The 110,515-nt window shown below is 61.8% G+C and carries 113 protein-coding genes and 1 tRNA gene (2 of these 114 cut by a window edge); 71 read left to right on the plus strand and 43 right to left on the minus strand.

All coding sequences use genetic code 11. The annotated features are described in order from the left end of the window. Together JK213_RS04090 and JK213_RS04095 are read left to right on the plus strand one after the other, a co-directional pair. On the plus strand, positions 1–317 hold the final stretch of the coding sequence (locus JK213_RS04090) for an N-acetylmuramic acid 6-phosphate etherase (protein ID WP_194261131.1). 571 nt of this gene lie to the left of the window's left edge; 317 of the gene's 888 nt are visible here — the last part of the coding sequence; its start codon lies beyond the left edge, outside the window; the stop codon is at positions 315–317. Positions 318–346: 29 nt separating this feature from the next. Continuing rightward, entirely contained in the window at positions 347–1,432 is a 1,086-nt protein-coding gene (locus tag JK213_RS04095; protein WP_194261328.1) for an anhydro-N-acetylmuramic acid kinase, read from the plus strand. Between the two features lie 26 nt (positions 1,433–1,458). Here JK213_RS04095 and JK213_RS04100 read toward each other — a convergent pair whose 3' ends face one another. Next, positions 1,459–1,881, minus strand: coding sequence for a host attachment protein (locus tag JK213_RS04100; protein WP_194261132.1), 423 nt, complete (start codon positions 1,879–1,881; stop codon positions 1,459–1,461). Between the two features lie 458 nt (positions 1,882–2,339). Between JK213_RS04100 and hemH the strand changes: the two genes are divergently transcribed. Together hemH and JK213_RS04110 are read left to right on the plus strand one after the other, a co-directional pair. Further along, a complete protein-coding gene (gene hemH / locus JK213_RS04105; protein ID WP_194261133.1) occupies positions 2,340–3,371 on the plus strand; it encodes a ferrochelatase in 1,032 nt (343 codons plus the stop codon). 353 nt (positions 3,372–3,724) lie between these two features. Beyond that, a complete protein-coding gene (locus tag JK213_RS04110; RefSeq protein WP_194261134.1) occupies positions 3,725–5,035 on the plus strand; it encodes a glycoside hydrolase family 68 protein in 1,311 nt (436 codons plus the stop codon). A gap of 128 nt (positions 5,036–5,163) precedes the next feature. On the opposite strand, the gene JK213_RS04115 is transcribed toward JK213_RS04110, so the two are convergent. The 7 genes from JK213_RS04115 to metK all read right to left on the minus strand — a co-directional run bounded on the left by JK213_RS04115 (position 5,164) and on the right by metK (position 11,505). Then, positions 5,164–5,240, minus strand: a tRNA-Pro gene (locus JK213_RS04115). Positions 5,241–5,300: 60 nt separating this feature from the next. Next, positions 5,301–6,020: a signal peptidase I gene (lepB, locus tag JK213_RS04120; protein WP_194261135.1), complete on the minus strand. Its 720-nt coding sequence runs from the start codon at positions 6,018–6,020 to the stop codon at positions 5,301–5,303. Positions 6,021–6,156: 136 nt separating this feature from the next. Continuing rightward, positions 6,157–7,062 carry an electron transfer flavoprotein subunit alpha/FixB family protein gene (locus tag JK213_RS04125; protein WP_194261136.1) on the minus strand — a complete coding sequence of 302 codons (906 nt, stop codon included), beginning with the start codon at positions 7,060–7,062 and terminating at the stop codon, positions 6,157–6,159. Beyond that, positions 7,062–7,811, minus strand: a complete 750-nt coding sequence (locus tag JK213_RS04130; protein WP_194261329.1) for an electron transfer flavoprotein subunit beta/FixA family protein — start codon at positions 7,809–7,811, stop codon at positions 7,062–7,064. Before JK213_RS04130 ends, JK213_RS04125 begins: the two co-directional genes overlap by 1 nt. Before the next feature lie 106 nt (positions 7,812–7,917). Then, positions 7,918–9,558, minus strand: a complete 1,641-nt coding sequence (locus tag JK213_RS04135) for an electron transfer flavoprotein-ubiquinone oxidoreductase (RefSeq protein WP_194261137.1) — start codon at positions 9,556–9,558, stop codon at positions 7,918–7,920. Between the two features lie 38 nt (positions 9,559–9,596). Beyond that, positions 9,597–10,292, minus strand: coding sequence for a tRNA (guanosine(46)-N(7))-methyltransferase TrmB (locus JK213_RS04140; RefSeq protein ID WP_194261330.1), 696 nt, complete (start codon positions 10,290–10,292; stop codon positions 9,597–9,599). A gap of 28 nt (positions 10,293–10,320) precedes the next feature. Next, the gene (gene metK, locus JK213_RS04145) at positions 10,321–11,505 is read right to left on the minus strand and encodes a methionine adenosyltransferase (protein WP_194261138.1); all 1,185 of its coding nucleotides are present in this window, start codon (positions 11,503–11,505) and stop codon (positions 10,321–10,323) included. 336 nt (positions 11,506–11,841) lie between these two features. Here metK and JK213_RS04150 point away from each other — a divergent pair, with 336 nt between their 5' ends. Further along, positions 11,842–12,630 (plus strand): SDR family NAD(P)-dependent oxidoreductase, encoded by a 789-nt coding sequence (locus JK213_RS04150; protein ID WP_194261139.1) that lies wholly within the window; start codon positions 11,842–11,844, stop codon positions 12,628–12,630. A 64-nt stretch (positions 12,631–12,694) separates the two neighbouring features. On the opposite strand, the gene dapB is transcribed toward JK213_RS04150, so the two are convergent. Together dapB and JK213_RS04160 are read right to left on the minus strand one after the other, a co-directional pair. After that, a complete protein-coding gene (dapB, locus tag JK213_RS04155) occupies positions 12,695–13,441 on the minus strand; it encodes a 4-hydroxy-tetrahydrodipicolinate reductase (protein WP_194261140.1) in 747 nt (248 codons plus the stop codon). A 24-nt stretch (positions 13,442–13,465) separates the two neighbouring features. Beyond that, positions 13,466–13,903: a helix-turn-helix domain-containing protein gene (locus tag JK213_RS04160; protein WP_228125293.1), complete on the minus strand. Its 438-nt coding sequence runs from the start codon at positions 13,901–13,903 to the stop codon at positions 13,466–13,468. Positions 13,904–13,994: 91 nt separating this feature from the next. On the opposite strand from JK213_RS04160, the gene JK213_RS04165 reads away from it, so the two are divergent. Beyond that, entirely contained in the window at positions 13,995–14,600 is a 606-nt protein-coding gene (locus JK213_RS04165; RefSeq protein WP_194261141.1) for an FMN-dependent NADH-azoreductase, read from the plus strand. A 2-nt stretch (positions 14,601–14,602) separates the two neighbouring features. Here JK213_RS04165 and JK213_RS04170 read toward each other — a convergent pair whose 3' ends face one another. After that, complete coding sequence (locus tag JK213_RS04170) at positions 14,603–15,784, minus strand: globin domain-containing protein (protein WP_194261142.1); 1,182 nt, start codon at positions 15,782–15,784, stop codon at positions 14,603–14,605. Between the two features lie 80 nt (positions 15,785–15,864). Here JK213_RS04170 and JK213_RS04175 point away from each other — a divergent pair, with 80 nt between their 5' ends. Then, positions 15,865–16,317: an Rrf2 family transcriptional regulator gene (locus JK213_RS04175; RefSeq protein WP_194261143.1), complete on the plus strand. Its 453-nt coding sequence runs from the start codon at positions 15,865–15,867 to the stop codon at positions 16,315–16,317. Between the two features lie 99 nt (positions 16,318–16,416). Then, positions 16,417–17,271, plus strand: a complete 855-nt coding sequence (gene aroE / locus JK213_RS04180; RefSeq protein WP_194261144.1) for a shikimate dehydrogenase — start codon at positions 16,417–16,419, stop codon at positions 17,269–17,271. A 74-nt stretch (positions 17,272–17,345) separates the two neighbouring features. Here the strand turns inward: aroE and dnaJ are convergent, their stop codons facing one another. Continuing rightward, complete coding sequence (gene dnaJ, locus JK213_RS04185) at positions 17,346–18,488, minus strand: molecular chaperone DnaJ (protein ID WP_194261145.1); 1,143 nt, start codon at positions 18,486–18,488, stop codon at positions 17,346–17,348. 145 nt (positions 18,489–18,633) lie between these two features. Beyond that, positions 18,634–20,538: a molecular chaperone DnaK gene (gene dnaK, locus JK213_RS04190; protein WP_194261146.1), complete on the minus strand. Its 1,905-nt coding sequence runs from the start codon at positions 20,536–20,538 to the stop codon at positions 18,634–18,636. Between the two features lie 270 nt (positions 20,539–20,808). Between dnaK and JK213_RS04195 the strand changes: the two genes are divergently transcribed. The 8 genes from JK213_RS04195 (at position 20,809) to murA (ending at position 29,111) form a co-directional block, all read left to right on the plus strand. Continuing rightward, positions 20,809–21,957 (plus strand): hypothetical protein, encoded by a 1,149-nt coding sequence (locus JK213_RS04195; RefSeq protein WP_194261147.1) that lies wholly within the window; start codon positions 20,809–20,811, stop codon positions 21,955–21,957. 151 nt (positions 21,958–22,108) lie between these two features. Then, positions 22,109–22,489, plus strand: a complete 381-nt coding sequence (locus JK213_RS04200) for a glycerol dehydrogenase (RefSeq protein WP_194261148.1) — start codon at positions 22,109–22,111, stop codon at positions 22,487–22,489. Next, positions 22,489–24,708: a pyrroloquinoline quinone-dependent dehydrogenase gene (locus JK213_RS04205; RefSeq protein WP_194261149.1), complete on the plus strand. Its 2,220-nt coding sequence runs from the start codon at positions 22,489–22,491 to the stop codon at positions 24,706–24,708. Before JK213_RS04200 ends, JK213_RS04205 begins: the two co-directional genes overlap by 1 nt. 191 nt (positions 24,709–24,899) lie before the next feature. Continuing rightward, positions 24,900–26,084, plus strand: coding sequence for a glycosyltransferase family 4 protein (locus JK213_RS04210; RefSeq protein WP_194261150.1), 1,185 nt, complete (start codon positions 24,900–24,902; stop codon positions 26,082–26,084). Then, complete coding sequence (locus JK213_RS04215; protein WP_194261151.1) at positions 26,074–26,253, plus strand: hypothetical protein; 180 nt, start codon at positions 26,074–26,076, stop codon at positions 26,251–26,253. The genes JK213_RS04210 and JK213_RS04215 overlap by 11 nt, the downstream gene beginning before the upstream one ends. Before the next feature lie 23 nt (positions 26,254–26,276). Continuing rightward, positions 26,277–27,173, plus strand: coding sequence for a DMT family transporter (locus tag JK213_RS04220; RefSeq protein ID WP_194261152.1), 897 nt, complete (start codon positions 26,277–26,279; stop codon positions 27,171–27,173). 90 nt (positions 27,174–27,263) lie between these two features. Beyond that, positions 27,264–27,815: a dCTP deaminase gene (gene dcd / locus JK213_RS04225; protein WP_086649228.1), complete on the plus strand. Its 552-nt coding sequence runs from the start codon at positions 27,264–27,266 to the stop codon at positions 27,813–27,815. Between the two features lie 39 nt (positions 27,816–27,854). Then, entirely contained in the window at positions 27,855–29,111 is a 1,257-nt protein-coding gene (gene murA, locus JK213_RS04230; protein WP_194253960.1) for a UDP-N-acetylglucosamine 1-carboxyvinyltransferase, read from the plus strand. Positions 29,112–29,196: 85 nt separating this feature from the next. Here the strand turns inward: murA and JK213_RS04235 are convergent, their stop codons facing one another. Further along, positions 29,197–30,672, minus strand: a complete 1,476-nt coding sequence (locus JK213_RS04235; protein WP_194261153.1) for a mannitol dehydrogenase family protein — start codon at positions 30,670–30,672, stop codon at positions 29,197–29,199. A 221-nt stretch (positions 30,673–30,893) separates the two neighbouring features. Here JK213_RS04235 and JK213_RS04240 point away from each other — a divergent pair, with 221 nt between their 5' ends. Then, positions 30,894–31,370 (plus strand): GAF domain-containing protein, encoded by a 477-nt coding sequence (locus JK213_RS04240; protein WP_194261154.1) that lies wholly within the window; start codon positions 30,894–30,896, stop codon positions 31,368–31,370. 25 nt (positions 31,371–31,395) lie between these two features. Here the strand turns inward: JK213_RS04240 and JK213_RS04245 are convergent, their stop codons facing one another. The 3 genes from JK213_RS04245 to dinB form a co-directional block, all read right to left on the minus strand. Beyond that, positions 31,396–31,950, minus strand: coding sequence for a TIGR00730 family Rossman fold protein (locus JK213_RS04245; RefSeq protein WP_194261155.1), 555 nt, complete (start codon positions 31,948–31,950; stop codon positions 31,396–31,398). A 32-nt stretch (positions 31,951–31,982) separates the two neighbouring features. Then, entirely contained in the window at positions 31,983–33,176 is a 1,194-nt protein-coding gene (locus JK213_RS04250) for an MFS transporter (RefSeq protein WP_194261332.1), read from the minus strand. Positions 33,177–33,292: 116 nt separating this feature from the next. Then, complete coding sequence (gene dinB / locus JK213_RS04255; protein WP_228125294.1) at positions 33,293–34,384, minus strand: DNA polymerase IV; 1,092 nt, start codon at positions 34,382–34,384, stop codon at positions 33,293–33,295. Positions 34,385–34,434: 50 nt separating this feature from the next. Here dinB and JK213_RS04260 point away from each other — a divergent pair, with 50 nt between their 5' ends. Together JK213_RS04260 and JK213_RS04265 are read left to right on the plus strand one after the other, a co-directional pair. Next, entirely contained in the window at positions 34,435–35,013 is a 579-nt protein-coding gene (locus tag JK213_RS04260) for an NUDIX hydrolase (protein ID WP_194261156.1), read from the plus strand. Positions 35,014–35,091: 78 nt separating this feature from the next. After that, positions 35,092–35,604 carry a hypothetical protein gene (locus JK213_RS04265; RefSeq protein WP_194261157.1) on the plus strand — a complete coding sequence of 171 codons (513 nt, stop codon included), beginning with the start codon at positions 35,092–35,094 and terminating at the stop codon, positions 35,602–35,604. A gap of 3 nt (positions 35,605–35,607) precedes the next feature. Here the strand turns inward: JK213_RS04265 and JK213_RS04270 are convergent, their stop codons facing one another. From JK213_RS04270 to JK213_RS04280, 3 genes are all read right to left on the minus strand, one after another. Further along, positions 35,608–35,901, minus strand: a complete 294-nt coding sequence (locus tag JK213_RS04270; RefSeq protein WP_194261158.1) for a putative quinol monooxygenase — start codon at positions 35,899–35,901, stop codon at positions 35,608–35,610. Positions 35,902–35,982: 81 nt separating this feature from the next. After that, on the minus strand, positions 35,983–36,360 hold the full coding sequence (locus JK213_RS04275; protein WP_194261159.1) for a hypothetical protein: 378 nt from the start codon (positions 36,358–36,360) through the stop codon (positions 35,983–35,985). A 51-nt stretch (positions 36,361–36,411) separates the two neighbouring features. Beyond that, the gene (locus JK213_RS04280; RefSeq protein WP_228125295.1) at positions 36,412–37,230 is read right to left on the minus strand and encodes a PadR family transcriptional regulator; all 819 of its coding nucleotides are present in this window, start codon (positions 37,228–37,230) and stop codon (positions 36,412–36,414) included. A gap of 190 nt (positions 37,231–37,420) precedes the next feature. Here JK213_RS04280 and JK213_RS04285 point away from each other — a divergent pair, with 190 nt between their 5' ends. From JK213_RS04285 to JK213_RS04345, 13 genes are all read left to right on the plus strand, one after another. Then, positions 37,421–38,131 carry a TVP38/TMEM64 family protein gene (locus JK213_RS04285; protein WP_228125296.1) on the plus strand — a complete coding sequence of 237 codons (711 nt, stop codon included), beginning with the start codon at positions 37,421–37,423 and terminating at the stop codon, positions 38,129–38,131. Positions 38,132–38,182: 51 nt separating this feature from the next. Then, positions 38,183–39,451 carry a multidrug effflux MFS transporter gene (locus JK213_RS04290; protein WP_194261160.1) on the plus strand — a complete coding sequence of 423 codons (1,269 nt, stop codon included), beginning with the start codon at positions 38,183–38,185 and terminating at the stop codon, positions 39,449–39,451. A gap of 13 nt (positions 39,452–39,464) precedes the next feature. After that, a complete protein-coding gene (locus JK213_RS04295) occupies positions 39,465–39,815 on the plus strand; it encodes a response regulator (RefSeq protein ID WP_194261161.1) in 351 nt (116 codons plus the stop codon). Between the two features lie 77 nt (positions 39,816–39,892). Further along, positions 39,893–40,432 (plus strand): adenine phosphoribosyltransferase, encoded by a 540-nt coding sequence (locus JK213_RS04300; RefSeq protein ID WP_146861550.1) that lies wholly within the window; start codon positions 39,893–39,895, stop codon positions 40,430–40,432. A 22-nt stretch (positions 40,433–40,454) separates the two neighbouring features. Next, the gene (locus tag JK213_RS04305; RefSeq protein WP_194261162.1) at positions 40,455–41,285 is read left to right on the plus strand and encodes an NADPH-dependent oxidoreductase; all 831 of its coding nucleotides are present in this window, start codon (positions 40,455–40,457) and stop codon (positions 41,283–41,285) included. Between the two features lie 105 nt (positions 41,286–41,390). Beyond that, entirely contained in the window at positions 41,391–43,913 is a 2,523-nt protein-coding gene (hrpB, locus tag JK213_RS04310) for an ATP-dependent helicase HrpB (RefSeq protein WP_322783009.1), read from the plus strand. Positions 43,914–43,988: 75 nt separating this feature from the next. After that, entirely contained in the window at positions 43,989–45,245 is a 1,257-nt protein-coding gene (locus JK213_RS04315; RefSeq protein WP_194261163.1) for a S1C family serine protease, read from the plus strand. Further along, positions 45,238–45,438 carry a hypothetical protein gene (locus JK213_RS04320; protein ID WP_194261164.1) on the plus strand — a complete coding sequence of 67 codons (201 nt, stop codon included), beginning with the start codon at positions 45,238–45,240 and terminating at the stop codon, positions 45,436–45,438. Before JK213_RS04315 ends, JK213_RS04320 begins: the two co-directional genes overlap by 8 nt. Positions 45,439–45,539: 101 nt before the next feature. Next, positions 45,540–46,220, plus strand: a complete 681-nt coding sequence (locus JK213_RS04325) for a response regulator transcription factor (protein ID WP_011252400.1) — start codon at positions 45,540–45,542, stop codon at positions 46,218–46,220. Between the two features lie 6 nt (positions 46,221–46,226). Next, positions 46,227–47,645 carry an ATP-binding protein gene (locus tag JK213_RS04330; protein ID WP_194261165.1) on the plus strand — a complete coding sequence of 473 codons (1,419 nt, stop codon included), beginning with the start codon at positions 46,227–46,229 and terminating at the stop codon, positions 47,643–47,645. 58 nt (positions 47,646–47,703) lie between these two features. Next, complete coding sequence (locus JK213_RS04335; protein WP_194261166.1) at positions 47,704–48,048, plus strand: hypothetical protein; 345 nt, start codon at positions 47,704–47,706, stop codon at positions 48,046–48,048. A gap of 73 nt (positions 48,049–48,121) precedes the next feature. Next, on the plus strand, positions 48,122–48,859 hold the full coding sequence (locus JK213_RS04340; protein WP_194261167.1) for an SIMPL domain-containing protein: 738 nt from the start codon (positions 48,122–48,124) through the stop codon (positions 48,857–48,859). Between the two features lie 99 nt (positions 48,860–48,958). Next, complete coding sequence (locus tag JK213_RS04345) at positions 48,959–50,473, plus strand: tetratricopeptide repeat protein (RefSeq protein WP_194261168.1); 1,515 nt, start codon at positions 48,959–48,961, stop codon at positions 50,471–50,473. Between the two features lie 75 nt (positions 50,474–50,548). Here JK213_RS04345 and infC read toward each other — a convergent pair whose 3' ends face one another. The 5 genes from infC to JK213_RS04370 form a co-directional block, all read right to left on the minus strand. Further along, positions 50,549–51,070 (minus strand): translation initiation factor IF-3, encoded by a 522-nt coding sequence (gene infC, locus JK213_RS04350; RefSeq protein ID WP_099285755.1) that lies wholly within the window; start codon positions 51,068–51,070, stop codon positions 50,549–50,551. Positions 51,071–51,223: 153 nt separating this feature from the next. Continuing rightward, positions 51,224–53,161, minus strand: coding sequence for a threonine--tRNA ligase (gene thrS / locus JK213_RS04355; protein ID WP_194261169.1), 1,938 nt, complete (start codon positions 53,159–53,161; stop codon positions 51,224–51,226). A 113-nt stretch (positions 53,162–53,274) separates the two neighbouring features. Continuing rightward, positions 53,275–54,309, minus strand: coding sequence for a glycosyltransferase family 2 protein (locus JK213_RS04360; RefSeq protein ID WP_249200403.1), 1,035 nt, complete (start codon positions 54,307–54,309; stop codon positions 53,275–53,277). Between the two features lie 17 nt (positions 54,310–54,326). Continuing rightward, entirely contained in the window at positions 54,327–55,247 is a 921-nt protein-coding gene (locus JK213_RS04365; RefSeq protein WP_194261171.1) for a glycosyltransferase family 9 protein, read from the minus strand. An 80-nt stretch (positions 55,248–55,327) separates the two neighbouring features. After that, positions 55,328–55,993, minus strand: coding sequence for a nucleotide exchange factor GrpE (locus tag JK213_RS04370; RefSeq protein WP_194261172.1), 666 nt, complete (start codon positions 55,991–55,993; stop codon positions 55,328–55,330). Positions 55,994–56,155: 162 nt separating this feature from the next. Between JK213_RS04370 and JK213_RS04375 the strand changes: the two genes are divergently transcribed. Both JK213_RS04375 and JK213_RS04380 read left to right on the plus strand, forming a co-directional pair. Next, the gene (locus tag JK213_RS04375) at positions 56,156–56,926 is read left to right on the plus strand and encodes a response regulator transcription factor (RefSeq protein ID WP_062031216.1); all 771 of its coding nucleotides are present in this window, start codon (positions 56,156–56,158) and stop codon (positions 56,924–56,926) included. A gap of 153 nt (positions 56,927–57,079) precedes the next feature. Further along, on the plus strand, positions 57,080–58,783 hold the full coding sequence (locus tag JK213_RS04380) for a stimulus-sensing domain-containing protein (RefSeq protein WP_408872058.1): 1,704 nt from the start codon (positions 57,080–57,082) through the stop codon (positions 58,781–58,783). 134 nt (positions 58,784–58,917) lie between these two features. Here JK213_RS04380 and JK213_RS04385 read toward each other — a convergent pair whose 3' ends face one another. Next, complete coding sequence (locus tag JK213_RS04385; RefSeq protein ID WP_194261174.1) at positions 58,918–59,277, minus strand: UrcA family protein; 360 nt, start codon at positions 59,275–59,277, stop codon at positions 58,918–58,920. Positions 59,278–59,446: 169 nt separating this feature from the next. Next, a complete protein-coding gene (locus tag JK213_RS04390) occupies positions 59,447–59,797 on the minus strand; it encodes an endoribonuclease L-PSP (protein WP_194261175.1) in 351 nt (116 codons plus the stop codon). Positions 59,798–59,889: 92 nt separating this feature from the next. Between JK213_RS04390 and JK213_RS04395 the strand changes: the two genes are divergently transcribed. The 12 genes from JK213_RS04395 (at position 59,890) to JK213_RS04450 (ending at position 69,430) form a co-directional block, all read left to right on the plus strand. After that, the gene (locus tag JK213_RS04395; RefSeq protein WP_194261176.1) at positions 59,890–60,363 is read left to right on the plus strand and encodes an HPr kinase/phosphorylase; all 474 of its coding nucleotides are present in this window, start codon (positions 59,890–59,892) and stop codon (positions 60,361–60,363) included. A 34-nt stretch (positions 60,364–60,397) separates the two neighbouring features. Next, on the plus strand, positions 60,398–61,378 hold the full coding sequence (gene rapZ / locus JK213_RS04400; RefSeq protein ID WP_194261177.1) for an RNase adapter RapZ: 981 nt from the start codon (positions 60,398–60,400) through the stop codon (positions 61,376–61,378). Continuing rightward, positions 61,375–61,815, plus strand: a complete 441-nt coding sequence (locus JK213_RS04405) for a PTS sugar transporter subunit IIA (RefSeq protein ID WP_194261178.1) — start codon at positions 61,375–61,377, stop codon at positions 61,813–61,815. Before rapZ ends, JK213_RS04405 begins: the two co-directional genes overlap by 4 nt. Before the next feature lie 14 nt (positions 61,816–61,829). Next, positions 61,830–62,120 (plus strand): HPr family phosphocarrier protein, encoded by a 291-nt coding sequence (locus JK213_RS04410; RefSeq protein WP_194261179.1) that lies wholly within the window; start codon positions 61,830–61,832, stop codon positions 62,118–62,120. Continuing rightward, positions 62,113–63,975 carry a phosphoenolpyruvate--protein phosphotransferase gene (gene ptsP / locus JK213_RS04415; protein WP_194261180.1) on the plus strand — a complete coding sequence of 621 codons (1,863 nt, stop codon included), beginning with the start codon at positions 62,113–62,115 and terminating at the stop codon, positions 63,973–63,975. The genes JK213_RS04410 and ptsP overlap by 8 nt, the downstream gene beginning before the upstream one ends. 57 nt (positions 63,976–64,032) lie before the next feature. After that, complete coding sequence (locus JK213_RS04420) at positions 64,033–64,587, plus strand: Fur family transcriptional regulator (RefSeq protein ID WP_194261181.1); 555 nt, start codon at positions 64,033–64,035, stop codon at positions 64,585–64,587. 5 nt (positions 64,588–64,592) lie between these two features. Then, positions 64,593–65,048, plus strand: coding sequence for a hypothetical protein (locus tag JK213_RS04425; RefSeq protein WP_194261182.1), 456 nt, complete (start codon positions 64,593–64,595; stop codon positions 65,046–65,048). 19 nt (positions 65,049–65,067) lie between these two features. Beyond that, positions 65,068–66,087: an asparaginase gene (locus JK213_RS04430; protein ID WP_194261183.1), complete on the plus strand. Its 1,020-nt coding sequence runs from the start codon at positions 65,068–65,070 to the stop codon at positions 66,085–66,087. Between the two features lie 87 nt (positions 66,088–66,174). Next, positions 66,175–67,602 carry a sugar porter family MFS transporter gene (locus tag JK213_RS04435; protein ID WP_228125298.1) on the plus strand — a complete coding sequence of 476 codons (1,428 nt, stop codon included), beginning with the start codon at positions 66,175–66,177 and terminating at the stop codon, positions 67,600–67,602. Between the two features lie 88 nt (positions 67,603–67,690). Then, positions 67,691–68,113, plus strand: coding sequence for a hypothetical protein (locus JK213_RS04440; protein ID WP_194261184.1), 423 nt, complete (start codon positions 67,691–67,693; stop codon positions 68,111–68,113). 140 nt (positions 68,114–68,253) lie between these two features. Next, complete coding sequence (locus tag JK213_RS04445) at positions 68,254–68,673, plus strand: hypothetical protein (RefSeq protein WP_228125299.1); 420 nt, start codon at positions 68,254–68,256, stop codon at positions 68,671–68,673. Between the two features lie 19 nt (positions 68,674–68,692). Then, positions 68,693–69,430, plus strand: coding sequence for a DUF4097 family beta strand repeat-containing protein (locus tag JK213_RS04450; protein ID WP_211571283.1), 738 nt, complete (start codon positions 68,693–68,695; stop codon positions 69,428–69,430). Here the strand turns inward: JK213_RS04450 and JK213_RS04455 are convergent. The 5 genes from JK213_RS04455 to JK213_RS04475 form a co-directional block, all read right to left on the minus strand. After that, positions 69,421–70,212, minus strand: a complete 792-nt coding sequence (locus JK213_RS04455) for an RluA family pseudouridine synthase (RefSeq protein WP_194261186.1) — start codon at positions 70,210–70,212, stop codon at positions 69,421–69,423. The genes JK213_RS04450 and JK213_RS04455 overlap by 10 nt on opposite strands. Further along, positions 70,202–72,886, minus strand: a complete 2,685-nt coding sequence (locus JK213_RS04460; protein WP_228125300.1) for a DNA translocase FtsK — start codon at positions 72,884–72,886, stop codon at positions 70,202–70,204. Before JK213_RS04460 ends, JK213_RS04455 begins: the two co-directional genes overlap by 11 nt. 154 nt (positions 72,887–73,040) lie before the next feature. Beyond that, entirely contained in the window at positions 73,041–73,640 is a 600-nt protein-coding gene (gene rsmD / locus JK213_RS04465) for a 16S rRNA (guanine(966)-N(2))-methyltransferase RsmD (protein WP_194261188.1), read from the minus strand. A 3-nt stretch (positions 73,641–73,643) separates the two neighbouring features. Next, on the minus strand, positions 73,644–74,444 hold the full coding sequence (locus tag JK213_RS04470) for a pseudouridine synthase (protein ID WP_194261338.1): 801 nt from the start codon (positions 74,442–74,444) through the stop codon (positions 73,644–73,646). Positions 74,445–74,476: 32 nt separating this feature from the next. After that, complete coding sequence (locus JK213_RS04475; RefSeq protein WP_194261189.1) at positions 74,477–75,211, minus strand: gamma-glutamyl-gamma-aminobutyrate hydrolase family protein; 735 nt, start codon at positions 75,209–75,211, stop codon at positions 74,477–74,479. Between the two features lie 6 nt (positions 75,212–75,217). Between JK213_RS04475 and JK213_RS04480 the strand changes: the two genes are divergently transcribed. From JK213_RS04480 to JK213_RS04490, 3 genes are all read left to right on the plus strand, one after another. Continuing rightward, complete coding sequence (locus tag JK213_RS04480) at positions 75,218–75,709, plus strand: nucleoside deaminase (RefSeq protein WP_194261190.1); 492 nt, start codon at positions 75,218–75,220, stop codon at positions 75,707–75,709. A gap of 134 nt (positions 75,710–75,843) precedes the next feature. Next, on the plus strand, positions 75,844–77,391 hold the full coding sequence (locus JK213_RS04485) for a Do family serine endopeptidase (protein ID WP_194261191.1): 1,548 nt from the start codon (positions 75,844–75,846) through the stop codon (positions 77,389–77,391). Positions 77,392–77,528: 137 nt separating this feature from the next. Beyond that, the gene (locus tag JK213_RS04490; protein WP_099285733.1) at positions 77,529–77,843 is read left to right on the plus strand and encodes a superinfection immunity protein; all 315 of its coding nucleotides are present in this window, start codon (positions 77,529–77,531) and stop codon (positions 77,841–77,843) included. Positions 77,844–77,849: 6 nt separating this feature from the next. On the opposite strand, the gene JK213_RS04495 is transcribed toward JK213_RS04490, so the two are convergent. Continuing rightward, a complete protein-coding gene (locus tag JK213_RS04495) occupies positions 77,850–79,160 on the minus strand; it encodes a lipopolysaccharide biosynthesis protein (protein WP_194261192.1) in 1,311 nt (436 codons plus the stop codon). Positions 79,161–79,392: 232 nt separating this feature from the next. Between JK213_RS04495 and JK213_RS04500 the strand changes: the two genes are divergently transcribed. Further along, a complete protein-coding gene (locus JK213_RS04500) occupies positions 79,393–80,523 on the plus strand; it encodes a CDP-glycerol glycerophosphotransferase family protein (protein WP_194261193.1) in 1,131 nt (376 codons plus the stop codon). Positions 80,524–80,529: 6 nt separating this feature from the next. Here the strand turns inward: JK213_RS04500 and JK213_RS04505 are convergent, their stop codons facing one another. Both JK213_RS04505 and JK213_RS04510 read right to left on the minus strand, forming a co-directional pair. Next, positions 80,530–81,888 carry an L-serine ammonia-lyase gene (locus JK213_RS04505; protein ID WP_194261194.1) on the minus strand — a complete coding sequence of 453 codons (1,359 nt, stop codon included), beginning with the start codon at positions 81,886–81,888 and terminating at the stop codon, positions 80,530–80,532. Then, a complete protein-coding gene (locus JK213_RS04510) occupies positions 81,889–82,953 on the minus strand; it encodes a low specificity L-threonine aldolase (RefSeq protein WP_322783010.1) in 1,065 nt (354 codons plus the stop codon). Positions 82,954–83,036: 83 nt separating this feature from the next. On the opposite strand from JK213_RS04510, the gene folD reads away from it, so the two are divergent. Genes folD through JK213_RS04525 form a run of 3 tightly spaced genes read left to right on the plus strand, consistent with a single transcriptional unit; the run spans position 83,037 to position 86,743 of the window. Then, entirely contained in the window at positions 83,037–83,960 is a 924-nt protein-coding gene (folD, locus tag JK213_RS04515) for a bifunctional methylenetetrahydrofolate dehydrogenase/methenyltetrahydrofolate cyclohydrolase FolD (protein ID WP_194261196.1), read from the plus strand. After that, complete coding sequence (locus JK213_RS04520; protein ID WP_194261197.1) at positions 83,957–84,709, plus strand: methylenetetrahydrofolate reductase; 753 nt, start codon at positions 83,957–83,959, stop codon at positions 84,707–84,709. Before folD ends, JK213_RS04520 begins: the two co-directional genes overlap by 4 nt. A gap of 33 nt (positions 84,710–84,742) precedes the next feature. Further along, positions 84,743–86,743 (plus strand): M1 family metallopeptidase, encoded by a 2,001-nt coding sequence (locus tag JK213_RS04525; protein ID WP_194261198.1) that lies wholly within the window; start codon positions 84,743–84,745, stop codon positions 86,741–86,743. Positions 86,744–86,859: 116 nt separating this feature from the next. On the opposite strand, the gene JK213_RS04530 is transcribed toward JK213_RS04525, so the two are convergent. Both JK213_RS04530 and JK213_RS04535 read right to left on the minus strand, forming a co-directional pair. Beyond that, on the minus strand, positions 86,860–87,282 hold the full coding sequence (locus tag JK213_RS04530) for a flagellar biosynthesis regulator FlaF (RefSeq protein WP_194261199.1): 423 nt from the start codon (positions 87,280–87,282) through the stop codon (positions 86,860–86,862). A gap of 134 nt (positions 87,283–87,416) precedes the next feature. Then, on the minus strand, positions 87,417–88,985 hold the full coding sequence (locus JK213_RS04535; RefSeq protein WP_194261200.1) for a flagellin: 1,569 nt from the start codon (positions 88,983–88,985) through the stop codon (positions 87,417–87,419). 178 nt (positions 88,986–89,163) lie between these two features. Here JK213_RS04535 and JK213_RS04540 point away from each other — a divergent pair, with 178 nt between their 5' ends. The 4 genes from JK213_RS04540 to JK213_RS04555 all read left to right on the plus strand — a co-directional run bounded on the left by JK213_RS04540 (position 89,164) and on the right by JK213_RS04555 (position 94,720). Next, a complete protein-coding gene (locus tag JK213_RS04540) occupies positions 89,164–90,396 on the plus strand; it encodes a putative DNA modification/repair radical SAM protein (protein WP_194261201.1) in 1,233 nt (410 codons plus the stop codon). Further along, positions 90,393–91,877: a UdgX family uracil-DNA binding protein gene (locus JK213_RS04545; protein ID WP_194261202.1), complete on the plus strand. Its 1,485-nt coding sequence runs from the start codon at positions 90,393–90,395 to the stop codon at positions 91,875–91,877. The genes JK213_RS04540 and JK213_RS04545 overlap by 4 nt, the downstream gene beginning before the upstream one ends. A 162-nt stretch (positions 91,878–92,039) precedes the next feature. Further along, positions 92,040–93,146 carry an HlyD family secretion protein gene (locus tag JK213_RS04550; protein ID WP_062029973.1) on the plus strand — a complete coding sequence of 369 codons (1,107 nt, stop codon included), beginning with the start codon at positions 92,040–92,042 and terminating at the stop codon, positions 93,144–93,146. Next, the gene (locus tag JK213_RS04555; RefSeq protein ID WP_194261203.1) at positions 93,143–94,720 is read left to right on the plus strand and encodes a DHA2 family efflux MFS transporter permease subunit; all 1,578 of its coding nucleotides are present in this window, start codon (positions 93,143–93,145) and stop codon (positions 94,718–94,720) included. The genes JK213_RS04550 and JK213_RS04555 overlap by 4 nt, the downstream gene beginning before the upstream one ends. Here the strand turns inward: JK213_RS04555 and JK213_RS04560 are convergent. Next, positions 94,714–95,382 carry a TetR/AcrR family transcriptional regulator gene (locus JK213_RS04560; protein ID WP_194261204.1) on the minus strand — a complete coding sequence of 223 codons (669 nt, stop codon included), beginning with the start codon at positions 95,380–95,382 and terminating at the stop codon, positions 94,714–94,716. The genes JK213_RS04555 and JK213_RS04560 overlap by 7 nt on opposite strands. 98 nt (positions 95,383–95,480) lie before the next feature. On the opposite strand from JK213_RS04560, the gene JK213_RS04565 reads away from it, so the two are divergent. Further along, on the plus strand, positions 95,481–97,058 hold the full coding sequence (locus JK213_RS04565) for an efflux transporter outer membrane subunit (protein WP_211571284.1): 1,578 nt from the start codon (positions 95,481–95,483) through the stop codon (positions 97,056–97,058). A gap of 64 nt (positions 97,059–97,122) precedes the next feature. Here the strand turns inward: JK213_RS04565 and fbaA are convergent, their stop codons facing one another. Further along, positions 97,123–98,199, minus strand: coding sequence for a class II fructose-bisphosphate aldolase (gene fbaA / locus JK213_RS04570; protein ID WP_211571285.1), 1,077 nt, complete (start codon positions 98,197–98,199; stop codon positions 97,123–97,125). Positions 98,200–98,370: 171 nt separating this feature from the next. On the opposite strand from fbaA, the gene JK213_RS04575 reads away from it, so the two are divergent. The 6 genes from JK213_RS04575 (at position 98,371) to JK213_RS04600 (ending at position 102,912) form a co-directional block, all read left to right on the plus strand. Continuing rightward, positions 98,371–99,141, plus strand: coding sequence for a response regulator (locus JK213_RS04575; RefSeq protein ID WP_099285864.1), 771 nt, complete (start codon positions 98,371–98,373; stop codon positions 99,139–99,141). Between the two features lie 20 nt (positions 99,142–99,161). Further along, complete coding sequence (locus JK213_RS04580) at positions 99,162–100,538, plus strand: ATP-binding protein (RefSeq protein WP_249200417.1); 1,377 nt, start codon at positions 99,162–99,164, stop codon at positions 100,536–100,538. A gap of 117 nt (positions 100,539–100,655) precedes the next feature. Further along, positions 100,656–101,219: a NifU family protein gene (locus JK213_RS04585; protein WP_194261340.1), complete on the plus strand. Its 564-nt coding sequence runs from the start codon at positions 100,656–100,658 to the stop codon at positions 101,217–101,219. 3 nt (positions 101,220–101,222) lie between these two features. Further along, positions 101,223–101,843: a malonic semialdehyde reductase gene (locus JK213_RS04590; RefSeq protein WP_194261207.1), complete on the plus strand. Its 621-nt coding sequence runs from the start codon at positions 101,223–101,225 to the stop codon at positions 101,841–101,843. Beyond that, positions 101,840–102,472: a tRNA (adenosine(37)-N6)-threonylcarbamoyltransferase complex dimerization subunit type 1 TsaB gene (tsaB, locus tag JK213_RS04595; RefSeq protein ID WP_194261208.1), complete on the plus strand. Its 633-nt coding sequence runs from the start codon at positions 101,840–101,842 to the stop codon at positions 102,470–102,472. The genes JK213_RS04590 and tsaB overlap by 4 nt, the downstream gene beginning before the upstream one ends. Then, a complete protein-coding gene (locus tag JK213_RS04600; RefSeq protein ID WP_322783011.1) occupies positions 102,469–102,912 on the plus strand; it encodes a GNAT family N-acetyltransferase in 444 nt (147 codons plus the stop codon). The genes tsaB and JK213_RS04600 overlap by 4 nt, the downstream gene beginning before the upstream one ends. On the opposite strand, the gene JK213_RS04605 is transcribed toward JK213_RS04600, so the two are convergent. Continuing rightward, entirely contained in the window at positions 102,899–103,141 is a 243-nt protein-coding gene (locus tag JK213_RS04605; protein WP_194261209.1) for a sulfurtransferase TusA family protein, read from the minus strand. The genes JK213_RS04600 and JK213_RS04605 overlap by 14 nt on opposite strands. An 87-nt stretch (positions 103,142–103,228) precedes the next feature. On the opposite strand from JK213_RS04605, the gene JK213_RS04610 reads away from it, so the two are divergent. The 5 genes from JK213_RS04610 to JK213_RS04630 all read left to right on the plus strand — a co-directional run bounded on the left by JK213_RS04610 (position 103,229) and on the right by JK213_RS04630 (position 107,407). Then, the gene (locus JK213_RS04610; RefSeq protein ID WP_062029993.1) at positions 103,229–103,636 is read left to right on the plus strand and encodes a MucR family transcriptional regulator; all 408 of its coding nucleotides are present in this window, start codon (positions 103,229–103,231) and stop codon (positions 103,634–103,636) included. 105 nt (positions 103,637–103,741) lie between these two features. Next, a complete protein-coding gene (locus JK213_RS04615; protein WP_194261210.1) occupies positions 103,742–104,275 on the plus strand; it encodes a Fur family transcriptional regulator in 534 nt (177 codons plus the stop codon). Between the two features lie 71 nt (positions 104,276–104,346). Next, a complete protein-coding gene (locus JK213_RS04620; RefSeq protein ID WP_174694226.1) occupies positions 104,347–105,177 on the plus strand; it encodes a GNAT family N-acetyltransferase in 831 nt (276 codons plus the stop codon). Positions 105,178–105,254: 77 nt separating this feature from the next. Beyond that, positions 105,255–106,769, plus strand: a complete 1,515-nt coding sequence (gene lnt, locus JK213_RS04625; RefSeq protein ID WP_194261211.1) for an apolipoprotein N-acyltransferase — start codon at positions 105,255–105,257, stop codon at positions 106,767–106,769. 155 nt (positions 106,770–106,924) lie between these two features. Continuing rightward, a complete protein-coding gene (locus tag JK213_RS04630; protein WP_235993316.1) occupies positions 106,925–107,407 on the plus strand; it encodes a helix-turn-helix transcriptional regulator in 483 nt (160 codons plus the stop codon). 11 nt (positions 107,408–107,418) lie between these two features. Here the strand turns inward: JK213_RS04630 and JK213_RS04635 are convergent, their stop codons facing one another. After that, positions 107,419–108,081, minus strand: a complete 663-nt coding sequence (locus JK213_RS04635; protein WP_194261213.1) for a tyrosine-protein phosphatase — start codon at positions 108,079–108,081, stop codon at positions 107,419–107,421. Between JK213_RS04635 and JK213_RS04640 the strand changes: the two genes are divergently transcribed. Together JK213_RS04640 and JK213_RS04645 are read left to right on the plus strand one after the other, a co-directional pair. Then, entirely contained in the window at positions 108,080–108,556 is a 477-nt protein-coding gene (locus JK213_RS04640; protein ID WP_228125302.1) for a hypothetical protein, read from the plus strand. The genes JK213_RS04635 and JK213_RS04640 overlap by 2 nt on opposite strands. A 100-nt stretch (positions 108,557–108,656) precedes the next feature. Then, positions 108,657–110,225, plus strand: a complete 1,569-nt coding sequence (locus JK213_RS04645; protein WP_194261214.1) for a globin-coupled sensor protein — start codon at positions 108,657–108,659, stop codon at positions 110,223–110,225. A 2-nt stretch (positions 110,226–110,227) separates the two neighbouring features. Here the strand turns inward: JK213_RS04645 and JK213_RS04650 are convergent, their stop codons facing one another. Continuing rightward, the gene (locus JK213_RS04650) at positions 110,228–110,407 is read right to left on the minus strand and encodes a Trm112 family protein (RefSeq protein ID WP_194261215.1); all 180 of its coding nucleotides are present in this window, start codon (positions 110,405–110,407) and stop codon (positions 110,228–110,230) included. A 2-nt stretch (positions 110,408–110,409) separates the two neighbouring features. Next, positions 110,410–110,515, minus strand: the final stretch of a protein-coding gene (locus JK213_RS04655) for an LON peptidase substrate-binding domain-containing protein (protein WP_194261216.1). Its footprint extends 581 nt past the window's final position; 106 of the gene's 687 nt are visible here — the last part of the coding sequence; its start codon lies off the right edge, out of view; its stop codon occupies positions 110,410–110,412.

The following is a 110,515-nucleotide window of genomic DNA, read 5'->3' on the forward strand; positions in this document are numbered from 1 at the left end:
CACGGATGGCCGCCGGAACGGCGCAGAAAGTCACGCTGAATCTGTTTTCCACCGCGCTGATGACGCGTCTGGGGCATGTCTATCGTGGGCGCATGGTGGATATGCGCATTAGCAACGACAAGCTTCAGGTGCGCGCGGAACGTATGGTCATGGAACTGGCCGGAGGAACAGCCGAAGAGGCGCGTGAGGCTTTGAAACTCGTGCAAGGAAACACGAAACGGGCCGTTCTGCTGCGGCACGGCGTGGCTCTGGCGGAGATCGAGCCGCTTCTGGAGCGGTGTCAGGGCAATCTGCATCTGGCGCTCGCCGGGCTTTGAACGCTGCGGCCAACGCGGGCGCGACCGGGATGGTCTGGGCGCTTGGACTGATGAGCGGGACGTCTCTGGACGGGGTGGATGCCGCTCTGATCGAAACGGATGGCGTGCGAATCGGGCGCATCGGGCCCTCTTTGACACTGCCCTACAGCCCGGAACTTCGGGCCAAAACGCGGTCGCTTCTGGATCGTGCGGCGGGTCTGGCGGAGGATGATCCCGACGTTCTGGCGATCGCCCGGGATCTGACTTTGCAGCATGTGGAGGCGGTGCGTCTGTTGCGGGAGCAGGCACCGGATCTGGAGCCTGCGGTGATCGGGTTTCATGGTCAGACGATCCTGCATCAGCCGGAACTGGGCCGAAGCTGGCAGATTGGGGATGCCCGGCTCCTTCAGGAGCGGTGCAACGTTCCAGTCGTGTACGATTTTCGAGCCCGGGATCTGGAAAATGGCGGGGAAGGCGCGCCGTTGGTTCCTGTGTTTCACGCCGCTCTGCTTGGGCAGGAAAGTCGTCCTGTTGCGGTTCTCAATATTGGTGGCGTCGCCAATGTGACGGTTCTGGGAGCGCAGGATCCGGCCGGGGAGCGAGGCGTGTGGGCCTGTGATACCGGGCCGGGAAATGCGCTTCTGGACGACTGGGCGCTCCAGCATACGGGCCAACCCTGTGATTTCGGTGGCGCGCTGGCAGCCGCGGGAACGGTCTGTCAGGATGTTCTGGAAGCACTTCTTGCGATGCCATATTTTGCGCGTCCTATGCCCAAATCACTCGACAGGTTGAGTTTTCATCCCGAAGCCATGGCGTTGGTGCGGGATCTGTCTGCGGAAGATGGTGCAGCGACTCTGGCGGCTTTTACGGTTGAATCCGTGGCCCGAACGGCGTTTCCGGTGAGGCCGGAACTGTGGTTTGTGGCGGGAGGCGGGCGTCACAATCCGGTCCTGATGGATGGACTGAACCGGCGGCTAGGGCCTGTGGCATCCGTGGACACTCTGGGATGGGACGGGGATGCTCTGGAAGCGCAATGTTTCGGCCTTCTGGCCGTGCGCTATTTGCGCGGGCTGCCGTCCTCCTGGCCGGGGACGACCGGGGTGAGGCAGCCCTGTCTTGCAGGAAGGACTGTCTGACGGCCCTTCCCACGGTCTGATGGCAATCAGACGGAGGCGAGTTCCGGCCAGCCTGTTTCCGGGCGGTCGAGATGCTTCAGCAGGTCGTGGTCCGGCGTATTGACGAGATCCTTGACCAGCGTCTTGAAGAGCTTCTTGGTGGTCGGCTTGTCGAGATGTTCGCGGATCTCGTGTGAAGCCTGCGGAGGAGCGACAAGTAGAATACCTTCGACAGCGCTGCTCTGTGCGGCCTTGTTGATATGGGCGGCCAGATCGCGGGTGAAATGCACCTTGAGCTGCTCCCGCGGGTTTTCATGCGGAGCTTTGATGGACGCGACGTCCTTTTCCGCACTGGAGCCTTTATGCAGGTCAAAGGTTTCGATGGTCCGGAGCTGTGAGCCTTCAAGACGCAGAAAACGGGCTTTTTCGCCGTCAGCAACAACGTAAATGACGGGGTCCTGTGTAGCCATGTCTGGAAATCCTTAATCAAAATCGGACGATGCGTCTGTAACCCCTCTGAGATGGGATGGTTGCGTAAAGCTGCCAAGGTGATGCAGAGTCGTAGGTGCTTAAGGTATTGAAAAAAGGAGATTATTTCATTTTTTTGAATGTTTTTTGAAGAATTTCGATTTTTTTCTTGAAATGCAGAAGAGATGTGCTCAATCTCTGAATTGAGCTTACCGGAAAATCTTTTCCAAAGGCTCAAAGGAGGCAAGTATGGCTCTGACGAATACTCTTCTGCCGTATGTTGGTCCGATGGCTGCCGCAGTTGCGGTGTGTGCCTATACTCTCCTGCAAGGGGTGCGGAAACCGGATGTTTCCTATGCGAAAGTAAGGCACCGACGATAGCGTCCCGCAAGGGACGCGTATCTCCAGACGTTTTCCCTCTTTACCTGAATGCGTGCCCGGTTCCACAGTAGAGGGCACCATGGCTTTCTTACATAAAACCCCCCGCATCACCCCTCCGCCAGAAGGCAGGACGGGTGTTCTTCTGATTAACTTAGGGACGCCTGACGATACAGGCTATTTCTCAGTCAGAAGATATCTCAGCGAGTTTCTCTCTGACCGTCGCGTCATCGAGAGTCCTCCTCTGATCTGGCAGCCCATTCTTCAGGGCATCATCCTGACAAAACGTCCTTTCGCCAGCGGCGCGAATTATGCGCGGATCTGGGATCGGGACGAAAATGCTTCTCCGTTGCGTGTTTATACGCGCAGGCAGGCCGAAGGGCTTGCTGAGCGGTTGAGGGCTGATGGTGTGCCGGTGGAATGGGGGATGCGTTACGGTCGCCCTTCCGTTGCAAAAGCGCTGGAAAGCCTGATGGACCAGGGCTGTGACCGGATCGTCAGCATTGCGCTTTATCCGCAGTATTCCGCAACCACGACCGCCACGGCCAATGACCAGCTTTTCCGTGCGCTTATGCGCCTACGCCGGCAGCCAGCCGTTCTGACAGTTCCGTCCTTTCCGGATCACCCTGCTTTCATCCGTGCCCTTGAGACGTCAGTTCAGGACACGCTGGCGGAACTGTCCTTCAAGCCGCAGCAGATTGTTGCGTCGTTTCATGGCCTTCCCAAAACCTGCATCGAAAAGGGTGATACGTACCGCGACGAATGTGAGCGGACGATCGCCGGACTGCGGACGGCTCTTGGACTGAGTGAGGCGCAGATGCCTCTGACGTTCCAGTCCCGCTTTGGACCGCTTGAATGGATCCAGCCCTATACGGCGCCCTTCGTCAAAGCTCTTCCGTCACAGGGCATTACGAAGATTGCCGTCATCATGCCGGGCTTCATGACGGACTGCATTGAAACGCTGGATGAAATCGGGAACGAGCTTCGGGAAGAATTCATGGAAGCAGGGGGCGAGGAGTTTGCTCTCGTGCCCTGCCTGAACGACTCGAAAGGCGCGATTGATCTTCTGGAAGAGCTTTCGCGTTCTGCTTTGGCGGGTTTTCAGCGCCGTTGAGGCTTGCGGACTTCTGAACCTTCTGAAAACCCACCCGATGACGGGTGGGTTTTTTTTTGCTTGCATCGCGCGCAGCTTTTTCCTACAACTGTGGCACTGAGCCATTAAACGTTATTGATTACTGGTTCAAAAAATAATTTCAGGTCAAAAAATTTTAGAAAGGCTGCTTCCACAAGAAGCGGCCTTTTTTGTTGCGCATTTTAGAAACAAGACATGTTTTTCTGCGTGAAAATTACGGCTCAGTACAGGACTTGATCTTTTTATTCGGACGTTTCTCCAGCATCCGGGCCTGAAACAAGGGTTCGGATGCTGGCTTGCGTCTGGCTTTTCTCTTTTCAGCTACAGGAAAACTCATGAACGCTGTTTCCAGCACGCAGAGCGCAGTCCATTCCGGTTCGCGCTGGACGATCGCTGATGCGATGAAGATCCGTACCGATGATCCGACCACGACCATGCCGGTCATCGACTATGCGTTTCCCGTCATCGATTCTGATGTGTGGCAGTGGGACACCTGGCTGCTGCGCGACATTCACGGCAAGACCGTCACCTTCAAGGGCTGGTACGTCATGTTCGCCCTCGTTGCTGACCGCGCCGCCACCGGCGATACGGCCGAGGGTTGGCACAGCCGCAACGATTATTCTTACATCGGCTTCTATTACAGCCGCACCGGCAATGGCGCGGACTGGAAGTTCGGTGGTCGCGTTATCAAGGAAGGCGCAAATTCCCGCAGTTGGGAATGGTCCGGCTGTGCCGTCATGCGCGAGAACAGCGCCAATACGGTCGATCTGTTCTATACTTCCGTCAACGATACGCCGTCCGAGTCTGTTCCGTCCTACACGACGGGCCGCATTCTGGCAGATGCCACCGGAGTCTGGTTCGAGGGCTTCGATGTCTGCACGGACATGTTCCAAGCAGACGGTGTGAACTACGCCAACATCGTCGAAGATGCCTACTGGGATTTCCGCGATCCGCATATTTTCCGCAATCCTGACGACAACCAGATCTATGCCCTGTTTGAAGGCAATGTTCCGGGCATGCGCGGAAACTTCACCATCGGTTCCGACGAGATGGGTCCGGTTCCGCCTGCCACGACCGTTCCGGCTGGCGCGCAGTATGGCGCTGCTGCCATCGGCATTGCCCGCCTGACATCTGACTCCACGCGGGGTGATTTCTCCAAATGGGAAATGCTGCCGGCCCTCGTCACGGCGCTTGGCGTCAATGACCAGACGGAGCGCCCCCATGTCGTCTTCCAGGATGGTCTGACCTATCTGTTCACGATCTCTCATCACTCCACCTTCACTGGCAACAGCACGGGTCCGGATGGTGTGTATGGTTTCGTGTCCCGAAACGGCATTTTCGGTCCGTATGCGCCGCTGAACGGTTCGGGCCTCGTGCTTGGCAATCCGTCTGCTGCTCCGTACGAGACCTACTCGCACTTCGTCGATCCTGCCGGTTACGTGCAGTCCTTCATCGACACCCTGCCGCAGCCCGGTTCGGCTGACCCGCAGGACCCGACGACCTATCGCATCGGTGGTACGTTGGCCCCGACCGTGAAGATCGTCCTCGAAGGTGAGCGGACCTATCTGACGGAAGTTCACGCTTACGGGCAGGTCTATGCCCAGGGCGTCTGGCCGACCTCTTCGGCCTTTGACAAGCGCTCCTGAAGTCGTTTTGCCCTCTCCCGAAAGGGGGAGGGTATTTTTTGCGTTTTCGGGGTCTGCATTTCAGACGCAAAAATGCGCTGGCCTGCGGGCCTGAAACAGTTTTGGCGATTTCTGGAAAAATTATCGGCTGGTCGGAGTGAGAGGATTCGAACCTCCGGCCCCTGCGTCCCGAACACAGTGCTCTACCAGGCTGAGCTACACTCCGGCCGACGGCGCTTCTCCTACAGGGGTTAACGCTTTCCTGCAAGAGGGTTAGGGCGAAAAATCAGAGAACGAGCGCCGTTCTGCCGATATCCCGCCATGACCACAGGACGGCGCGGGCCTGCCCCTGAAGGTTCCAGACGGGAAGAAGCCCGACACCCCCATCCGCGACGCTGACGCGCGAGTCGGCGGAGTTGTCACGGTTGTCCCCCATAACGAACAGATGGCTGGCGGGAACGGTGAAGGGCGCGACGTTATCCAGTTCTCCGTCCTGCGACGTTTTGAGAATGTCATGGTGGATATTGCCCGGCAGGGTTTCTTCATAACGTTCTGCCGCACGCCAGACGTTCTTTCGGCTTTCCTCGCGGGTTGATCCCATGTCTTTCCATGGAAGCACCGTTCCGTTCAGGATGACCCGGCCATGCACCAGGGCCACCGTGTCGCCCGGCAGGCCGATCACGCGCTTGATCCAGGTCTGGTGCAGGTTGGCGGGTGCGCGGAACACGACCACGTCGCCGCGATGGGGCAGATGCCCGAACAGGCGGCTGTCTGTTTCGGAAGAAGGCTTCAGGGCATCGCCGAACGGCAGATTGGCCGTGCTGAGACCATAGGACGGGACGATAACGCCGATCTGGTCGCCGATCCGCAGTGTCGGCTCCATGGAGGCCGACGGCACGATGTAAGCGGCGGCGAGGGCGCTGTGAATGGTGAGGAAGCCCAGAAGGACGGGCAGGCAGGACAGGATGTCGCGGGCAAGCTGGCGCAGGGTTGGGATGCGGGTCATGATGAGGGTCTCCGTGCCCGACAGAGTGCCTCATGGGGACCGGAGTGCCAGTTAAACCTGCGTCAGAACCTGTCATGAAAAAAGGGGCGTCCCGTCATGGGGCGCCCCTTTTTTGTCGTTTCAGGTACGAGTCGTTTTAGAGGGCTTTTTCAAGCGTCGGGAGGATCTCGAACAGGTCACCTACGATGCCGTAATCGGCCACCTTGAAAATCGGCGCTTCTGGATCGGTGTTGATGGCTACGATGACGCGGCTGTCTTTCATGCCAGCCAGATGCTGGATCGCACCGGACAGGCCGACGGCGATGTAGAGTTCCGGTGCTACGATCTTACCGGTCTGGCCAACCTGCATTTCGTTCGGAGCAAAACCGGAATCCACGGCCGCACGCGAGGCGCCGATGGCGGCGTTCAGCTTGTCGGCAATGGGTTCGAGCAGCTTGAAGTTTGCAGCGTCCTTCAGGCCCTTGCCGCCGGAAATCACCACGCGGGCAGATTCCAGTTCCGGACGGTCGGAGGCAGAAAGCTCGACCTTCACGAAAACAGACTTCTCGCTGGCCGGAGCTTCGACCGTTTCAATCGCAGCGGACCCACCTTCGGCAGCAATCGGATCGAAATTGGAGCCGCGGACCGTCAGCACCTTGATGCTGTCGGCGGAGCGAACCGTTGCCAGTGCGTTTCCGGCATAGATCGGGCGCACGAAGGTGTCGGCGTCCTTGATCTCGACCACATCGGGGATCGGCTGCACGTCCAGCAGGCCCGCCAGACGCGGCAGGATGTTCTTGCCGGTGGCGGAGGCTGCGGCCACGATGTGGCTGTAGTCTTTCGCGCGGGCAGCCAGCAGGTCGGCGGCGGGCTCGGCCAGATCGTTGACCAGACCCGGCACGCTGAGAACGCGCGTTACGCCCGGCAGGGCAGCAGCGGCCTGTGCGCCGTCTCCGAATACGATGGCATCGACCGCACCAAAGCGGGAGGCAGCGGCAACAGCCGAACGGGAAGCCTGACGGACCGCGCCGTTTTCGACTTCAACCAGAACAAGAGCGGTCATCAGATCACCTTCGCTTCTGTCTTGAGCTTCTCGACCAGTTCGGCCGCGCTGTTTACCTTCACGCCTTCCTTGCGCTCCAGCGGTTCGGCCACGGAGACCACCGTCAGGCGCGACGCCGTATCGACGCCGAGGCTGTCGATTTCGACCGTCTCAAGCGGCTTCTTGCGGGCCTTCATGATGTTCGGAAGGGACGCATAGCGCGGCTCGTTGAGGCGCAGATCCGCCGTCACCACGGCCGGGAGCGTGAGGGACACGACTTCCGTGCCGCCGTCGATTTCGCGGGCAACTTCGATACGGCCATCGGCAATCGTTACCGCGCTGGCGAATGTGCCCTGCGGCCAGCCGAGCTTCGCGGCCAGAATCTGGCCCGTAGCGTTCATGTCGTCGTCGATCGCCTGCTTGCCCATGCAGATCAGACCGGCTTCTTCGCGCGTGGCGATCGCCTTGAGCACGTTGGCCACGGCGCGCGGTTCAAGCGTGTCATCCGTGCGGACAAGGATGGCGCGGTCCGCGCCCATCGCCATGGCCGTGCGCAGCACGTCCTGCGCGGCCTGCGCGCCGACGGTCACGACCACGACTTCCTTGGCCGCGCCTTTTTCACGCAGGCGCACTGCTTCTTCGACTGCGATTTCGTCGAACGGATTCATGGACATTTTCACGCCCTGCGTTTCGACACCGCTGCCATCGGCCGCTACACGTACCTTGACGTTGTAATCGACCACCCGTTTGACTGGGACCAGAACTTTCATCGTCATCTTTCGCTGCTGTCGCCGCCACAAAAACGGGCGCCACCGTAGCGGGACTGACCGGAAAAGTCACATTCCGCTCTGGCCGTGCCCTTTTGCGGGAAGAAAATTACATCCCGACCGGATAATTCGGACCGCCGCCGCCTTCGGGCGTGCACCAGTCGATATTCTGCGTCGGGTCCTTGATGTCGCAGGTTTTGCAATGCACGCAGTTCTGGGCGTTGATCCGGAGCTGCCAGGCATTTTCGCCCGTCTGTTCCTGTTCATAGACGCCAGCGGGGCAGTAGCGGCTCTCCGGCGAATCGAACACGTCGTGATTGACGGTCTGCCAGACGGTCTCGTTGCGGAGTTTGAGGTGAACCGGCTGATTCTCCTCGTGATTCGTGCTGCTCAGGAAGACCGAGCTGACGCGATCGAAGGTGATCTTGCCGTCGGGCTTGGGATAGTCGATTTTCGTGCACACCGAGGCGGGACGCAGCGTCTCGTTATCGGCATGCGGGTGATGCAGCGTCCAGGGCGCACGCCCCCGCAGGATCATGCTGTCGATCCCGGAATAGAGCGCGCCGAGCTTCATGCCCCATTTTGCAAAGGCCGGGCGGATGTTGCGGACGTCGCGCAGTTCGGACCACAGCCAGGACTGCTGGACGCGCGCTGTCATGCTGGCGGCTTCCTTCTTATCCTTTTCCAGAGCCTCGGCCACGGCCTCAGCCGCGATCATGCCGGATTTCATGGCCGTATGCGTGCCTTTGATCTTGGGCACGTTCAGGAAGCCTGCCGAATCGCCAGCCAGAACGCCGCCGGGGAAGGTCAGGCGCGGAATGGACTGGAATCCGCCTTCCGACAAGGCACGTGCGCCGTAAATCAGGCGCTTGCCGCCTTCGAAATGCTCCCGGAAGGCCGGGTGCAACTTGGTGCGCTGCATTTCCTCGAAGGGGGACAGATAGGTGTTGGCGTAATCGAGGCCGGTTACGAAGCCGAAACTGACCAGATTTTCGCCGAAATGATAGAGCCACGCCCCGCCATAAGTGTTGTCGTCGAGCGGCCAGCCGAAGCTGTGCTGCACGAGGCCCGGACGGTGCTTTTCGGCCGGAATTTCCCAAACTTCCTTGATGCCGAGGCCATAGGTCTGCGGTTCGACGCCCTTGCGCAGGCCAAAACGCTTCATGGCGTGGCCCGTCAGGGAGCCACGCGCGCCTTCGGTCAGGATGGTCTGCTTCGCGCGGAGGATCATGCCGGGCGTGAAGTTCGGCCCGTGCTCGCCGTTGCGTTCGATGCCCATGTCGCCCGTGATGACGCCAGCGACGTGGTCATTTTCGATGAACAGTTCCGCTCCCGAAAAGCCCGGATAGATTTCAACGCCCAGAGCCTCGGCCTGTTCACCGAGCCAGCGGCAGACTTCGCCGAGCGAGACGACGTAATTTCCGTGATTGGCCATCTGCGGCATCACGCGATCCAGATACGGAACTGCGAAGGAGCGCGTTTCGGTCAGGAACAGCATCCGCTCTTCCGTCACCTGCGTCCGCAGCGGGGCGTCCAGATCGCGCCAGTTCGGCAGAAGTTCATCGAGCGTGCGGGGCTCGATGACGGCGCCCGAAACGATATGGGCGCCGATCTCGCTGCCTTTTTCGATCAGGCAGACGCCCGCATCCGGCATCAGCTGTTTCAGGCGGATCGCGGCGGACAGACCGGCGGGACCACCACCGACCACCACGACATCGAATTCCATTTCTTCGCGTTCGATCTGGGTCATGATGTCAGGAAACTCGCTGAATAACTAGGATAAGGGTTTCAGGGACGGCGGGTGAAAGTCCAGTAGAACGGCACACGCCCTTCGCGAAAGGCCTTGGCCTCATAGCGTGTGGGTGACCAACCTTCCGGACGTTCCTTGGCCGGGGGTGGCGCATCGAACAGATCCTGCTTACCCATCACTTCTGTGACCCATTCCTGATAGACGGGATGGTCACTGGCGACGCGCCAGATGGCGCCGGGTTTCAGGACGCGGTGCATCTGCTTGATGTTTTCCGGGTGCACGAAGCGACGCTTGGCGTGCCGGGCCTTGGGCCACGGGTCCGGGAACATCAGATACGCCCGGTCGAGGCATGCGTCGGGCATGTCCTTGAGCAGCAGGCGGGCGTCTTCGGCCCAGATGCGGAAATGGGGAGGCGGCGTGGCCGTGTCTTCCTCACCTTCGGGCACGAGGCGCGAGAGCAGGGAGCACAGGCCGTTCTCGAAGACCTCGGAGGCGATATAGCCGACATCCGGGTTCAGTTCGGACTGGCCAACGGCATGTTCGCCACCGCCGAAACCGATTTCGAGAAAAACGCGCGACACAGCATCGGAGAATCCCGCAGCGGGATTCTCCGGTGAGGTAAAGGAAAGCCGGGGCAGCGCCTTCTCAAGAAGATGCTGCTGCCGGGCCCGGAGCGGGTGGCCGCGTTGACGGCCGTAAAGCCGCTCCGGCTGGGGTTTGAGAGACTCGACCAGGGTTTTTCTGCCAGATTACCGGTGAGACTTAGCGGTTCAGGGCGCCACGCAGCGTGGTGACCAGATCCGTCTGTTCCCAGGTGAAGTTGTCCAGAACCGGATCCGGCGCACGACCGAAATGGCCGTAAGCGGAGGTCGGAACATAGATCGGACGGTTCAGGCGCAGATGCTTGCGGATGCCGCGCGGGGAGAGGTCCACAACGTCGTTGAGGATCGCACCCAGACGGGCTTCGTCCACGTCCTTGCCCGTGCCGTCGAGGTCAACATAGACCGAGAGCGGCTTGGACACGCCGATGGCGTAGCTGAGCTGGATCGTGCAGCGGTCGGCCAGACCAGCGGCCACGACGTTCTTGGCGAGGTAACGCGCGGCATAGGCTGCCGAACGGTCCACCTTCGTGGGGTCCTTGCCGGAGAATGCGCCACCACCATGCGGGGCTGCGCCACCATAGGTGTCGACGATGATCTTGCGGCCCGTGAGGCCTGCGTCGCCGTCCGGTCCGCCGATGACGAAGTTGCCGGTCGGGTTCACATAGAACTCGTCTTCCGGGCAGCTCCAGCCTTCGGGCAGGATGCCATTGACCACGTCGCGAAGCGTCTCGCGGATCGTGTGCTGGCTCATGCCTTCGACATGCTGCGTGGAAATCACGACGGACGTGACGCCAACGGGCTTGCCGTCAACATAACGCAGCGTGACCTGGCTCTTGGCATCCGGCAGAAGGCCAACGCCACGGGCGTCGCCGCTCTTGCGGTAGTCGCGGATGCGCTCGAGGATCGTCTGCGCATAGAACAGCGGCGCAGGCATCAGGTGTTCGGTTTCGCGCGTGGCGTAGCCGAACATGATGCCCTGATCGCCAGCACCTTCGTCCTTGTCACCGGCACTGTCGACGCCTTGGGCGATGTCGGCGGACTGTGCGTGCAGGTAGGAGGTGATTTCGGCTTTCTTCCAGGAGAAACCTTCCTGGTCGTAGCCGATGTCCTTGATCGCTTCACGGGCGCGGTCGATCAGCGTGTCCTCGACCTCTTTGGGGCCGCGGACTTCACCGGCCAGGACGACGCGGTTGGTGGTGACCAGCGTCTCACAGGCAACACGCGCTTCCGGATCGGCCTGCAGATAGGCGTCCAGAACGGTATCGGAAATGCGGTCCGCCACCTTGTCGGGATGGCCTTCGGAAACGGACTCGGATGTGAAAAGGAAATCGCCGTGATTGCGCACTCAGGGACCTCGCAGGGAATGAGTGGTGAGAAGGGCCACAGTGTGCCTTGGCAGGCGGTCTGTGGCATTCAGGGAGGGGACGGCTTGGCGGAATTGGGCGCAAGGGTCAAGGGGCCGTATGAGGTCTGAACGCGGTTTTCTGCGGAAAAGTCCGGAAAGCCACTCTGAAATTACAAAAAAACCAGACGGATATTACGAAAAAGAGAGCGCTGGCCCCCGTTTCATTTTTCAACGACACCGGTCATGCTGCGTTTGTGCTCCCGTGACCGTCGTGGCCCGTCAAAGACGCGGCCCGAGGTCGAGTCCGGGAAAAACAGGGAATTTGAGGCATTTGAAATGTCGAATCACTTTAGCGGTAAAGCCTGTCTCGTCACTGGTGCCGGTGGCAATATCGGTCTTGCGACCGCCCTCCGTCTGGCCGGGGAAGGGACGGCCATCGCCCTGCTCGACATGAACCGGGAGGCTCTTGAGAAAGCCGAAGCCGCCGTGCGGGAAAAGGGTGTCGAAGCCCGGTCCTATGTCTGTAATGTCACGTCCGAAGAGGCCGTGACCGAGACCGTGGAGGCCGTGGTGCGGGATTTCGGGAAGATCGATTTCCTGTTCAACAATGCCGGATATCAGGGCGCATTCGCCCCGGTGCAGGATTATCCGTCCGAAGATTTCGCGCGTGTGCTGACGATCAATGTCACAGGTGCATTTCACGTTCTCAAGGCCGTCGTGCGGCACATGATCGCGCAGAATTACGGTCGCGTGGTCAACACCGCCAGTATGGCGGGCGTGAAGGGGCCGCCGAACATGGCCGCCTATGGCGCGTCCAAGGGGGCCATCATCGCCCTGACCGAAACGGCGGCGCTGGATCTTGCGCCCTACAATATCCGCGTGAACGCCATCAGCCCCGGCTACATGGGCCCCGGCTTCATGTGGGAGCGTCAGGTCGAGCTTCAGGCCCAGGTCGGAAGCCAGTATTTCTCCACCGACCCCAAAATCGTCGCCGAGCAGATGATCGGCAGCGTGCCGATGCGCCGCTATGGCGATATCAACGAAATCCCCGGTGTGGTGGCGTTTCTGCTGGGGGACGATTCCAGCTTTATGACGGGGGTGAATCTGCCGATCGCTGGTGGCTGATCGGGGGTGTCCGGGCTCTGCCCGGGCCCGGCAGGGATCTTGATCCCTGCACCCTGATTCGGGGTTAGGGTTTTAAGGCGTCTGCCATTGTGTAGAGGCCTGCGGGGCGTCCGGCGAGCCATTTTGCGGCGAGCAGGGCGCCTCTGGCGAAGACCCTCCGGTCCAGTGCGCGGTGAGACAGGGTGATCTGTTCGTCCGCCGCCATCAGGACGAGATCATGTTCGCCCACGATCTGCCCGCCGCGCAGGGACGCGAATCCGATCGCCCCGTCCGGGCGCAGACCGTTCTGATCGGTTCGGGCCACATCCTCGAATGCGACTCCGCGCCCCTCCGCCACGGCCTTACCGATCGCCAGCGCTGTGCCGGAAGGTGTGTCCAGCTTCTGGCGGTGATGGACCTCCAGAATTTCCGCATCATAATCCGGCAGGCCCGCGCCAAGCTGTCGGGCCAGTTCCAGAAACAGCGTCAGCGCCGGAGAGAAATTGGCGGCCTGAAGGACCGGAATATGCTGCGCCGCCGCGTTCACGGCATCCTGCGCGCCACGATCAAGGCCCGTCGTTCCCAAAGCCCACGCACATCCGGCCTGCGCGAAAGCGGCCGCATGGGCCGGGACCGTCGTGGCATGGCTGACATCAATCACCACATCGCAGTTCTTCGCGAGCGTAGCAGGGTCGGTCGTGATGTTGCGCTGGGCGTCTGCGGTGCGGGAGAGGCCGCCTGCGAGAGCGCTTCCGGCTTCCTCGGCGCAAAGGGTGCCAAGTCGGCCCGTGATGCCGGCAATACCGATACGGGGGGCGGAAATCAGGGTCATGATGGAGCCTTGCGTGCGAAAAGATCAGAGATCGGCGTCAAGCCGGGCGTCAAAGCGGGCGCGGGCCGCTTCGATTTCGGGGCGGTTCGACATGGCCCACTGACCGAAGGCTTCCGTCAGCGTCCAGAGCGATTCCCCAAGCGTCGTGAGTTCATAATCCACGCGCGGCGGAGTCGTGGGCGTGACGGTCCGCAGGACGAGGCCGTCACGTTCCAGATTGCGGAGGGTGAGCGTCAGCATCCGTTGTGAAATTCCGTCGATCGCACGGCGTAGCTCGCTGAAACGGTGTGGTCCGCGTCCGAGTGATTTGACGATCAGGATGCTCCATTTGTCCGTTGTGCGGGCGAGAATGGAGCGGATGACGGCGCAGGCGCTGCTGTCCTGCGCGCAGTCCAGAGGCGCTACACCCGGCTTTACGGACAGCTTCTGGGGAAGGGGGGTGTCACTGACGCGAACATCCATGTGCCTATGGCTCCGGAATGTGCCTTCTTGCGGCGGGGTTCAAAGGTTCCTTATCTGGTGCTGGTTACGATCAGGAACCGGAAAGATCAAAATGAAACTTCTTCACATCGATTCCAGCATTCTCGGTGACAGCTCCGCCAGCCGTCAGGTCAGCGCCGCCGCCGTCGCCCAGTTTCGCAAGAAAGACCCGTCCGTCGAGGTCATTTCCCTCGATCTCGCCAGCGATCCGCTGCCGCATCTCGACGTTGAAGCGCTGTCATGGCTCGGTAAGGAACTGACGCCGGATGTGTCGGCCCGCCCCGAACTGGTTGCCAGCGGCAAAGCCCTGAGTGATTTCAAGGCGGCGGATGTCGTCGTCATCGGCGTGCCGATGTACAACCTGTCGATTCCCAGCCAGCTCAAATCCTGGGTCGACCGTATCATGGTGGCGGGCCAGACCTTCCGCTATGGCCCGTCCGGCATTGAAGGTCTGGCCAAGGGCAAGACAGTCGTGCTCGCCGTGGCGCGTGGTGGTCTGTATGGCGAAGGCTCGCCCGCAGCCTCCTTCGAGCATCAGCTCAGCTACCTGAAATCCGTTTTCACCATGATCGGCATTACAGACATCACCGTGATCGAAGCCGAGGGCCTCGCCACCAATGGCGGTGCTGACCGTGCCCGCATCCTGTCGGACGCGGAACAGAAGGCCAGCGCGCTCTAAAGTCAGTCCGTTACGCCGGTATCCGGTCCAAACGTCTCGTAACGCAGGCGGTTGGCCGGAACTCCGGCGCCCGGCAGGCCCTGCACCATGTCGCGCATGAAGCCTGTCGGCCCGCACAGATAGGCCGAGACGCCATCCGGCAGCTGCTCTGCGACCCAGGCGGCGGTCGGGTGTCCGTCTTCTGAAGTCAGACGCGTCACGACCCGGATGCGCCCTGCCGTGTTGTGGGACAGTTCTGCCAGACGCGCCGCGAAGGGCGCGGTTTCGGTGGAATGGGCCACCTGTACGACCTGAACAGGCGTCGTGACGTCTGGTCCGGCCAGTGTTTCCAGCATTCCGATCATGGGTGTGATGCCGATCCCGGCGCAGATGAAGCCCAGCGGTCCTTCGATTTTTTCCGGCAGGACGAAATTGCCCGCAGGCGGTGAAAGCAGAAGTTGCGTGCCGACACAGGCGCTGCTGTTCAGCCAGTCTGAAACAACGCCGTTCTGAACATGACGCACGCTGATGCGATAGCCCGTCCGGTTGGGACTGGAAGTAATGCTGTAATTGCGGCGGGTCCGGCCATGGCCCGGAATGTCCAGATCAACACCCAGATACTGACCCGGAACGGCGCTGATGACCGGCTTTCCGTCCACAGGCTCCAGTTCGAGCGACGTGACGGTCGCGCATTCTGCCGTGGCGCGCGCGATGCGGAAAGCCCGCCAACCCGTCCAGCCTCCTTCGGTATGGGCGCTGCTGTCGTAAAGCTGATGCTCGCGACCGATCAGGATATCGGCCAATGCCCAGTAGGCCCTGCCCCAGGCATCAAGGATTTCCGGCGTTGCGGCATCGCCCAGAACGGCTGAAATCGCGCCGAGCAGAGCTGTTGCGACATGCGGATAGTGTTCGGGCTGGATTTCGAGGCTAACATGTTTCTGGGCGATCCGTTCGACCGCCCCGCCCAGCACGCCCAGATTGTCGATATTTTTCGCATAGGCCAGCACGGCCATGGCCAGCGCGCGGGGCTGCATTCCTGTCGACTGATGGGTCGGATCGAACATTTCCGCAATCGCCGGATCGGCCAGAAGACGACGATACATTTCGGATGTGATGGACATACCATGCGCTTCAAGTGCCGGGATGGTGGCCTTGATGATGGCGATGACCTCTGGCGTGAGGCTGCGGTCGGCGGAAGTGGACATGAGCGGTCCCCTAAAAGGTGTATATAAAATACATCTTTATAAACGTGACCTGATCCTGTCAATCTGGCAGAGGAGTCGCCATGCGTCTGACACTGCACACTGACTACGCCCTGCGCGTGCTGATCCATCTTGGAGTCCATACGTCCCGTCGTGTCTCCATCCGCGAGATCGCGCAGGCTTATCGTATTTCTGAAAACCATCTGGTGAAGGTGGTCCATCGTCTGGGGCAGGGCGGTTTCGTCACCACCGTCCGTGGACGGGGTGGAGGCCTGGAACTCGCGCGGCCAGCTGCGGAAATCAACGTGGGCGCAGTCGTGCGCTTTACCGAAGACGATATGGCGCTAGTGGATTGCGAAGGCCGCAACAGCACGGATGGACGGCCCTGCGTGCTGTCTCCGGCCTGTGTGCTGCGGAGCGTGCTGGGCGATGCGCTGGGCGCGTTCCTGGCAGTTCTGGACGGCTATACGCTCGCTGATCTGCTGACGGGACGGGAGGCTGCCCTTCTGGGTCTGATTGTGCCCGTCGACGACTGAGACAGAAAATTGGGGATTTCCGGAATGTGAATGGACCTTCTGCGCTCTCGTGCGTCATGTCGTGTGAACGCAAGACTGCACAGATCCGAGGAGCCTCTCATGAGCCAGCAGAATTTCCGCAGCATCCTGACGGGATCGTTCTCGACACCCTGCGACGACAACCCGACCGTCGCCATGATCGAGGCCGCCTATCAACACCACGACATCGATGCCCGCTACATCAACTGTGACGTCAAGGCCGAGGGTCTGAAAGACGCCGTAGCAGGCGCGCGGGCCATGGAATGGGTTGGGTTCAACTGTTCCCTGCCGCACAAGGTCAAGGTGATCGAGCATCTGGACGAAGTGGCTGAATCCGCCCGGATCATCGGGGCCGTGAACTGCGTCTCCATCCGCGATGGCCGTCTGATCGGCGACAATACGGACGGCAAGGGCTTTCTGGCCTCTCTCAAAAAGGTCACGGACCCGTCCGGCAAGAAGGTCCTGCTTCTGGGAGCAGGTGGGGCCGCGCGCGCCATCGCCGTGGAACTGGGTCTGGCCTCCGCCGCCCATATCACCGTCATGAACCGCGATCCAAAGAAAGCCGAGACTATCGCCGCCCTCGTCCGGGACAATACGTCGGCCAAGTCGGATGTTCAGGCCTGGGACGGTGATGCCAGCGTGCCGGAAGACGTGGACATTCTGATCAATGCGACATCCATCGGTCTGGGCGATTCCGAAACCATGCCGCCTCTGAAGGTCGAAACCCTGCGTAAGGGCCTGATCGTCGCGGACGTGATCCCGAACCCGCCCAGAACGCGTCTGCTGCGGGAAGCAGAAGGCAAGGGCTGCACCGCGCTGGACGGGCTTGGCATGCTGGTCAATCAAGGCGTGATCTGCGTAGAGCACTGGCTGGGCAAGACGCTGGATGCCGGGGTGATGGAAAAGACCCTGAAGGATATTTTCGGCGCGGCCTGATATAAAAAACTGACATAAAAAAACCCTGGTGCCTTCAGGGAGGGCACCGGGGTTTTTCGTGAGCCTGCCGAGGATCAGCGGCCGTCGAAGAAGTCGCGGACCTTGGCGAAGAAGCCGCTGCTTTCGGGGCTGCCTTTGGCATGGTCGTCCCCGGCTTCCTTCTCGAATTCTTCAAGAAGTTCGCGCTGGCGCTTCGTCAGATGGCTCGGCGTTTCGACCGAGACCTGAATATACATGTCCCCGCGTGCTGAAGACCGCAGGACCGAGAAACCCTTGCCGCGCAGACGGAACGTCTCGCCCGTCTGGGTTCCGGCAGGAATGCGGACCTTGCTTCGGCCACCATCCACAACCGGCACTTCCACTTCCGTGCCCAGAGCCGCCTGCGTCATGCGCAGCGGAACACGGCAATAGATGTTCGCACCGTCGCGCTGGAAAATGTCATGCGACAGGACGGAAATGTGGACATACAGATCGCCCGGCTGCACGCCTTCGCCGCCAGCTTCGCCCTTGCCCGCCATGCGGATGCGGGTGCCGTCCTCGACACCGGCCGGGATGTCGATGCTGAGGGTCTCGGTCTTCGCCTGTGTACCCGTGCCGTGGCAGGCCTTACACGGATTGGCGACGGTCCGTCCCGAACCATGACAGGTCGGACAGGGGCGTTCGACGAGGAAAAAGCCCTGCTGCGCCCGGACCTTGCCCGCGCCGTGACAGGTCGGACACGTGGTGCTGCCCGCCTTGGGATCAGCCGAACCCGAACCGTGGCAGGATTCACAGGCCACGCGGGTGTGGACCTCGACATCCTTCTTCACGCCAGTAAAGGCTTCCATTAGCGTGATTTCGACCTGAACCTGGACATCGGCCCCGGTCCGGCGTCCACCACCCCGACGGCCGCCCATCATGTCTCCGAACATCTGGTCGAAGATGTCGCCCAGACCGCCCGCACCGGCAAAACCACCGCCGAAGCCGCCGCCCATTCCGCCCATGCCACCTTCAAAGGCGTCATGGCCGTACTGGTCATAGGCCGCGCGCTTCTGCGAGTCCTTCAGGACATCATAGGCTTCGTTGATTTCCTTGAACTTCTGCTCGGCGGCGTCATCACCCGGATTGCGGTCGGGATGATAACGCATGGCCTGCTTGCGGAAGGCTTTTTTCAGCTCGTCCGGCGAGGCTGTGCGGGAGACTTCAAGGGATTCGTAATAGTCGATTTTGATGGCCATGTTCGGTCCTTAGGGGGCGTTCCGGAAGGCGGTCCCTGTTATGGGCCGGAAAAACAAGAATGGCGCCCACCCCCTTGCGGGAACGGGCGCCCTCGGAAAACAGGGCCGGACGGAGCATTGCGCTCCATCCGGGAAAGTCACCCGATCAGTGCTTCTTGTGGTCGTCTTCGAGGTCTTCGAAGTCGGCATCGACGACGTTGTCGTCCTTCTTTTCAGCTTCCGGAGCCGCAGCGCCTTCAGCACCCTGACCGGCCTGATAGACAGCCTGACCAACCTTCATGGCAGCCTGCGTCAGCTTCTCGCTGGCAGCCTTCAGGGCGTCGAGATTTTCGCCACCCAGAGCTTCGCGGGCTTCGGCAATAGCGGCTTCCGCTTCGGACTTGTCAGCCGCCGGAACCTTGTCGCCACCTTCGGTGATGGACTTCTCGGTCTGGTGGATGAGGCTTTCCGTGCTGTTGCGCAGCTCGACCAGTTCGCGCTTGGCCTTGTCGGCGGTTGCGTTGGCTTCCGCGTCCTTGACCATGCGGTCGATGTCGGAGTCAGACAGACCGCCAGAAGCCTGGATCTTGATCTGCTGTTCCTTGTTCGTGGCCTTGTCCTTGGCGGACACGTTCACGATGCCGTTGGCGTCGATGTCGAAGGTGACTTCGATCTGCGGCACGCCACGCGGTGCAGGCGCAATGCCCTGAAGGTCGAAGTTGCCCAGCAGCTTGTTGTCTGCTGCCATCTCACGCTCGCCCTGATAGACCTTGATGGTCACGGCGTTCTGGTTGTCTTCGGCCGTGGAGAAGGTCTGGCTCTTCTTGGTCGGAATCGTCGTGTTGCGGTCGATCAGACGGGTGAACACGCCACCCAGCGTCTCGATACCCAGCGACAGCGGCGTCACGTCGAGAAGCAGAACGTCCTTGACGTCACCCTTCAGGACAGCGCCCTGAACGGCGGCACCGATGGCGACCACTTCGTCAGGATTGACGTTGCGGGCCGGTTCCTTGCCGAAGAATTCCTTAACCGTCTCGATGACCTTCGGCATACGCGTCATGCCGCCAACGAGAATGACTTCGTCGATCTCGCTCGGGGAGACGGACGCATCCTTGATGGCTGCACGGCACGGGCCGAGCGTACGCTGCACCAGATCATCGACGAGGCTTTCCAGCTTGGCGCGGGACAGCTTGACGACGAGGTGCTTCGGGCCGGAGGCATCAGCCGTGATGAACGGCAGGTTGATCTCGGTCTCCTTGGAGGAAGACAGCTCGATCTTGGCCTTTTCGGCGGCTTCCTTGAGGCGCTGCAGGGCGAGTTTGTCGCCACGCAGGTCGATGCCCTGCTCTTTCTTGAACTCGTCGGCGAGGAAGCCGATGATGCGGTTGTCGAAGTCTTCACCGCCCAGGAACGTGTCGCCGTTCGTGGACTTCACTTCGATCACGCCGTCGGAGATCTCGAGGATGGAAACGTCGAACGTACCACCACCAAGGTCATACACAGCCACCGTGCCGGAATCGCGCTTGCCAAGGCCATAGGCGAGGGCTGCTGCGGTCGGCTCGTTGATGATACGCAGGACTTCGAGACCAGCGATCTTGCCAGCGTCACGGGTGGCCTGACGCTGGGCGTCGTTGAAGTAGGCCGGAACCGTGATGACGGCCTGGGAGACGGTCTCGCCGAGATAGCTTTCGGCGGTTTCCTTCATCTTGCCCAGAACGTAGGCTGCGATCTGCGACGGAGCATACTTCTCGCCGCGGGCTTCGACCCATGCGTCGCCATTGTCGCCCCGGACGATGCCGTAAGGCACCATCTCCTTGTCCTTCTGGACGGTCGGATCGTCGTAACGACGGCCGATCAGGCGCTTGACGGCATACAGGGTGTTGGCGGGGTTGGTGACAGCCTGACGCTTCGCGGCCTGTCCAACGAGACGCTCACCCTTATCGGTGAAAGCGACCATGGACGGCGTGGTGCGGGCGCCTTCGCTGTTTTCGATCACCTTGGTTTCGTCACCCTCGCGTACGGCGACGCAGGAGTTGGTGGTACCAAGGTCAATGCCAATGACTTTGCTCATGTAAAATCAGTCCTCTCAGCGGTCCGTCCCGGCCCTGTGAGGCACCGGATCGAACCCTATTGACGTCCCCAGACCCTCACGGGCCTGTGTTTCGACTACTGATCTAGGCAAGGCTGGAAGGTGTTTCAAGCACTTCGACGACACATTTCGTCGAGAATCTTGTCTCGCCGGGTCCTGAAAGGAAAGATGGCGGTTTCAGATATGCGCATCGCCCTTTAGTAAGGTCGGGCCTTCCGCTTTGCCTGCCAATGGGACAGTCTTCACACAGCCATGCCGAATCCTTCCTATTTTCGTGCCACGCTGCTGGCTGCCCTGACCTGTTTTTCCGCAATCGGGCTCTCTGCCTGTGGTCCCATGGGCCCGGGAAAGCTGCGTAACGACCAGCTCGAATACTCCCGCGCGCTGGGGGATACCCAGAAGCATGAGATGCTGCTCAATATCGTGCGGCTACGCTATGCCGATCCGCCGACCTTCCTCGATACAACACAGGTGATTGCGGGCTACAGCGTCTCCAAGAGCGTCAGCGGCGGTTTCTATGCCTATCCGGCAACGGCGGTTGGGAACTACCTGTTCGGCACAGGGACGATGTCGCTGGGGGAAAGCCCGACTTTCACCTATCAGCCCGTCACCGGGCAGCAATACGCCGAAAACGTGGTCCGGCCGATCTCGCCGACCGTCATTATGCCGCTCAGCCTTGGCGGGCTGCCGATCGACACGCTGCTGCGTCTGACGGCGCAGTCCATTGATGGCCTGTCCAATGTGCGGGGCCTCGGTGCGGGACCGTTTGGCGGCGGGTCCGTACGGTTCTATCTGCTGCTGCATGATCTGAGGCAGCTTCAGGTTGCGGGGGCCATGACCATCCGCATCACGACCGATCCGGCGACGCCGACGGACAGCAAGAAGAACGGTGGCAAGTCCGACAGTAACGGCAGTGGCAGCGGGCCGGGGCCTGAGCGGTCCTATCTTGTTCTGACATCCACTTCGGAAAGCAATCTGCTCGCGATTCAGGCCGAAGTGCGTCGTCTGCTGCATCTCGATCCGACGGCGGAAGAGGCCGAGATTGTCTATGGGCCGTACCCCAAGCATCCGGGCCAGATCGCGATTCTGACGCGTTCGATGCTCGCGATGCTCACGCAGCTTGCCTATGAGGTCGAGGTTCCGGAAGGCGATATCAAAGCCGGTCGCACGCCACCAACGATCGGGCAGGTCGGAATTGAAAACCGGCCGGAAGTTGTGATCCATTCGAGCAAGGACGAGCCGGACGGCCCCTATGCCGCCGTCAGTTATCACAATGCGTGGTTCTGGATCAGTGACCGGGATTTCCAGAGCAAACTGGCCTTTACGATGGTGCAGGTTCTGGCCGCCCTTGCGGCGACCAATCATACGGGTGGCGCGGTTGTCACGATTCCGGCTGGGTAATTGGAATAACGTTTATTTGAATTCACCATAATGAAACTGTATTCGCACACGGTTTTGTTAGAATAAAACAGGGGAATATTGCAAAAGAGCCGTAGCTTTCCTGAAAGTCCGGAATTACCGTCCGGGGTATCAGTGCAGGAGGCTTTCACCGATGCCAAATACTTATGGCAACAGAACCCTGACCGAGTGGCTCACGCTCGTGCTCGGGGTTGTTATCGTTCTGGTGGGGCTGTTCTTTGTTATCGGCGGGGCTCAACTCGCGATGCTGGGCGGCTCCGTCTATTATCTGATCTGTGGCGTCGTGCTGGTTGCCAGCGGCGTGTTCATGGTTCTGGGCCGTACGCTCGGTGCCTTCCTTTATCTGGGCGCGCTGGCTTACACATGGGTCTGGTCGCTGTGGGAAGTGGGTTTCAGCCCGGTTGATCTTCTGCCGCGCGATTTTGGCCCCACGCTGCTGGGTATCCTCGTCGTTCTCACCATTCCTGTTCTTCGCCGACTGGAAACCCGCCGCACCCTGAGGGGAGCCGTCTGATGCGCAGATCCCATCTTCTCGCCACCGCAGCCTGCGTCACGCTGGCCTGTGTTCCGCTGGCCGCCAACGCCCAGTTTGCTCCTGCCGGAAGTGGCGGTTCGCCGACGGCTTCCGTTCCCGGCCCCGGCAATGCCGACGAGCCGACGGCAACGACTCCTGCCAGTACGAGCCGCTTCTCCGGTCCTTCTCCCTACGCCCCGCAGGCTCCGGGTGTTAATGCTGCCAATCTGCCGGATATCGGGTCCATGGACCCGAACGACGTTCCGCAGATGGTGCCGCAGCAGAGCGCCGCTCCCGCGCAGGGAGACTGGTCCGCCTATGGTCGTGATGACAGCCAGACGCGCTATTCGCCGCTGTCGGAAATCACGCCGCAGAACGCCGACCAGCTCAAGGTTGCTTTCGTCTATCACACGGGCAGCTATCCGCGTCCGGGGCAGACGAACAAATGGGCTGCCGAAACCACGCCGATCAAGGTGGGTGATGGCCTCTACATGTGTTCGGCACAGAACGACATCATGAAGCTCGACCCGGCGACGGGTAAGGAGATCTGGCGTCACAACATCAACGAGAAATATGAAGCCATTCCCTACACCGCTGCGTGTAAGGGTGTGACGTATTTCACGTCCTCGCAGGTGCCGGAAGGCCAGCCTTGCCACAATCGTATTCTCGAAGGCACGCTCGATATGCGCCTGATCGCGGTTGATGCCGCGACCGGCAATCTGTGCGAAGGCTTCGGACATGGCGGTCAGGTCAACCTGATGCAGGGCATGGGCGAGTCCGTTCCCGGCTTCGTGTCCATGACGACGCCGCCGCCGGTTGTGAATGGTGTGGTCGTGGTCAACCACGAAGTCCTTGACGGTCAGCGTCGCTGGGCGCCGTCGGGTGTAATCCGTGGCTATGACGCCGAAAGCGGCAAATTCCTGTGGGCCTGGGATGTGAACAATCCCAACGATCACAGCCAGCCGACGGGCAACAACCATTACAGCCGTGGTACGCCGAACTCCTGGGCTGCGATGACCGGCGACAATGCGCTCGGCCTCGTTTACGTCCCGACCGGAAACTCGGCTTCGGACTATTACAGTGCGCTGCGTAGTCCTGAAGAAAACAAGGTATCTTCCGCAGTTGTTGCCATCGACGTGAAGACGGGCGCGCCGCGCTGGGTCTTCCAGACGGCTCACAAGGACGTCTGGGATTACGACATCGGTTCGCAGGCGACGCTGATGGACATGCCTGGCCCGGATGGCCAGACCGTTCCAGCGCTGATCATGCCGACCAAGCGCGGTCAGACCTTCGTGCTCGATCGTCGTGACGGCAAGCCCATCCTGCCGGTCGAGGAGCGTCCTGCTCCGTCTCCGGGTGTGATTCCGGGCGATCCGCGTACGCCGACGCAGCCCTGGTCCACGGGCATGCCCGCCCTGCGCGTGCCGGATCTGAAAGAGACGGACATGTGGGGCATGTCTCCGCTTGACCAGCTCTTCTGCCGTATCAAGTTCCGCCGTGCGAACTATACGGGCGAGTTCACCCCGCCGAGCGTCGACAAGCCGTGGATCGAATATCCGGGCTATAACGGCGGCAGTGACTGGGGCTCCATGTCCTATGATCCGCAGAGCGGCATCCTGATCGCGAACTGGAACATCACCCCGATGTACGACCAGCTCGTGACCCGCAAAAAGGCGGACCAGCTTGGTCTGATGCCCATCGACGACCCGAACTACAAGCCGGGTGGTGGCGGAGCAGAAGGCAACGGCGCCATGGACGGCACGCCTTACGGCATCGTCGTGACCCCGTTCTGGAACCAGTACACGGGCATGATGTGCAACCGTCCGCCCTACGGCATGATCACGGCCATCGACATGAAGCATGGTCAGAAGGTGCTGTGGCAGCACCCGCTGGGAACGGCCCGCGCCAATGGTCCATGGGGGCTGCCGACAGGTCTGCCTTGGGAAATCGGCACACCGAACAATGGTGGTTCGGTCGTGACGGCTGGTGGTCTGGTGTTCATCGGTGCGGCTACGGATAACCAGATCCGCGCTATCGACGAACATACCGGCAAGGTGGTCTGGAGCGCGGTTCTGCCGGGCGGCGGACAGGCCAACCCGATGACCTACGAGGCCAATGGTCACCAGTACGTCGCCATCATGGCGGGTGGACATCACTTCATGATGACGCCGGTTAGCGACCAGCTCGTGGTTTACGCCCTGCCCGATCACAAGGGCTGATAAAACCGGGAGCTGTGGCTCCCGATACAGGCGGAAGGGGGGGGGTTCGTGCCGGAAATGGCACGGAGGCCGCCCCTTTTGTCGTTCAGGGCGATCGTTTTTCATTTTTCGGGTGGGAAGGGGAGGCAGACCCGGCTACAGGCTGTTTTCATCTGAAAATACCCTTCCGGAACAGGCCCCGCAGAACCCTCATGACCGACCGCTTTCCCGTCATCCTTCAGGTTCTTCCGGCGCTGGGCACCGGCGGTCTGGAGCGCGGGGCTGTCGAGATTGCGTCTGCCATCACCCAAGGCGGCGGGACCGCGCTTGTGGCTTCGCGTCCGGGGCGTCTTCTGGTGCAGCTCCGTCATGCGGGCGGGCGGCATATCGCGCTTGATCTGAAGAAAAAATCCCCTTTCGCCGTTCTGCGCCGGGCGCGGGATCTTCAGGCGATTATCCGGCGTGAAGGCGTGGATCTGGTCCATGCGCGCTCGCGGATTCCGGCCTGGGCAGCATGGATCGCCTGTCGCCGCGAAAACATCCCGCTCGTGACGACATGGCATGGCGTGCATGAGGCGACATGGTGGGGCAAGAAACTCTATAATTCAGTGCTGGCGCGTGGCGTGCGCGTCATCGCCATTTCGGAGTTCATTGCGAGCCGTCTGCGGAGCGAATACGGCGTGCCGGAAAGCCGTCTTCGTGTCATTCCGCGCGGGGCGGACCCGCAGGAGTTTGCGCCCGGGACGATTTCCGGCGAGCGCGTGCAGAAACTGGCCGAAGCGTGGCGTATGCCCGAGGGCGCAAAAATCATTCTCATGCCTGCGCGCCTGACGGCGTGGAAAGGGCAGGGTGTTCTGGTCGAAGCGCTGGCGTTGCTGCGGGTACGGACGGACCTACACTGGATCTGCGTTCTGGCGGGGCCAGAGAATGACCGCAAGTTCTCCCGCAAACTGCAACAGCGTGTGCGGGATCTGGGTCTTGAGGATCATGTCCGGTTTGCCGGAACCTGCACCGACATGCCAGCGGCCTGCGAACTGGCAGGCGTCGTCGTGGCACCCTCGCTTCGGCCCGAGCCGTTCGGGCGCACACTTGTGGAAGCGCAGATGATGGGCTGCCCGGTGATCGGTACGGCGCAGGGCGCGATGATGGAAACGATTCTACCGGGCGAAACCGGGCTGATCGTGCCGCCCGATGATCCGGAGGCCCTCGCCGTGGCATTGAAAAGCGTTCTGGAAATGGACGAAGAGGCGCTGGACTGGCTGGCGGAAAAGGCCCGCGCCCATGCCGTCGCCCATTATACGACAGCGCTGATGCAGTCCCGCACGCTCGGTGTGTATGACGAGCTTCTGGGCACCCGTCTGCGGACGACATTCGAGGAACAGACCCATGACCGGTAAGGACGCAAAACCTACGGAACAGATCATCCGGGACCGCGCTGCGGCTGCAAAGGAAGAGCGGGAAAGCCGCGAGGCCAAGGCGCTCCGGGCTAATCTGATGCGCCGCAAACAGCAGCAGCGCGCCCGGCCGCAGGATGAGGCTCCCTCATCCGCTCCCGACGAGCGCTGAGGCCCGTGAAACGCAAGTTTCCCATGCCGTCCCCAGAGGAGCTGGCGCTGACGGGCGTGACAGTGTTGTGGGGTGGGACCTTCCTCGTGCTGCATACCGCCATGCAGCATTGCGGACCGCGGTTTTTCGTTTTTGTCCGGTTCATGATGGCCGCAGTTTTCGTCGGCCTTCTGGCCGGGCGGAAACTGCTGGATTTCAACCGGCGGGAAATCTGGGCCGGAACCTTGATCGGCGTTACTCTGGCGACCGGCTATGTGTTGCAGAGCGCGGGATTGCACGACATTACCAGCAGTCGTTCCGCCTTTATTACGGCGCTGTATGTGCCGCTGGTGCCGATCTTTCAGTGGGCGTTCCTGCGCCGGGCGCCACATCTCATGAGCTGGCTCGGGATCGGTCTGGCGTTCGCAGGATTGGTCTGTCTGGCTGGCCCGGCGGCGCTGTCGCTGTCTTTCGGGCGCGGGGATCTGCTGACGCTGTGTGCCGCGATTGCCATTGCAATCGAGATTGTCCTGATCAGCCTTTATGCGCGCGGTGTGGACAGTCTGCGCATAACGGTCATGCAGCTTTTCGCGGGTAGTCTGTTTGCCGGGCTGATGGTCCCGGTTTCAGGGGAAGTGCTTCCGGCCTTTTCATGGGTCTGGATCGCCTGTGCGCTGGCTCTGGGTGGGTTGAGTGCGCTGGTGCAGGTCGTGATGAACTGGGCGCAGAAATCCGTTTCTCCCACAAAAGCAGCGGTGATCTATGCCGGAGAGCCCGTCTGGGGCGGGCTTGTGGGATGGATGGCAGGCGATCATCTGCCTCCTGCGACGCTGCTGGGGGCTGTGCTGATCGTGGGCGGTGTGCTGACCAGCGAGCTGCGCCCGCAGTGGCTGGAAGCCCTGCTGGGCCGTTCGTCACAGGCGCTCACGAAAAATGACTGATCTGACACATTGCGTGATCGGGCGTCGCTCGCTAGAGCAGGTGGGTTAGACGCACGGCGATTTCTGTCGCCCCCGCCCAGGAGTGCCTTCATGCCCATCATGCCCGACACATGGATTCGCCAGATGGCCCGGGAAAAAGGCATGATCGAGCCGTTCGTGGAGGCCCAGAAACGCGAAGGCGTCATTTCTTTCGGCCTGTCATCCTATGGCTATGACGCGCGTGTGGCGGAAGAATTCAAGATCTTCACGGATGTGGACAGCGCTATCGTCGATCCGAAGAATTTCGCCTCCAACAGTTTCGTGACCCGCACGGGTGACATCACCATCCCGCCCAACAGCTTCGCGCTGGCGCATACGGTCGAGTATTTCCGCATCCCGCGTGACACGTTGGTGGTGTGCCTTGGCAAGTCCACCTATGCACGTTGCGGCATTATCGTGAACGTCACGCCGCTGGAGCCGGAATGGGAGGGGCAGGTCACGATCGAGATCAGCAATACCACGCCTCTGCCCGCGCGGATTTATGCGAACGAGGGCATCTGCCAGTTCCTGTTCTTTCAGGGCGCCAGTCCCTGTGAGGTCAGCTATGCCGACCGTGCCGGAAAATACATGCGCCAATCCGGCGTCACCACGCCCCGCCTCTAACCCTCCGCTTCTCAAGGCCCGTTTCTCAAGGATCGCACCATGGACCGTTTCATCATTCGCGGTGGCCGCCGCCTGACAGGCGAAATCGAGATCGGCGGGGCGAAGAACTCCGGTCTCAAGCTCATGGTCGCGGGACTTCTGACGTCCGAGCGGCTGGTGCTGTCCAATGTGCCGGGCATTGCGGATATCCAGACAATGCGCGACCTGCTGCTGGGGCTGGGTATTGCGGTTGAAGATGTCGGGCCGCGCACGCTGTCCATCGGCGGCGAGATCGGCTCCGTCGAGGCGCCTTATGACATCGTCTCCAAGATGCGCGCCTCCATTCTGGTGCTGGGGCCGCTTCTGGCGCGGGCGCGCGAGGCGAAGGTCTCGCTGCCCGGTGGCTGCGCCATCGGCACGCGCCCGGTCGACATGCATCTCAAGGGGCTTGAGACGCTCGGCGCCGTGATCCGGCTGGAGAACGGCTATATCAATGCGACCGCGCCGGACGGGCTGAAGGGTGACAGGATCATCCTGCCGTTCGCCAGCGTAGGCGCGACCGAGAACCTGCTGATGGCCGCAACGCTGGCGAAGGGGCGCACCCATATCGTCAACGCCGCGCGTGAGCCGGAAATCAGCGATCTGGTGCATTGCCTCAACGCCATGGGCGCGCAGATCACGGGCGAAGGCTCGGGCACGCTGGTTATTGACGGTGTGGAAAAGCTGCACGGCGCGCATTACGCCGTCATGCCGGACCGCATCGAGTGCGGCACCTATGCCTGCGCGGCTGGCATTACGGGCGGTGATCTGCTGCTCGTGGGCGGACGGGCCGATGATCTGGGGGCCGTAATCCGCACGCTTGAGGAAACAGGCGTCGAGGTTGTGGAAGAGGCGCGCGGCTTGCGGGTCCGTCGTAGCGGCACACTGCAGGGCGTGGACATCATGACCGAGCCGTATCCCGGTTTTCCGACGGATATGCAGGCGCAGTTCATGGCGATGCTGTCCGTGGCGGAAGGGGCGTCCATGATCACCGAGACGATCTTCGAGAACCGTTTCATGCATGTCCCGGAACTCAACCGGATGGGCGCGCGCGTGAATGTGCATGGCCGCTCCGCCATTATCCGTGGCGTGTCGAAGCTATCGGGTGCGCCGGTCATGGCGACCGATCTGCGGGCGTCCTTCTCGCTGATCCTCGCGGGTCTGGCGGCGGAAGGCGAGACGCAGCTCAGCCGCATCTATCATCTGGACCGGGGCTATGAAGGCGTGGACCGCAAGCTTGCCGCCTGCGGTGCCGATATCGCCCGCGTCTCGGACTGACAGATCTGAAAGTTTTTGGGTTCCGCCTTTTTTCAAAAAGGCGGAGGTCTTTGAAGCCTTTTGAAAAAAGCTTCACCAAAAACTTTTATCCGTTTGCGACCAGATCCTTCAGGACGGCTGCGGTGCCGCGTGTTTTCAGGTCTTCGCGGGTCTGGATGAAGCGCGTGAGGAACTCGGCGGAGTCTTCAAGGCCCCATCCGGCGAACACGCTCATTTCCAGCGCCTTGGCCGGGTTCGGGTCCAGCGCCAGAGCACGGTCGTCGGCGCTCAGGCGGGGTTCGGTGACGGGGAAACTGGCCTGTACGTCATCGCGGCCCACCAGATAGGCACAGTAGCAGGCGAGGCCAAAGGCGATCCGGCGCGGGTCCTGCGCGTTTTTTAGAACGTCTTCCGCCGTGGCGCGCAGGAAGACCGGCAGCTTGGATGTGCTGTCCGACGTAATGCGAAGAAGCTGGTCGCTGACGGCATGGTTGCGGAACCGCTCCAGAAGCAGGGCGGCATAGTCCGACAGGCTGATCCCCGGAGGCGCCGTCAGTTGTGGTGCGACGTCGTGGCGCAGGAACTGCTCCAGCAGGGCAGCGAGATGTTCGTCGCCCATGGCTTCATCGACCAGCCGGTATCCCATCAGCACGCCGGGCAGCGCCAGCATGGAATGGGACGCGTTCAGCATCCGCAGCTTGACCTGTTCGTAAGGCTCGACATCGTCCGTGAACAGGACGCCGACCTGCTCCCAGGCCGGGCGTCCGGCGGGGAAATTGTCTTCCACGACCCACTGGATGAAGTCTTCGCAGAAAACCGGAACGCGGTCTTCGATGCCGCTCTGGGCATTGAGTCGCGCCACGTCGGCAGGATGAACGGCCGGGGTGATGCGATCGACCATGCAGGACGGGAAGGCCACTTCAGCTTCGATCCACGCCGCCAGTTCCGCGTCCCGCAGACGGGCGAAGGACAGCACGGCATTGCGGGCGACATCACCATTCGCAGGCACATTGTCGCAGGACAGGATGGTGAAGGGTGCGATCCCGGCGTCCCGGCGCTGGCGCAGGGCTTCGGTCATCATGCCGAAGGCGGTCTGTGGGACCGGGCGGTGCAGGTCTTCGGCGATGGTGGGGTGTTCGGTCATGAACCGGCCCGCTTCGTCCATGTAGTAGCCACCTTCGGTGATGGTCAGGCTGACGATGCGGATGGCGGGGTCCGTCAGGCGCTTCAGAGCGGCCTCGCGGTCGGCGGGGGCATGGATGTATTCGACCAGCGACTTGACGACGCGGACCGTATCGGGACGGTTCGGCGGGCAGGCGCGCAGGGTGTAGAGGCCGTCCTGTGCGTGCAGGGCCTCGGCCTTTGCCACTTCGCCGGGAAGGTCCATCAGGCCCATGCCCACGATGCCCCAGTCGGACTGCCCCGGAAGGGCCAGAGCGCGGTCTGTATAGACGGCCTGATGGGCACGGTGGAAGTTGCCGACACTGAGATGAACAATGCCGGGTGTGACCTCTGCCCGATCATAGGGCGAGGTCAGGATGGAGTCCGGCAGAGTCGGAAGGGTCTGGGATGTCAGGATCATGGAAAGGATCTTTCAGACGAAAGGACCGGCTTCTTTTAGAAGTCTCTTCATTTGAAGAAACTGTTTTTTATTTTGTGAATAATTTCTAATAATTCTCGCAGACCCGGGAGCATTACGGGAAACGAACGCTTTTCTATTAAAAATGGCGTCCTTTCGCGTTTTTTCCGATCTGACCTATGATCGGTGGTCCTAATCTTCTATTTTTGCAGGACTGTCTTTTCATGAGTGCTCCCATCCATCGCCTGAGCGTTGACGAGCTTGTTCCGATGGTGCGGTCCGTCGTGTCGACCGAGACGGACATGATCGCCAACATGGCCAATATCGCGGCCCTGCTGTTTGAGGCTCTGCCGCAGATCAACTGGTCAGGCTTCTATCTCTGGAAAGAGGCTGAACAGCAGCTTGTGCTGGGGCCGTTTCAGGGGCGGATGGCCTGCACGCGGATTCCTCTGGGCCGGGGCGTGTGCGGGACGGTCGCGCAGAACCGCGAGACGCTCGTGGTTCCGGACGTCCATGCGTTTCCGGGCCATATTGCCTGTGATGCGGCGTCGGAATCGGAAATCGTGCTGCCGGTTGTGGCGGGGGGCAAGCTTGTGGGCGTGCTGGACATCGACAGCCCGGTGAAGGACCGGTTTTCAGACGCGGACCGTGTGCGGCTGGAAGACATCGTCGCTCTGCTGGTGGCGACGCTGGAGGGGTGAGCGGGGACGCGCCCCGCTCCAAAACTTAGGCCGGGACGTTGACGGAGAGGTGTTCCATCAGTTCCGGCACGTCCTGCACAACCTTGAACAGACGGCGGGCGGACGGGTCTGCAAACCCCTGATCGACGGCAGCATTCAGCGTGTCGACCAGTGATGTGGCCCAGCCGCCGATATTGACGATATAGATCGGCTCCTGATGCAGGCCGAGCTGCTTCCAGGTCATGATTTCCATGAGTTCGTCGAACGTGCCGAGGCCGCCGGGAATGATGGCGTAGGCGTCGGAGAGTTCGAACATGCGGGCCTTGCGGGTGTGCATGTCTGGCGTGACTTCAAGCTGCGTGACGCCTTTGTGCATGACTTCGCGGGCATGGAGGAATTCGGGGATGACGCCGATGACCCTGCCGCCCGCTTTGAGCGCTGCATCCGCAACCGTGCCCATCAGTCCGACATGCCCGCCGCCATAGACCAGCGTGATTCCGTGTTGCGCCAGAGCCGTTCCGATCTCTGTTGCCCCTTCAGCGTAAGCGGGGGAGTTGCCGAAGCGGGAACCACAGAAAACGGCGCAGGAACGAATGATCATGTCGGGTCCGTGTCAGTTGAAGCAAGGATCTGTCAGGAAATCCGGCGGCCCAGCGAACGGCTGATCAGCACACCGCCTAGACAGCAGACTGCGGTGGTGGCGAACATCGTTCTGTAGCCCGCGAACTCGATGACCTGTCCAAGAAACAGCCCCGAGAACGCGATGGCAAGATCAATGAAGATGGAATAGGCGCCCAGAGCCGCCCCACGGTTCTCCGGACCCGCGCTGTTGACGGCCAGAACGCCGAGTGCGGGGAAGAGCAGGGAGAAGCCTGCTCCCGTCAGCGCGGCCCCGACGAGGGCTGCGAACGGCGTCTGGAACAGGCCGAGCGTGGCGAGTCCCAGCGCTTCCACCAGCAGCGAGACGATCGCTACGAACACGCCGCCACGGATCGCAATCTGTGAGGCGAAGAAAAACCGGATGACGACGAAAATGAACCCGAAAACCGCCAGTGCGGTTGCCGCGCCTTCCCAGTGCAGGACGGAGTAATAAAGGGCCAGAAACGACGAGATGGCGCCAAATCCGATGGACCCTGCTGCCAGCGCCGATCCATGCGGCAGAACGAGTCTGAGGGCGCGCGAAAAAGCGATGGGCTTGCTGGTCGCGGGAAGGGGTTCGACGGCGGGATAAAATCCGATGATCGCAAGGCCGAACAGGGGGAGGGCGGCTGAGAGAATACCGACCGAGACCAGCCCGCCATAAGGCGCGGCCAGCAGAGAGAGTTTCGCGCCGACCGGTGCGCCCAGCGCGATTCCGCCATAGGAGCAGATGCCGTTCCATGAAATGGCGATGGCGGTGTTTTCCGCCCCGGCGCGACGGATGTTCCAGACGATCACCCCGGTCGCGGCCCAGCTTTCCGCCCACCCTAGCAGCAGGCGGCTGGCCAGCAGCACTCCCAGAGACAGCAGCGGTGTTGCGGCCAAAAGTCCGGACCCTGCGATCAGCAGGCCCGACAGCACACAGGTCACAAGTCCGCCAATAACGACGGGTTTGGGGCCGATCCGGTCCACCAGTCGTCCGGCGGAGGGGCGTGCGGCGAAGGTTGCGAAATACTGGAGCGAGAACGTGATGCCTGCGACGGTGGTGCTGTAGCCCAGCCCCTGATGGACGAAAATCGCCAGAACGGCATTGGGCAGGCCGATCACGATATAGACCAGCAGATTGAACAGAACGACGGCAAGAACACGTTTCGTCGGTGAGGCCGCCGACGTTTCCTGCGCGGTCATGGCTCTGCTCTCCTGAGGCTTATCTGTGAAAAGATCCCCCATGGCATAGGCCAGATGACGGGTGCCGTCACGAGGGCGGCCCTGTCTTTGGGTCATAAATTCCGCGTGGAGGGCGCTTATGAGGGGTCGGGCGCGTCTCGGAACAGCAGTTCCATCTGGTCGGACGACGTGGGGGCGGGGGCATGAAAGCCCGAAAGGGTCAGGCCCAGCAGACGGACGCCCGGCACAAAAGGAAACAGCGGCATCATGAGGCTCTGGCCCGTTTGCAGCAGGACCTCTTCGGACGGAACCGGTGCAGGCAGCGTGCGGGCGCGGGTAATCTGGCGGAAATCGGCGTATTTGACCTTCAGCGTTACGGTCCGGGCCTGAAGCTGACGCCGTTGCAGACTGCCCCACAGCTTGGCGGCGATCTGCGTCAGGGCCATGTGTGCGTCGGTTTCGGAGGTCAGATCCTGAAGATAGGTCTGCTCGGTTCCGAGGGATTTGCGCTCCCGGTTCACAACGACGGGACGATGATCAATGCCGCGTGAGATGCCGTAATAGAACGCCGCCGCCTTGCCGAAATGCCGCGTCAGGGTTTCGATGTCGTGTGTCCGCAGGTCCGCGCCTGTCTCGATCCCGAGGGCGCGCATTTTCCGGGCGGTGGCCGGACCGATGCCGTGAAACGCATCCACGGGCAGCGCTGCGACGAACTCCGGCCCCATGGCGGGCGTGATGACGAACAGCCCGTCGGGCTTGCGGTAATCCGAGGCCAGCTTGGCCAGAAACCGGTTATAGGACACGCCAGCCGAGGCGGTCAGGCCGGTTTCGGCGTGGATGTCCGCGCGGATGCGGTCCGCGACCAATGTGGCCGAGCCATAAGCGCCCAGATGGTCCGTCAGGTCCAGATAGGCTTCATCGAGCGACAGCGGCTGGATCAGCGGTGTGTAGCGGGAGAAAATGTCATGAATCTGGGCCGAAACAGCCCGATAGACATCAAAGCGTCCGGGGACAAACACCAGTTCCGGGCAGAGGCGTTTGGCCGTAACTGACGGCATGGCCGAGCGGACGCCGAAGCGCCTTGCCTCATAGCTTGCGGCTGCGACCACGCCCCGCGCTTCGCCCCGCCCAACCGCGAGCGGACGGCCGCGCAGGGAGGGGTCGTCCCGCTGTTCGACAGACGCGTAAAATGCGTCCATGTCGATATGCACGATCCGGCGTTGCTCCATGATGTGAGTGTCGCCGATTCGAAAGAACGAAACAAGATCAGGAGCCGTCCATGAGCACCGATAAGACCATCGAAGACGCCCGCAGGGACGCCGGTTTCCAGACGCTTTCGACCCGGCTGGCCTACAGCAATCCCTGGACCGCGTTGCGTGAGGATATCATCGTCCATCCCAACGGAAAGCAGGGCCTTTATGGCATCGTGGAGCGGGGCGAGTTCGTTGTGATCCTTCCGCTGCATGCCGATGGGAAGGTCACGCTGATCCAGCAGTTCCGCTACCCGGTGGGCGAGCGGCTTTTGGAGCTGCCGATGGGCATGTGGGAGACGAAAGAGAACGTCGATCCGGTTGAACTCGCCCTAGGCGAGCTGCGCGAGGAAACCGGACTGCGCGCTGGCGAGATGATCCATGTCGGTACGATGTATCAGGGCGCCGGGTACTCGAACCAGAAGGGGCATGTTTTTCTGGCCCGCAATCTGACACGCGGCGAAGTGGACCTTGAAGCCACGGAAGAAGACATCACCAGCCATGACATGACGCTGGAGGCATTCGAGACCATGATCCGTGAAGGCGAACTGAAATGCATGGTCTCGCTGGCCGCGTTTGCTCTGATCCGGGCAAAAGGCCTGATCTGAGGCGACCTGTCCGGAAATTGCGGAACTTGAGACATCTCTGGGGCGCTGTCTGGGACCGAGAATATTACGAAGGTCCCGATGGACGACACCGCATCCCCGTCCCCCGATACCAGCCAGATCGTCGCGCAGGGACATCCGACCGATAACGAGCTTCTGGCTTTTTACCGCTCGGAAATCCGGTTTGAGACCGAAGTCGTGAACGGTCGGCTTCAGGCCCTTTTGGGGTCGCAGGCGTTTCTTGTTATCGCCTATGCGACGGCCATGACCGGCTCCACAAAACGATGGGGCGACAGCATGGTGCTTCTGCTGCCGCCCCTGTTTTCGCTACTGGGATTCGTGCTGGCGCTGATGGCGCTGCCGGGCATCCGCGCGGCTTATGCCGCGATCGGAAAATGGGAGGGCAAGCAGCGACATCTGCACACCCGCAGCCCGGGGCTGACCGATTTTACGTTGGCTCCGAACGAGGACGAGACCCGTGACATGATGCGCCGCGCCCAGCGCGGGGCCCTGTTCGCCCATCAGGCCCCGTTCATTTTCATGATCGCCTGGGCGATTTTCGGGTTCATCCCGTTCTATCTGTATCTGAAATAGCGGTCAGATCACCGCGTCCAGAAACACAACTTCCGATCCGCCGCCTTCGACCAGCGGCGTGATCGTCTGGTTGAACACCTTACCGTGTTCGGTGGCCATATGGGCGGCAAAGGCCGCGTCGTCCCGGTAGGTTTCTTCCACATGGAACAGGTCGGGGTCGGAGGCGAGCGTATAGACCTTGAAACGCTCGCAGCCGGGTTCGGCGCGGACGTCTTTTGCCAGCGCCGTCAGCAGGCCGCGCAGGGTTTCGCGCTGTCCGGGAAGGGCCTTGAGCGTGGCGTAAAGGGTCTTGGGCATGGCGGAGAGCCTTGTGGTGGTTGAGAATGGTGCATCATTGACCTGCCGGAGCCACTCCGCAAAGGCAAAGCTGCGTGAGGGTCAGGGCTTTTCGAGCAGCGCCTTGCAGCGCATCCACGACATGCGGTCCCGAAAGACGAACAGGACGTAATAATCCAGCTCGCGGCTGCGGGTTTTCGTGGTGCGGGTATAGAAGGGATAGACGTCGAACGGTCCCTGAAGCCCAACGGGAGCAGGTTCCGACGGCAGGACGCAAGTGACGCGGAACAACGGCATATAGACCGCATCGTCGCCGGGATTGCGCCGGACATGCCACAGATTGCGCCGGAATTTCCTCAGCCGTTCCGGCAGGAGGAAGACCATCGATTTTTCGATGAATCCCGCCCCGAAATGCTCCGGTCGGTAGTAACGCATGTCCTCGGGCATGTTGCAGAAATTGGGATGGTCCTGAACGATCATGGACCATCCTTTACGGCATCGGTGCAGGCGTTGGGAGAGGCGCGTCCTGCCTTATTCGTCCGATGTCTTTTGATCGGAAGCAGGGTTTGCGATCTCCGCTGCCGCACGGTTGAGGATCGCCACGATCCGCCGCAGTTCGTCCGCACCTGCGCCGCGGCGGGATTTCAGAGCGGATTTCAGGGCAAAGCGTGCGTCGTGAAAAGCCTGACCCAGTGTGGGATCAAGGTCGTTGACGCCGGTGAAAGCCTCGCGGACATCCGCCATGCGGGCGCCGATGCGGCTCAGAACGTCGAGGATGCGGGCTGCCTCCTCATTGCGGGCCTCGTGGTGGGCTTTTCCTTCCTCCGTCAGGCTGTAGAGCTTGCGGTTGCCTTCCTGTGTGACGGCGGCAAGGCCGGTTTCCTCAAGATAGGTGAGGGAGGGATAGATCACGCCGGGGCTGGGCTTGTAGAATCCGCCCGACCGCTCTTCGAGGCGCCGGATCAGCTCATAGCCGTGGGCAGGAGCTTCCGCGAGCAAAGCCAGAATAACGAGCTGAAGCTCATCGGCCGTCAGTTTGCGACCGCGTGTGAAGTCTTCGCCGCCGAGATCGCCGCCAAACCCCCTTCCGAAGCGGCCGCCAAAACGTCCACCTCCCATGCCGCCGCCCATCCCGCTACCACGGCCGCCATGCCGGTGTCCGAAGCCGCCTTCGCCGCGGCCCGTGCCCCGGTGATGACCGCCCCGATTTTCGCCGCCCCGACCTTCACTCTTGCGCCCATCTTTCTGGTCGTCGCCTTCCGCGACGGGGCGGCCCCTGCCGAAGAAACTGCCGCGGTGATGATGGCCATGACGGTCCGTGTTGAAAAAATCCATTTTACGTCTGAACATGATGTTCTCCTATTCGATATATCGAACGATATAGTATCTTACGATATATCTTCAAGAGGAAAATGTGGCCGGATGATTTTTTCGGATGCCCATTCTTCAAAGGTGGGTGCGCCAGCATGAACACGTGTTTACGGTCCGGCCCATAGCCGCGGCGGCCTGCGGCTGGTATCGGGCAGGAATGGGTAGCCCGATGTCTCTCCCCCCCGATCCGGACCTGCGCCGCACCTTGCGGCAGATCGTGCCGTGGCGTGCCGCGCTGACGATCGGCGCGATGCTAGTGCTGGTGGCAGCACTCCAGCGGCTGCCGTTCATTCATCATCTTCTGGAAAACGCCCCACACTGGCACGAGACGCCGGGGGCGCCGCTATGGTTCCTGCTATTGGCTGTGCCCTACAGCGCGTGCGGCCTGCCGCGTCAGGCGCTGTGCGTGGCGGCGGGCCTCGCCTTTGGATTATGGGGCGGACTTGTTCTGTGTTCGCTGGCCTATATGTTGGGGGCGGTTCTGGCGTATGGTTGGGCGCGGCTTCTGGCGCCAGCGGCGTTCCGGGCGCGGCTGCATGACAGGCTGGAAGCGGACTATGCCGCTCTGGCCCGCACGCTTCACGTAAAGCCTTTCCGCGCGGTGCTGACGCTGCGGCTGATGCCGGTGGGGTCCGCCCTGCTGGTTTCGACGGCGGCGGGGCTGTTCGAACTGCCGCTGCTGCCGTTCTCGGTCGCGACCTTTCTGGGCGGATTGCCGCAGACGCTGATTTTCGTTCTGGTCGGCTCCGGGACGCGGATCGGGCATGTCCTTCAGTTGGGGCTTGCGGGAATCCTGTTCGTCGTGTCGGGTGTGCTGGGCGCTGTTCTGCTGCGTCAGCATGGCCGAGGACAGGATGCACGGGAACGGGACGCCCCCTGACCACGTCATCAGACTATCAATCCGCAACCTGAAGTGAACAGGCAGACGCGCATGACAGACCAGACCATGAGATTCAGACGGGGAGATTCCCTGCCCGCATGGCTTCCGGTTCTGCTGGGAATTTTTACGGCTGTCGGGCCGGTTTCGACGGATGTCTATCTTCCGGCTCTCCCCGAAATGGAGCGCCAGCTTCACACCTCACCTGGTGCGGGCAGTGCGACGATGGCGGCCTGGGTGATCGGGCTGGCCATCGGGCAGATCAGTATCGGCCCGATCTCGGACCGCTTCGGCCGTCGCTGGCCGCTGCTGATCGGGATGCTGGGCTATACGCTGGGCGAAGTCGGCTGCGCGATGGCACCGAGCATGACGTTTCTGTGCATCTGCCGCGTCTTTTCCGCCATCATGGCGTCCGCCGGGCTCGTGGTGCCGAATGCGTGTATCCGCGATCTGACGGAAGGGGATGAGTCGTCAAAAATGATGTCCCGCCTGATCGTCATTCAGGGCACCGTGCCGATCCTCGCGCCCATGCTGGGCGGTTTTGCGCTGAAATTCGTGGACTGGCGCATGATCTTCTGGGCCACGGCTGTCTATGGCGGGCTCTGTACCCTTTTGCTGATGACGGTCTTTCCAGAAACGCTCGCTCCGCAGGACCGTCGCGATCTGCGACCCATCTCCATCATCGAACGCTACACCTATATTCTTCGGACCCGCAGCTTCATCACGAATGGTCTGGTCTGGAGTTTTCTGGGCTTCGTGACCTTCACCTACCTGACCGCAGCGCCCATGCTGTTCGAGGACGTGTTCGGGATGTCGCCGTTCCATTACGGCATGCTGTTCGGGCTGTTCGCGATCTGCATGATCGGGGCGTCCGCCATCAACGGGCAGCTTGTGGGGCGCGTCAGTACGGGCAGGATGCTGTTTTCCGCGCTGGGTGTCAGTCTGGCGGGCTGTGCGGTCCTGCTTCTTCTGGCGCTGGTGTCGAACTACGATCTCGACGCGCAGGGCCATATCAAGGCGATGTTCCTGTGGCCGCTCATCATCGCCCTTCTCATCACCATGGCCCCCACGGGCGTTATCGGGCCCAATTCTATGGTGGGTGCGCTGTCCGAACAGTCCGATCGCGCCGGTTCGGCCTCGGCATTGGCGGGCACGATGCAGTATCTTTTTGGCGCTGTGGCGAGCGCACTGTTCGGGCTGATGCCGTCCGGGACGGCCGTTCCGATGGCGCTTTTCATGGCGTTTGCTTTCGTTGCCGCGATGGGCTTCGCCCTGCTGCGGCCCCGCCTGCCGGTCATTGCGGAACCTCCGCGCCATTCTTGAGGAAACATCCGTCATGAAAGCTCTGCTTGTCGAAGATGATGCCGCCATTGCGCTGGTGGTCGAGACGGTTCTCCAGCGGGAGGGCTGGAGTGTCCGGCATGTGCTGGACGGGGAGGCCGCGCTGGAGGGAAAGGACGCCCCTGATCTTCTGGTGACGGATCTCAACCTGCCGGGATCGCATAACGGGCTGGAGATCGCGCATCTGCTGCGCGAGCGTCATCCGCAGATGGCCGTCGTGCTCATGTCCGGCGATTATGAAGACCGCGATACCGCTCCGCATGGTATGGCTGTTCTGCCCAAACCATTCCGCAGGGCCGGGCTTCTGGCCGCCATCGAACAGGCGACAGCCGTGATCCGGGCTTGAGCCCGGGACTTGAGTTGGAGGGGAGACTCCCCTACATGCCGCGCTGTTTGCCATGACCAGATGAAAGCCGTGCCACCATGTCGTTTCAGGACCCCCAGCCGCTCGATCTCAAGAGTTACATCCGCGAAATTCCGGATTTTCCGAAGCCGGGCATCCTGTTCTATGACATCTCGACGCTGATCCGCTCGCCCGACGCCTGGCAGGTCGCCACCGCGCGTCTGGCTCGTGCGATCGCCGCCTGGCAGCCCGATATGCTGGCCGGAATCGAGAGCCGCGGCTTCTTGACCGCCGCTCCGCTCGCGCTGCGTCTGGGCTGTGGCTTCACGATGCTGCGTAAGCCGGGCAAGCTGCCGGGCAAGACCATTTCCCTGAAATACGGCCTCGAATATGGCGAGGATGAGCTGCACATTCAGGCAGACGCTATCAAGCCGGGTCAGCGCGTTGTGGTGCTGGACGATCTGCTGGCGACGGGTGGCACGCTGGCCGCGTCCATCGACCTGCTGCGCAAGGTGGGCGCGGAAGTCGTGGGTGCATCCGTGCTGATCGAGCTTGCGGATCTGAAAGGCCGTGACAAACTGGACGTTCCGCTGAACGCTCTGATGACGTACGACGAGTAAGGCGACGAATAAGGGACACGATATGTCGGGCACCTCTTCCGAACGGATTTCCGCACTGTGGCAGACACGGTACCGCACGACGGCGCCGGAAACCCTGCCGGACAATGCGGTGCTCGACCTGCTGCTGTCGCACCATTCGGTCCGGGCCTATCTGCCGGATGCCCTGCCCGAAGGGACGCTGGAAGCCGGAATTGCGGCGGCGTCCTCGACTGCGACCTCCAGTAATCTTCAAGTCTGGTCCGTCGTTGCCGTCGAAAACCCGGAAACGCGGGCAAAGTTGGCTGAACTGTGCGGTGGCCAGAAGCATATCGAAGTCGCGCCTCTGTTCCTCGCATGGATCGTGGATCTGTCCCGGCTGGAGCGGATCGCGGAGCGGGCAGGGACGGGACACGAGGCGCTCGACTATGAAGAAATCTTCCTCATGGCGACGCTTGATACCGGCATTGCGGCCCAGAACGCCGTCACCGCCTTCGAGTCCCTCGGGCTGGGCACGGTCTATATCGGCGGCCTGCGCAACCATCCCGAAGAAGTGGCACGCCTCCTGTCCCTGCCGCCGCGGTCTGTTGCGGTTGTGGGTCTGTGCGTCGGCCAGCCCGACCCCGTAGCCCAGAACGGCCACAAACCGCGTCTGGGTCAGGATGTGGTCCTGCACCGTGAGCATTATAGCATCGAAAACGAAGCTGCAGGCATCGCGGCCTATGACCGGATCGCGGACGACTACCAGAAGGAACAGGGCCTGTCGTCGCGTGCCTGGTCGGAAACGGTCGCCAGTCGTGTCGATAGCTTCAAGGGCCTGAGCGGGCGGCATGTCATGCGCTCTGTCCTGCACAAACTCGGCTTCCCATTGCGGTAAGAAGATACAGAGAAAAGTTTTTGGGTTCCGCCTTTTTTCAAAAAGGCGGAGGTCTCTGAAGCTTTTTAAAAAAAGCTTCACCAAAAACTTTTGAATTGCTGGCTGGTGTGCCGGTGCGGGGGCTGCGTTCTGACCTTCATTCTTCCTCCCGAACTTCCCGTCACGGCGATTCTGCCGGAGCTTCTGGCGACGTTGCAGACGCAGCCCAACGCCGTCCTCGTCGCGCCTCCGGGTGCGGGCAAGACGACGCTGACGCCGCTCGCTCTTCTGGACGCGCCGTGGCTCGGCACGCAGCGCCTGATCCTCGTGGAGCCGCGTCGCGTGGCGGTGCGTGGAGCGGCCTCGCGCATGGCGTCGTCGCTGGGTGAAAAGCCGGGCGGTATCGTGGGGTTCCGCACGCGGACCGATTCCGCAATGTCTGCCAGAACGCGCATCGAAGTCGTGACCGAAGGGCTGCTCCTGCGCCGTCTGCTGACCGATCCGCTGCTGGAGGGTGTGGGCGCGGTGCTGTTCGATGAAGTGCATGAACGCTCGCTCGATCTGGATGCGGCGCTGGCGTTCTGTCTGGACATGCAACGCGAAATGCGGCCGGATCTGCGGATTCTGGCCATGTCGGCCACGCCCGATGGCCGGGCGTTCACGACGCTGATGAACGCTCCGCTGATCGAGAGCGAAGGCCGCCAGTTCCCCATCGACATCCGCCATACCCGCGATATTCCCCACATGCGGGACCTGCCCGAAGCCTGCGCTCGCGCGATACGTCAGGCTCTTGCGGAAGAAGACGGCGATATTCTTGCCTTTCTGCCCGGCGTTGGCGAAATCCGGCGGATACAGGCGCTGCTGGACGGCACAGTCCCCGTTTTTCCGCTGCACGGCGAGCAGACGACCGAAGATCAGGATCGCGCCATCGCGCCGTCTGACATGCGCCGCGTTGTGCTGGCGACGTCCATTGCTGAGACGTCCGTCACGGTTTCGGGCGTGCGGATTGTTGTGGATGGTGGTCTGCGCCGGGCCCCGCGGCTTGACCCGAATACGGGCCTGTCGCGGTTGGAAACGCTGAAGATTTCCCGCGCCACTGCCACCCAGCGTGCAGGCCGTGCGGGGCGGCAGTCTCCGGGCATTGCCATCCGCCTGTGGTCGGAGATGACGCAGCGCAGCCTGCGCCCGCAGGAGGCGCCGGAAATTCTCGTGGCCGATCTGACGGATTTCGCGCTCGTCACCGCCGCCTGGCAGGAGGTCATGGGAACGGCTCCGGACAGTCTGCCGCTGCTGGACACGCCCCCTTCCGGCGTTTTGGCGGGCGGGCGCGAACTGTTGCGCGAACTCGGCGCGCTGGATGATGCCAACCGTATTACGGCGCTTGGCAAACGCATGGCGTCCCTCGGCACGCATCCGCGTCTGGCCGCGATGCTGTGCGCAGCCCGGACCCTGCCGGAGCGCGTGACGGCGGCCTGTCTGGCGGCTCTGCTGGAGGAGCGCGATCCGCTCCGTCCACGTCCGAACCGCCCTTCCGGCCCCGCGCCGGGTGCTGATATCCGCGTTCGCTTCGCCCTGTTCGAGCGCGATGACCCGCGCGCGGACCGGGCCAGCCTGTTCCATATGCGTCAGTCCGCCAAACGCTTCCTGCGCCGGATGGGAGAGCGGGACGTGCCGCTTATCCCGCTGCCGGACCATGCGGGGGCGCTGCTGGCCGCTGGTTTCCCGGATCGTGTGGCGCAGGCAGCGGGCGAGCTTGGGCGTTTCCGTTTGGCAGGTGGGGGAAGTGCCCGCGTTTCGGCCAATGACCCGCTGGCCCGCGAGAAACTGCTGGCCGGGGCGGCGTTTCACACGCGGACTTCAACGGAAATCACGCTCGCAGCCCCGCTGGATGCTGAAAACCTGCCCCAGACCCTTCTGGACCGGACCCGCGAGCAGGTCGAGACGACGCTGGACGGGACATCCGGTCGCATTATCGCCCGTCGTAGGCTCCGTCTGGGCGCTCTGGTCCTGCGTGACCGCAACGGCGAGATCAGCCCCGAGGAGGCGCAGAGCCTTCTCTTGCAGGAGATCGCCGCGACTCCGGCGCAGGCTCTGACATGGACGGAGGCCGGGCGTCAGTTTCAGGCCCGTGTGGCCCATGCCCGCGCGACCTATGCGCCGCATCTGCCCGACCTGTCCGACGGCGGTCTGACGGCGTCTCTGGAGTGGCTGGAGCCATATCTTGCGGGATTTGACCGGCTCGCGCAGGTCAGGGCGCTGGACCTGCTGTCCATCCTGCGCGCGCGGCTGGACTATGCCGATTTGTCCGCGCTGGACCGCAAGCTCCCGCCGCGCCTGACGCTGAAGGCCAGCACGCACGATATTGACTATACCGGCGCGGTTCCTACGGTTTCCGCCCGTGCGCAGGCCTTTTACGGGACGGCCCGGACGCCGGAACTCGCGGATGGACAGCTTGCCCTGCAATGCGCGCTGCTGTCTCCCGCCGGGCGTCCGCAGGCGATCACGGCGGATCTGGAAGGCTTCTGGAAAGGAAGCTGGGCCGATATGCGCCGGGACATGCGCGGCCGCTATCCCCGTCATGACTGGCCCGAAGATCCTGCGACGGCAGAGCCGCCGAAACCGCGTTCGAAATCCCAGCAGGGGCGCTGAATCGTCAGGATCTTGGGATGTGGAACAATTCTGTGTTAGCAGATTCGGTATGACGATGTTCCTGTCCTGTTTCCCATGAACCGCACCCTGCAGGCTGCTGCGATCGGTGCCGGAACGGCCACTGTGATGACGGTGGGGCTGATGCTGGTCCTGCGCGGTCATGGCAACAGCCCGCAGAGCGTTGCACACCCCGTGGAACAGCCGCAGAAGTCGGCGGCCATGCCGGCTCCCGCGCCGAAACTGCTCCCGACCATCATCCCTGACCGCATCGTCGCAGGCGAAAACACGGACGCGCATGGCATCCCCACACAGCCCGCCGTCGTCCCGGCTCCGGCCCCCGCTTTGCCGCCGCTTCTGGTTAAATATGGTCCCTTAAGTTTCGCCCCGCTGGTGCGGCAGGTGATCCCGGCCGTCGTCAACATCGCCATCACCCAGAACAGCCCCGACGGCCACGATCATATTCCGCCCCAGATCCGCGGCACCCCGCTGGAAAAGCGCTACCGGGACCGGATGAAACGCCAGCAGGAAGAAATGGTCGGCGCGGGATCGGGTTTTATCGTCGATCCGTCCGGGATCATCGTGACCAACCGCCATGTCGTTGGCGGGGCGGACAAGGTCGTGGTCTCGCTGTCCAACGGGCATGAAATGCCGGCGCGTCTGCTGGGGGCCGATCCGCTGACGGATATTGCCGTCATCAAGGTCGACAGCCCCGAGCCGCTTCCGCATGTCACCTGGGGCGACAGCCAGCAGACCGATATCGGGGACTGGATTCTCGTCGCGGGCAATCCGTTCGGGTTCGGATCGTCCGTCACGGCGGGGATTGTCTCGGCGGTCGGGCGCGATCTGGGGATCGGGTCGCTTGACGACTTCATTCAGCTTGATGCTCCGATCAATCCCGGCAATTCAGGTGGCCCGGCCTTCAACATGCGCGGGCAGGTCGTGGCCGTGAATGCCGCCATCGTGACGCCTGCGGGCGGGTCTGTGGGGATCGGGTTCGGCATTCCGTCCGAAATCGTGGCCCCGATCGTCGCGGAAATCGAGGCGACGGGCCATGCCGAACATGGCTGGCTCGGCATTACACTGGATGATGGCGACACCGCGATCGGGATTGCCGGTGTCGATAACGGTGGCCCGGCTCAGAAGGGCGGGCTTCGGCGGGGCGATATCGTGACGCAGGTGGACAATGTTCCCGTCACCAGCGCGCGGATGCTTCTGCGCAGTATCGCGGCGGCGCGTCCGGGCGTGGTTCTGAGTTTCCGCATCAGGCGCGGCAAACAGTCTCTGACACTGCCCATTCATATTGGTCCGCGTCCGCAGGATGCGGATGATTGAGTCACTCCGCAGGTTAGTCGGTCTGTGCGCTCTGGTCCTGCTTGCCGGGTGCAGTGCCGTGCCGCCGTCGCGTGGGCAGAGCGGTTATCGCGACGGGCTCTCGGAGGCCTCCCCGTTCTCATGGGGGCCGATCAGCGCCTCGTCCCTGCGCGACGCGCAGCAGGATGCGTTTGACAACGCAATTCCCCGCTAGGCAGTCTGTTCTGTAACAACGGCGTTTGACGGCGTCCTTCAAGCCGGTATTCTTTCTGGCAAGGAACGGCGAGACTGCGTTCGGAAGGAAGAGAGACAACGATGCGTATCCTGCTGGTCGAGGATGATCCGACGGTCCGTGCTTTCGTGCTCAAGGGGCTTCGGGAAGCCGGGCATGTCGTTGACGAGGCGGATAACGGAAAGGACGGCCTGTTTCTGGCGGTCAGCGAGAACTATGACGTCGTAATTCTGGACCGGATGCTGCCGGGTGGCATCGACGGATTGCGGATTCTGGAAACCCTGCGCGGTCAGAAAAATGCAACGCCGGTCCTGCTGCTGTCGGCGCTGGCGGATGTGGACGAGCGCGTTGCAGGCCTCAAGGCCGGCGGCGACGACTATATGACCAAGCCCTTCGCCTTTTCCGAACTTCTGGCGCGTGTCGAGGCGCTGGGCCGTCGTGGTCGCCCCGAAAGCGCGCCGCAGACGCGGCTGGTCGTGGGTGATCTGGAGATGGATCTGCTGTCGCGGACCGTCAAGCGGGGCGGCGAGAAGATTGATCTTCAGCCGCGCGAGTTCCGCCTTCTGGAGTTCCTGATCCGCCATGCCGGGCAGGTCGTGACCCGCACCATGTTGCTTGAGCGCGTGTGGGACTATCATTTCGACCCGCAGACTAACGTGATCGACGTGCATGTCTCGCGCCTGCGCCAGAAGGTGGACAAGCCGTTCGACAAGCCCATGATTCACACGATCCGCAATGCGGGCTATATCCTGCGGGCGGACTGATTGGGAATGCTCCTGCGTAAGGTCCGCTGTTTCTGGCTGCTCCTGAAACGGCGCCTGCGCTGGCCGGTTCGCTCGGCCGGACTGAACTTTGCTCTGGCCTACGGGCTGGTGTTCGTGATTTCGGCCGGGGCGTTCCTGTCCTTCATCTGGTGGAACACGACCGGCCAGCTGGACCGTCAGGTGGAACTGGCGGTGCAGGTCGATGCGGCTGATCTCTCCCATCGCTGGGCACAGGGTGGGCCGCCCGCGCTCAGCCTCGCCATTCAGGACCGGCTGGACCAGAACGTCGATGATGACGAGCTGTATCTTCTGGTTGGTCCTGACGGGCGTAAATATGCCGGAAATCTACCCGGATGGCCGGTTGTCATCAGCCAGATGGACCAGTTTTATGAGCTGGCCATCAAGCGCGACGGCTTTCGCACTAATGCCAAGATGCACGCCTATGCCCTGACGCAGGGGTTTCGGATGATCGTGGGGCGCGATGTGCGCGGGCGTCCGCTCGTCCGGCACGTTCTGACCGACACGCTGATCTGGGCGTGGGTCATGGTGTCGCTTCTGGCGGCAGGCGGGGCGCTGGCGATCCGCAGGATTTTCCGGCAGGTCGTCCGCTCCATCGCGCGCACGACGGCGGCGGTGGCGCAGGGCGATCTGAGCCAGCGCATCCCTCTGACGGGCAACGAAACCGATCTGGTGGCGCAGACCGTCAACACCATGCTGGAGCGGATCAACCGTCTGATGGACGGCGTCAAACAGGTCTCCAACGCCATCGCTCATGACCTGCGAACCCCTATCGCCCGTGCTCGCGCGCGACTTGAAGACGCCAATCGTACCGCCACCTCTGCCGAGGAACTTCATGCCGCGATTGATCGCGCGGTTATGGATCTCGATCGAGTGACGTCGATTTTCGAGGCTCTGCTGCGAATCGCACAGCTTGAGGCGGGGGCAAGACGGGCGGCTTTCACGATTCTGGATGTGCGCTCCCTTCTGGAAGGGCTGAGCGAGCTTTATGAGGCGTCCGTCGAAGATGCCGGATTACGACTTGTCTTCAGGGCCGGGAGTGTGCGGCCGGTCAATGGCGACCCGCATCTGCTGCAACAGGCCGTCGCCAATCTGCTGGACAATGCCATCAAGTTCGCACCGCCCGACACGGCCATTACCCTGTCGGTGGACATGCGGGATGATCGGCTGGCCATTACCGTTGCTGATCAGGGGCCGGGAATGAGCGAGGACGATCTTGGCCGCGCTTCCGAACGCTTTTTCCGTGCCGAAGCGGCTCGCAACACGCCGGGGGCCGGGCTTGGCCTGTCGCTCGTACAGGCTGTCATGAGCCTGCATGGCGGTGCGCTTGAACTGAAAAACGGGGATCAGGGTCTTTCCGCGACGCTGCTTCTGCCGATTGTGGCGCCTGCTTTGAAAGCTGGATGACGGAAGTTTCATGCCAGCCCCACTCTGTGCTTAGCTGGAATGGGTTAGACAGTCCTGAATGCGCCTTTCCCTTCCTTCGCCGGTGATCCTCCCGGCTTTCTGTCTGCTCGGCTGTCTGGCCGCGTCGCCGGTCCTGCATCCGGCGCAGCACCAGCCGTCCGGGCGCTCGGACGACGCGATTTCGGTCACGTCCGAAACGGCGGAATACTGCGCGCGGCTGCGTAAAAGCGTGGATGCAGAACTGGCCGCTCCTTCCGGTGCGATTGCGCTGGGGATGATGGAAGATGCGCGTCATTTGCGTGCGCAGGGAAACCTGCTGTGCACACAGGGGCATGTCCGGGCAGGGATCGAACGCCTGCGTCGGGCGTTGGTCCTGCTGAAACATGCTCCGGAGCCACGCTGACGGGCCGCGCTAACGCGCTGGTCCGCCGCTCTTTTCGGGGCGTTCCACACGATACCTGTCTTCAGGAGATCCGATGACCCGTCTTTCCTCCCTGATCCGGCCAGCCCCGCTTCTGGTGGCCGCTCTGGCCGTGTCTCCGCTTCCCCTTTCCGGGATGTTCTCCACAGCACAGGCCGCTGACATGCCCCAGACGACAACTCAAACTACAACCCAGCTTGATTTCAACGTGACCGGCACCGCCCATGCCGCGCCAACGGAACTGACGATCCGCCTGTCCGTCCGTGCCGACAGCCCGTCTGCCGCGACGGCGCAGAAGGACGTGAATACCCGGATGGCCGCAGCCCTCAAACTCGCGGGCGGTCAGGCGGGAATCGAAGCGAAGGCGGGGGGATACTCCATTTACGAGAACACGCCCGAACACGCGCCGAAAAGCTGGACGGCCCAGCAGGAGCTTGAACTCAGTGGCAAGGATTCCGTGCAGCTTCTCGCTCTGGCCGGGCAGCTCCAGTCGCAGTCCCTGATGCTGGAGGGGATGGACTGGTCTCTGGACGATGCTACCCGTGAGCAGCTTCTCAAAGATGCCCGGACAGCGGCGCTCAAACAGGTCCGCGAGCAGGCCGAGCAGAGCGCACAGACGCTCGGTCTGCACCTTGTGCGTCTGAGTGAAGTCCGTATTTCCTCGCAGGAGCCGGGCCCGCGTCCCGTCATGCTCATGGCGGCCCGCATGGCCGATTCCGCGCCCCCGCAGCGCAGCCCTGATGAACAGACTGTTCGTGTGAATGTCTTCGTCAAGGCAGAGCTGTCGCAGTAATGGCTTGTCTGCCGGTAGGGCATTTGTCAGGGCGCAAAAGAGAAGGATTTTAAGGGTTTCTTAGGGCGCTTTCGCTACCACGGAAAAAAAGGAGCCCTCATGCCCAATTCTTTCCGTGTGCTGGCACAGGATATTCTCGCTCTGGCCGATGCGGGCGACGTATCTGCTGCATTCGAAAAGCTGAACGAGGGCGTTCAGACCCTCCCTGAGGAACCGCATTCCGCATTTCTGGCGGGATGTCTGTATGAACGCCTCAGGGACTGGCAGCAGGCGCGGCGCTTCTATCTCCAGAGCCTGCATCTGGACGTCAACGCCCCGAGGATCTGGCATCGTCTGGGAATTGTCTGTCTGGAAGGGGGCGATCTGGATGGGGCGGAGCGGGCTCTGAAGGTCGCCATTCAGCAAAAACCGTCCGAAGCGCCTTATTACGTCGATCTGAGTCTGGTTCAGGCTCGTAAAGGCGTGTTCGACGAGGCTCTGGAGAACGCCATAACCGGCGATTCCCTTTGCGCGGATCATGTCCCGGCCATCAATAATATTGCTCACGCGCTCCAGTGCCTTGGCCGGAGTGAAGAGTCGCTTCCCTATTATGATCGCGCCATTGCTCTGGCGCCGGAAAACGGCGTCTGTCGTTTCGGACGGGCTGTCAGTCTTCTGAAAATCGGAAATTTCGAGGCTGGATGGCGGGAATATGAATGGCGCTGGCGGTGCAGCCAGACGCCGCGCACGGATCTTTCCGTCCCGCATTGGGAAGGAGAGGATCTGACAGGCAAAACCATCCTGATCCATCACGAACAGGGCTATGGCGATACGCTTCAGTTCATCCGTTTCGTGCCCCTGCTCAAGGCGCTTGGAGCGACGACCATAGTGCAGGTTCCGCCTACGCTGGTTCGGCTTCTGGAGCGGATGGACGGCATTGACAGGGTCATCTCGGTTCTTGAATCATCATTGCCTCTGGATCTGCATTGTCCGCTGGTCGGTCTGCCGATGCGTCTGGGTCTGACACCAGACACGGCTCCAGACTGTCCGTATCTGTCCGTACCTTTTGAGGAACAGGAACGCGTTGGTGGCGCGTTGCGACAGAGCGTGTTGCAGAGGCCAGACCAGCCCGAGCTGATCGTTGGGCTGGTCTGGAATGGTGATCCGCGCCCTCATGATTCCGTCGCCACGCAGGTGGACCGCCGCCGAAGTGTGTCTTTGGAGAAACTTGCCCCTCTGATGGGTGTGGAGGGAATCCGGTTCGTCAGTTTTCAGCTTGGTGCTGCGAAAAACCAGATTGCTGAAACCGGACTGCCCGTGATTGACGTCACGGACGGGATTGTGGATTTCGCCGATACTGCGGCCCGGCTGTATGGTGTGGATCTGCTGATCAGCGTCGATACGTCCATGGTGCATCTGGCGGGTGGACTCGGTTTGCCGGTCTGGATGATTTCGCGGAGTGACGCCTGCTGGCGCTGGGGCGAAACTGCGTCCACGACGCCGTGGTATCCCAGTATGCGGATTTTCCGTCAGCCACGTTCGGGAGACTGGGAGACCCCCGTGGCCGAAATTGCGGGTCTGTTGCGGCAGTTCGTCGCGCTGTATCGGACGAATCTCGCGGCCGAAGCGGCTTAAGACGCAGGGCATAAAAAAACCGGCCGTCTCCTTTTCAGGAGAGGCCGGTTTTTCAGTCTCTGGATGACCTCTCCCTTAGCGGGGAGCGATCACCATCAGCATCTGGCGGTTTTCAAGGCGGGGCATCTGCTCCACCTTCGCCTTTTCCTCGACTTCCAGTCGGATACGCTCAAGCATCTTGATGCCGAGCTCCTGATGGGCCATTTCGCGGCCCTTGAAGCGCAGGGAAATCTTGACCTTGTCGCCTTCGTCAAGAAAGCTGTGAATGGCCTTGAGCTTCGTCTGGAAGTCGTGCTCGCCCGTACCCGGACGGACCTTTACTTCCTTGATCTCAACGACCTTCTGCTTCTTGCGGGCTTCGTTCTTCTTCTTCTGCTGCTCATACTTGAACTTGCCGTAGTCGAGAATCTTCACGACAGGAGGAACAGCGGTTGGGCTGATTTCCAGCAGATCGAGACCCACCGAAAAAGCGCGCATCATGGCATCCCGGGTCGTCATGATGCCCTGCATTTCGCCTTCTTCGTCAATCAGACGAACCTGCGGAACACGGATTTCCTCGTTGACGCGCGGTCCTTCACGGGTGGGCGCGGCCTGCATCGGCGGTCTAGCTATGGTCAGCTCCTGTCATCAGTTTCGTTCGGGTCCGGCAGCCTGTATCCGCCTTCACGCAGAAAGGCGGGATACGGCCATTTCCGATCCCGTTCCTTCTGCACATAGTCCTGCCTTACGCGCGGTGCAAGGGGATTACGTTCAATCCTTTGTCGCACGCGCGATGTCAGGGGCCTGAGCCTCTTTCGCGAGAGCCGCAACGGCTTCGTCGAGCGACAGGATTTCCTGCGTCGCGCCCCCCAGACGCCGCATGGCGACCTTGCGTTCCTCGGCTTCGCGACGACCAACGACCAGAATGACCGGAACGCGCGCAAGGCTGTGTTCGCGGATCTTGGCGTTGATCTTGTCGCTACGGATGTCGGTTTCGACCTGGAGTCCCGCGGCCTTGAGGGTCGCGGCGACTTCGTTGGCATAATCGCCGGCATCGGAGACGATGGACGCTACGACAACCTGCGTCGGTGCCAGCCAGAGTGGGAACTTGCCGGCATACTGCTCGATCAGGATGCCGATGAAGCGCTCGAAACTGCCGAGAATCGCGCGGTGCAGCATAACCGGACGATGACGGTTGCTGTCCTCGCCGATGTAAGAGGCGTCCAGACGTTCCGGCAGGACATAGTCCACCTGAAGCGTACCGCACTGCCAGTCACGGCCGATGGCGTCCGTCAGCACGAATTCCAGCTTCGGGCCGTAGAACGCGCCTTCGCCCGGATTGTATTCGTACTCGACGCCCGCGATTTCGCAGGCTTTCTTGAGCGCGCCTTCCGCCCGATCCCAGACCTCGTCCGAACCCGCCCGCGTTTCCGGACGGTCCGAGAATTTCACGCGGAAGCTCTCGAATCCGAGGTCGGTGTAAACCTCGGCCAGCATTGCCACGAACTTGGCGGTTTCGTCCGCGATCTGGTCGTCCGTGCAGAAAATATGCGCGTCGTCCTGCGTGAAGCCGCGCACGCGCATAATGCCGTGCAGCGCGCCCGACGGTTCGTAACGGTGACAAGCGCCGAATTCGGCCATCCGCAGCGGCAGTTCACGATAGGAACGCAGGCCGTGGCGGAAGATCTGCACGTGGCACGGGCAGTTCATGGGCTTCAGCGCGAGGGTTTTGTCTTCGTCCTCGACGCTCGCGATGAACATGTTCTCGCGATACTTGTCCCAGTGGCCCGAAGCCTCCCAGAGCGCACGGTCCACGAGCTGCGGGGTGCGGACTTCCTCGTAGTTGTTCCGTTCCTGCGCGCGGCGCATGTAGTCCTGGAGGACTGTGTAGAGGCGCCAGCCCTTGCGGTGCCAGAAGATCTGTCCAACGGCTTCTTCCTGAATGTGGAAGAGGTCCATCTCGCGGCCGATGCGGCGATGATCGCGCTTTTCGGCTTCTTCAAGGCGCAGGAGGTGGGCATCCAGCTCCTTTTTGTCGCGCCAGGCGGTGCCGTAGATGCGGGTCAGCATGGGGTTGCGATGGTCGCCGCGCCAGTAGGCCCCGGCCACGCGCATCAGCTTGAACGCCGTGCCGACATCACCGGTGGTGCGCAGATGCGGGCCGCGACACAGGTCGAGCCATTCGCCCTGACGGTAGATCGAGATCTGCTCGTCTTCGGGCAGATCCTGAATCAGCTGGGCCTTGAAGTCCTCGCCCTTCTCTTCGAAGAAGCGGATGGCCTCGTCACGGTCCCAGACCTCGCGGACGAACGGCGTGTTGGCCGCCACGATCTCGCGCATCTTTTCTTCGATGGCCGGGAAGTCTTCCGGGGTGAACGGCTTCTCGCGGGAGAAATCGTAATAGAACCCGTCCTTGATGCTCGGCCCGATCGTGACCTGCGTTTCAGGCCACAGGGACTGCACGGCTTCAGCCAGAACATGCGCCGCGTCATGGCGGATCATTTCCAGCGCGTCCTCATCCTTGCGGGTGACGAACTTGACGGACGCGTCGCTGCTGATTTCGGTGCTGATATCGACGGGCTTGCCGTCCACTTCCATCGCCATGGCAGCCTTGGCAAGGCCCGGTCCGATGGAGGCGGCGATCGTCGTGCCCGTCACCGTCCCGTCGAATGTGCGGACGCTTCCGTCGGGGAGTGTGATGGCGGGCATGGAGATCGCTCCTGTGCGAGTGGGACCGGCAGATTGCTCTGCCGAAAAATGAACGGGTAAATGGCCTCAATCCCCGTCCCGCCGCAACCCCCAGACGAACAGTCGAACCGTTTTCAGGTCGCTTTGTCCGTTTGGATCAGCAGAGGTGGCGCATCATGGGGATCGGACGACCGTCCTTCGTCCCATCCGAGCGTGACATAATGGAGGAGCGGCCAGATCCCGTAATAGGCGTCCTGCGTCACGTCCGGATTGCTCCGGGCATAATACAGCGGATCGAAAACCCGATACTCGTGCTGTTGCCCGTCATCGCGTGCCCGATGTGCCACAAAGCCGGACGGGATGCTGAGGGGAGGGTGCGGAACGCTCTCTCCTGTGCCCAGCAGAATGCCCGGATCGACGCCCAGATCGCGGAAGCGCTGCGCGATTATGGGCGCATAAATATTCGGAACGGGTCGGTAAGCGGCAGCAAAATCCTCGGCGTCCGTACGGAAATAGAAGTGAAGATGTGTCCCGTCCGCAGGGTGTTCCAGTGCTTCGCCTGTGTCTGTGGCAGTCAGTTTCTGGCGCGCAAAGCGGCGGATATCTTCATAATCGGGGCGGTTGTGCAGATGGAGATGCACGAAAGGCGTACGGACATAGCGCTCGGGATAACGGCTTTGGGGATTGTGGAAGCCACGGTCCAGGCTGACGATCGTTCGTGCTTTGAATAAACTGCGTCGTACGATCTGGGGCAGGTAGTAATCCGGCGCCTCTGGCACGTTCAGCAGCAGGCGTTCGGTAATGAAGGTCGCGTTTTCCTGCTTCAGATAGTCGAACTGTCGCCGAATGACGTCAGGGTCGAGCGAAAGCTGGTCCAGAAAAACCGTCAGGAATTCGTCGCAGTCCAGCGGGATGGCAAAGTCGTAGGACTCTTCTGCATCCCACTGACGGATGATCCCGGCAATGACCTCGCCTTTATGCAGAAAATCGCTGTGCGATGCGTGATCGCGGATGATCCGTACGCCTTTTTCTTCATAGCGGCGCTGGATCTCCAGAACGGTGGGATCGGTCGACCCATTGTCGATCACGGTCAGGCTGGGAAAGCCGAAAATCGCCGCGTGCCATAGAATCCAAGGCTCCAGCAGGGTCGCCTCGTTCTTCTGCATCATGACGCAGCGGATTCGGGTCATCGGGACAGCAAGGCGTTCATGCAGGTCTCGACCCGTTCCACGGGCAGCATCGCCAGATCGGGCACCACGATCAGCTCTGTTCTGCCGGACGTGAGGGTGAGGGGGGCCGTCAGGCGCGGATCGCTGTCCGGGCCAAACAGCGTGAGGCAGGGTGTGTCCATCGCGGCAGCCAGATGCATCGGGCCGGTGTCGTTGCCAATCACGAGGGAGGCACGGTCGAGCACGCCCGCGAGTTCAACCATCGTGGTCTGGCCCGTCAGGTCGAGGGCGGTTGGGCAGATGTGCAGGATGTCCTGAGCCAGCGGGGCTTCGGTCCGGGTTCCGACGATGACCGGACGGATGCCCTTCGCGGCAAGGGATTTTGCGATTTCGGCAAAGCGGGGCGCGGGCCAGCGTTTCTGAGGGCGGTGAGGGGCTGCGCCCGGTACCAGAACGGCATAGGGGGCAGCAATGTCCGGCCCATGGCCCTGAAGCCAGCGCGGAACACTGCGTGACAGGGGCGTGACCCCCGCGTCATGGAGTTGATCGTCCAGCCGGGCCAGCGTGTGCATAGCGTTGCGAGACGGATTGCCGTGCGGATGGCAGCAGCCATCGGAAATGCCTGACCAGTTTGCAGGCTGTCCTGCGAGGCGGAAATAGGTTTTGGAGCGACCCGAGGTCTGAAGATCGAAGACCCGGTCATAACCGCGCAGCTTGCGCGACAGGCGCCATAGTCCGGGCAGGTTCCGCATCGACGGGCGGTCATCCGTCAGGATCTCGTCGAACCACGGCGCGGCGCGGGCCAGATCCACGAAAGGCGCGGTCGTCAGAAGGGTCAGCGTGGCGTGGGGGAAAGCGGCCCGGATGGACGCGAAAGCGCCGAAAGCCTGAACGAAATCGCCCAGCGCGCCGAGTTTTATGACAAGTATGCGACTCATGAGCCGACTTTAGCAGGGTGTTGCGGAACGCCAACCGTTCCCGGCTGCCGTTCCGCAAAGAAAATGGCCCCTGTGGCCAATTAGGCCGTGGTGTCGACGCCCTGCGGTGCCGCAGCCGGTTCGCCCTTGGCGACCACGACCATGGCGGGCTTCAGCAGGCGGCCCTTGAGCAGCCATGCCGGCGTCCAGGCCTGCATGACATGGCCAGACGGATGCTGGTCGGATGGCTGTTCCGCCATCGCCTGATGCAGGTTGGCGTCGAACGGCTTGCCGGTCGGGTCTTCGCAGGTGATGCCGTTGCGCTCGAGAATGCCGAGGAACGAGCGCTGCGTGCCTTCGATTCCCTCACGCAGCTTCGTGATGAGGACGTCTTCGCCTTCTGTCTTGGCGGGCAGGGAGGCCAGACCGCGCTCAAGATTGTCAGCGGCTTCCACCACATCGCGGGCGAATTTCTGGATGGCGTACTGGCGGGCATCCTCGATATCGCGCTTGGCGCGGGCGCGGATGTTCTGGCTTTCGGCTTCGGAGCGGACCCAGCGGTCCTTGAGTTCCGCAACCTCGGCTTCAAGAGCTTCGATGCGGGCTTCGGGAGTCGTCTCTTCCAGCGTTTCACCGCCGGTTTCGTTCATGCCCGGTGTCTCGTGTCCGGAGGTCTCGACGCCCTGTTCAGGCACGTCATGGGCCGTTTCCGGCGAGGCGTTGTGGTCTGTCATGTCACGACCTTCTTTGGTGGGACGGGCCATCATGCGGCCCCGTTCTTCTTCAGGAGATAACGCTGATTGTCCTAAAGACAAGGGTTGCGCCGTCGCATAACGACGCATCATGTCATTGAAAAGCCTATTTTCCGCCATCATGGATCATGGGTTATAGGTAAAAAGCCGCAACAGTTCTCAGCAGACGGACCCCTTATGGAGACGCCCCGAACCCCCTACGCGCCGCCCGCGCCTGCCTCGCAGACGCCGCCCGGAGCTTCCGCCGCGCCGATTATCGCGCTGGTGGACGATGACCGGAACATTCTCGCGTCGGTTCAGATGACGCTCGAAGCCGAAGGATTTACCGTCCACACCTATACCGATGGCGAAAGCGCGTTGCAGGGCATCACGTCGCGCCCCGTCAGCCTTGCGGTGCTGGATGTGAAAATGCCGCGCATGGACGGCATGGAACTGCTCCAGCGCCTGCGCTCGCGCTCGAACCTGCCGGTTATTTTCCTGACGTCCAAGGACGAGGAACTGGACCAGCTTATGGGCCTGCGTCTGGGGGCTGACGACTACATCACCAAGCCGTTCTCCCAGCGCCTGCTGATCGAGCGTATCCGCGCTTTGCTGCGTCGTCAGGATGCCAGCCGGGCCGAGGCCACGGGTGTGGCAGCCGTCGGCTCCGCCATCGTGCGGGGCAAGCTCTCGCTGGACGAGACGCGTCATCAGTGTCTGTGGGACGGGCAGGACATTGCGCTCACGGTCACGGAGTTCCTGCTGGTCAAGGCTCTGGCCCTGCGGCCGGGGATGGTGAAGTCGCGCGATCAGCTCATTGATGCCGCCTATGGCGACAACATCTATGTCGATGACCGCACGATCGACAGCCACATCAAACGCGTGCGGAAGAAGTTCCGGCAGGTGGACGACGAGTTCAACCAGATCGAGACGCTCTACGGCATCGGCTACCGCTACCGGGACGAGTAAGCGCGCGTGGATGATGATTCGGAGGCTTTTCCGACAGGCCATATTCTCGATGCCGACCGGCTGGAACAGGGCCGGGACCGGCGGCGTGCCGAATCGGCCCGGGCTGCTCTGCGGGCGGGGCTGGGCGAGTCCTTGCGGAAAGTCGGCGCAAAGATTCTGAAGCGCCTGCGCCCGCGCCGGGCTTCGGAAATCTCGCTATCGCGGCGGCGTCTGGCGTCCCCGCTTCTGGTGCGGATTCTGCTGCTCAACGCTCTGCCGCTCGCCCTTCTGGCCGTCACGCTGCTGTTTCTGGACCAGTTCCAGAACGGGCTGCTGGAAACCGACGTCAACGCCCTGCGCGAACAGGCTCATATCTATGCAGGCGCGCTTGGCCAGTCCGCTGTTCGGGTGAGCGCGCATGGGTCGGGCCACCCCGCGCCCGGTGGCAATCTGGAACTGGACGTCGCGCAGGCTCGCCCGCTTCTAGCCAGCCTGACCGAGCCGAGTCCGAATGCTCACGCCCTGCTGTTCGATCCGGATGGCAAGCTTGTCGTGGACAGCCGCACGGCGTCACGTCGCAAACAGGATCATGCGCTCCCCGACCCCGTCGATGGCACGCCGTGGCAGCCACCGCGCAACAATATTCTGGAAAGTTTCTACGACTGGCTGCTGTCGCTCCTGCCGCTGACCTCCAGCGAGGAAGTCACGCTCGACACCAACGATACCGCCATGGACGGTCCGCATGATGCCCGGCCGCTCCAGTCGCAGGCCGAACTGCCACCCTTCATCCGCCGCACCAAGGATCATCAGCTTGTCGTGACGGTGGTGGAGCCGGTTGTCCGTGATGGTGTGACGGTGGGCGAAATCCAGCTGACCCGCCACGCGCCGGAAGTGGACCGCACGCTGTTCGCCGTCCGGTCCTCGATCCTGTCACTGGTTCTGGCGGCGCTTGTCGTGACGGTGCTGCTGTCCTGGTATCTGTCGCTGACGATCGCGCGTCCGCTGTTGACTCTGGCGCGGGCGTCCAACGACATGCGCGAGGCGGATGGGCGCAAGGATCTGGTGCCTGAACGGCTGCTTGTCCGTCGGGACGAGATCGGCGTTCTGGCCCGCTCGCTTCGGGGCAGTGCGCTGGCGCTCTGGGCGCGGATGGATGACATCGAGCGCTTCGCCGCCGATGTCAGCCACGAAATCAAGAACCCGCTTTCCTCCATCCGATCCGCCGTCGAGACGCTGCCGCGCATCCAGATTGCCGAGCGGCGCGACAGGCTGATGGGGATCATCAACAGCGACGTCAAACGGCTTGATCGTCTGATTACTGACATTTCCGACGCCAGCCGGATTGATGCCGAGCTTTCCCGCGTGCGCCCTGAACCCGTTTCGGTCGTCGCCCTCCTCGCCATTCTTGCAGAAATGCACCAGACCACTCGCCGGGAAAACGATCCCGTGCTGCGTCTGGACGTCCGCGATCAGGACCCGCCGCTCAAGGCGCTGGCCGTGGAGGATCGTCTGGTGCAGGTGCTGCGGAACCTGATTGGAAATGCCGTCTCGTTCTCGCCGCCGAAAGGCATCATCGCGCTCCATGCCAGCGCACGAGACATCGCGGGTAGCGGGCCGGGAACGGGGAGTGTGGTGGAAATCACCATCACCGATCAGGGTCCCGGTATTCCGCCCGGAAAGCTGGAAAGCATTTTCGACCGCTTCTATTCAGAACGCCCCCAAACCGAGAACTTCGGCCAGCATTCCGGCCTCGGGCTCGCGATCAGCCGACAGATCATTCATGCCCTGCGCGGAAATCTGTTCGCCGAGAACCGGATGGATGCGTCCGGCGCGATCAGGGGTGCCTGTTTCGTGGTGCGGCTCCCCCGCGCGTCCTGACGCTGCCATCCGGCCCGTGCCCTGCACCGTAATGGCTGGTTCCGGGGACAGACCCGCAATCGCGCCCGGAACAAGAGCCGCCGCCACTGGCAGCGCCAGCATCAGGGCCGCAAAAGCGGTCCGGGACATGGTCGTCACTTCCCGGCGGAGAGGGCAAGGATCACATGACCAGCCTGATGCCGCGCGCGTTGCTGGTCCCGCAGGACGTAAAGATCCTCATGGGCGCGGGAGAACGCGTCCTGCTCGCAGTCGGCGCCATCGCTGTCTACCAGCCAGTTGTCATGAATGAGCTTCTGGCAGACGGCGTGGGACGCCTGGGTAATTTTCTGGTTGGCGATGGTCCAGTCGCGCGTAGTCCTGAGATCCAGCGACGAGAGGTCGATTTCCGTGCTGGTCGTCCCGATCCCGCTGGGAGCGGCATGAGCGGCCTGAAGCGGCAGGGCAAGGCTGGCGGTGGAGAGAGCGCAGAGCAGCAGAGTGGAAAAACGGATCATGGCACGACATTCCTGAAGTCGGTTCCGACGCTGATTGCGTCTGGAAATCTTCAATGCAGGAAGCGTGCCAGTTTTTATTTTCAGTCAGAAAAATTCGATCTTCAGCAGACTGAAAATGAATTATTTCGGAAAAATTATAAAATCCGCCATGAAGTGGCGTATTTTTTCACTATCCGTGGGGTGTGGCGGTCAGGCTGAGGGCGATGCGCTGTTCGGGAAGGGGGAAACGCTGCACGATCCGCAAGGTCAGGGCGGGTTTTGCTGCGCCCAGAGCCTCGTTCAGGGCTGTCTGGCACTGGTTGAACGTTTGCCCTTCGCGGATCATGGCCGCGACATGCCGGGTATGGTTCAGCGTGAGGCCATGATCGGCCAGCGCCAGAGAAATGGCCGACAGTGCTGCCTGACATTCATCCGTCAGCCGTCCGGGGCGGTCCCCATCCGGGCTGAAACCGCTGAAATCCGTGCAGGTAACCTCGTCTCCATGTACGGTGACGGTCGGGGAGGGGAAGGATGTGCCCATGGTGGTTCTGAGTCCTGATCCATGTCAGGGGGCCGTCATGCCCCTGTCCGGCCCAAGGTCTTAGTCTGCTCCTGAGGAGGTCGCAATCCGTCATGTCTGTCCCGACATCCCTGCCCGAAGGTTCGGTCCATGCAAGTTGTGTGGCGTGGAACGGGGCGGCTGTCCTGATTTCGGGGCCATCGGGCTCGGGGAAATCGGAACTGGCTTTGCGGCTGATGGATGCGGGTTTTGACCTCGTGGCGGATGACCGTGTGCTTCTGGAGGGCGCGGTGGCTTCGGCCCCCGCGCGACTTGCGGGGCTGATTGAAGTCCGGGGTGTGGGAATCCTGCGGATACCTTTTGTTGCGAAAGCGACGGTGCATCTGCGGGTCTGTTTGGGGCAGGGGCAGCCCCGCCTGCCCGAATCGTGTCGGGACCCGTGGACGGGTGCGGTGATGTTGTCTCTGGAGCCCGGTTTTCCGGGAACGGTGGCCCGGATCAGGACAGCGCTCAAAGCCTGTTGCGGTTCTTATGAATGGGTTGCAGGGGCCGGAGAAACGCTAAAAAAACGTGAAGGTTTGAAATAGTTCCGTACCAAAAGAAAAAAGGCTAGAGTGTGGCATGGCATCGGCGAACCATCCCGAGTCTGGCTCCTTATCCGGCTATGGTCACGGGTCCCGTCGGATCCTGATTGTAACGGGTCTGTCCGGGGCGGGAAAATCATCCATATTGCGGGTTCTGGAAGATCTGGGTCATGAGGTCGTGGACAACCCACCCCTGAACCTGATCCAGGCGCTCGCCTCACGGGCCGGACAGAATCTGGCCATCGGAATCGACGTCCGCAGTCGCGGGTTCGAAGCCTCCCGCGTTCTTGAAGAACTGGAGCGCCTTCGCCTCCTGCCGGACTGTGTGGTGCAGCTCCTCTACGCCACCGCCGAACCTGAAATCCTTCTGCGTCGCTTCACCGCCACGCGCCGCCGCCATCCGCTGGTCACCAGCGGCACCATTCTTCCCGGAATCGAACAGGAAACCGCTCTTCTGGCTCCGCTGCGCGCCAATGCGGATCTGGTGATCGACACGTCCGACCTGCCCTCGCCGGAGCTGCGCCAGCTGATCGAGACGCGCTTTGGCTGCTCGGGCGGGGACGGGCTGACGGTTGCGCTGATGTCCTTTGCCTATCCGTCAGGTCTGCCGCGCGAAGCCGACATGGTTTTCGATGCGCGTTTCCTGCGCAATCCGCATTATGATCCGTTCCTCCAGCCCATGACCGGTCTGGATGAGGCAGTTGTGCAGTACGTGAAGTCGGACCCGGCCTATCCCGCCTTTTTCGGCCATATCCAGAGCCTTCTGGAACTGGTGCTTCCCCGTTTTGTCGCGGAAGGCAAGAAATATGCCACTATCGCTATCGGATGCAGCGGCGGACGCCATCGCTCGGTGACGATCGTGGAAGAACTGGCCCGTATTCTTCCCAAAGCCATGCCGGTCGGGCCGATGATGGTTCTGCACCGCGAACTCGCCCGCAAAGGGGTGGCCCCCCGGCGCTGGGCCGTCCCTCCACAGGACCCGCCACAGGATCTTTCTTTACAGGACAGAACGGTATGATCGGACTCATGCTGATTACGCACGGACGTCTTGGCGATGTCCTGCTGGAAACGCTGGTTCATGTCGTGGGCTCGCAGACTCAGGTGGGCGTGGTCGGTGTTGCGGATGATGACGATCCCGCCGTGCTGCGTCCTGCGGCCGAGCGCCTGCTCCAGCGCCTCGATACCGGCGATGGCGTTCTGGTGCTGACGGATATTTTCGGAAGTTCGCCTTCCAATCTGGCGCTGTCCCTGCGCGAGCCGGGGCATGTCGAAGTCGTGTCAGGCGTGAATGTGCCGATGCTGGTCAAACTGGCGAAAACACGTCGCGATCTGGACCTTGCGGGTTGCGTGGAAAAGGCCACAATGGCGGGGCGGAAGTATATCGCCGTGGCGTCACAGCTTCCCGCCCCCTGCCTCCATGGAGGGCCGCGTGCCTGTACGCTGCCGGTTCATTGAATCGAGTTCGCTGAATGAGTGATACGACCCTGTCCGTCCCGCCGCGCACTGTCAGCATCGTCAATCATCTGGGCCTTCATGCTCGCCCCGCCGCCAAGATTGTGACGACTGCCGAGCGCTTCGACGCTGAAGCCACGATTGCTCACGGCTCCAATGTCGTCTCTGCCCTGTCGATTATGGGGCTGATGATGCTGGGGGCCGGGGAGGGGCAAAGCGTAACGCTCCGTGCTCATGGTCCTCAGGCTGCCGAGGCGCTCGATGCTCTGGAGGCCCTGATCGCGGACGGATTTGGCGAGCGTGACTGAAACGCCGCCCCGTCGCCGCTCTTCCCGACAGCCCCGCCGCAGCGCGTCCTCCAGTACGTTTCTTCAGGGCAAGGCCATCACGCCCGGTATGGCACTCGGCCCTGCCGGACGGGTTGAAGCCCTCCCGCTGCCCGACATCACTGAACGCTACAGCGCCATCGGGCCGGAGGCAGAGAACGTCCGTCTGGACGAAGCCATCGCCCGGTCGTTTCATCAGATCGAGAAAATGCGCGACCGGCTGGTCGGTCTGCCGGAAGAGGGGCGGGCGGAAATCGCCTCCCTTCTGACGGTCTATGAACGGATGCTCGGTCCGTCGCGGCTGGTGCGTCAGGTGAGGGAGCGGATCGCGGGGGAGGGGCTTTGTGCGGAGGCAGCCGTTTCGGACGTCACGCAGGAGCTGGCGGCGCAGGTCTCGCGCATGGCCGATGCCGTTGCACGGGAAAACAGCGCGCAGGACGCCGACGCCAATCTGCGTCTTGCGGGCGAGTTCGAAGAAGTCGGGCGTCGCCTGATGCGGAATCTGACCGGCATTTCCTATCGCGCGTTTTCCAGTCTCCCTCCCGGCTCTATTCTGGTGGCGGAGCAGCTTCGTCCGGCCGATGTTGCCATGATCGATCCTGCGCGGATTGCGGCGGTCGTCACGCAGGGCGGGGGTGGCGCGGACCACACCGCTATTCTGCTGCGCGCGCTCGATATTCCTGCCATCCTCGCCGTGCCGAACCTCATGGCGCAGGTTCAGGAAGGCGAGATGCTGGTCGTGGACGGGCATCTCGGGACCGTCACGCTATCGCCCAACGAGACCGAACTGCGTCTGGCGGCAGAATCCGCACAACGTGAAGTCAGGGAAAAGCGGGCCTTCGGGCGGCTCAAGCGTCTGCCAGCCCAGCTTCAGAGCGGCGAGGATATCGAGCTTTCGGCCAATCTGGAGCTTCCGGCAGAAATGCCGATGCTTCTCCGCAATGGTGCGAAGGGCATAGGTCTTCTGCGCAGTGAGTTCCTGTTTGGTGAACGCGAAGACTTGCCGGACGAAGACGGGCAGACCGATGCCTATCGCGCCATCGTGCAGGCCATGGACGGCCGCCCCGTCACGATCCGCGTGCTGGACTGGGGCGGCGAGAAAGGTCGTGCCTGTATGCGTCGGCTGGGGCTGGCGGAGCAGGTGGCGGATGGTGGCAATCCTGCGTTGGGCCTGAGAGGCGTGCGTCTGCTCCTGCGGGTGCCGGAGGTGCTGGAAACGCAGTTCGCCGCGATCCTGCGGGCCGCCGAGTCTGAAGAAGGCGCAGCCATCGGTCGGGTGCGGATTTTGCTGCCGATGGTGACGTCCGCAGACGAAATCGTTGCGGCGCGGGAGATCTATGACCGGGTAATCCGACGCCTCAAACGCAAAGGCCATACGTTGCCCGATCCGCTGCCGCCGTTGGGGATCATGATCGAAACTCCCGCTGCCGCTCTGACGGTGGATACGCTGGCCCGGCACGCTGATTTCATGGCGCTCGGCACCAATGACCTGACGATGTACACGCTCGCCGTGGACCGTTCGGATTCCATGGTGGCGGACCGCTACAGTCCGCTTCATCCGGGTGTGCTGCGGCTGATCGAGGCGGCGGCGGATTCGGCCCTGAAGGCGCGCCGTCCGATTTCGGTCTGCGGGGAAATGGCGTCTGATCCGCGCGTGGTGGCGCTGTTGATCGGTCTGGGTCTGCGGTCCTTTTCCATGAACTCTGCGTCCCTGCCGCGTGTGAAGCGCCTGATCCGGACCCTGACGCTCGAAAACTGTGACCAGCTCCGCCGACAGGTAATGCTGGAAAGCGATCCGGACGTGATCCAGGATCTGGTGCGGCAGTTCGCAACCTGACACTGTTTGCGCGTGGGTCTCTCGGCAAAGCGGGGCGGGGATGCCATATTGACGTCCATGCCGGATTCTTCTGCCACTGCTGATACGCTCGTCTTTTCGTCCGAAGTCACACAGCGCCTCGACCTCACGGCCGAGTGGTGCCAGCGCAACGGGCAGCGCCTGACCGAGACGCGTCGGCAGGTGCTGGGGCTGATCCTGTCCAGCGAGAAGCCGTCCGGGGCTTATGATCTTCTGGCCAGACTGCGCCCCGCCCATCCAAAAGCCGCCCCGCCTACGGTTTACCGGGCGCTGGATTTTCTGCTGGAAAACAGCCTGATCCACCGCCTGGAGCGGTTGAGCGCCTTCGTGGGCTGTTCGCATGCCGTGGAGTGTCCGCATGGCTGCAACCACCATGACGAAGGCGGAATGCACCGGGCGCAGTTTCTGATCTGCCGGGGCTGTGACCGGGCGTGGGAACTGGAGCAGGAGGCCATCGCGCCGGTTCTGACCCGTGCCGCGCAAAGCATGGGCTTTAAAGCCGAGTCCGCGACCGTCGAAATCGAAGGCCTGTGCGTGGCCTGCCAGAAAGCCGGTGCCCTGCCGGTCCGCCGACCGAAAACCACGGCAGGCTGAAACGCATGGGCCGCCGTCGTTCCCCGTCGTCGGCGCTGCTGTTTGAAACGCTGCCCCAGTCCCGTCGTCCGCGCCCGGAAAATCCGCTGCCCCGCGTTTCTGTGGCCCCGACTGATCAACCGGATCTTCTGGGCTGGACACCACCGTTGACGCATCTGGATGCGGATGAGGTTGAGGCCTGTTTCTTGAATCCTGTCGGGTTCCGCCCTCCGTCCGGGGAGGCGTTTGTGTATCATCTGACGGATATCGTCAGCGCCCGGATGATTGTGGAAAATGGCCTGTCTCTGACGGACGGCCTCAGGTTCCGCACGGCCGCGCATCTGGCGCAGGATCTTGCGGATGCTCCGGTGACGGAAGATCTGGGGATCGTGCGTGTCCGGCGGCGTCTGATCCAGCCCTGGCTGACGGCGGATCGTCAGGACGGCCGTCCGTGCTATGTGCTCGGTCCGGAAACATCATGAGAGGCAGGGAGAGTATCATATGGCAGCACAGTCGGGCCTTCTGGCCGAGGTCACGCGCGGCGGACGTGTCGAATCCCATCATCTGGGCCGGGCGGTTGTGGTGGATGCCGATGGTGGCGTGGTCTGGTCCTGCGGGGACGTGGAGGCTGCGGTGTTTCCGCGTTCGACCGTCAAATCCCTGCTGGCGATCGAACTGGTGGAAAGTGGCGCGGCGGACCGTCTTGGCCTGAGCAACGATGCGCTGGCGCTCGCCTGTGCCTCGCATGGTGGCGAGAAAGCCCATGCTGACATGGCGGCCACGATGCTGGAATCGGTCGGCCGGGATGTCGGGTCTCTGGAATGTGGAACGCACTGGCCGACCTATGAACCGGCTGGCCGCGCGCTGGCGGCTGCCCATCAGGACGCCTGTCCGCTGCACAACAACTGTTCGGGCAAACACGCGGGCATGGTGTGCCTGTCCTGCGATCAGGGCGTTGACCCGACCGGCTATATCGACCCGTCCCACGAGATCCAGCGCCGCGTGACGGATGTGCTGGCCGCCATGATGGACACGCCGCATGACGACGCAAACCGGGGCATGGATGGCTGTTCCATGCCGACCTATGCCGTCCCGCTGAAGGCACTTGCGAAAGGTTTTGCAAGATTTGGCGCGGGAACCGGATTGTCCGAAGGGCGTTTCCGTGCGGCCACACGTCTTCGTGAGGCCGTGGCGGCCAATCCGTTCATGGTCGCCGGGACGGGGCGCTATGACACGAAAATCATGGACCGGTTCGGCGCGCGGGCCTTTGTGAAGATGGGCGCGGAAGGCGTGATGATCGCGTCTTTGCCGGAACTGGGCCTTGGGCTGGCCATCAAGACTGATGATGGCGCCAATCGCGCTGCGGAAGTCGCCATGTCTGCCCTGCTGCGTCGCTTCGGCGGCGAAACGCTGTGTCGGGACGCCGCAGACCGCGACATTCTGGACGCAACCGCCACGCAGACCATGCGGAATTGGAACGGGTTCACCGTCGGCGAACTCCGCAGTGCGCTCACGCTGTAAACGGTTTTGTGTTATAGGTTACGGATATGACATCCACATGAAAGATTGGTGTCATTTTATGACTGAGCAAGAGGAACGCACTGGCCTATGAACGATCAGCCCGGAATGACAGGGACCATTTCGCCGCAGGATGACAGCGGCACATCCATTTTCGACGCAACGCGTTTCAAGATCATCGCCATTGGCGTGATCGCGGCGCTGGCGGGTCTCATGTCCGGGCTTGATATTGGGGTAGTGGCAGGAGCGCTGGACCTGTTCGGCAAGGAATACCACGCCTCCACCATTGCGCTGGAATGGGTCGTCAGTTCTATGATGGCGGGGGCAGCGGCGGGTGCTCTGAGTGCGGGCTGGATGTCCAAGACGCTGGGGCGCAAACATTCCCTGATCGTGGGTGGTGCGATCTTCGTTATTGGCACGCTTGGTTGCGCCATGAGCTGGTCGGTCGCGTCCATGATTTCCTTTCGGGTTGTCATGGGTGTCGCGGTCGGCATTTCCGCCTTCACCGCCCCGCTGTACCTGTCGGAAATCGCCAGCGAGGATGCGCGCGGGGCGATGGTTTCGACCTATCAGCTCATGGTGACGGTCGGCATTTTCATTGCGTTCCTGTCCGACACGTATTTTTCCTATAGCGGCAACTGGCGCTGGATGTTCGGTGTGGCTGGCATCCCGGCTGTTCTGTTTCTGATCGGCGTGCTGTTCCTGCCCTACAGTCCGCGCTGGCTGATGGCGCAGGGGCGCCACAAGGAAGCGCGGCAGATCCTGCTGGACCTGCGCGATGACCCGCTGACGGCTGCCAAGGAAATCCGCGCCATCCGCGAGCAGCTTGAGACGAAGCAGGAGGGTTTCAAGCTCTTCCGCACCAATCCCAATTTTCGCCGTTCCGTGGCGCTGGGCGTGATGCTCCAGATGATGCAGCAGCTCGCGGGCATCAACATCGTCATGTATTACGCGCCCAACATTCTCGCGGCGGCGCATTTCGATGCACAGTCGCAGATGTGGTGTACGGCCATCATCGGTCTGGTGAACATGCTGGCGACCTTCGTAGCGCTGGGATTAGTCGATCGGTGGGGCCGCAAGCCGATCCTTTATGCGGGCTTTACGGTCATGGCGTTCGGCATGGGTATTCTGGCCATTCTGCTTCAGACCGGCATGACCACGCAGTCCTCCCAGATCGCGGCGGTGTTCCTGCTAATGATCTTCTGCGCCGGATTTGCCATGTCGGCGGGGCCGCTGATGTGGGTGCTGTGCTCCGAAATCCAGCCGCTGGGCGGGCGTGATTTCGGCATTGCCATCTCAACCTTCACCAACTGGATGACCAATCTTCTGGTCGGTGTGAGCTTCCTGACCCTCATGCAGACCCTCGGCACGGCAGGCACATTCTGGCTCTTCGCCGGGCTGAACGCCCTGTTCCTGCTGCTGACGATCCTGTTCGTCCCGGAGACGCGGGGGATGTCCCTCGCCGTCATCGAAAAACGGCTCATGTCGGGTGTAAAACTCCGCAAACTGGGCCGCTGACATCCTCCGGGATATCACCATCGCGTGATCTTGCGCCCGGCCTCTCTGGTCGGGCGTTTTTATGTGAACCTTCCTTGAGGAGACGCGCTTGAGCGAATTTTCCAGAACCTCCCGAAACTCCAGCCCGGTCATCGGCAGAAGCGGCGTGTTGATTGTTTACGCGCTGTATATCGCCCGTTTCTTCACGGGAATCAGCCTTCTGGCGGGTGTCATCGTCGCCTATCTCCTGCGCCGACCGAGCGTTGGGATAGAGCGGATGCATCTGAACTGGCTGGTGCGCCTGTTCTGGTATGATGTTGCCTTCATCGTCGGTTCCGCCGCTCTGTTTCTGGCGTGTTTCCTGACGGAACCGCCCGGAAGTTCCGGCCCCGGCCAGCTTCTTTTCCTGCTGCCGATCGGTATTTTCGCAGTCTGGAACATCGTCCTGCTGGTGGCTCTGATTGTGGGTGTGCGTGGTATTCTCGCTGGAGATGGGCCACTTCCCGAACGTTTCCGGGCATTGGCGGAATAGGCTCGTCGGGAACTGGCGCAATACGCCATTTCTTCAGAGTTCCCGGCGGATTTCATGCGTCGAAATGCCGGGAATCCGTATCTGGCACGGTTTGTGCATCAAGGTTGCTGTCGAGTTTTTCTCAGAGGAATGTTTCCCTCATGTACGCATCCTACGCCCCTTACGAACCCGCCAGCCGCTACGGTCGCGGAGATGATGCCCGGAGTGGCCGCGATCTGGTCCTGCTGATCTATGCACTGTATGTCGCCGGATTTTTCACAGGTGTGACGGCCCTGATCGGTGTGATGATCGCGCATAAAAGCCGCCGCTCCGCCACGGGTCTGACGCGGACGCAGCTCGACTGGCAGGTGCGGATGTTCTGGTATGGCGCGCTCGCCCTCACCGTCATCGGGACGATCCATCTCATGGTCGCGGGTCTGGGCGCTATTACGGGCGGGCTTGGGCTGGTGTTCATGGTGGTGCCCTGGGGGCTGACTCTGGCTTGGGGCATTCTCACGGCCTGGGCCATTGCCCGTGGCGTCCATGCCGCTCTGCTCAATCGTTCCGTCGCAGGTCGCTGAAGCCCGAAAGGCCCATATCATGAACCGTTTCGTGCTTTCCCTTCCTGTCCTCGCCCTCGGCACAGCCCTGGCCTTTCCGGTCTGCGCTGCGCCCCTAAGCCAGTCCTCAATTTCGGACGATATGTCCCTGTCCACTCTGCCCGAGGGTGGAAAACTCTCCAGCATCAACGGAGATGTCAGTATCGGGACGTCAGACGGTCCGCTGTCTGTCCGGACCGTCAGCGGCGACATTCATATCAAGCAGTCCAGAGGGCCGCTCGAGGTCCATACGGTCAATGGCGCGCTGGATGTGGATCATGCGGTAGCCGCTGTGGAAATCCGCAGTGCCAGCGGCGATATCACGCTCGATCATTCCGACGGTGCAGTCTCGATCCGTACCATGAATGGTGACAGCACGATCGATCATGCGACCCACAATGTCATGATCCGCAGTGTCAGCGGGGATACAAACCTTACGCTCGATGCCGCGCCGCAGATGCGCACGATTGATATCGGCACGGTCAGCGGCGACATGACGATCCACCTGCCTCATGGCTTTGGCGGAACGTTCGACATTCACCTGAAACAGCGACGCTCGGACAAGACGCTGCCTCTCCAGCAGTCTCTCGGCTTGACGGTACAGATCGGGAACTGGGAAAAAGAATCCGGCGGGTCAGCAGAGGTCCGGACGATCACGGCCACCGGGAAGGTCGGCGATGGCCGCGATCACATCATCATCCACAGCGTGGTCGGCACGCTGAAACTCGTTCAGGACTGAGTCGCGCCCTCGCAGCCCATCCGTTGCAGCGTCTCCGCCATGAAGTTTGGTGGGGAGGCTTCTGCGGCGAGTGTGTCAGACGGCAGGTTCAGTTCCAGACTGCGGGCGAGCAGATGCAGCCCCGGTAAAGACGGTCCTGCCGCAGCCCCGTAAACCCTATCGCCAAGGATCGGCGTTCCCAGAGCCGCGCAATGGATGCGGGCCTGATGGGTGCGCCCCGTGAGCAGTTCCAGTTCCACCCAGCACAGACCCTTCCCGCGTCCCAGCACACGCCAGCGCGTGCGGGCCTCATCGCCTTTCGCATCCACAACCATGCGCCAACCCGAGGGACCGGACTTCCGCAGAAGCGGCGCGTCAATTTCGCCGCTGTCCTGCGGCAGAGTCCCCACCACAACCGCCCAGTAGAGTTTGCGAACCTGTCGGTCCTGAAACGCTGCCTGCGCCTCGATCAGGGCCGTCTTGCGCCGTGCAACCAGAAGGCAGCCGGAAGTGTCCGTATCCAGTCGGTGCGCCAGCCAAGGCCCTCCGCGCGGATGCGGCAGCAGGCGGGTTTCTACGGAATCCTGCGTGGACGGACCGGGATGCACCGCCAGTCCGGCTGGCTTGCCCAGAATCAGGAAGCGGGGCGTTTCCAGCAGGACGGGAATGTCCATTCCCGGATAAAACGGGGTGCGCGGGCCTTCCGTGGCGGGAGAGTCCGCCTGCGATGGCAGGCGGCGCGGCTTGTGGGCGTTGCGCGAGGCCTTGGCCTGTCGGATCCGCTCCTTGCGGTCAGTCTTCATGCTCTTCCTTGCGGCGGACAAGGATCTCGCGTTTGCCCACATGGTTTGCGGCACCGATGATGCCTTCTTTTTCCATCTGGTCGATCAGCTTGGCCGCGCGGTTATATCCGATCGAGAGATGGCGCTGGATAAAGCTCGTGGAGGCGCGGCCTTCACGCATCACGATATCCACAGCCTGATCGAACAGGGTGCCTTCTCCGTCACCGCCCGAGCCGGACCCTGCCGTCAGACCGCCCGCGCTATCGTCATCCTGCCCGGAGACCACGTCATCGTTATAGATCGGATCGCCCTTGGAACGCAGATCCGCCACCACGGCCTCGACTTCCTCATCCGCCACGAACGGTCCATGGACACGCGTGATGCGGCCACCACCCTGCATGAAGAGCATGTCACCCTGACCCAGGAGCTGCTCCGCGCCCTGTTCCTGAAGGATCGTGCGGCTGTCGAACTTGCTGATAACCTGAAAGGAAATCCGGGTTGGGAAGTTCGCCTTGATGGTGCCGGTGATGACGTCAACCGACGGGCGCTGCGTTGCCATGATGACGTGGATGCCGGCGGCACGGGCTTTCTGGGCCAGACGCTGCACGGCAGTTTCGATTTCCTTGCCCGCGACCATCATCAGATCGGCCATTTCGTCGATGACGACGACGATATAAGGCAGGTTCTCCGTAGCGACCTGCTGCTCGTCGAATACCGGGCGGCCCGTTTCGGGGTCAAAGCCGGTCTGGACGCGCTTGGTCACCATCTCGCCCGAAGAGCGGAGCTGGTTTACGCGCTCGTTGTAGCCGTTGATATTGCGGACCTGAAGCTGCGCCATCAGGCGGTAGCGGCGGTCCATTTCCTGCACGGTCCATTTGAGCGCGCTGACGGCCTTGGTCGGTTCCGTCACGACCGGCGTTAAGAGATGCGGAATCCCGTCATAGATCGACAGTTCGAGGATTTTAGGGTCGATCATGATCAGGCGGCACTCTTCCGGGCTGAGCCGGTAGAGCAGCGACAGGATCATGGCATTCACACCGACCGACTTACCCGAACCTGTCGTACCCGCGACGAGCAGATGCGGCATTTTCGCAAGGTCGGTATAGACCGGAACGCCGGCGATGTCCTTGCCGAGCGCGATCTGAAGACGGCCGTTTCCGTTCATCCATTCCGGCGCGCGGAGCAGTTCGGAGAAATAGACCGTCTCGCGCTTGGCGTTGGGCACCTCGATGCCGATGACGTTGCGTCCCGGCACGGTGGCGATCCGCACGCTCAGAACCGAAAGCGAGCGCGCCACGTCATCGGCAAGTCCGATCACGCGGGACGAACGGATGCCCGGTGCGGGTTCGAGTTCGTACAGCGTGACGACCGGACCGGCATGGATATCGCCGATCGTGCCCTGTACGCCGTAATCCGCCAGAACGCTCTCCAGCAGGCGGGCATTGGACTGCAACGTCTCCTGCGAAGGGCCCGTCACGGCGTGCGGAGGCGGCGGGTTCAGCAGGGCGAGCGAGGGCAGTTCCCAGCCCGTCGTCACGGCATTGCGTGGCGCGGCGGGACGCGGGGCGACAGGCTCGGGCGGACGTTCCGGACGGCGCATTCCGAACAGGCCGCGCTTTTGCGGCTCGGGTTCGGGCGGTGTGTCGATGCTGCTCTGGGGCAGATCCTCGTCCATTTCGTCGTCAATCTGACGCCGGACGGGCGGCAGCGGCGTATCGCGCTGGCGGGCGATCTGGGCCAGACGCTCGGCATAAGGGTTGGAGGGGGCGTCTTCCTCTTCCGGCGCCGCAGTCTGGCGAGCGCGGGCAGCCGCGGCTTCCGTCCGGCTGACCGGGCGCGTCTCGGCGGTGGGCTGGCTGTAGGGATCGTCCTGCGTGTCCATGGGGGGTTGCATCCAGCCGGTATTCTGCGGCACGAACGGCTCGGGGCGGGAGCGCGGATCGCTCTTGCCGAAGCTGCGGCGCAGGAAGGACAGGGGCGCTGCATCCGCCGCTGGAGCGCCACCGGCCGGGCTGGGCTGGAATTCATACAGGCGCGGATCGGGCGCGGGCCGATGATCAGATGTCTGCGGGCCGTTCATGCGCTTGGCGAGCGAGAAGGGCTGGCGACCCAGCACCACGGCCGTCTTGCCCAGAGCGCGCCATTCGCGGGCTTCAAGACCCATCGCCAGCGGCAGAAGCAGACCCATCAGCAGCAGGACGAGAAGAACGGCAATCGCGTTTCCGGCGGCCCCGGCTTCGGCATGGGCGGCATCCAGCAGGCGATGGGCAAAAGAAACGCCCATTTCACCGCCCAGACCGCTGGCGGTCGGCCAGTCGACCTGAAGGCCGGGGATGAGAAGCTGGAGCGTGCCGATGAAGGTGGCGGCGGCGGGCAGCAGGGCAAGGGCGGCCACGATCCGCAGGATCGGCAGGCTCATGCCGTGATGGCGGACCATGCGCCAGGCCCAGGCGAGCAGAATGACGATCGGCATGCCGCTGCCGAGGCCGAGCCACTGGATCAGCCCATCCGAAATGGTCGCGCCCGCACGGCCCAGAAGGTTCGTCGGCTGCGTTCCCGTCGAGGTATTGAAGGACGGATCGTGCGGATTGAAGCTCCACAGCGCGATCCCGACCGCTACGGCGAAGATCAGCAGGACCAGCCCGAGAAGCTCCATGCAGCGCGCGCGCAGGGCGCTTCGCAGTTTCGGTGTCATGTGCCGGTCATGCGCGTCGCGGACGATGTTGCGCACTGTACTGGTCGATCGGCTGAACGCGGCCAAGTCTCGTCACCCCGTCGGTTTTCTGGATTGCGGCTTGTAAAATTCACTCTGAACTATAGCCGACAGGGTACTGAATACAGAGGGAAAATTAAGGAAAAGTGGAGGAATGCTTCCAGATCGTCACCTTTGCCGCCCCAAAACGACGCTCACAGAGGATTTCTGGCGTGAGTGTGGGCATAAAGTGTTCGGAAGGTGGCATGATGGGCGTAAATTCTTCCGTGGCGCCCGTTTCGGTCACGATCAGCGCCCCCTGCGCCAGCCAGCCGTTCCGCGCCAGCGCCCGCAGACCCGATTCGACAAGTCCCTTGCCATAGGGCGGGTCGAGGAAAACCAGCGTGTAGGGTTCCGTGGCTTTGGGCGGATGCGTGACGCTGCAACTCAGCACGCGGGAGCGGTCCCGGGCGTTGCAGATGTCCAGATTGATCCGCAGGGCCGCCAGCGCGCTGCGGTCGCGTTCGATGAACGCGGCTTTTTCCGCCCCGCGCGACAGGGCTTCAAGCCCCAGCGCGCCGGTTCCGGCGTAGCAGTCCAGCACGGAAGCCTTTTCCAGCTCCTCCTGCCCGTACCAGGGGGCATGAGCGAGCATGTCGAAAATCGCCTGCCGCGTGCGGTCTGACGTGGGGCGCGTGCTGGTTCCGGACGGCGCGGTCAGGGCGCGGCCCTTGTTGTCTCCTCCAACAATCCGCATGGATCAGCGCGTCCGATGACGCTTCGGGGCGGGGAGGTCCGGCAACTGCTCGCGCAGGGTCTTGCCGGGGACTTCCTCAAGCTCGCGCGCCTTGAGCGATCCAAGCTGGAAGGGGCCGTAGGATAGGCGGATCAGGCGGCTGACATGCAGGTTCAGACCTTCCATGACGCGCCGGATTTCACGATTCTTGCCTTCACGCAGACTGACCGTGAGCCAGGCATTGTCGCCTTTCTTCGAGTCCAGTGCGGCTTCGATGGAGCCGTAACGCACGCCGTCATAGTCGAAACCATCAATCAGCGAGGCCAGACGCTTCTCGTCCACGACGCCGAACACGCGCACGCGGTAGCGGCGGACCCAGGCATTGCCCGGCAGTTCGAGGCGGCGGGCCAGTTCACCGTCATTGGTCAGCAGCAGCAGACCTTCGGAATTGATATCCAGACGCCCGACGCTGATGACGCGCGGCAGCCCCTCGGGCAGCGTGTCGAATACGGTTTTGCGGCCTTCGGGGTCCTTGTGGGTCGTCATCAGGCCGTCGGGCTTATGATACCGCCACAAACGCGTGCGCTCGGGGGAGTCCACGGGCTTGCCGTCCACCAGCATGATGTCGCCCGGCTGCACGAACGTCGCCGGATGCGTGACGATCTGCCCGCCCAGCTTGATGCGCCCGTCCTCGATCATGCGCTCGATATCGCGGCGGCTCGCCACGCCAGCGCGGGCCAGTGCCTTGGCGATGCGCTCGCCTCTCGGGGCTGCTGCGTCCGTTTCGGGTGCAGTGTCCTCGTGCAGGTCAGAGATTTCGGGCATCTCGGGGGCGGTATTTTCGGTATTGTCGTCAGTCATCGTGCAGTCTCCACAAGCGCCGCATACAGGCGACGGTCGCCGGGGTCGAGGGAGAATTCGGGGTGCCACTGTACGCCAATGGCAAAACCGGGGCCATCAAGCTCGATCGCTTCGATCGTTCCATCCGGCGCATAAGCGCAGATTTTAGCCCGTCCGGGGTCGCGCACGGCCTGATGATGTGAGGAGTTCACGCTCATGCGCTCTGCCTCCACGATCTGCGCGAGTTTCGTGCCGGGAACGATGTCTATCGCATGGCCGGGTTCGTGGCGCGGGTTGGGCTGTTCGTGTTGCAGCTCTTCAGGAAGATGCTGGATCAGCGTGCCTCCGGCGTGTACGGCCAGAAGCTGCATGCCGCCGCAGATGCCCAGAACCGGCTTGCCCTGTGCCAGTGCGGCTCGCAACAGGGACAGTTCGGCGGCGGTGCGGGCCGGGCGCGGGCTGGTCAGCGGATGAGGCGTCTCACCATAAAGCGCCGGATCGACGTCGAATGCGCCGCCCGTGACGATCAGGCCGTCCAACCGAGCCATCAGGGCTTCGGCATCGCAGTCATAGCCCAGACAGACCGGCATCCCGCCCGCATCGCTCACAGCGCTCAAGTAATTCTCCCGCAGCGCATGAAAGGGATAGCGGGAGAACTGCCCCGGCCCGCCGGGTTCATGATCCAGCGTCAGACCGATCAGCGGCGCGCGATGCGAAGGGGATGGACGGGGAGGGGTCATGCGCCGCATCATCGCATCATGAATCAGGGACAGACAAGGATTTACACGGATATCGGTCCGGCGATGCAGACCGCGTTGCAGGCTGCGCGGGAGGCGTCGTCGTGCGGGGAAGTGCCGGTCGGTGCGGTCGTGCTGGCGCCGGACGGACGCGTTCTGGCGGTGGCGCGCAATCATGTGGAGGGCACGCATGATGCGTCCGCCCATGCCGAGCTTCTGGCGATGCGCGAGGCTGCCGCGCGTCTGAAAAGTCCGCGCCTGACAGATTGCACTCTGGTCGTGACGCTGGAACCGTGCCCGATGTGTGCGGCGGCGATTGTGCATTTCCGCATCGGACGGGTCGTGTTTGGCGCTTACGATCCCAAAGGCGGCGGCGTGGAACACGGGCCGCGCATTTTCGAGCGTCCGTCCTGTCTGCACCGTCCCGAAGTGATCGGAGGGGTATGCGAGCGCGAGGCGTCGGCGCTGCTGAAAGATTTCTTCCGCAAACTCCGTAAACCCATCGCAGAATGACGTTGTGGAGGGCGAAATTCACAGTCCGTCACGAACTTACGGATGTTTCACCCGGCGGTCAGCTTGTGGAACGGGAACGGGGTTCATAGTTCAGCGCTATAAGCCACGATGTTTCGCAACAAGTCGGGATTGATATGACCACACGCTTTCGCATGTCCCTGTCCGCTCTCGCTGCCACCACCATGCTGGTCGCGGCCCCTTTTGCTTTCGCGGACACAACGCCCGCTGCCACAGCACCCAGCGGCGCCATCAAGCCCCAGACGGGCGTTCAGGCGCTCCCCAATTTCGTCACGCTCGTCAAGCAGGTGAAGCCGGCTGTCGTGTCCATCACGTCCCACATCAAGGCGGACGTGGCGGAAGAAGAGGAAAACGGTCCGGGCGGTGGTGGCGGTGGTATGGGACAGGGGTCGCCGTTCCCGTTTCCCTTCCCGTTCCAGATGATGCCGCAACAGCAGCAGCCCAACCGGACGGTCGAAGCTCGCGGTTCGGGGTTCATCATCTCGTCTGACGGCTATGTCGTGACGAACAACCACGTCGTGAACGGTGCGACCAAGGTGACGGTCACGCTCGATGACGGCACGACGCTTCCGGCCAAGATCATCGGGCGTGACCCGAAGACGGACGTGGCCCTTCTGCGTGTTAAGCCGACCGGCAAGCTGCCGTTTATCGAGCTGGGGGATTCCGACGAGGTCCAGCCGGGTGAATGGGTCATTGCCGTGGGCAATCCTTATGGTCTGGGCGGCACGGTGACGGCGGGTATCGTTTCGGCACTGGGTCGTGACCTGCATTCGGGTGCCTATAACGACTTCATCCAGGTCGATGCGCCGATCAATCATGGCAACTCCGGCGGTCCACTGTTCACGCAGGATGGGAAGGTCGTGGGTATCAATTCCATGATTATTTCGCCCAATGGTGGCGGTTCGATCGGTATTGGGTTCGCCATCCCGTCCGACACCGTCAGATCCGTCGTGAGCCAGCTTGAAAAAACCGGCCATGTCACGCGCGGCTATCTCGGCATTGAAGGGCAGGACATTTCGCCCACGATGGCGCAGGCGCTGAACCTCCAGTCCCCCGAGCCGGGCGCGCCGCCGCACGGAACGCTGGTGGCGTCTGTCTCCAAGGGCAGCCCGGCCGAGAAGGCTGGCATCAAGAGCGGCGACGTCGTCACCACGCTGAACGGCAAGCCGATCAAGAATGGTCATGATCTGGCGGTGAAGGTCGTTTCCATTGCACCGGGCACGCAGGCGACGCTGGGGCTGCTGCGTGACAGCAAGCCGATGACGGTGAACTTCACGGTCGGCAACCTGTCCGCGCAGGATCATGCTTCGGGTGATGCGACCGACAGCGCGCAGTCCGGTGCGGGTAAGCTGGGTGTGTCGCTGGCCTCTCTGACGCCGCGTGCGCGTCAGGAACTGGGTCTGGACGACAGCGTGCAGGGCGCAGTCGTGGCGGATGTCGTGCAGGGTTCACCTGCCGATCAGGCTGGCATCCGTCCGGGCGATATTGTTGTGGCGGTTGGCAATCACGTTACGCCGTCGCCCAAGGCCGTCGTCGCGCAGGTGCATGATGCTCTGGGCCGCAAGCAGCCGCCGCTCCTGCGCATCCTGCGTGACGGGCAGCAGCTTTTCGTGGCCGTCTCCCCGACCGGTTCAGACGACGACAGCTCCGACGACGCCCAGTAAGAGGCACGTCAGAACTCAAAAAAGGCGGGAAGGGTCAGACCTTCCCGCCTTTTTTATGTTTGTTTTTATATCGAATCCGAAATACTCTCGGGCTTTCACCCGCCCGGGACCGTGTTGTCGTGCACCTGATTACTGTCATGAAATTCGTCGGTGGAGCGCTGGCTTTGCTGGCGCTGACTTTTCTCCCAACGATCATTGCGCTTTGTACCCGCAAAGTTCACTGGCGTGAGGCGTTTGTGGTCAATCTGGCGTTTGCTTTTACATTTGCAGGCTGGTTCGCCGCCATCGCATGGGCTGCGACCGGAGACGACGCGAAGATCAAGACCCGCTTCAGGGCGCTTTCAACCCGCAAAAAGATCCTGCTCGTTCTGGAACTGGTCTTCGTGGAAGTGGCGGTGACGGGGTATGCCGTGTTCCATCACTCTTCCCACGCCACGCATCTTCTGCACTGATCGGGATCAGCGCTCCGCCTTGCCGATCCGGTCGTAGAAGAACCAGACGCCCAGCATCTGCGACAGCAGGATCGTCGCATTGCACGCCGCCGTCGACAGGCAGGCCCCTGCCAGACCGAAATGCCGCGTCAGGACATAAAGCGCCGGGAAATAGATCGCCATGACGGCAGTGCGGTTCTTCATGAGGAACTTCACATGGCCCACGACGATCAGCAGCGGCTCCAGCGGGATAACCAGCAGGCTGAACACCGCTGCCAGCAGCATGATGGAAATATAGAGTGACGTGTGATGCACATGGACATGCAGCAGAAAGCGGAAAATCGTTGATCCGAAGAAGGCCGACAGCAGCAGAAGCGCGACTGAAAGACCGCCCAGAACGCCGAACATCTTCCAAGTCACGCGCTTGAGGCCGCGCCAGTCCTGCCGGTCCCGCATCCGGACCAGTTCGGGATAGAGCACGGGCGAGATGAGCTGCGCCGGGGTGACGATCCCGTCCGCGATCTGACGGCAGACGCGGAAAACGGCCGCTTCCGCCGGCCCGAGACCTGTTCCGACCACCAGCGTTGCCACATGGCCCGAAATGTTGCCCAGCGTCTGGTTGATGCTGGCCGCGCGTGTGAACTGCCACATGCCCGGAAGCTGCCAGCGCCAGTGCCGGAATGCCCGGAAATACCGGAACTTGAATTTCCGGTGCAGGATGTCCAACGCGTAATAAATATAGAAGCCATAATCGATGACGATCGTCATGGCCCAGACGAACAGGAAATATCCGAGCTTCAGATGCAGCACATAGCCCAGCAATACGCCGAAGGTTTTGGCGATGGCGGCGCAGCTGTCGATGATCGGGACGAGATGGAATTTCCCTGCCATCCTCAGAATGCCGTTCGCCCAGCCTGAATACATCAGCGGACTGACGCAGACATATAGATCCGCCAGAAACCGTACATGGGCGGACCAGTTTGCAGTGTGGCCATAGATCTGCACGCCAACGAGGCCGAACACGATGGCGAACGCCGCCGAAAGCGTGTCGAGACGGATGCAGAAATGCACCACCCGGTGCAGAAGGTCTGTGTCATTGCTGTTGAAGCTGTCGCTGCCGAAGCGGATCAGCGTCTGCCAGGACTGCATCCGCGACAGGACGGAGCCGGTCGAGGCCAGCGAATGGATCAGGATCAGAAGTCCGAAATCGGACAGCCCAAGCGCACGGACGGCTACGGCAATATAGATAAAGCTGCACAGCGCATTGGCAATGCGACCGAGGGTGAGAACACTGACATTTTTGAAAATGGATTTGAAAACGGAGCGTTCGCCGGACATGCGGGCCTTACTGACCACAAAGCCGCCAGAGTGTCTATGCCGGTAACGAATTGTAGCATTTCGGGAAGGTTTCTTGACACAAAAAGGTCAGAGATTATGAAGAAAATGTTACATATTTCGGTGTCAGGATTTCCGCGGACGGGATCTTGCGGCGACCCGTCTTCTCCTGAAGGCCTTAATCCCGAAAAGTGCAGGTTTCCGGCCTGTTTTTCAGGTAGGACGCATCTGATTAATGAAAATCGCCTTCATCTATATTGCCGAACCCTATCAGTGTTACCACACGGCGTCCGTCGCCAGCGCACTGGCCGCAATCCCCGGCCATGAGGTGGTGGAGTATTACAGTTTCCCCGAGACGGTGAAGCATCTTGCACGCATCCGTCGCGCGCTGGACGTGCCTGACCTGCCGCTGAAGGCTTTTCCCAAATCGCTGAAAGCCCGTCTTCTGAAGCGCGCAAGACGCCTCGATCAGGAGCGGCTGGTGGTCCTGCGGGAGAACATCGCTGAACTGAACCAGTATGATGCGGTGGTGGCGACGGAATATACAGCCGGTGTGCTCAAGGAAATGGGGCTTTGTGGCCCGAAACTCATCCTGCTCATGCACGGCGCCGGAGACCGTTACGTCAATGACGAGCATCTGGTGCGGGACTTTGATCTGACGCTTGTTCCCGGCCCCAAGATCGAGAGTTATTTTCAGGACAAGGGCCTTCTGAAGCAGGAAACCACGCGGGTTGTGGGATATCCGAAATTCGATGTGTTCGAGGCCGTGCAGCGCGAAAAGACGATCGCGTTCGGCAATGGTCGCCCGTTTGCGCTGTATAACCCGCATTACCAGCGCAAGCTGACCTCCGCATCAGGCTGGATGATGCCGCTGATCCGGGGTTTCAAGGCCCAGAGCGAGACCGGGGAGAGCGATTACAATCTGGTCGTGGCACCGCATATCAAAACCTTTCACAAGGGGTTCGGCATTCGCGAACGTCAGCTTAAGCGGCAGCGCAGCCCTGAAGTGATGGTCGATACCGGGTCGTCCGCCATGCTGGACATGACTTACACGTCTCAGGCGGCACTTTATATTGGCGATGTCAGCAGTCAGGTTTACGAGTTCCTCGGCATTCCGCGCCCCTGCGTTTTCCTCAATCCACGCAAACTGCCCTGGCGGGATGATCCGTATTTTCTGCACTGGACGCTGGGTGAAGTGGTGGAGGATCTGGACGATCTGATGCCTGCCATTGCCCGCGCGCAGGAACGCCATGCGGCATATCGTCCAGCGCAGGAGAACCTGTTTCAGGAAACTTTCGGTACCCCTCTGCTCGGGGGATCGCAGCGCGCTGCGGACGCCATTGCGGAGTTCATGGCCGCAGCGTGAGAGGTTTCAGCATTCGGGGAAATTGACGGCCAGACCGCCGAGCGACGTTTCCTTGTAGCGGTGGTTCATGTCGCGTCCCGTCTCGGCCATCGTGCGGATGACCTGATCGAGCGAGACGTGATGCGCGCCATCGCCGTGCATGGCGAGGGACGCCGCGTTGATGGCCTTGATCGCGCCGAACGCATTGCGCTCAATGCACGGGATCTGCACCAGCCCCGCTACCGGATCGCAGGTCATGCCCAGATGGTGTTCCATGCCGATTTCGGCAGCGTTCTCCACCTGAAGCGGCGTGGCGCCCAGAGCCGCCGCCAGTCCTGCCGCCGCCATTGAGGACGCGACGCCGACCTCGCCCTGACAGCCGACTTCCGCGCCTGAAATCGACGCATTGAGCTTGAACAGTCCGCCGATGGCTGCGGCCGTCAGCAGAAAGCGGCGCTGTCCGTCGAGCGAGTATTCGGGGCAGAACTCCCGGTAATAACGCAGCACGGCCGGGATTACTCCCGAAGCGCCATTGGTGGGCGCCGTGACGACGCGCCCTCCGGCGGCATTTTCCTCGTTCACCGCAATGGCGAACAGGCTGATCCAGTCCATGATGCCGTGCGCGGAAGGCTGGTTGCTGCGGCTTTGGTCCTTGAGCCGTTCGTAGAGTGCGGCGGCCCGCCTGCGAACATTCAATCGCCCCGGCAGCGTGCCGGAGCGGTGCAGCCCGGCGTCCACGCAGTCCATCATCACGGAGACGATCCGGTCCAGATAGGCTTCGACCTCCGCACGGGGTCGCAGCACGCTTTCGTTCGCCAGAACGACGCCTGCGATATCGAGCCCCGTGTTTTGCGTGCGCTCCAGAAGCTCCGTGCCGCTGGTGAAGTCATAGGGCATGTCGGGCTGGGCGTAGGTCGCGGTTTCGGTCGCCTGTTCCGGCACGATGAATCCGCCGCCGACCGAACAGAACCGCGCGCAGGCGAGCAGGGCGTCTGTGGAATCGAATGCTTCGAACTGGAGCGTGTTGGGATGGACCGGCGGGACGGTTTTCGTGTCGAGCACGATGTCCGTGTCCGGATTGAACGGTGTGGGATGGCCGTTGAACGGGATCAGATGCGCCTGCGTCACGGACTGCACGATGCCGTCCGCGAGCGTCGGGTCCATCGTGTCGGGCTTTTCTCCCGCCAGCCCGAGAATGACGGCGCGGTCCGTTGCATGGCCCCGGGCCGTCCAGGCAAGCGAGCCATAAAGCGTCACGCGCAGTCGTGCGACGTCCGGCGCATCGCACAGGCTCTCCGCAAAGCGGGCGGCCGCGCGCATGGGACCGACGGTATGGGACGAGGACGGCCCGATGCCGATCTTGAACAGGTCAAACAGGCTGATCATTCAGGCAGCGATCTCGGCCAGCAGCGCATCCACGTCTTCGATGCGTGTATGAAAACTTGGTACGAGGCGGATGAGCGTGCCCGATACACCTTCCGGCGTGGGCCAGCGATAGAAGCCAAATCCTGCCGCTTCCAGTTCTTCGACAAGCCGGTCCGGCAGGATGACGAACACCTCGTTGCCCTGCGTCTCGAACGGAAGCTGTGCACCCGCGTGACGGCGCAGGCCTTCGACGATGCGCTGGGCCATGGCGTTGGCATGGGCGCTGTTTTTCAGCCACAGATCGTCTTCCAGCAGGGCCAGAAGCTGCGCACTCAGAAAGCGGGCCTTGGACCACAGATGCCCGCTGCGCTTGATGCGACGCTCGAAATCTTTCAGCACCGGGCGCGTGCGGTCATTGACGAAGAACACGACCGCTTCCGCCGCCATCGCCCCGCATTTCGTGCCGCCGAACGACAGCACATCCACCCCGGCTTTCCATGTCGCTTCGGCGGGTGTGCAGCCCAGATGCGCGATGGCGTTGCTCAGCCGCGAGCCGTCCAGATGGACAGGAACGTCATGCTCATGCGCGATCTCACAAAGTGCTGCGAGGTCTTTTGGCGCATAGACCGTGCCCCATTCGGTGGCCTGCGTCAGCGACAGGGCGTGGATGGGGGGCTTGAGGATTCCGCCCTCCGCATTGACCCGCAGTCCCGTGCGCAGGGCCTCAGCCTCCATGCGACCATCGGCGGAGGGGAGCGTGACGAGTTTGGCGCCATGCATGAAGAACTCAGGCGCTCCGCCCTCGTCGTTGTTGATGTGCGCGCTCTGGTCGCACAGAACCGCGCCATAGGGCGCCACGAGCGAAGACAATGCCAGACTGTTGGCCGCCGTTCCCGTCACAACCGGAAAGACCGCAACCTCCGTTTCGAAAACTTCGCCAAACCGCGCATTCAGGGACCGGCTCAGCGCATCGTCGCCATATGAACCCACATTGCCCGCGTTGGCGCGCATCATGGCGTCCATAACGGCGGGGCATGCGGGAGAAACATTGTCACTGGCGAAGTTCTTGCGTATTTCGTCGGTCACGAGACCATCCTCAGTTCCTGTAGCCGTTACGGCCCATTCGCCAGCGTAACTGAAACGACCGCCTGTTGTCATCCGGAGAGCCCATGAGCATGTTGTCCCCCGAGAAGCAGTCCGAACTGGCCTCAAGGATCATCGACGGCAAGGCCATCGCCCGCGCCCTGACCGATCAGATCGGTCGTGAAGTGGCGAAATTCGTCGAGCAGGGCAACACGATCCCCGGTCTTGCCGTGGTGCTGGTGGGTAACGATCCGGCGTCGGAAGTCTATGTGAAGAACAAGGCGATCCAGACCCATCGCGTGGGGATGCGCTCTTTCATGCACATGCTCCCACAGAGCACGTCACAGGACGAACTGCTGGATCTGATTGCGCAGCTCAACACCAACCCGAAAATTCACGGTATTCTGGTCCAGCTTCCCCTGCCGGCACAGATCGACCCGGTTGTGGTGACGAACGCGATTGCGCCGCACAAGGACGTGGATGGTCTGGGCGAAGTCAATGCGGGCCGTCTGTCCCTCGGGATCGACGGGATCGTACCCTGCACGCCGCTGGGCTGCCTGATGCTGCTCCAGTCCGTCCACAAGGACATGACCGGCAAGCATGCCGTGGTGATCGGTGCGTCCAACCTCGTCGGCAAGCCGATGGCGCAGCTTCTGCTCAAGGAAAACTGCACGGTTACGGTCGCGCATATCCATACGCGCAACACGAAGGAACTGGCCCGCGAGGCCGATATTCTGGTCGTTGCGACCGGCAAGAGCGGTCTGGTCCGTGGGGACTGGATCAAGCCGGGTGCGACCGTGATTGACGTTGGTATCACCCGCGTTGCAGCGGAAAACGGCAAGACGCGTCTGGTCGGGGACGTGGTGTTTGACGAAGCACTTCCGGTTGCCGGGCACATCACACCGGTTCCGGGTGGCGTTGGGCCGATGACGATTGCCTGCCTGCTGCACAACACGCTTCAGGCGGCTCGCGCCACATCGTCTTCAACGTCTGCGGATGCCTCCTCATGACGCGCGTCTCTGTTGAACTGGTTCCGCGCACGCCGGAATCCCTGATGGCGGATGTGCAGACCGTGCGGGATATCCTGCCGCAGGTCAGCATACTGAACGTCCCGGACCTGATCCGCTTTGATCTGCGCAGCCATGACGCCGCATCGCTGATTGTGAAACAGACGCCGTTCGAGGTGATCGCGCATGTCCGTGCGACCGACATCGCCCCGGACGCGCCGCTGCCGGGTGCGGACCGGCCGGAGCTGACCTCAATTCTGGTCGTCGCCGGAGATCCGCCGCCTGCGGGCAGCGATCGGGTGGTTTATCCCAACACGTCCGCCCAGATCATTGAACGCTACCGCCGCGAGGCCCCGCATCTGAAGGTCTATGCGGTGTTCGACCCCTATCGCCGCGCGCCCTATCACGAGCTTGAAGAGATCGCCCGCAAGCGCGACGCCGGAGCCTGTGGCTTCTTCACCCAGCCGCTTTTCGATATTCCGATGCTCGAATGCTGCATGGACTGGCTGCGGGACGACACGGTGTTCTGGGGTATTTCCCCCGTTCTGGGCGAGAAGTCGCGCCGGTACTGGGAGCGCATGAACCACGTTATCTTCCCGCGCGATTACGACGGGACGCTTGAAGGTAACATTGCTTTTGCGCGCCGGATGCTGGGGGTCGTGAAGCAGAAAAACGACAATGCCTATCTGATGCCGCTGAAAGTTGATCTTGCCTCCTATCTGGGAGCGCTTGGAGATATTATAACGGAATAACATCGAACTCACCCAACGGAGGGCCCGCCCCGGATGTCTGTGCGCCTTTTTCTGCTTCCCCTGCTGGGAGTCGTACTCGTTCCCGCCGCCCTGCTGCCCGAGACCGTTGCTGCGAAAACTCTCGCTGACCCGGCCACCGTCTTCGCACCTCTGACCCTTCCCGACGCTCCGAACGTCTATCGCTCAGGGTCGGGGCTTCCGGGGCCGCAATACTGGCAGAACCGCACGGATTACGTCATTCATTCGCGGATCGACACGCAGGCCCATGTGCTGCACGGTTCCGAAATCGTGACCTACAGCAACAACAGCCCCGAGGCGCTGGATGTGTTGTGGCTCCAGCTTGACCAGAACATTTACCGCGCCGACACGCGCGCTGCTGTCGGCGCCATTCCCGGCAGCCACATGATGACGGGCGATCATACCGACGGCATGACGATCGAACACGTTTCGGTCGTGCAGGGTGGCCGTGAAGTGGAGGTCACGCCGCTGATTTCCGACACGCGGATGCAGCTCACGCTGCCCCGCACGATTGATCCGCATGGCGTGGCTTTCGTGAAAATCGACTGGCATTACACAATCCCCGGTCCGTGGGGCGGCCGTACCGCTGTTACGCCGACCCGCGAAGGCGACATCTATGAAGTCGCGCAGTGGTATCCGCGCCTGAGCGTCTATGATGACCGTCGGGGGTGGAACACGCTGCCCTATCTGGGGCAGGAATTTTTCCTCGAATATGGCAGCTTTGATTACAGCGTAACGGTGCCGTGGAACTACACGCTCGTAGGCTCCGGCGCGCTGCTCAACCCCGAACAGGTTCTCACCCCCGTCGAGCGGAACCGTCTTGCACAGGCCGCGCAGAGCGATGCGCGCGTCATGATCCGCACGCTCGATGACATCACCGATCCAAAAAGCCATCTGAAGCAGAGCGGCGAGGTCACCTGGCATTACGGGATGCGGAACACGCGCGATGTAGCCTTCGCGGCTTCGCCAGCCTTTGTTTGGGATGCCGCGCGTATCAACCTTCCGCCCATCGTGCCCTGGACGAACTATCATGCCGTTCCGAGGCTTGCGATGTCGGTCTATCCGCGGGAAGGGATCGGGCCGCATGGCTGGGATCGTTCAACGGATTACGTCAAACACGCCATCGAATATTTCTCGTCGCAGTGGTTCGAATACCCTTGGCCGAACGCCATCAATCTGGGCGGCCATGGTGCGGGCATGGAATATCCGGGCATCGTTTTTGACGGCATCAGTGACCGCGATCCGCAGCTTTTCTGGATCACGACGCACGAACTGGGTCATGGCTGGTTTCCGATGATCGTTGGTACGGACGAACGCCGTAACGCCTTCATGGATGAAGGCTTCAACACCTTCATCGACGTGTATGCGTCCGATCACTTCAATAATGGTGAGTTCGCTCCCAAGCGTGATTCCGAATTTGCGCCCAAAACCGGCAATCCCGCGCAGGATATCGTCCCAGTCCTGACTGACCCGGATGCACCGGTTCTTATGACGGCCGCCGATGGTGTGTCTGAAAAATATCGCCACAGCGTGACGTATTTCAAAGGCGCTTACGGCCTGAAACTGCTGCGCGAACAGATCCTCGGTCCGGTCCGATTTGACGCGGCATTCCGGCGCTATATTGCTGAATGGGCCTACAAACACCCGTCTCCGTCGGATTTCTTCCGCCTGATGAACAGCGAAGCGGGCGAAGATTTGGGATGGTTCTGGCGCGGTTGGTATTTCACCAATGCCGCCCCGGACTATGCACTGGGAACCGTCCATCACGACGCTGGAAAGCCCGCAACCGTACAGGTTCGTAACTACGGCGCGCTTCCGCTCCCGGTGGTTCTGCGCGCCGATTATGCGGACGGAAAATCGGAAGATCTCCGCATCCCGACGGAGGCCTGGCGCCAGAGCAGCGATATTGTGGTCTCGCTGCCGGTTCATGACGGCCTCAAGGCCGTGACGCTCGACCCCGATCACGTCATCCCGGATATTGACCGTTCGGATAACCGACTGGCCATGACGCCCTGAGGCCACCGGGGCACACGAGAATGTTCCGTGTGCCCCGGTATGAGAGCATGAAAAAAGGGCGTCCGGCTGAACCGGCGCCCTTTTTTAGTTGGGGGCTGCTTTGCGGTCGAAAACTCTCAGCCCACAAGTTCCAGAGAGGATTTCGCGGCCGAGTCGGCATAGGCCTGAGACGCGGACGGCGTCATGGCATAAGGCGCGGGTTCGGTGGACAGTCCTTCGATCATGTCGTTGTTGATATCGACGAGGGGTTGAAGGTCCTTCGGGGCATTAAAGGCCGCGTTGGAATAGCGCATGGACCAGGATCCGACCTTGAGAAGATCGTCGCGCAGAACGGCCGGAAGGGGGCAATCGACCCGCTCGACGCTGAGGGACAAAATGCTCCACAGCTTCAGATTGGCGGCCAGCGCCGCAACCTTCCTGTCATGATCCTTGGCCTGCGTCAGCAGCGTATTGACGTGTCGGAACGCCATGACCTCGACTTCCCGCGAAGACAGGTAGCTTCCGGACTGTTTCTGATACTGTGAGGCTGCATAGGTCACGACGGCAAACTCCTTTCGGAAAAGACTGTTTCAAAAGCCTCTGGGGGAGGAAGCAAGGGGCTTCTGAAGTAGTCCCGCGTATTGGCAGGGGGTCTGAAGGGTGCCGGATGAACCAGCACCCTTCAGAAACCTGATCAGCCGCGGAAGAGGCTGAGCAGGGTGGAAGACTGTGAGTTCGCAATCGAGAGCGACTGAACGGCAAGCTGCTGCTTCGTCTGAAGCGAGGTCAGCTTGGCGCTTTCGGCGGCCAGATCAGCGTCCGTCAGCGCGCCAACACCCGTCGTCAGGGCGTCGGACAGGCTGGACGTCGTGGTCTGGAGGTTGGAGATCGTCGTGCTGGAATAACCGATCGAAGACGCGGTGCGCGTTACGCTGGAGATCGCAGCCTGAACGACGGCGCTGACGACGGATGCACCGGTGACGGCTGTTGCAGTCTTGCCGGCACTCGCAGTATATACGCCGGCAGAAGTTGCAGTTCCAAGCGATGTGCTGGTTGCGTCAATAGAGTTGCCAGCGATGGTCAGGTTGTTATTAGAATCACGGGACACGCCGAAGCCCTGATATTCCATGGCTTGCGTCATCAGATCGACCTGCTTGACACTCTGGGCGCTCGATGTGCTGCCACCAGACAAGCTAGCTGCCGAAGACGTGTCAACGTCCGTCACAACTGTTTGCGTGGTGATATTTCCATTGGAATCAAAGGCAGTATTGGCTGTGTAAACAGAGTTTCCATTACCATCTTTCGACTGCACGAGGCTGTCGCCATTTGATAGGGAATAAGTGATCGATCCATCAGAAGCAGTTGTTTGAGATTTAATCGTGACCTTTGAAGCGGTTGTTGCCGCTAAGGTGCCGTCTGTTTTCAGTTTGAATGCGGCTGCATTATCTGTTGTGCTGAGAGCTGCTCCGACAAGGCCCAGAGCAGTTGTCTGTGTTGTGTCAGCGGTAGTTGTGGTCGTGCCGGCAGTGGTTGTGGTGGTTCCTCGAGCGTCAGCTACAAAATTGTAGGTAATTGACGGGTTCGTAGCCGTGGCTGTCGTGCTCGTATTTGCCGCCGTCGTGTTTTTAAGCTGAAGGACGCTCTGACTGGCATCGTTTGAGGTACTTGCGGCATCGCTTAGCGCATTTGCGCTTGTGTTTGACCCCAGAGCCAGCGAAGAACCGGACATTTCCATGCTCAGGTTGGACAGGCCGAGACCGGCGGAGGTTACGTTGAAGCCGTTCTGCGTGAAGGTGGAGCCCTGTGCGTCCATGGCGGTCGACAGGCTCGTATAGGTCGTGCCGTTGCCTGTCTGGCCTGAGAGCAGGTTTACGCCCTGGAACTTCGCGCCCGTAGCGGCGGAGTCGATGGAGGCCAGCGTCTTGGTGATGGCATCGTTCAGGGTCGAGTTGTCGACGCCTGTCGTGTTCGTGCCGATGGTGGTGGCGAGAGACTGAAGAGCGCTCGAAATGCTCGACAGGCCCGTCGTTGCCGTGTTCAGCACCTGAGCGGAGAACTGGAGGCCCGTGGAGACGCCCGACAGGGTCGAGATCTGGGCGGTCATGTTCTGGGCGATGGAGTACATCGCGGGATTGTCAGAGGCCGTGTTGACGGACTTGCCGGTGGAGACCGTGTTTTCGGTCTTGTTCAGGTCGGCCGTCGTCTGGTTCAGGCTCTGGAGTGCGGCCATTGCCGCGGTGTTCGTATTGATGGACAATGACATTGAATCTGTTCTCCGTCGGTGCAGGTTTGCGGCCTCAGGATAGGGGGGAGTGGTTAACGGAAGCTGAATCGGTTCCGTTAAAAAAAGTCCTTCAAAAATAACGGAAAACCGGGAAAAATTTGGTTAATTTCACGGTTTCTCTTGCGCTCCATACTCTGGAACGAAATAAGAACATAGTATGAAAAAAACACTCTCCCAGAGACTGGCGATTCTCTCCGATGCGGCGAAGTACGATGCCTCCTGCGCGTCGAGCGGTTCGACGCGGCGGGATTCCGCAAAAAGCGGGGGGATTGGGTCCACCACCGGGAACGGGATCTGTCATTCCTATACGCCGGACGGGCGGTGTGTGTCGCTGCTCAAGATCCTGCTGACCAATTTCTGCGTCTATGACTGTGCCTATTGCATCAACCGGTCGTCTTCGAATGTGGAGCGTGCGCGCTTTACGCCCGAAGAAGTCGTGTGGCTGACGCTGGAGTTTTATCGGCGCAACTGCATCGAGGGGCTGTTCCTGTCTTCGGGCATCATCCGCTCGTCCGATCGCACGATGGAGCAGCTTGTGCAGGTGGCGCGGGATCTGCGGCTGAAGCACGGGTTCCGGGGCTATATCCATCTCAAGACCATCCCTGATGCGGCGCCGCGCCTGCTGGAAGAAGCGGGGCGCTATGCGGATCGTCTCTCGATCAATGTGGAAATGCCGACCGTGGCCGGGCTGGAGCAGTATGCGCCGCAGAAAAAGGCGGGGGGTATCCGCCAGGCGATGGGGGAGATGCGGCTGAAGATCGACGCAGGCAAGGACCGCAGTCATACAGGCCGTCGGGCCGAACGGTTTTCGCCGGGTGGGCAGAGCACGCAGATGATCGTCGGTGCGGATGCAGCGTCCGATCAGGATGTGCTGGCCAGCAGCGCCAATCTTTACGGCTCTTACGGGCTGCGGCGCGTCTATTATTCCGCTTTCAGTCCTATTCCCGATGCGTCCGCCCTGCTGCCGGCGACAAGTCCGCCGCTTCAGCGCGAGCACAGGCTCTATCAGGCGGACTGGCTGTTCCGGTTCTATGGCTTTGCTTTTGGGGAGCTGACGGCCGGGCGTGCGGACGGGATGCTGGATCTGGATCTGGACCCCAAGCTGGCCTGGGCGCTGGATAACCGGGCGCTGTTTCCGCTGGATCTGAACCGGGCGCCGAAGGAAATGCTGCTGCGGGTGCCGGGGCTCGGGGTGAAGGCCGTGGCCGCCATTCTCAGGGCGCGGCGGCATCAGGCCGTACGGCTGGAGGATCTGGCGCGGCTGAACGTGTCCATCCGCAAGGTCCGGCCTTTTGTGCAGACGCCGGGCTGGAGCCCCGCCCGTCTGACCGACCGGCACGACCTGCGCAGTCTGTTCAGCCCCGCGCCCCAGCAGATGACTCTTTTGTGAATCGCTACGTCCTGACCCTTGAGGACAGCGCCGTGTTCGAGCCCTGGCGGGAGATGGCGCGCGCGGCGTTGCAGCGGGCGATTCCGCCCGAGGCTCTCGACTGGCGGATCAGGGGGGGCGAGACGGATCTGTTCGGGCAGCAGACCAATGACAGTGACGGCATGGGAGCGCTGACGGAGGGGCCGGTCCTGAAAAGCGTGACATTGCGCGCGTCCTGCATCGCGTTGCTGCGGGACATGCTGTGTCATTCCGATCCTGGCCGGTTCGCGCTCGCTTACCGGATCGCATGGCGCGTTCAGGGCAATCCGCATCTGCTGGATGTGGCGACCGACGCCGATATCGCGAAAGCACGGATCATGGTGCGGCAGAACCGGCAGGACTGTCACAAGATGATGGCCTTTGTCCGATTTCGCGAAGTGCCGGCGCAGGCGGAGGGAATGGGGCGGAGGCGGTTCATCGCCTGGTTCGAGCCGCAGCATCATATTCTCGAACGGATCGCGCCATTCTTCTCGAAGCGCTTTACGGACATGGACTGGATGATCCTGACCCCGCGCGGCTCCATCCGCTGGGACGGGAAGAATCTGGCCTATTCCGCCGAACCCTGCGAACAGCCGGAACTGGATGACGGGTTCGGGGATCTGTGGAACACTTATTATGCCTCTACGTTCAATCCCGCCCGCGTCCGCACGAAAGCCATGCGGCGTGAGATGCCGGGTCGTTACTGGAAAAACCTGCCCGAAACGCGCCTGATTCCGCAGCTTGTCTCCGGGGCGGAAGCGCGCGTTCGGACGATGGCCGAACAGGTGCCTCTGCCGGCTCCCGCCTTTCACGACCGGTTGCGCGCCCGTGACAGTCTTCCAGTCCAGCCGCTTTCGCATACGCCTGAAGATCTGGCGGCGAAAATCCGGACCTGCACTGCCTGTCCGCTGCACTGTGCGGCCACGCAGGCCGTCGTCGGGGAGGGGCCGGTTGGGGCGCGGATCATGGTCGTTGGCGAGCAGCCGGGCGATCAGGAGGATCTGGCGGGGCAGCCCTTTATTGGCCCGGCGGGACAGGTGTTGCAGGAGGCGCTGGAAAAGGTCGGGGTCGATCGCGGCACGCTGTATCTGACGAATGCGGTCAAGCATTTCCGTTTTCGTCTTCAGGGGCGCCGCCGCATCCATCAGAACCCGGATGAGGCGCATGTGGCGGCCTGTCGCCCCTGGCTGGAGCAGGAGATCGCGCTGGTCCGGCCCGAACTCATTGTCTCGCTGGGGGCTACGGCGCTGAAGGCGCTGGATGGTCCGGGCAGGGCGATGGCGGAGCGGCGTGGAACGCTCTGGACGGCGGGAGAGGGCGAAAATGCCGTCCGGCGTCTTGCGCTTGCCCACCCGTCCTGGCTGCTGCGGCTGGGGGACAGCGCGCAGGGAGAGATCGAGCGGGAGCGGTTCGAAGAGGGGCTCGCGCGTCTGCGGGATTTTTGCGGGCGTCCCGGCGCGTGAAGAACCGACAATTGGAAACGGATCAGTTTTTTTCCAGCTTGAAGCCCGCGAGACGATATGTCATGGATGACCGAACCGATCGGTCAGTACGAGGGTTTCAGGCCCTGCACAGTCAACCCGGTCACGATCTGACAGACCTGTTTTCAAAGCGAGAAAAACATTATGGCGCAAGGCGATCAGGCCGATCACGCGCAGGATGGCACGACATCCGACAAGAACGGAAAGCCGCAGAAAAAGCGCAATCCCCTTGTCCGGATCGCGTTGATCCTGCTGGTGGTTCTGGTTCTCGTGGGTATCGGGGCCTATCTTTTCCTGACCCGCAACAATATCGAGACGGATGACGCCTACACGGCCGGTCGCAAGATCGCCATAGCCCCTCACGTCAACGGGTACGTTACGCAGCTTCTGGTGAACGATAACCAGTTCGTCCACGCCGGTGACCTGCTCGTGAGAATCGATAGCCGGGACTATGCCGCTTCCCTGAACAAGGCCGAAGCCGCCGTGTCTCAGGCGAAGGCCAATATTGACGCCTATCAGCTCATGCTGGCCGTGGCGCACAAGAACTTCCCCGGACAGCTCGTCACGGCGCAGGGCAACCTCGCTGCTGTTCAGGCGGAACTCATCAAGGCTGAAGCCGATTACCGTCGCCAGCGTTCGGTGGCCCGTGCTGCCACGTCGCAGCAGGATATCGACTATGCCCGTGCTGCGCTGGACCAGGCGAAGGCCCGCGTCCTTCAGGCCCAGGGTCAGCTCACGCAGGCTGAGCCGGTCAAGGAAAACGTGGCCAGTGCCGATGCCCGCGTCACGCAGGAACAGGCCTCCCTTGCATCCGCCAATGCAGAGCTGACGCAGGCTCGCCTGAACCTCGAATGGACGGAAGTGCGCGCCCCGCATGATGGCTGGATTTCCCAGCGTAACGTCGAGCGCGGCGATTACATGCAGGTCGGGCAGGAGATGTTCTCCATCGTCGAGCCGGAAGTCTGGATCGTGGCGAACTACAAGGAAACGCAGCTCACCCACATGCGTCCCGGGCAGAAGGTGGATATCGACGTCGATGCCTACCCGCAGCTCAAACTGCATGGCCATGTGGATTCCATCCAGCTTGGCTCGGGTGAATCCTTCAGCGCCTTCCCTCCTGAAAACGCGACCGGAAACTTCGTGAAAACGGTCCAGCGCATCCCGGTCAAGATCGTGGTGGACAGTGGACTTGATCCGAACCTTCCGCTGGCCCTTGGCCTGTCTGTCGAGCCGACGGTTTATGTGAAATGAGTGATACTGCCGGGCATCAGGACTGGAAACCCAGTCACAATCCGTGGCTTGTGGCCGTCACGGTCACGCTGGCGGCCTTTATGGAGGTGCTGGACACCACCATCGTCAACGTGGCGCTGCCGCATATCGCGGGATCGCTCGGCAGTTCGTATGATGACGCCACCTGGGCGCTGACGTCCTATCTGGTGGCGAACGGCATCGTGCTGACGATTTCAGGCTGGCTGTCGCGGTTCTTTGGCCGCAAACGCTACTTCCTGATCTGCATCACGATGTTCACCGTCTCGTCCTTCCTGTGCGGACTGGCCACATCGCTGCCGATGCTGGTGGTGTTCCGGCTCATGCAGGGCTTCTTCGGGGGCGGCCTGCAACCCAGCCAGCAGTCCATCATTCTCGACACGTTCCCGCCTGAAAAGCGCGGGGCAGCGTTCGGCCTGACGGCCATCGCCACCATCGTCGGCCCGGTTCTGGGGCCGATGCTGGGCGGCTATCTGACCGATAATTTCTCCTGGCGCTGGATTTTCTTCGTCAACGTGCCCTTCGGCATCCTGACGGTGATGGCCGTGACGGCTTTCGTCGAAGATCCGCCATGGGAACGCATGAAACGCGAGAAGGTAGACGTGATCGGCATCAGTCTGATCACGCTCGGCCTCGGCTGTCTCGAAGTCATGTGCGATCGTGGTGAGGATGACGACTGGTTCGGTTCGCCCTTCATCGTGACCATGGCCGTGCTGGGTGTGATCGGCGTCCTCGGGGCCATTGTGTGGCTGTGCTATGCGAAGAACCCGCTGGTTCGCCTGTCGGTCTTCAAGGACCGCAACTTCGCGGTCGGGACGTTCCTGATTTCGATGGTCGGTGCGACGCTCTATGCCTCGGCGATTGTCGTGCCGCAGTTTGCCCAGCAGGTGCTCGACTATACCGCGACCACTTCGGGTCTGCTTCTGGCGCCGGGCGGCGTTGCGGTGATCTGTCTGATCCCGATCGTGGGCATCCTGATGAAGTTCATCCAGATGCGCTATCTCATCGCGTTCGGGTTTTTCGCCATGGGCATGGCCATGTTTCAGGCCTCGAACCTCTACGCCGCGATCGATTTCAGGCATCTGATGCTCTACCGTATCAGCCAGACGGCCTCACTGGCGTTCCTGTTCGTACCGATTTCGACGATCGCGTACTCGACCCTGCCGCGCGAACTGAATGCCGATGCGTCGGCCCTGTTCTCGATGGCCCGGAACTATGTCGGCTCCCTCGCCATTTCTCTGGCGACGGCGGCGATCATTGAGACCCGGCAGCGCCATCAGACCTATGTCACGGACAACATGACGGCGGCCAATCCGGGGCTTAATTCCTATATCGCCAATGCCCAGAAGGTCGCGGAGGCCCACGGGTTCCCAGCCGCGCAGGCACATCAGTTCGCCCTCTACCGGACCTTTCAGGAGTTTACCTCTCAGGTCGCCATGCTGGCTTATAATGAGGTCTTCTGCTGGATTGGCGTGATTGCGCTGTTCGTGGTGCCGCTGTGCTTCCTGCTGTCTCCCAACGGCAAGAAGGCGGCTCAGGCTTCAGGCGGCGGTCACTGATGGCGCGGTTCGTAGATCTTCAGGAAGCTGTCAGCGGTAAAGGCGGCGAATTCCGCGATGGCGGCATTGCTATCATCGACCGGCAGTCCGAAGCGTCGATGCTGGATGATGCGGGCCTGACACATGAGCATGAACTGCTCGGCCGAGAGGCTCGGATCGGCTATCTCCAGTTCCCCAAGGGTCACGCTGCGCGCAAGATATTCCGTCAGGTTGCTGAGCGTCCGGCCAAAACCGTAGCGCCAGAACGTATCGGCCAGATGGGGAAATTTTTCGACTTCGCTGACGATGATGCGATGCAGTCCCAGCGCCATCGGCGAAATCAGCAGATGAACCGTCATGTCTGCAAAGCGGATCAACGTCACGCGGATGGATTGTTCACTGCCGTGCGACAGCGCTTCGATGGGCGCCAGATGGCAGCGGGCCTGTTCCTCGAAGAACGCGGAAAACAGGGACGCCTTGCCATCGAAATGGTTGTAGAGCGTTCCCTTGGACACGCCGGCCATCTGCGCGATGCGGGACATGGACGCGCCTTCGTAGCCGTCCGCCAGAAAGATCGTTCCGGCGCCCTTCAGAATCTGTTCGCGCTTGGCGTTTCCCGCAGGATCGGTGTTGGTCGATCCGTCGGGAGTGTCCATGTGGCCGTCGTCCGTGATGCCCGTCATGTGAGCGAAAAATCCTTCTGTCCGTCAGGTCGTCTCTCTAACATGCTGACCGAACCGGTCGGTCACTGCAAGATCATTTCCGCTTCAGGAGTTTCTTTGTGAGCGCAGCCTTCACTTCCCGCGCGCTGCTTTGCGGCTGCGCCCTATTCACCCTGTCCGGCTGCCTCATGGTGGGGCCTGAATATCACGCGCCCAAACCCTGGTCGCCCGCCCACTATACGGACCATATGGCGGGTGCGCCCGACAGCATCATCAGCGAGATGAAGGCCGACAGCCGCTGGTGGCAGGTTTTTCACGATCCTGAGCTGACGTCGCTGGAAGCCCGTCTGGTCAATCAGAACCTGTCCTTCCGCCTTGCGACCGCCAATCTGGCGCAGAGCCGCGCGCAGCTCATCATGGCGGGGGCCGAGCGCTTCCCGGCCCTGAGCGCCTCGGGTTCATATCAGCGCAGCCAGTACAGCACCAAGGAAATGCAGGAGATCATCAGCCGGGTGGGCGGCAATATCGCGAAGTCCGCGGGGAACACCGCCGGAGCTTCGGTCGGTCCGCTGCTTCAGGGCGCGGCCGATGGTGCCACGGTTCCGCTGCTGAACCAGTGGCGCAGTGCGATTGATGCGACCTATGAAATCGACCTGTGGGGCCGTGTTGCGCACCAATATGACGCCGCCAAGGCCGATCTTCAGGCGACGGACGAGGAGCGCCGTTCCATTCTCATCGCCCAGCAGGCCGACATGGCACGGGGTTATATGGGCCTGCGTGGCGACCAGCAGCGCCTGAAGATCCTGCGTGACAATCTGCGGATTCTCACGCAGATCACTTCCATTGCGCAGGAGCGCTATCATGGCGGTCTGGTGACGGAGCTGGATGTAGACTCCGCTCAGGGCCGTCTGCATGACATGCAGGGTCAGGAAGCGCAGCTCGAACAGGCTGTAGCGCAGGAAGAGAACGCGCTTGCGCTGCTTCTGGGCGCCCCTCCGGGCAGCCTGAATGCCGAGCTGGACAAGAACGCCGGCGTGCCGGTCGTCCCGCCTGTGGTGCCCGTTGGTATTCCGTCCGAACTGGCCCAGCGCCGTCCGGATATCCGCGAGGCCGAGGCCCATCTGCGTGGTGCGGTGGCCGAGGTGGGCGAGGCCACGGCGGATTTCTATCCGAAGGTCACGATCAACGCCGATTTCGGGTTCCAGACCCTGTCGTTCCGCGATCTGGGGTTCTGGAATGCGCGCGCCTGGAATGTCGGCCCGTCCATTTCACTTCCGATCTTTCAGGGTGGACGCCTGTACGGTCAGCTCGAGTTGAAGAAATACGCCCAGAAGGCGGCGGCGATTTCCTATCAGCAGACCGTCATCAAGGCCTGGCATGACGTGGACAATGCGCTGATCGCGTATCGGGACGAACAGCTCCATCGTCAGGGCCTTCAGGCGGCTGTCAACGATAACACCCATGCGCTCATGCTGGCCCAGAGCCAGTATCGCAGTGGCCTGACGAACTATCTGAACGTCCTGAACGCGCAGTCACAGCTTCAGTCCGCCCAGCTTGACCTCGTCAGCAGTGACGCCACGCTGGCGACCAACCTTACGCGTCTTTACAATGCGCTCGGCGGGGGCTGGGAAGACGCTCTTCCCAACAACCCGGACGTTGCGAAAGCACAGCTTGCCTCCGCAACGCCCGGTCCCTGAGCGGAAAGCTCTTGAACGGGAGGCTTAGGTCTCCCGCAAGCCGGTCCCGTCAGGCCCTTATCCGTTAGGCTTTGTGTGCGACGGACCGGCCTTTCGAGCCCAGAATCTCGAAGGCTTCGTCCAGTCGGCCGACGATGGATTTCTCGCCCACGCGCAGCCATTTGCGCGGATCGTAGAGGGACTTCATCGGCTTGTCGGTGCTGGGGTCGATCTGGTGCTGGAACGCGACCGGATGCTCCAGAACATAGTGGCCCACGCCCTGTGCGAACGCGAACTGGATGTCGGTATCGAGGTTCATCTTGAACACGCCGTAGGAAACCGCGGCATCGATTTCCGCAAGCGTCGAGCCTGAACCGCCGTGGAACACCAGTGGCAGCGGCTTGGGACCGCTTTGCGTGGCCTGTTCGACCGCTTCCTGCGAGTTCTTCAGGATCTCCGGGCGAAGCTGCACATTGCCCGGTTTGTAAACGCCATGCACGTTGCCGAAAGACGCGGCAATCGACACGGTGCCAATCGGGGAGAGCAGGTTCCACGCTTTCAGAACATCTTCGGGCTGCGTGTAGAGATGGGCGTTGTCCGCACCGTCTTCGAGGTCATGACCAACGCCATCTTCCTCGCCGCCAGTCACGCCCAGTTCGATTTCCAGTCCCATTCCCAGAGGGGCAAGCCGCTTGAGCATTGCGACTGACGTCGCAAGGTTCTCTTCAAGAGGTTCTGCGGACAGATCGAGCATGTGGGACGTAAACAGCGGCTTGCCGGTCGTCCGGAACTCTTCCTCGCTCAGGGTGATGAGGTCGTCGAGCCAGGGGATCAGCTTGCGGTCGGCATGATCGGTATGGAGAATGACGGCGATGCCGTATTCCTTCGCCAGAAGATGGACGTGGCGTGCCATCGAGGCCGCGCCGAGCACGCGGGCGCGATGGGCGTCGGGCAGGCCCTCTCCGGCATAAAAGCGCGCGCCACCATTCGAAACCTGAATGACGACGTCCGATCCGTTCCGGGCCGCTGCTTCCAGAACGGCATTGACGCTGTCGGTGCCGACGACATTGATGGCGGGAAGGGCATAGCCCCCTTCATGGCAGGCCTTGATAAGGGCCGTATAACTGGCGCCACTGACGACGCCGGGTGAAACTCTTGACATTGGCGGCTCCAACTGAACGCATGAAACAGGCCAGCAAAACGGGTGCGGCTGTAATGCGTTGTACTGTACGATGCCAATCGGTTTTCGTCATGAGCCTTCAAATCACTGAAAGATTTATTGTCAGGATTTGTCGCTTGTGATGCCCGCCCTGTGGAGACTATGGAAAAAGACATGGTGCCAAATCTTTCCGACCCAGATCTTCCCGCCCGTATCCTCGTCGTCGAAGATGACGCCGGAATGCGGACCCTCATCCTCCGTGCCCTTCAGGGCGGCGGCTTCCGCGCACGGGGTGTTGCCTGTGGGGAGGAGATGTGGGCCGCGCTTGAAGTCGCACCTGTCGATCTCATCATCATGGATATCATGCTGCCGGGCAAAAGCGGCATCGAACTGTGCCGTGCCCTTCGCAGCGGACAGGGTGCCCAGCACGAAAACGAGACGCCCCCCGCTCAGGTGCCGATCATCATGGTCTCCGCGCGGGGCGAAGAGCGCGATCGCGTCACCGGTCTCGAATCGGGGGCGGATGATTACGTCCCCAAGCCGTTCGGACAGCGCGAGCTTCTCGCGCGTGTGCGGGCCGTGCTGCGTCGTGGCATCGCCACCACCGGAGCTCCGCAGGAGCGTGTTCGCCGCGAGACGCTGCGTTTTGCGGGCTGGACGCTCGATTTGCGCCGCCGCGAACTGACCGATCCGTCGGGCGCGACCGTCGATATTTCCGGCGCGGAACATGACCTACTGACCAGCTTTCTGGACAATCCGCAGCGCGTCATTGCCCGCGACCGTCTGCTGGAACTGTCGCGCACCCGTTTGGGGGATGTGTCGGACCGGAGCATCGATGTTCTCGTCAGCCGCTTGCGCCGCAAGCTGGGCTCGGACGCCGACCAACTCATCCGGACCGTGCGCGGCCTTGGATACATCTTCGTGGCAGAGGTTGAACGGGTCTGAACATTCAGAATCGCATCCTGCTGTGGCCGCTGGGGCTGGTCGGGCGCGTCTGCGTTGTACTGACCGTCGCAGTGACACTGGTGTTTCTGACGAACGCCATTTTCTACGGTCAGGCTGAAACCTATATCGTCGATGACGTGCGTATCGCCCAGCTTGGCGAGGCGCTGAGCACGGATCTGCGGGTGCTGGCTGCGGCACCTGTCAGCCAGAGATCGTTTCTGGCTGTTATGCTCTCGGGCAGCGAACTCAGCGTGGCCTGGCAGCCAGCCTCCATCGCCCCCGTATTGCCGGGACATCCCCCCGTCGCGCTCACACAGCTCGTCCGGCGTCTGAAAGCGGACGATCCCATTCTTGAACAGGCCCATCTGGACCTCTATACGCTGGGGCCGGGGAGTGCGGACGTGCTGGGGTCCCAGCGTCTGCCGGATGGAAGCTACATTCATTTCCGGGTGCCGGGGATGCTCGGTCATCACCGTGTCACGCGTGGTCTGGCCTCGGCAGCGATTGCGGCTGGAGCGGTCGCCATTGCCGCGACCATGCTGATCCGCGGCCTCAGTATGCCGCTGCGCGCGCTCGTTTCAGTTGCAGACCGCATCGGCTCCAGCGAAAAATGGGTACCGCTGGCTGAGCGCGGGCCACCAGAAGTCCGCCATCTCGCCCGTGCCATCAATGCGATGCAGGAGCGCATCCAGAGCCTTATCAACGACAGAACGCAGGCTCTGGCGGCGGTTTCGCACGATCTGCGAACGCCCCTGACGCGCCTGCGCCTGCGGTGCGGCTTTCTCAATGACGGCGAAGCACAGGCCGCCATAGAGGCCGATCTGGACGAGATGGAAGCCATGGTGAACGGCATCCTCGCCTATCTGGCGGGGGCCGACGATCCTGAAGTCCCCCGCACCATCAATATCGTTGCGACGCTCGAAACCCTCGTGGACGACCATGTGGATCGTGGCCATGAGGCCCATTACGAAGGGCCGGACCGCGCACTGGTCCATGTCCGTCCGCTCGCCATGAAGCGCGTCCTGTCGAACCTGATCGAAAACGCCATCAACTATGGCGGCAACGTCCTCGCCACGCTCCGCACCCGCGAGGATGGCGCGCTGGAAATCGCCATCAGCGACAGCGGCCCCGGAATCCCTGAAAGCGAATATGAACGTGTGATCGCCCCCTTCTATCGTCTGGAAAGCTCACGCTCGCGGGCCACGGGGGGAATCGGGCTGGGTCTGGCCATCGTGCAGCGCGAAATCTCGCGCGAGGGCGGGACTCTGGTGCTTGGACGCGGAGATGCCTCGAAAGGCTATGGCGGGCTGTGCGCGACCATCATCCTGCCGAAGGGACTCCCGTCTCCATCAAGGAAAAATGAGGGAAAAGGCGAGGGGCAGGGCGAACAGGTCTGAACGGGCGTGTTCCAGCGTTAAAAACACGCGAAGTCGGACCAATGCAGTCCCGACACTTGCACCTTGAGGCGAAGTGGCACATGTCAGGGCGGACTGGAACGCAAGGACATGACCACGATGTTCATCGAGACCGAAGACACTCCCAATCCCGCTACCCTGAAATTCCTGCCCGGCCGCAGCGTGACCGGCGATGCCCGTCCCGTCGATTTCGGCGATGCCGATGTCGCTGCCGGACGCTCCGAACTGGCGACCGCGCTGTTCGGGCAGCCAAATGTGCGCCGCGTCTTCCTTGGCGGCGATTTCGTCTCCGTCACGAAGTCCGACGACATCAGCTGGGGCGACCTTAAGCCCGTCGTGCTCGGCACGATCACGACGTTTTTCGAAAGCGGCCGCCCGGTCCTCTCGGGAACGCAGTCCGCTCCGGAACATGATGTTGCGCCCGAAGACGCCGAAGTTGTCAGCCGCATTCAGGACCTGCTCGACACGCGCGTTCGCCCTGCCGTGGCCGGTGACGGCGGCGACATCGCGTTCCGTGGCTACAAAGATGGCGTGGTCTATCTGGCTATGCAGGGCGCCTGCTCCGGCTGCCCGTCTTCGCGTGCGACCCTGAAGCACGGCGTCGAGAACATGCTGCGGCATTATGTTCCCGAAGTCGCTTCGGTCGAACAGGTCGAGGACTGAACCATGGACGGCCAGACAGCCCCTGATTGCGCTCCGGTTCCGGGTGCGGAAGCCCTGTTCACGCAGGCCCGGACGCCGCGCAGCTTCTCGCCGCGCCCGGTCGGGGAAGATGTCCTGCGCCGTCTGTACGATCTGGTGAAGCTGGGGCCGACCTCCGGCAACTGCTCGCCGGGTCGCTTCGTTTTCCTGACGACACAGGACGCCCGCGAGCGCATCCGCCCCGCGCTATCGCCGGGAAACGTATCTCGCGCCATGGCGGCCCCGGTTCTGGCCGTCGTGTGCCATGATCCGCTATTTTTTGAAGCGCTGCCCCGTCTGAACCCGCAGGAGGGCCTGCGCGACTGGTTTGCCGCTGATGTGGGTTTGTCTGACGAGACAGCCTTTCGCAACGGTACGCTCGAAGGTGCCTATCTCATCATGGCCGCCCGGATGCTGGGCCTGTCCGCCATGCCGATGTCCGGCTTTGACTGCTTCATGGTCGAGGACACGCTGCTGAACGCCACCGGCTGGCGCGTGAACTTCCTTGTCGGGCTTGGCTATCCGGCGGAAAACGAACCCGCCCCCGACCATGCCGAGCCGCGTGCGCCCCGTCTGGACTTCGGAGAAGCCTGTCTGTGTCTGTGACGGGGTCTTCACGGACGGTCGTTTTCAATGGAGCCGGGGCAGGGGCCGGTCTGACCAGTCTGGTGGCTCTGGTTGAGGATGATCGGGTTGTTGCGGAAAAATTGATGGCCGGACGCGGCGCTTCCGAGCATTTCGCTCCCGCCATCCGCGACCTTTTGGCACAGAACGACTGGACCACGGCCCCTGATCGTGTTGTGGCCGTTCTCGGTCCGGGATCCTTCACCGGACTGCGCTCGTCCCTGTCACTGGCTGCAGGTCTGGCGGCAGGCTGGAACTGCCCCACGATCGGCGTCACGCTGGGTGAGGCGATCCGCGCCACCCTCAGTCGTCCGGACGCTGTCTGCGTTAGCATTGCGCGTCGGGGGCGGGTGTTCGTGGACCCGCCGCACGGGCCCGTCACGGCCAGCCAGACGGTTGATCTCGATCCCGCGGACTGGGTCTGCGTGACGGGCGATGCCGTGTCCGAAAAATCGGACTGGCTGTGTCCCGTGCTGTCCTGCGAGGCTCCGACCGCTCTGGGCATCGTTCAGGCTGCACAGGGCGTTTCTCCCGGTCCCTTGATGCCGCTTTATGTCGATCCGCCCGAAGCCAAGCCGCCCGCAGCCGGTCTGAGGCCCTTGCCCCTGTGAGCAGTCCGGAACCGGCGTTTGAGCTGCGGACGATGGGGATCGAATGTGCGCCGCTTCTGGCGGAGCTTCATGAAGCCGCATTTCATGGCGGAGAAGTCTGGAGTGCGGCGTCCTTTATTGATTTACTATCCATGCAGGGAACGGAAGTCGTCATTGCGCTGATCGACAATAGTCCTGCCGGTTTCATTCTCTCGCGCACAGTTCTGGATGAAACGGAAATCCTGACACTTGCAGTTCATCCATATTTTCGCCGCAGAGGTGTCGGAAGGTCTTTGGTGCAGGCCATCCTGCCCAAAGGACAAGTATTTCTGGAAGTAGCAGTCTGTAACAATCCGGCTGCTGCACTGTATGAAAAATGCGGTTTTGTAAAAGCCGGCCTGCGTCGCGGCTATTACAGGGACGGAAGTGACGCGCAGGTCCTTGTTTCTAGCGCCTTTTGATACTCAGGCAGTAAAGATCTGCCCTGTCTGGAACAGGCGAATCAGCCAGAATTGTATGACCCAGTGCCTGCACTGATGCCCGGACGTTCTTGCGTGTTTCTGTTCCATGGAGCCACACGTCAAGTCTCTGTCCCGAAGTCATGGCATCGAGTTTGGCCCGAACATATACAGTCGTCATGGGGCATTTTTTCTCTGTTATATCTATGAAGAATATTTCATTTTCTGTCACAGTCTCGTTTCTTTCTTTTTATGCTTGAACGAAGCAATTTATGACTGCTACATGCTCACTCGCTCAAGGATGAAGGACTTATCTAATATGTCGCAAGAGACAAATGCTCCCGAACTGCATCAGCTGACTGCGCAGATCGTCACGGCCTATGTATCAAACAACGATATTCCGGCTGACGCTCTTCCGGCCCTGATCCGGTCCGTTCATGACTCTCTTGCAACGGTGAACGTTCCGGAAGAGGCTCCTGCCGAGAAGCTGGTCCCGGCCGTTTCGCCGCGCAAGTCGGTTTTCCCGGACTACATCATCTGCCTTGAAGACGGAAAGAAGCTGAAGCTGCTGCGCCGTCACCTCAAGACAGCCTACAACATGACGCCGCAGGAATATCGCGAGCGCTGGGGTCTGCCGCCGGAATACCCGATGGTTGCTCCGAACTACGCGAACCACCGCTCTTCGCTGGCCCGCAAGATCGGCCTCGGCCGTCGTCGCGAAGACTGAGAGCCTCGTTTCCCTGTCGCCGGTTTCTTCATCCCGGCGACAGGGAAAATCCCGACAGGCTCCATAAAGTGGACAACACGCCTGTTTTTCGGCTAGGCCGCAGATATGGTCGCAGATACGAAAACCGCTGAGAGACGCAGCAGCCCCGGGAATCGGAAGGCTTCCTCTTCCCCCGTGCCGGATGATTCGCACATTGCCCGCCTGTGTGTGGAAAGCGGTCTGAAAATGACCGGCCAGAGACGTGTCATCGCACATGTCCTGTCGATTGCTGACGATCACCCTGACGTCGAAGAACTCTATCGCCGTGCCTCCGAGATCGACAGCCGCATCTCCGTGGCGACCGTCTATCGCACGGTGCGTCTCCTTGAAGAGAAAGGCATACTCGAACGTCGCGATTTCGGCGGCGGACGGGCACGCTACGAAGCCAGCGACGCCGGCAACCATTACCACCTGATCGACGTCGATAGCGGCCGTGTCATTGAATTCGAGGACGACGAACCGGTCCGTCTTCTGGAGCAGCTGGCTCAGCGTCTGGGATTTGACCTCGTCTCCCATCGCATCGAGCTGTTCGGCCGTCGTGCCGAGCCCGAAAACAGGAAAAAATCTCCTCCCGAAAACAGGAACAAGAGCGGATCATGACCACCAAACTGGATGGCACTCCCATTTCCGCTCCGCATACGCTGGCCAGCAGCGAAGAAACCCTGCGTCAGATGGAGACACTCTCCACCCTCTCCCTGAACCGCGAAGGCGGGTTTCAGGAACTGCGCGGTGGCACGCTGGGGGTACGCATCGCCGAGACGGAAGAGGAGCGCGACGCTGCTCAGGCCCTGCGCTATCGCGTCTTCTTTGAAGAACTCGGCGCCCATCCTGACGAGCGCGCCTTCCGCACCAAGCGTGACGTCGATGAATTTGACGAAGCTGCCGATCACCTTCTGGTTATTGACCATGACAAGGGCCCGGGTGCCGCCGGTGTCGTCGGAACCTATCGTCTGCTGCGCTCGGATGCCGCGGAGAAGGTCGGGCGTTTCTACACGTCCTCCGAATACGACATCTCAACCCTGACGGAATTTCCCGGACGCCTGCTTGAAGTTGGCCGCTCCTGCGTGGCGAAGGAATATCGCGGCCGTTCCGCCATGCAGCTTCTGTGGCGCGGTATTGCGTCCTACATCTTCCTGCACCGGATCGACGTGCTGTTCGGGTGCGGCAGTCTGCCGGGGACCGACCCGGATGCTCTGGCCGACCAGCTCACCTACATGCATCACAACCATCTGGCTCCCCCGGCCCTGCGCATTCGCGCGCTGCCGGACCGTTATGTGGAAATGCAGCGTACCGATCCGCATGTGCTGGACTACCGCGCCTGCCTCAACAAGCTGCCGCCGCTGATCAAGGGCTATCTGCGTCTGGGCGGATATGTCGGTGATGGGGCCGTGGTGGACGAGCAGTTCAACACCACGGATGTCGCCGTTCTGGTGAAAAGCGAACTTCTGGCGGACAAGTATTACCGCCATTACGAACGCCGTCTGCGCGACGCCCTCGACTGACAGTCTGCCTCACAGCCGGATCTTCAGGGTCCGGCTGTTTTCTATTTCAGCCCCTTCGTCAGCCGGACGGTTTTCCCATGATTTCGACGCTCCCTGTCCGCGGCTGGCGGCTCGCCGGACTGATGCTGCTTGCCGGAGCACTCGCAGCCCTGTCCCTGCCTCCGGTCCATTTCCTGTTCCTGCTGCCCGTGGGGCTGATGGTCCTGTATCGCGTGTCGGAGGATGCGCGGTCGTGGAAGCAGGCGGCATGGTGTGGCTTCCTGTTCGGCATGGGCTTCCACACCGTCGGGCTCTACTGGCTGACGAACGCAATTCTGACGCGTGTTCACGAATTCTGGTGGGTCGTGCCGTTCGCGTCCCCCGGCGTCGCCCTGCTGATCGCCCCGTTCATTTGTGTTCCGGCCGTGTTGTGCCGCGTAGTGCCGCCCGGCTGGCGACGGGTGCTGATGTTCGCGGGAAGCTGGACCGTCATGGATATGGGGCGCGTCTTCATGTTCTCGGGGTTTCCGTGGAACCCGCTCGGCAGCGACCTTGAACTACCGGGCCTCGCTGGAGACGTCCTGATTCAGCCCGCCGCCGTTCTAGGTGTGGATGGGCTATCGCTGGCCCTCGTGCTCGGCTCACTTGCGCTGTTTCGCGGCAGACGTGCAGCGTTGGCGGTACTGGCCGTCTGCGTGCTCTGGGTCGGTGCGGGCGCATGGCGACTGTCCACTGCAACGCCCCTGAACATCACCAATCCCCGGGCCGTTCTGGTGCAGGGCAACGTGCCGGAAGCGGAAGTCATCAGCCATGCGGATGCGGTCGGCAATTTCCGCCGCTATCTGAGTCTGACGGCTCAGGGCGTACAGAAAGCCTATGCGCAGGGCGGTCGGTCGCCCGTGGTGATCTGGCCGGAATCCGGCTTTCCCGGCCTTCTGGACGAAGATACGCTGGCCCGACAGATGATTGCCCGTGCGGCAGACGGTGCCCCGGCTCTGGTTGGCTCGGACCGCCAGTCCGGCAAGGACTGGTTCAACAGCCTGATCGCGGTTGCTCCCGATGGCAGCATTGCGGCGATTTATGACAAGAGCCGTTTGGTGCCGTTCGGCGAATACCAGCCCTGGATTCTGCCGTTTAACGTGCTGCCCGGTGTTCTGACGCCGGGGCCGGGTCTGAAGACATGGGATCTGCCGGGTCTGGGGCGCGTGGGGCCGATGGTCTGCTATGAAATCATTTTCTCTGGCTCCGTCACGGCCCGCAACGACCGCCCGGACTGGCTGGTGACGATTTCAAATGACGCCTGGTACGGCAACAGCGCCGGCCCGCGCCAGCATCTCGCTACGGGGCGGATGCGAGCCGTGGAGGAAGGGCTTCCGGTCGTGTTTGCCAACAATACCGGAATTTCCGCCATTTATGATGCGACCGGACATGAAACTGCCCGTCTGGGCTGGGGGCTGGCCGATGTTCTGGTCAGCGATATTCCATCGCCACTTCCCCCGACATTTTTCTCCCGCTTCGGGCGCGCGACGCCCCTCACGCTTGCGATCCTGTGCATGATTCTGGCCCTGTTTCCTGCGATTCACAGGCGACATAGAACGACACAAAAAGGTTAACATTGACAAGCTGTTGTAGTTTTATTAACCATCAGGACGTGCCAGAAAAACAGTCCTCTTCCTCGGATCGTACTCGCTCCGAAACCCGCAGTTCCGCTGCGGCCGGGCCTGTAGACGCCCATGTCGGCAACCGGATCAGGCTGCGCCGTACCCTCATGGGGTTGTCGCAGGAAAAGCTGGGCGAGGCGCTGGGCCTGACTTTCCAGCAGATCCAGAAGTACGAACGGGGCGCCAACCGCGTCGGCGCCAGCCGTCTTTACGATCTGGCGCAGATTCTGGACGTGCCGGTCGGCTTCTTTTTCGATGATATGCGGGAGGCTCAGGAATCCCGGACCTTTGCGTCGCGGCCTTTCCCTGAAACCTCCCGGCCTTTCACCCCTGTTTTTGGTCAGTCCCAGCCTTTCAAGGGACCGGTTACGGGGTTTGCCGAAACTCAGGCCGCATTTGGCGATCGTCCGGCCCGAAGCGCTGCATCGCCCCGCCTGTTCGATCTGCCGGTGGACGAGGCCGCCCTGTTCAGCCGCCGCGAGACGGTCGAGCTGGTGCGGGCCTATTACCGCATCCCGGACCCTGCGGTCCGTAAACGGATGCTGGACCTGATCCGCTCCCTCGGCGCGGCAGATCCGAAAGCGGACTGAACGCCGGGCCTTTATTCCCGACGCAGAATGCTGTCATTGACGAAAGACGCCAGCTTGCCAGCCTTGAAGTCGGCGCGCAGACGGTCCTCGTCATACTCGTTCCGCACCCAGTCCATGAACGGTAGACGTCCCTCGGCTTCCTTCTGATAGCGCAGGAAAAACGCATCCAGAATCCCGGTTCGGGAACGGTTGAAATGTCCGAACCGCCAGTGCAACTGCCCCAGAGCGTCCTGAGCCGTGCCGCCTTCGAACATCAGTACCAGTCCGGATGCCAGACCCGCGCGGTCCGCGCCGGATTTGCAGTGCATGAGCATCGGAAAAGCCAGCGTCTGATACATGTCGTAAAACCGCAGGATACGGTCACGATGCGGGGCGCCCCGGCTTTCGAATGCCATGTCGAGATGCGTCAGCCCCAGTTTTGCGCTAGCCCCGCGTGACAGCGCATCGGAGCCGCATTTGCGATGTCCACGCAGGTTCACGAGCGTCTTCAGATGCAGTCGCCGCTTCAGGCTCCGCAGCCGCGCGGGCGTCGGATGGTTGCAGCGCCAGACCTTGCCCGACACGACGGGGGCAAGATTGGTCCAGCCGAGCCGGAAGATGGAATGGTCCACGAACAGACTGTCCCACCAGGCGCGCCGCCGTGTGGCAGGGGTCGTGATCCGGCCTTCGAACATGGTAAATGCATCCTTGCTGGACAGGCCGCTGATCGCGGCGGGAACGCGCTGTGTCCCATCCCGCAAAGGGATGCGTCAACCGCTGAAAAGTGCTATATTGCCTGTCATGCGTTTCGTCTCTTCCCTCTTTATGCTGTCGTTTCTTGCCATGACAGGCTGCGGCTCCATGCTCAGCGGGCCATCCCCGGACATGGCCCCCCTTCCGCCGCCGGGTGCAGGCCCGGGTCACGGATCGCATGCTCATGGCAGCGCCCGTCACCGTCAGGGAAGCGGCGTGTCCTATGCCGATGACGCTCCGGTCATGCCCATGCCGCCGGGTGCGGAAAGTCCTGCACCGTCCTCCCATGAGACCGACAGCGGGCCATCCTCTGGCGGCATGTCCTTCGGCGGCCAGGGTGGCAGCGTCGATATCGCACCGCATCCGGCAACGCCGGATACCGAAGTGTCTTACGGTAAAAACAATACGCCCAACTGACCGGAGATCTGTCGGGGTTTCTTCATGATTGCGTAACACTTGGCGTGTTAGGGGCTTTGGCTTGAACATGCGCCAAATCCACGCTCTGGAGACTCCGATTATGACTGAGCAGGTCAAGGCAGATATTGCCGAACGACTGCTTTTTCTTGGCATCGGCGCGGCTGAGAAAGCCCATCTGGCCAGAATCCGCCCACAGGCCCTGAGCGTTCTGGGATCTGCGCTGGACCATTTTTATGGCCGGATTCTTAAAACTCCGGCCCTGAACAAGTTTTTTTCCAGCGAGCAGCACCGCAATGGCGCGCGCAGCCAACAGGAAAAGCACTGGAAGCAGATCCTCCAGGGCGAGTTCGGCGCCGATTATGTTGCGAGCACGCGTGCAATCGGGAACACGCATGCCCGGATCGGCCTCAAACCCCAATGGTATGTCGGCGGTTATGCCCTCCTGATCGAAGGCATGGTGACGGAACTGCTCCGCCAGCACTGGCCCCAGCCGCGCCGCAGCGTTCTGGATCGTCTTCTGCGCCGTCCGGCCAAAGGAACCTCCGCTGAGGAAGCGGCTTCCCAGATCGGGCTTCTGATCCGCTGCGGCCTCCTCGATATGGAACTCGGGCTGGAAACCTACACCCAGAATCTGGACGTGCAGGAACGGTCGCGGGCGGAAAACGAGCGCATTCAGAGCCTCGCAGCCCTGTCGGATGCGCTGGCCGATGCACTGGATCGCATGGCAGGCGGTGATCTGGTTCAGCAGATCGATCCGTCGTTGGAAAACGGCTCAAGCCGGATGAGCGGTGCGTTTCATCGCGCCTGCGAAGGGCTCGGACGGATCGTTCATGCCGTTCGCGAGACCTCGGGGGCTGTGGAACAGAGAGCCCGCGAAATCAGTGGCTCTACGGAAGACATCACCGGCCGTATCGCCGAGCAGGTCGATGCGTTGGCGGCTGTCGCGCGTAATATTGCGGAACTGACGTCTTCGGTGAAGGCCGTGGCCGACGAAGCCCGTCAGGCCGATACGACCGTGGCCGATTGCTGTCAGGAAACCGAACAGGGCCGTGAAATCGTCGGCAAGACCGTCGAGGCGATGGCCAAGATTTCCTCATCCTCCAACCGGATCGTCCAGATCATCGGCGTCATCGACGAAATCGCGTTCCAGACCAATCTTCTGGCGCTCAATGCGGGTGTGGAAGCCGCCCATGCCGGGGATGCAGGGCGTGGTTTTGCCGTCGTCGCGCAGGAAATCCGGGCGCTGGCGCAGCGCTCCGCCACGGCAGCCAAGGAAATCAAGTCACTGATCGCCAGCAGTATGCAGGATGTGCAGCGCGGTGTGCAGATGGTCGACGAAACCGGTACGGCCCTCGGCAACATCAGCACGTCGGTTGAGCGTCTGGGAACGGCTGTGGGGCAAATCGCCTCGGGCGCTGAAGCGCAGGCCCAGCGCATCATGGATATCAACGCCAGCACAACGCAGCTTGAGGGCGTGACCAAGAGCAACGCCGCGATTGTCCATCAGACCAGCAGCGCCAGCCAGAAACTGGTCGGCGACGCCGGGGAGCTGACGCGCGTCGTGCGGAACTTCAAGGTCCGCAAAGCCCAGTCCCGCCCGTCACAACGAGGAGGACTACCCTCCGCGCCAAAAATGCCGTCCCAGAACGGCATCCGGGAAAAAGCCTGACTTCAGGTCTCGATCGAACGGGCTTCGTCAGCCAGCATGACCGGAATCCCGTCCCGGATCGGGAAGGCGAGCTTGGCCCGGGGGCTGATGAGCTCCTGGGTCTCACGGTCATAGGTCAGCGGCCCCTTGGTCAGAGGACAGACCAGAAGGGAGAGGAGGCGGGGATCGAGTTCAGTCGTCATGACTATTCCATGCCCCTCTCAAGCAGATCCAGCAAGAGCCCGGCGCGTTCGTCCAGTGTCATGGCTTCCAGCAGGGACTGCTTTTCCACCGGCGTGAACGGCACGAGC

The sequence above is a fragment of the Gluconobacter sp. Dm-44 genome (genome assembly GCF_018256175.1).
In the GTDB taxonomy this organism is placed as follows: Bacteria; Pseudomonadota; Alphaproteobacteria; order Acetobacterales; family Acetobacteraceae; genus Gluconobacter; species Gluconobacter cadivus.

What these genes read in the sequence shown, in the direction of transcription:
- JK213_RS04095 (WP_194261328.1), top strand. Translation starts at nt 347, where the DNA reads ATGGTCTGGGCGCTTGGACTGATGAGCGGGACGTCTCTGGACGGGGTG.
- JK213_RS04100 (WP_194261132.1), bottom strand. Translation starts at nt 1,881, where the DNA reads ATGGCTACACAGGACCCCGTCATTTACGTTGTTGCTGACGGCGAAAAA.
- hemH (WP_194261133.1), top strand. Translation starts at nt 2,340, where the DNA reads ATGGCTTTCTTACATAAAACCCCCCGCATCACCCCTCCGCCAGAAGGC.
- JK213_RS04110 (WP_194261134.1), top strand. Translation starts at nt 3,725, where the DNA reads ATGAACGCTGTTTCCAGCACGCAGAGCGCAGTCCATTCCGGTTCGCGC.
- lepB (WP_194261135.1), bottom strand. Translation starts at nt 6,020, where the DNA reads ATGACCCGCATCCCAACCCTGCGCCAGCTTGCCCGCGACATCCTGTCC.
- JK213_RS04125 (WP_194261136.1), bottom strand. Translation starts at nt 7,062, where the DNA reads ATGACCGCTCTTGTTCTGGTTGAAGTCGAAAACGGCGCGGTCCGTCAG.
- JK213_RS04130 (WP_194261329.1), bottom strand. Translation starts at nt 7,811, where the DNA reads ATGAAAGTTCTGGTCCCAGTCAAACGGGTGGTCGATTACAACGTCAAG.
- JK213_RS04135 (WP_194261137.1), bottom strand. Translation starts at nt 9,558, where the DNA reads ATGACCCAGATCGAACGCGAAGAAATGGAATTCGATGTCGTGGTGGTC.
- JK213_RS04150 (WP_194261139.1), top strand. Translation starts at nt 11,842, where the DNA reads ATGTCGAATCACTTTAGCGGTAAAGCCTGTCTCGTCACTGGTGCCGGT.
- dapB (WP_194261140.1), bottom strand. Translation starts at nt 13,441, where the DNA reads ATGACCCTGATTTCCGCCCCCCGTATCGGTATTGCCGGCATCACGGGC.
- JK213_RS04160 (WP_228125293.1), bottom strand. Translation starts at nt 13,903, where the DNA reads ATGGATGTTCGCGTCAGTGACACCCCCCTTCCCCAGAAGCTGTCCGTA.
- JK213_RS04165 (WP_194261141.1), top strand. Translation starts at nt 13,995, where the DNA reads ATGAAACTTCTTCACATCGATTCCAGCATTCTCGGTGACAGCTCCGCC.
- JK213_RS04170 (WP_194261142.1), bottom strand. Translation starts at nt 15,784, where the DNA reads ATGTCCACTTCCGCCGACCGCAGCCTCACGCCAGAGGTCATCGCCATC.
- JK213_RS04175 (WP_194261143.1), top strand. Translation starts at nt 15,865, where the DNA reads ATGCGTCTGACACTGCACACTGACTACGCCCTGCGCGTGCTGATCCAT.
- aroE (WP_194261144.1), top strand. Translation starts at nt 16,417, where the DNA reads ATGAGCCAGCAGAATTTCCGCAGCATCCTGACGGGATCGTTCTCGACA.
- dnaJ (WP_194261145.1), bottom strand. Translation starts at nt 18,488, where the DNA reads ATGGCCATCAAAATCGACTATTACGAATCCCTTGAAGTCTCCCGCACA.
- dnaK (WP_194261146.1), bottom strand. Translation starts at nt 20,538, where the DNA reads ATGAGCAAAGTCATTGGCATTGACCTTGGTACCACCAACTCCTGCGTC.
- JK213_RS04195 (WP_194261147.1), top strand. Translation starts at nt 20,809, where the DNA reads ATGCCGAATCCTTCCTATTTTCGTGCCACGCTGCTGGCTGCCCTGACC.
- JK213_RS04200 (WP_194261148.1), top strand. Translation starts at nt 22,109, where the DNA reads ATGCCAAATACTTATGGCAACAGAACCCTGACCGAGTGGCTCACGCTC.
- JK213_RS04205 (WP_194261149.1), top strand. Translation starts at nt 22,489, where the DNA reads ATGCGCAGATCCCATCTTCTCGCCACCGCAGCCTGCGTCACGCTGGCC.
- JK213_RS04210 (WP_194261150.1), top strand. Translation starts at nt 24,900, where the DNA reads ATGACCGACCGCTTTCCCGTCATCCTTCAGGTTCTTCCGGCGCTGGGC.
- JK213_RS04215 (WP_194261151.1), top strand. Translation starts at nt 26,074, where the DNA reads ATGACCGGTAAGGACGCAAAACCTACGGAACAGATCATCCGGGACCGC.
- JK213_RS04220 (WP_194261152.1), top strand. Translation starts at nt 26,277, where the DNA reads ATGCCGTCCCCAGAGGAGCTGGCGCTGACGGGCGTGACAGTGTTGTGG.
- dcd (WP_086649228.1), top strand. Translation starts at nt 27,264, where the DNA reads ATGCCCATCATGCCCGACACATGGATTCGCCAGATGGCCCGGGAAAAA.
- murA (WP_194253960.1), top strand. Translation starts at nt 27,855, where the DNA reads ATGGACCGTTTCATCATTCGCGGTGGCCGCCGCCTGACAGGCGAAATC.
- JK213_RS04235 (WP_194261153.1), bottom strand. Translation starts at nt 30,672, where the DNA reads ATGATCCTGACATCCCAGACCCTTCCGACTCTGCCGGACTCCATCCTG.
- JK213_RS04240 (WP_194261154.1), top strand. Translation starts at nt 30,894, where the DNA reads ATGAGTGCTCCCATCCATCGCCTGAGCGTTGACGAGCTTGTTCCGATG.
- JK213_RS04245 (WP_194261155.1), bottom strand. Translation starts at nt 31,950, where the DNA reads ATGATCATTCGTTCCTGCGCCGTTTTCTGTGGTTCCCGCTTCGGCAAC.
- JK213_RS04250 (WP_194261332.1), bottom strand. Translation starts at nt 33,176, where the DNA reads ATGACCGCGCAGGAAACGTCGGCGGCCTCACCGACGAAACGTGTTCTT.
- dinB (WP_228125294.1), bottom strand. Translation starts at nt 34,384, where the DNA reads ATGGAGCAACGCCGGATCGTGCATATCGACATGGACGCATTTTACGCG.
- JK213_RS04260 (WP_194261156.1), top strand. Translation starts at nt 34,435, where the DNA reads ATGAGCACCGATAAGACCATCGAAGACGCCCGCAGGGACGCCGGTTTC.
- JK213_RS04265 (WP_194261157.1), top strand. Translation starts at nt 35,092, where the DNA reads ATGGACGACACCGCATCCCCGTCCCCCGATACCAGCCAGATCGTCGCG.
- JK213_RS04270 (WP_194261158.1), bottom strand. Translation starts at nt 35,901, where the DNA reads ATGCCCAAGACCCTTTACGCCACGCTCAAGGCCCTTCCCGGACAGCGC.
- JK213_RS04275 (WP_194261159.1), bottom strand. Translation starts at nt 36,360, where the DNA reads ATGATCGTTCAGGACCATCCCAATTTCTGCAACATGCCCGAGGACATG.
- JK213_RS04280 (WP_228125295.1), bottom strand. Translation starts at nt 37,230, where the DNA reads ATGTTCAGACGTAAAATGGATTTTTTCAACACGGACCGTCATGGCCAT.
- JK213_RS04285 (WP_228125296.1), top strand. Translation starts at nt 37,421, where the DNA reads ATGTCTCTCCCCCCCGATCCGGACCTGCGCCGCACCTTGCGGCAGATC.
- JK213_RS04290 (WP_194261160.1), top strand. Translation starts at nt 38,183, where the DNA reads ATGACAGACCAGACCATGAGATTCAGACGGGGAGATTCCCTGCCCGCA.
- JK213_RS04295 (WP_194261161.1), top strand. Translation starts at nt 39,465, where the DNA reads ATGAAAGCTCTGCTTGTCGAAGATGATGCCGCCATTGCGCTGGTGGTC.
- JK213_RS04300 (WP_146861550.1), top strand. Translation starts at nt 39,893, where the DNA reads ATGTCGTTTCAGGACCCCCAGCCGCTCGATCTCAAGAGTTACATCCGC.
- JK213_RS04305 (WP_194261162.1), top strand. Translation starts at nt 40,455, where the DNA reads ATGTCGGGCACCTCTTCCGAACGGATTTCCGCACTGTGGCAGACACGG.
- JK213_RS04315 (WP_194261163.1), top strand. Translation starts at nt 43,989, where the DNA reads ATGAACCGCACCCTGCAGGCTGCTGCGATCGGTGCCGGAACGGCCACT.
- JK213_RS04320 (WP_194261164.1), top strand. Translation starts at nt 45,238, where the DNA reads ATGATTGAGTCACTCCGCAGGTTAGTCGGTCTGTGCGCTCTGGTCCTG.
- JK213_RS04325 (WP_011252400.1), top strand. Translation starts at nt 45,540, where the DNA reads ATGCGTATCCTGCTGGTCGAGGATGATCCGACGGTCCGTGCTTTCGTG.
- JK213_RS04330 (WP_194261165.1), top strand. Translation starts at nt 46,227, where the DNA reads ATGCTCCTGCGTAAGGTCCGCTGTTTCTGGCTGCTCCTGAAACGGCGC.
- JK213_RS04335 (WP_194261166.1), top strand. Translation starts at nt 47,704, where the DNA reads ATGCGCCTTTCCCTTCCTTCGCCGGTGATCCTCCCGGCTTTCTGTCTG.
- JK213_RS04340 (WP_194261167.1), top strand. Translation starts at nt 48,122, where the DNA reads ATGACCCGTCTTTCCTCCCTGATCCGGCCAGCCCCGCTTCTGGTGGCC.
- JK213_RS04345 (WP_194261168.1), top strand. Translation starts at nt 48,959, where the DNA reads ATGCCCAATTCTTTCCGTGTGCTGGCACAGGATATTCTCGCTCTGGCC.
- infC (WP_099285755.1), bottom strand. Translation starts at nt 51,070, where the DNA reads ATGCAGGCCGCGCCCACCCGTGAAGGACCGCGCGTCAACGAGGAAATC.
- thrS (WP_194261169.1), bottom strand. Translation starts at nt 53,161, where the DNA reads ATGCCCGCCATCACACTCCCCGACGGAAGCGTCCGCACATTCGACGGG.
- JK213_RS04360 (WP_249200403.1), bottom strand. Translation starts at nt 54,309, where the DNA reads ATGATGCAGAAGAACGAGGCGACCCTGCTGGAGCCTTGGATTCTATGG.
- JK213_RS04365 (WP_194261171.1), bottom strand. Translation starts at nt 55,247, where the DNA reads ATGAGTCGCATACTTGTCATAAAACTCGGCGCGCTGGGCGATTTCGTT.
- JK213_RS04370 (WP_194261172.1), bottom strand. Translation starts at nt 55,993, where the DNA reads ATGATGGCCCGTCCCACCAAAGAAGGTCGTGACATGACAGACCACAAC.
- JK213_RS04375 (WP_062031216.1), top strand. Translation starts at nt 56,156, where the DNA reads ATGGAGACGCCCCGAACCCCCTACGCGCCGCCCGCGCCTGCCTCGCAG.
- JK213_RS04385 (WP_194261174.1), bottom strand. Translation starts at nt 59,277, where the DNA reads ATGATCCGTTTTTCCACTCTGCTGCTCTGCGCTCTCTCCACCGCCAGC.
- JK213_RS04390 (WP_194261175.1), bottom strand. Translation starts at nt 59,797, where the DNA reads ATGGGCACATCCTTCCCCTCCCCGACCGTCACCGTACATGGAGACGAG.
- JK213_RS04395 (WP_194261176.1), top strand. Translation starts at nt 59,890, where the DNA reads ATGTCTGTCCCGACATCCCTGCCCGAAGGTTCGGTCCATGCAAGTTGT.
- rapZ (WP_194261177.1), top strand. Translation starts at nt 60,398, where the DNA reads ATGGCATCGGCGAACCATCCCGAGTCTGGCTCCTTATCCGGCTATGGT.
- JK213_RS04405 (WP_194261178.1), top strand. Translation starts at nt 61,375, where the DNA reads ATGATCGGACTCATGCTGATTACGCACGGACGTCTTGGCGATGTCCTG.
- JK213_RS04410 (WP_194261179.1), top strand. Translation starts at nt 61,830, where the DNA reads ATGAGTGATACGACCCTGTCCGTCCCGCCGCGCACTGTCAGCATCGTC.
- JK213_RS04420 (WP_194261181.1), top strand. Translation starts at nt 64,033, where the DNA reads ATGCCGGATTCTTCTGCCACTGCTGATACGCTCGTCTTTTCGTCCGAA.
- JK213_RS04425 (WP_194261182.1), top strand. Translation starts at nt 64,593, where the DNA reads ATGGGCCGCCGTCGTTCCCCGTCGTCGGCGCTGCTGTTTGAAACGCTG.
- JK213_RS04430 (WP_194261183.1), top strand. Translation starts at nt 65,068, where the DNA reads ATGGCAGCACAGTCGGGCCTTCTGGCCGAGGTCACGCGCGGCGGACGT.
- JK213_RS04435 (WP_228125298.1), top strand. Translation starts at nt 66,175, where the DNA reads ATGAACGATCAGCCCGGAATGACAGGGACCATTTCGCCGCAGGATGAC.
- JK213_RS04445 (WP_228125299.1), top strand. Translation starts at nt 68,254, where the DNA reads ATGTACGCATCCTACGCCCCTTACGAACCCGCCAGCCGCTACGGTCGC.
- JK213_RS04450 (WP_211571283.1), top strand. Translation starts at nt 68,693, where the DNA reads ATGAACCGTTTCGTGCTTTCCCTTCCTGTCCTCGCCCTCGGCACAGCC.
- JK213_RS04455 (WP_194261186.1), bottom strand. Translation starts at nt 70,212, where the DNA reads ATGAAGACTGACCGCAAGGAGCGGATCCGACAGGCCAAGGCCTCGCGC.
- JK213_RS04460 (WP_228125300.1), bottom strand. Translation starts at nt 72,886, where the DNA reads ATGACACCGAAACTGCGAAGCGCCCTGCGCGCGCGCTGCATGGAGCTT.
- rsmD (WP_194261188.1), bottom strand. Translation starts at nt 73,640, where the DNA reads ATGCGGATTGTTGGAGGAGACAACAAGGGCCGCGCCCTGACCGCGCCG.
- JK213_RS04470 (WP_194261338.1), bottom strand. Translation starts at nt 74,444, where the DNA reads ATGCCCGAAATCTCTGACCTGCACGAGGACACTGCACCCGAAACGGAC.
- JK213_RS04475 (WP_194261189.1), bottom strand. Translation starts at nt 75,211, where the DNA reads ATGATGCGGCGCATGACCCCTCCCCGTCCATCCCCTTCGCATCGCGCG.
- JK213_RS04480 (WP_194261190.1), top strand. Translation starts at nt 75,218, where the DNA reads ATGAATCAGGGACAGACAAGGATTTACACGGATATCGGTCCGGCGATG.
- JK213_RS04485 (WP_194261191.1), top strand. Translation starts at nt 75,844, where the DNA reads ATGACCACACGCTTTCGCATGTCCCTGTCCGCTCTCGCTGCCACCACC.
- JK213_RS04490 (WP_099285733.1), top strand. Translation starts at nt 77,529, where the DNA reads ATGAAATTCGTCGGTGGAGCGCTGGCTTTGCTGGCGCTGACTTTTCTC.
- JK213_RS04495 (WP_194261192.1), bottom strand. Translation starts at nt 79,160, where the DNA reads ATGTCCGGCGAACGCTCCGTTTTCAAATCCATTTTCAAAAATGTCAGT.
- JK213_RS04500 (WP_194261193.1), top strand. Translation starts at nt 79,393, where the DNA reads ATGAAAATCGCCTTCATCTATATTGCCGAACCCTATCAGTGTTACCAC.
- JK213_RS04505 (WP_194261194.1), bottom strand. Translation starts at nt 81,888, where the DNA reads ATGATCAGCCTGTTTGACCTGTTCAAGATCGGCATCGGGCCGTCCTCG.
- folD (WP_194261196.1), top strand. Translation starts at nt 83,037, where the DNA reads ATGAGCATGTTGTCCCCCGAGAAGCAGTCCGAACTGGCCTCAAGGATC.
- JK213_RS04520 (WP_194261197.1), top strand. Translation starts at nt 83,957, where the DNA reads ATGACGCGCGTCTCTGTTGAACTGGTTCCGCGCACGCCGGAATCCCTG.
- JK213_RS04525 (WP_194261198.1), top strand. Translation starts at nt 84,743, where the DNA reads ATGTCTGTGCGCCTTTTTCTGCTTCCCCTGCTGGGAGTCGTACTCGTT.
- JK213_RS04535 (WP_194261200.1), bottom strand. Translation starts at nt 88,985, where the DNA reads ATGTCATTGTCCATCAATACGAACACCGCGGCAATGGCCGCACTCCAG.
- JK213_RS04540 (WP_194261201.1), top strand. Translation starts at nt 89,164, where the DNA reads ATGAAAAAAACACTCTCCCAGAGACTGGCGATTCTCTCCGATGCGGCG.
- JK213_RS04550 (WP_062029973.1), top strand. Translation starts at nt 92,040, where the DNA reads ATGGCGCAAGGCGATCAGGCCGATCACGCGCAGGATGGCACGACATCC.
- JK213_RS04555 (WP_194261203.1), top strand. Translation starts at nt 93,143, where the DNA reads ATGAGTGATACTGCCGGGCATCAGGACTGGAAACCCAGTCACAATCCG.
- JK213_RS04560 (WP_194261204.1), bottom strand. Translation starts at nt 95,382, where the DNA reads ATGACGGGCATCACGGACGACGGCCACATGGACACTCCCGACGGATCG.
- fbaA (WP_211571285.1), bottom strand. Translation starts at nt 98,199, where the DNA reads ATGTCAAGAGTTTCACCCGGCGTCGTCAGTGGCGCCAGTTATACGGCC.
- JK213_RS04575 (WP_099285864.1), top strand. Translation starts at nt 98,371, where the DNA reads ATGGTGCCAAATCTTTCCGACCCAGATCTTCCCGCCCGTATCCTCGTC.
- JK213_RS04585 (WP_194261340.1), top strand. Translation starts at nt 100,656, where the DNA reads ATGTTCATCGAGACCGAAGACACTCCCAATCCCGCTACCCTGAAATTC.
- JK213_RS04590 (WP_194261207.1), top strand. Translation starts at nt 101,223, where the DNA reads ATGGACGGCCAGACAGCCCCTGATTGCGCTCCGGTTCCGGGTGCGGAA.
- JK213_RS04610 (WP_062029993.1), top strand. Translation starts at nt 103,229, where the DNA reads ATGTCGCAAGAGACAAATGCTCCCGAACTGCATCAGCTGACTGCGCAG.
- JK213_RS04615 (WP_194261210.1), top strand. Translation starts at nt 103,742, where the DNA reads ATGGTCGCAGATACGAAAACCGCTGAGAGACGCAGCAGCCCCGGGAAT.
- JK213_RS04620 (WP_174694226.1), top strand. Translation starts at nt 104,347, where the DNA reads ATGGAGACACTCTCCACCCTCTCCCTGAACCGCGAAGGCGGGTTTCAG.
- lnt (WP_194261211.1), top strand. Translation starts at nt 105,255, where the DNA reads ATGATTTCGACGCTCCCTGTCCGCGGCTGGCGGCTCGCCGGACTGATG.
- JK213_RS04630 (WP_235993316.1), top strand. Translation starts at nt 106,925, where the DNA reads ATGGGGTTGTCGCAGGAAAAGCTGGGCGAGGCGCTGGGCCTGACTTTC.
- JK213_RS04640 (WP_228125302.1), top strand. Translation starts at nt 108,080, where the DNA reads ATGGTAAATGCATCCTTGCTGGACAGGCCGCTGATCGCGGCGGGAACG.
- JK213_RS04635 (WP_194261213.1), bottom strand. Translation starts at nt 108,081, where the DNA reads ATGTTCGAAGGCCGGATCACGACCCCTGCCACACGGCGGCGCGCCTGG.
- JK213_RS04645 (WP_194261214.1), top strand. Translation starts at nt 108,657, where the DNA reads ATGACTGAGCAGGTCAAGGCAGATATTGCCGAACGACTGCTTTTTCTT.
- JK213_RS04650 (WP_194261215.1), bottom strand. Translation starts at nt 110,407, where the DNA reads ATGACGACTGAACTCGATCCCCGCCTCCTCTCCCTTCTGGTCTGTCCT.